The sequence below is a fragment of the Thalassomonas sp. RHCl1 genome (genome assembly GCF_947387555.1).
Lineage (GTDB): Bacteria > Pseudomonadota > Gammaproteobacteria > Enterobacterales > Alteromonadaceae > Thalassomonas.
This window is the reverse complement of record NZ_CANDNZ010000004.1, coordinates 230,686-346,028: the sequence shown is the minus strand read 5'-3', so window position 1 is coordinate 346,028 and position 115,343 is coordinate 230,686. Positions and strand designations below refer to the sequence as shown.

The 115,343-nt window shown below is 45.6% G+C and carries 91 protein-coding genes and 1 other RNA gene (2 of these 92 only partly in view); 53 read left to right on the top strand and 39 right to left on the bottom strand.

The genetic code is table 11. The features are described 5' to 3' along the window. The 10 genes from QL234_RS14360 to QL234_RS14315 all read left to right on the top strand — a co-directional run. A protein-coding gene (locus QL234_RS14360; protein ID WP_281558517.1) for a YcjX family protein crosses the window boundary here: on the top strand, positions 1-505 show its final stretch. The gene continues 926 nt to the left of window position 1, outside the view; 505 of the gene's 1,431 nt are visible here — the last part of the coding sequence; its start codon lies off the left edge, out of view; it ends in the stop codon at positions 503-505. Continuing rightward, positions 502-1,593 carry a TIGR01620 family protein gene (locus tag QL234_RS14355; protein WP_281558516.1) on the top strand — a complete coding sequence of 364 codons (1,092 nt, stop codon included), beginning with the start codon at positions 502-504 and terminating at the stop codon, positions 1,591-1,593. Before QL234_RS14360 ends, QL234_RS14355 begins: the two co-directional genes overlap by 4 nt. Before the next feature lie 191 nt (positions 1,594-1,784). Beyond that, positions 1,785-2,588, top strand: coding sequence for a phenylalanine 4-monooxygenase (gene phhA / locus QL234_RS14350; RefSeq protein WP_281558515.1), 804 nt, complete (start codon positions 1,785-1,787; stop codon positions 2,586-2,588). Between the two features lie 9 nt (positions 2,589-2,597). Beyond that, the gene (locus tag QL234_RS14345; protein ID WP_044835072.1) at positions 2,598-2,936 is read left to right on the top strand and encodes a 4a-hydroxytetrahydrobiopterin dehydratase; all 339 of its coding nucleotides are present in this window, start codon (positions 2,598-2,600) and stop codon (positions 2,934-2,936) included. Between the two features lie 110 nt (positions 2,937-3,046). After that, positions 3,047-4,597, top strand: a complete 1,551-nt coding sequence (gene tyrR, locus QL234_RS14340) for a transcriptional regulator TyrR (RefSeq protein WP_281558514.1) — start codon at positions 3,047-3,049, stop codon at positions 4,595-4,597. 317 nt (positions 4,598-4,914) lie between these two features. After that, positions 4,915-5,901, top strand: coding sequence for a fumarylacetoacetate hydrolase family protein (locus tag QL234_RS14335; protein WP_281558513.1), 987 nt, complete (start codon positions 4,915-4,917; stop codon positions 5,899-5,901). A gap of 135 nt (positions 5,902-6,036) precedes the next feature. After that, on the top strand, positions 6,037-6,675 hold the full coding sequence (maiA, locus tag QL234_RS14330) for a maleylacetoacetate isomerase (protein WP_281558512.1): 639 nt from the start codon (positions 6,037-6,039) through the stop codon (positions 6,673-6,675). 260 nt (positions 6,676-6,935) lie between these two features. Next, complete coding sequence (locus QL234_RS14325) at positions 6,936-7,838, top strand: DUF3014 domain-containing protein (RefSeq protein ID WP_281558511.1); 903 nt, start codon at positions 6,936-6,938, stop codon at positions 7,836-7,838. A gap of 202 nt (positions 7,839-8,040) precedes the next feature. After that, an RNA gene (gene ffs / locus QL234_RS14320) (signal recognition particle sRNA small type) lies at positions 8,041-8,137 on the top strand. Positions 8,138-8,731: 594 nt separating this feature from the next. Continuing rightward, complete coding sequence (locus tag QL234_RS14315; RefSeq protein ID WP_281558510.1) at positions 8,732-9,538, top strand: transporter substrate-binding domain-containing protein; 807 nt, start codon at positions 8,732-8,734, stop codon at positions 9,536-9,538. Positions 9,539-9,628: 90 nt separating this feature from the next. On the opposite strand, the gene QL234_RS14310 is transcribed toward QL234_RS14315, so the two are convergent. The 14 genes from QL234_RS14310 to QL234_RS14245 form a co-directional block, all read right to left on the bottom strand. Beyond that, entirely contained in the window at positions 9,629-10,453 is an 825-nt protein-coding gene (locus QL234_RS14310; protein ID WP_281558509.1) for a protein kinase, read from the bottom strand. A gap of 24 nt (positions 10,454-10,477) precedes the next feature. After that, a complete protein-coding gene (locus tag QL234_RS14305) occupies positions 10,478-13,819 on the bottom strand; it encodes a type VI secretion protein IcmF/TssM N-terminal domain-containing protein (protein WP_281558508.1) in 3,342 nt (1,113 codons plus the stop codon). A gap of 2 nt (positions 13,820-13,821) precedes the next feature. Further along, positions 13,822-14,781, bottom strand: coding sequence for a type IVB secretion system protein IcmH/DotU (gene icmH / locus QL234_RS14300; protein WP_281558507.1), 960 nt, complete (start codon positions 14,779-14,781; stop codon positions 13,822-13,824). Between the two features lie 14 nt (positions 14,782-14,795). After that, positions 14,796-16,121 (bottom strand): type VI secretion system baseplate subunit TssK, encoded by a 1,326-nt coding sequence (gene tssK, locus QL234_RS14295; RefSeq protein WP_281558506.1) that lies wholly within the window; start codon positions 16,119-16,121, stop codon positions 14,796-14,798. Further along, positions 16,121-16,702, bottom strand: a complete 582-nt coding sequence (gene tssJ, locus QL234_RS14290; protein ID WP_281558505.1) for a type VI secretion system lipoprotein TssJ — start codon at positions 16,700-16,702, stop codon at positions 16,121-16,123. Before tssJ ends, tssK begins: the two co-directional genes overlap by 1 nt. Beyond that, a complete protein-coding gene (locus QL234_RS14285; protein ID WP_281558504.1) occupies positions 16,699-17,349 on the bottom strand; it encodes an FHA domain-containing protein in 651 nt (216 codons plus the stop codon). Before QL234_RS14285 ends, tssJ begins: the two co-directional genes overlap by 4 nt. Before the next feature lie 44 nt (positions 17,350-17,393). After that, positions 17,394-18,371, bottom strand: a complete 978-nt coding sequence (locus QL234_RS14280) for a type VI secretion system baseplate subunit TssG (protein ID WP_281558503.1) — start codon at positions 18,369-18,371, stop codon at positions 17,394-17,396. Beyond that, a complete protein-coding gene (tssF, locus tag QL234_RS14275) occupies positions 18,368-20,209 on the bottom strand; it encodes a type VI secretion system baseplate subunit TssF (protein ID WP_281558502.1) in 1,842 nt (613 codons plus the stop codon). Before tssF ends, QL234_RS14280 begins: the two co-directional genes overlap by 4 nt. Beyond that, positions 20,193-20,714: a hypothetical protein gene (locus QL234_RS14270; RefSeq protein ID WP_281558501.1), complete on the bottom strand. Its 522-nt coding sequence runs from the start codon at positions 20,712-20,714 to the stop codon at positions 20,193-20,195. Before QL234_RS14270 ends, tssF begins: the two co-directional genes overlap by 17 nt. Further along, entirely contained in the window at positions 20,711-22,123 is a 1,413-nt protein-coding gene (locus tag QL234_RS14265) for a type VI secretion system contractile sheath large subunit (RefSeq protein ID WP_281558500.1), read from the bottom strand. The genes QL234_RS14270 and QL234_RS14265 overlap by 4 nt, the downstream gene beginning before the upstream one ends. Before the next feature lie 69 nt (positions 22,124-22,192). Next, positions 22,193-23,680, bottom strand: a complete 1,488-nt coding sequence (gene tssC / locus QL234_RS14260) for a type VI secretion system contractile sheath large subunit (protein ID WP_281558499.1) — start codon at positions 23,678-23,680, stop codon at positions 22,193-22,195. Beyond that, positions 23,673-24,197 carry a type VI secretion system contractile sheath small subunit gene (gene tssB / locus QL234_RS14255; protein ID WP_281558498.1) on the bottom strand — a complete coding sequence of 175 codons (525 nt, stop codon included), beginning with the start codon at positions 24,195-24,197 and terminating at the stop codon, positions 23,673-23,675. The genes tssC and tssB overlap by 8 nt, the downstream gene beginning before the upstream one ends. Positions 24,198-24,224: 27 nt before the next feature. Next, positions 24,225-24,749, bottom strand: a complete 525-nt coding sequence (locus QL234_RS14250; protein WP_281558497.1) for a type VI secretion system tube protein Hcp — start codon at positions 24,747-24,749, stop codon at positions 24,225-24,227. Between the two features lie 60 nt (positions 24,750-24,809). Further along, positions 24,810-26,141 (bottom strand): hypothetical protein, encoded by a 1,332-nt coding sequence (locus tag QL234_RS14245; RefSeq protein ID WP_281558496.1) that lies wholly within the window; start codon positions 26,139-26,141, stop codon positions 24,810-24,812. A 363-nt stretch (positions 26,142-26,504) separates the two neighbouring features. Here QL234_RS14245 and tssI point away from each other — a divergent pair, with 363 nt between their 5' ends. The 7 genes from tssI (at position 26,505) to QL234_RS14210 (ending at position 32,706) form a co-directional block, all read left to right on the top strand. Next, positions 26,505-28,511 (top strand): type VI secretion system tip protein TssI/VgrG, encoded by a 2,007-nt coding sequence (gene tssI / locus QL234_RS14240; protein ID WP_281558495.1) that lies wholly within the window; start codon positions 26,505-26,507, stop codon positions 28,509-28,511. A 14-nt stretch (positions 28,512-28,525) separates the two neighbouring features. Next, positions 28,526-29,251: a hypothetical protein gene (locus QL234_RS14235; protein ID WP_281558494.1), complete on the top strand. Its 726-nt coding sequence runs from the start codon at positions 28,526-28,528 to the stop codon at positions 29,249-29,251. A gap of 2 nt (positions 29,252-29,253) precedes the next feature. Next, positions 29,254-29,553, top strand: coding sequence for a PAAR domain-containing protein (locus tag QL234_RS14230; protein ID WP_281558493.1), 300 nt, complete (start codon positions 29,254-29,256; stop codon positions 29,551-29,553). Between the two features lie 86 nt (positions 29,554-29,639). Continuing rightward, positions 29,640-30,884, top strand: coding sequence for a hypothetical protein (locus QL234_RS14225; RefSeq protein ID WP_281558492.1), 1,245 nt, complete (start codon positions 29,640-29,642; stop codon positions 30,882-30,884). A gap of 123 nt (positions 30,885-31,007) precedes the next feature. Further along, on the top strand, positions 31,008-31,895 hold the full coding sequence (locus tag QL234_RS14220; RefSeq protein WP_281558491.1) for a hypothetical protein: 888 nt from the start codon (positions 31,008-31,010) through the stop codon (positions 31,893-31,895). 100 nt (positions 31,896-31,995) lie between these two features. Then, complete coding sequence (locus QL234_RS14215; RefSeq protein WP_281558490.1) at positions 31,996-32,187, top strand: transposase; 192 nt, start codon at positions 31,996-31,998, stop codon at positions 32,185-32,187. 33 nt (positions 32,188-32,220) lie between these two features. Further along, positions 32,221-32,706: a transposase gene (locus QL234_RS14210; protein WP_281558489.1), complete on the top strand. Its 486-nt coding sequence runs from the start codon at positions 32,221-32,223 to the stop codon at positions 32,704-32,706. Between the two features lie 40 nt (positions 32,707-32,746). On the opposite strand, the gene QL234_RS14205 is transcribed toward QL234_RS14210, so the two are convergent. Next, the gene (locus QL234_RS14205; protein WP_281558488.1) at positions 32,747-33,955 is read right to left on the bottom strand and encodes an IS256 family transposase; all 1,209 of its coding nucleotides are present in this window, start codon (positions 33,953-33,955) and stop codon (positions 32,747-32,749) included. Positions 33,956-34,407: 452 nt separating this feature from the next. On the opposite strand from QL234_RS14205, the gene QL234_RS14200 reads away from it, so the two are divergent. Further along, positions 34,408-34,725 (top strand): hypothetical protein, encoded by a 318-nt coding sequence (locus tag QL234_RS14200; protein WP_281558487.1) that lies wholly within the window; start codon positions 34,408-34,410, stop codon positions 34,723-34,725. Between the two features lie 732 nt (positions 34,726-35,457). Beyond that, positions 35,458-36,240: a winged helix-turn-helix domain-containing protein gene (locus QL234_RS14195; RefSeq protein WP_281558486.1), complete on the top strand. Its 783-nt coding sequence runs from the start codon at positions 35,458-35,460 to the stop codon at positions 36,238-36,240. A 78-nt stretch (positions 36,241-36,318) separates the two neighbouring features. Here the strand turns inward: QL234_RS14195 and QL234_RS14190 are convergent, their stop codons facing one another. The 6 genes from QL234_RS14190 to QL234_RS14165 all read right to left on the bottom strand — a co-directional run bounded on the left by QL234_RS14190 (position 36,319) and on the right by QL234_RS14165 (position 47,893). Beyond that, positions 36,319-37,242 (bottom strand): FHA domain-containing protein, encoded by a 924-nt coding sequence (locus QL234_RS14190; RefSeq protein ID WP_281558485.1) that lies wholly within the window; start codon positions 37,240-37,242, stop codon positions 36,319-36,321. A 247-nt stretch (positions 37,243-37,489) separates the two neighbouring features. After that, the gene (locus QL234_RS14185) at positions 37,490-39,727 is read right to left on the bottom strand and encodes a YcaO-like family protein (protein ID WP_281558484.1); all 2,238 of its coding nucleotides are present in this window, start codon (positions 39,725-39,727) and stop codon (positions 37,490-37,492) included. 131 nt (positions 39,728-39,858) lie between these two features. Further along, complete coding sequence (locus tag QL234_RS14180; RefSeq protein ID WP_281558483.1) at positions 39,859-41,886, bottom strand: TOMM precursor leader peptide-binding protein; 2,028 nt, start codon at positions 41,884-41,886, stop codon at positions 39,859-39,861. Continuing rightward, a complete protein-coding gene (locus QL234_RS14175; protein ID WP_281558482.1) occupies positions 41,883-42,662 on the bottom strand; it encodes a hypothetical protein in 780 nt (259 codons plus the stop codon). The genes QL234_RS14180 and QL234_RS14175 overlap by 4 nt, the downstream gene beginning before the upstream one ends. A gap of 129 nt (positions 42,663-42,791) precedes the next feature. Further along, positions 42,792-43,661, bottom strand: a complete 870-nt coding sequence (locus tag QL234_RS14170) for a hypothetical protein (protein ID WP_281558481.1) — start codon at positions 43,659-43,661, stop codon at positions 42,792-42,794. Then, positions 43,658-47,893, bottom strand: a complete 4,236-nt coding sequence (locus QL234_RS14165; RefSeq protein WP_281558480.1) for a TOMM system kinase/cyclase fusion protein — start codon at positions 47,891-47,893, stop codon at positions 43,658-43,660. The genes QL234_RS14170 and QL234_RS14165 overlap by 4 nt, the downstream gene beginning before the upstream one ends. Positions 47,894-48,088: 195 nt before the next feature. Here QL234_RS14165 and QL234_RS14160 point away from each other — a divergent pair, with 195 nt between their 5' ends. Beyond that, positions 48,089-48,313, top strand: coding sequence for a LysR substrate-binding domain-containing protein (locus tag QL234_RS14160; protein WP_281558479.1), 225 nt, complete (start codon positions 48,089-48,091; stop codon positions 48,311-48,313). A 239-nt stretch (positions 48,314-48,552) separates the two neighbouring features. Here QL234_RS14160 and QL234_RS14155 read toward each other — a convergent pair whose 3' ends face one another. After that, a complete protein-coding gene (locus QL234_RS14155; RefSeq protein ID WP_281558478.1) occupies positions 48,553-49,839 on the bottom strand; it encodes a response regulator in 1,287 nt (428 codons plus the stop codon). 449 nt (positions 49,840-50,288) lie between these two features. Here QL234_RS14155 and QL234_RS14150 point away from each other — a divergent pair, with 449 nt between their 5' ends. Continuing rightward, positions 50,289-51,281, top strand: coding sequence for a hypothetical protein (locus QL234_RS14150; protein ID WP_281558477.1), 993 nt, complete (start codon positions 50,289-50,291; stop codon positions 51,279-51,281). A gap of 221 nt (positions 51,282-51,502) precedes the next feature. Then, positions 51,503-52,090, top strand: a complete 588-nt coding sequence (locus QL234_RS14145) for a PDC sensor domain-containing protein (protein ID WP_281558476.1) — start codon at positions 51,503-51,505, stop codon at positions 52,088-52,090. A 112-nt stretch (positions 52,091-52,202) separates the two neighbouring features. On the opposite strand, the gene QL234_RS14140 is transcribed toward QL234_RS14145, so the two are convergent. Beyond that, entirely contained in the window at positions 52,203-53,354 is a 1,152-nt protein-coding gene (locus QL234_RS14140) for a LamG-like jellyroll fold domain-containing protein (RefSeq protein ID WP_281558475.1), read from the bottom strand. Positions 53,355-53,870: 516 nt separating this feature from the next. Between QL234_RS14140 and QL234_RS14135 the strand changes: the two genes are divergently transcribed. From QL234_RS14135 to QL234_RS14100, 8 genes are all read left to right on the top strand, one after another. Continuing rightward, complete coding sequence (locus QL234_RS14135; RefSeq protein ID WP_281558474.1) at positions 53,871-57,914, top strand: hybrid sensor histidine kinase/response regulator transcription factor; 4,044 nt, start codon at positions 53,871-53,873, stop codon at positions 57,912-57,914. Positions 57,915-58,479: 565 nt separating this feature from the next. Further along, a complete protein-coding gene (locus QL234_RS14130) occupies positions 58,480-59,190 on the top strand; it encodes an autoinducer binding domain-containing protein (RefSeq protein WP_281558473.1) in 711 nt (236 codons plus the stop codon). Positions 59,191-59,900: 710 nt separating this feature from the next. Next, positions 59,901-60,062: a hypothetical protein gene (locus QL234_RS14125; RefSeq protein ID WP_281558472.1), complete on the top strand. Its 162-nt coding sequence runs from the start codon at positions 59,901-59,903 to the stop codon at positions 60,060-60,062. After that, entirely contained in the window at positions 60,055-60,435 is a 381-nt protein-coding gene (locus tag QL234_RS14120; protein ID WP_281558471.1) for a hypothetical protein, read from the top strand. The genes QL234_RS14125 and QL234_RS14120 overlap by 8 nt, the downstream gene beginning before the upstream one ends. A gap of 236 nt (positions 60,436-60,671) precedes the next feature. Beyond that, a complete protein-coding gene (locus tag QL234_RS14115; protein ID WP_281558470.1) occupies positions 60,672-61,253 on the top strand; it encodes a hypothetical protein in 582 nt (193 codons plus the stop codon). Positions 61,254-61,442: 189 nt separating this feature from the next. After that, the gene (locus QL234_RS14110) at positions 61,443-62,603 is read left to right on the top strand and encodes a phosphatidylserine/phosphatidylglycerophosphate/cardiolipin synthase family protein (protein ID WP_281558469.1); all 1,161 of its coding nucleotides are present in this window, start codon (positions 61,443-61,445) and stop codon (positions 62,601-62,603) included. A gap of 82 nt (positions 62,604-62,685) precedes the next feature. Next, positions 62,686-63,423 (top strand): endonuclease/exonuclease/phosphatase family protein, encoded by a 738-nt coding sequence (locus QL234_RS14105; protein WP_281558468.1) that lies wholly within the window; start codon positions 62,686-62,688, stop codon positions 63,421-63,423. Positions 63,424-63,809: 386 nt separating this feature from the next. Then, a complete protein-coding gene (locus QL234_RS14100) occupies positions 63,810-64,046 on the top strand; it encodes a hypothetical protein (protein ID WP_281558467.1) in 237 nt (78 codons plus the stop codon). 329 nt (positions 64,047-64,375) lie between these two features. Here QL234_RS14100 and QL234_RS14095 read toward each other — a convergent pair whose 3' ends face one another. From QL234_RS14095 to QL234_RS14085, 3 genes are all read right to left on the bottom strand, one after another. Beyond that, positions 64,376-65,506, bottom strand: a complete 1,131-nt coding sequence (locus tag QL234_RS14095) for an HDOD domain-containing protein (RefSeq protein ID WP_281558466.1) — start codon at positions 65,504-65,506, stop codon at positions 64,376-64,378. A gap of 21 nt (positions 65,507-65,527) precedes the next feature. After that, complete coding sequence (locus QL234_RS14090; protein WP_281558465.1) at positions 65,528-67,555, bottom strand: MHYT domain-containing protein; 2,028 nt, start codon at positions 67,553-67,555, stop codon at positions 65,528-65,530. Positions 67,556-67,765: 210 nt separating this feature from the next. Continuing rightward, entirely contained in the window at positions 67,766-69,847 is a 2,082-nt protein-coding gene (locus QL234_RS14085; RefSeq protein WP_281558464.1) for a cellulose-binding domain-containing protein, read from the bottom strand. 699 nt (positions 69,848-70,546) lie between these two features. Here QL234_RS14085 and QL234_RS14080 point away from each other — a divergent pair. Then, on the top strand, positions 70,547-72,193 hold the full coding sequence (locus tag QL234_RS14080) for a cellulase family glycosylhydrolase (protein ID WP_281558463.1): 1,647 nt from the start codon (positions 70,547-70,549) through the stop codon (positions 72,191-72,193). A gap of 72 nt (positions 72,194-72,265) precedes the next feature. On the opposite strand, the gene QL234_RS14075 is transcribed toward QL234_RS14080, so the two are convergent. Continuing rightward, positions 72,266-73,033, bottom strand: coding sequence for a transporter substrate-binding domain-containing protein (locus QL234_RS14075; RefSeq protein ID WP_281558462.1), 768 nt, complete (start codon positions 73,031-73,033; stop codon positions 72,266-72,268). Positions 73,034-73,410: 377 nt separating this feature from the next. Between QL234_RS14075 and QL234_RS14070 the strand changes: the two genes are divergently transcribed. Next, positions 73,411-75,801, top strand: a complete 2,391-nt coding sequence (locus tag QL234_RS14070; protein WP_281558461.1) for a CHASE domain-containing protein — start codon at positions 73,411-73,413, stop codon at positions 75,799-75,801. 272 nt (positions 75,802-76,073) lie between these two features. On the opposite strand, the gene QL234_RS14065 is transcribed toward QL234_RS14070, so the two are convergent. After that, positions 76,074-77,357, bottom strand: coding sequence for a hypothetical protein (locus QL234_RS14065; protein ID WP_281558460.1), 1,284 nt, complete (start codon positions 77,355-77,357; stop codon positions 76,074-76,076). 213 nt (positions 77,358-77,570) lie between these two features. On the opposite strand from QL234_RS14065, the gene QL234_RS14060 reads away from it, so the two are divergent. Continuing rightward, a complete protein-coding gene (locus QL234_RS14060) occupies positions 77,571-78,242 on the top strand; it encodes a flagellar brake protein (protein ID WP_281558459.1) in 672 nt (223 codons plus the stop codon). A gap of 126 nt (positions 78,243-78,368) precedes the next feature. Here QL234_RS14060 and QL234_RS14055 read toward each other — a convergent pair whose 3' ends face one another. The 3 genes from QL234_RS14055 to QL234_RS14045 form a co-directional block, all read right to left on the bottom strand. Beyond that, positions 78,369-78,638, bottom strand: coding sequence for a late competence development ComFB family protein (locus tag QL234_RS14055; protein WP_281558458.1), 270 nt, complete (start codon positions 78,636-78,638; stop codon positions 78,369-78,371). A gap of 158 nt (positions 78,639-78,796) precedes the next feature. Then, complete coding sequence (priC, locus tag QL234_RS14050; protein ID WP_281558457.1) at positions 78,797-79,423, bottom strand: primosomal replication protein PriC; 627 nt, start codon at positions 79,421-79,423, stop codon at positions 78,797-78,799. 76 nt (positions 79,424-79,499) lie between these two features. After that, positions 79,500-80,276, bottom strand: a complete 777-nt coding sequence (locus tag QL234_RS14045; protein WP_281558456.1) for a TSUP family transporter — start codon at positions 80,274-80,276, stop codon at positions 79,500-79,502. 644 nt (positions 80,277-80,920) lie between these two features. Here QL234_RS14045 and QL234_RS14040 point away from each other — a divergent pair. The 5 genes from QL234_RS14040 (at position 80,921) to QL234_RS14020 (ending at position 91,139) form a co-directional block, all read left to right on the top strand. Next, the gene (locus QL234_RS14040) at positions 80,921-83,821 is read left to right on the top strand and encodes a TonB-dependent receptor (protein WP_281558455.1); all 2,901 of its coding nucleotides are present in this window, start codon (positions 80,921-80,923) and stop codon (positions 83,819-83,821) included. A 366-nt stretch (positions 83,822-84,187) separates the two neighbouring features. Beyond that, positions 84,188-86,302, top strand: coding sequence for a polyribonucleotide nucleotidyltransferase (gene pnp / locus QL234_RS14035; RefSeq protein ID WP_281558454.1), 2,115 nt, complete (start codon positions 84,188-84,190; stop codon positions 86,300-86,302). Positions 86,303-86,410: 108 nt separating this feature from the next. Next, positions 86,411-87,313: a lipoprotein NlpI gene (nlpI, locus tag QL234_RS14030; RefSeq protein ID WP_281558453.1), complete on the top strand. Its 903-nt coding sequence runs from the start codon at positions 86,411-86,413 to the stop codon at positions 87,311-87,313. Positions 87,314-87,333: 20 nt separating this feature from the next. Further along, a complete protein-coding gene (locus tag QL234_RS14025) occupies positions 87,334-88,926 on the top strand; it encodes a hypothetical protein (protein ID WP_281558452.1) in 1,593 nt (530 codons plus the stop codon). A 512-nt stretch (positions 88,927-89,438) separates the two neighbouring features. Continuing rightward, positions 89,439-91,139: a SufS family cysteine desulfurase gene (locus QL234_RS14020; RefSeq protein ID WP_281558451.1), complete on the top strand. Its 1,701-nt coding sequence runs from the start codon at positions 89,439-89,441 to the stop codon at positions 91,137-91,139. 73 nt (positions 91,140-91,212) lie between these two features. On the opposite strand, the gene tcdA is transcribed toward QL234_RS14020, so the two are convergent. Continuing rightward, a complete protein-coding gene (gene tcdA, locus QL234_RS14015; RefSeq protein WP_281558450.1) occupies positions 91,213-91,998 on the bottom strand; it encodes a tRNA cyclic N6-threonylcarbamoyladenosine(37) synthase TcdA in 786 nt (261 codons plus the stop codon). A gap of 108 nt (positions 91,999-92,106) precedes the next feature. After that, positions 92,107-92,382 carry a hypothetical protein gene (locus tag QL234_RS14010; RefSeq protein ID WP_281558449.1) on the bottom strand — a complete coding sequence of 92 codons (276 nt, stop codon included), beginning with the start codon at positions 92,380-92,382 and terminating at the stop codon, positions 92,107-92,109. Positions 92,383-92,504: 122 nt separating this feature from the next. Here QL234_RS14010 and QL234_RS14005 point away from each other — a divergent pair, with 122 nt between their 5' ends. Further along, a complete protein-coding gene (locus QL234_RS14005; RefSeq protein WP_281558448.1) occupies positions 92,505-93,500 on the top strand; it encodes a helix-turn-helix domain-containing protein in 996 nt (331 codons plus the stop codon). Between the two features lie 101 nt (positions 93,501-93,601). Here the strand turns inward: QL234_RS14005 and QL234_RS14000 are convergent, their stop codons facing one another. Further along, a complete protein-coding gene (locus QL234_RS14000; RefSeq protein WP_281558447.1) occupies positions 93,602-94,888 on the bottom strand; it encodes a citrate synthase in 1,287 nt (428 codons plus the stop codon). A 374-nt stretch (positions 94,889-95,262) separates the two neighbouring features. Here QL234_RS14000 and sdhC point away from each other — a divergent pair, with 374 nt between their 5' ends. From sdhC to sucD, 8 genes are all read left to right on the top strand, one after another. Further along, complete coding sequence (gene sdhC, locus QL234_RS13995) at positions 95,263-95,637, top strand: succinate dehydrogenase, cytochrome b556 subunit (protein WP_281558446.1); 375 nt, start codon at positions 95,263-95,265, stop codon at positions 95,635-95,637. Next, positions 95,631-95,978, top strand: a complete 348-nt coding sequence (sdhD, locus tag QL234_RS13990; RefSeq protein WP_281558445.1) for a succinate dehydrogenase, hydrophobic membrane anchor protein — start codon at positions 95,631-95,633, stop codon at positions 95,976-95,978. The genes sdhC and sdhD overlap by 7 nt, the downstream gene beginning before the upstream one ends. Continuing rightward, entirely contained in the window at positions 95,979-97,745 is a 1,767-nt protein-coding gene (gene sdhA / locus QL234_RS13985; protein WP_281558444.1) for a succinate dehydrogenase flavoprotein subunit, read from the top strand. Between the two features lie 11 nt (positions 97,746-97,756). After that, on the top strand, positions 97,757-98,467 hold the full coding sequence (locus tag QL234_RS13980; protein WP_044835109.1) for a succinate dehydrogenase iron-sulfur subunit: 711 nt from the start codon (positions 97,757-97,759) through the stop codon (positions 98,465-98,467). Positions 98,468-98,698: 231 nt separating this feature from the next. Next, entirely contained in the window at positions 98,699-101,503 is a 2,805-nt protein-coding gene (locus tag QL234_RS13975; protein ID WP_281558443.1) for a 2-oxoglutarate dehydrogenase E1 component, read from the top strand. Positions 101,504-101,530: 27 nt separating this feature from the next. Beyond that, positions 101,531-103,009 carry a 2-oxoglutarate dehydrogenase complex dihydrolipoyllysine-residue succinyltransferase gene (gene odhB / locus QL234_RS13970; protein WP_281558442.1) on the top strand — a complete coding sequence of 493 codons (1,479 nt, stop codon included), beginning with the start codon at positions 101,531-101,533 and terminating at the stop codon, positions 103,007-103,009. Between the two features lie 155 nt (positions 103,010-103,164). Next, positions 103,165-104,331: an ADP-forming succinate--CoA ligase subunit beta gene (gene sucC, locus QL234_RS13965; protein WP_044835112.1), complete on the top strand. Its 1,167-nt coding sequence runs from the start codon at positions 103,165-103,167 to the stop codon at positions 104,329-104,331. Continuing rightward, positions 104,331-105,203 (top strand): succinate--CoA ligase subunit alpha, encoded by an 873-nt coding sequence (gene sucD, locus QL234_RS13960; protein WP_044835113.1) that lies wholly within the window; start codon positions 104,331-104,333, stop codon positions 105,201-105,203. Before sucC ends, sucD begins: the two co-directional genes overlap by 1 nt. A gap of 194 nt (positions 105,204-105,397) precedes the next feature. Here the strand turns inward: sucD and QL234_RS13955 are convergent, their stop codons facing one another. The 3 genes from QL234_RS13955 to QL234_RS13945 are packed head-to-tail and all read right to left on the bottom strand — an operon-like array spanning position 105,398 to position 107,331. Continuing rightward, positions 105,398-105,901, bottom strand: coding sequence for a hypothetical protein (locus QL234_RS13955; RefSeq protein WP_281558441.1), 504 nt, complete (start codon positions 105,899-105,901; stop codon positions 105,398-105,400). Beyond that, positions 105,898-106,620, bottom strand: a complete 723-nt coding sequence (locus tag QL234_RS13950) for a hypothetical protein (RefSeq protein WP_281558440.1) — start codon at positions 106,618-106,620, stop codon at positions 105,898-105,900. Before QL234_RS13950 ends, QL234_RS13955 begins: the two co-directional genes overlap by 4 nt. A gap of 3 nt (positions 106,621-106,623) precedes the next feature. After that, positions 106,624-107,331, bottom strand: a complete 708-nt coding sequence (locus QL234_RS13945; protein WP_281558439.1) for a hypothetical protein — start codon at positions 107,329-107,331, stop codon at positions 106,624-106,626. A 593-nt stretch (positions 107,332-107,924) separates the two neighbouring features. On the opposite strand from QL234_RS13945, the gene QL234_RS13940 reads away from it, so the two are divergent. The 6 genes from QL234_RS13940 (at position 107,925) to QL234_RS13915 (ending at position 112,670) form a co-directional block, all read left to right on the top strand. Then, on the top strand, positions 107,925-108,197 hold the full coding sequence (locus QL234_RS13940; RefSeq protein ID WP_281558438.1) for a SymE family type I addiction module toxin: 273 nt from the start codon (positions 107,925-107,927) through the stop codon (positions 108,195-108,197). A 228-nt stretch (positions 108,198-108,425) separates the two neighbouring features. Next, a complete protein-coding gene (locus QL234_RS13935; RefSeq protein ID WP_281558437.1) occupies positions 108,426-108,845 on the top strand; it encodes a hypothetical protein in 420 nt (139 codons plus the stop codon). A 544-nt stretch (positions 108,846-109,389) separates the two neighbouring features. Beyond that, complete coding sequence (locus QL234_RS13930) at positions 109,390-110,133, top strand: transporter substrate-binding domain-containing protein (RefSeq protein WP_281558436.1); 744 nt, start codon at positions 109,390-109,392, stop codon at positions 110,131-110,133. Between the two features lie 499 nt (positions 110,134-110,632). Beyond that, positions 110,633-110,824, top strand: a complete 192-nt coding sequence (locus tag QL234_RS13925) for a hypothetical protein (protein WP_281558435.1) — start codon at positions 110,633-110,635, stop codon at positions 110,822-110,824. A gap of 207 nt (positions 110,825-111,031) precedes the next feature. Then, positions 111,032-111,559, top strand: a complete 528-nt coding sequence (locus QL234_RS13920; RefSeq protein WP_281558434.1) for a hypothetical protein — start codon at positions 111,032-111,034, stop codon at positions 111,557-111,559. A 241-nt stretch (positions 111,560-111,800) separates the two neighbouring features. Next, complete coding sequence (locus QL234_RS13915) at positions 111,801-112,670, top strand: PEP-CTERM sorting domain-containing protein (protein ID WP_281558433.1); 870 nt, start codon at positions 111,801-111,803, stop codon at positions 112,668-112,670. Positions 112,671-112,767: 97 nt separating this feature from the next. Here the strand turns inward: QL234_RS13915 and QL234_RS13910 are convergent, their stop codons facing one another. Further along, a complete protein-coding gene (locus QL234_RS13910) occupies positions 112,768-114,654 on the bottom strand; it encodes a DUF885 domain-containing protein (protein ID WP_281558432.1) in 1,887 nt (628 codons plus the stop codon). 136 nt (positions 114,655-114,790) lie between these two features. Beyond that, on the bottom strand, positions 114,791-115,343 hold the final stretch of the coding sequence (locus QL234_RS13905) for a hypothetical protein (RefSeq protein ID WP_281558431.1). It continues 776 nt past the right edge of the window; 553 of the gene's 1,329 nt are visible here — the last part of the coding sequence; its start codon lies off the right edge, out of view — the gene reads right to left on this strand; it ends in the stop codon at positions 114,791-114,793.

Here is a 115,343-nt window from a genome sequence, read left to right as displayed (position 1 = left end):
TGCCGATTTGCAACAGGCGATAGCGCTGATTATGCAAAGCTACCAATATGGCCGCTCCGGTTTGTTGTCGCGGTTATTTTCCCCGAAAATTGACCGTCTGCTTTTTGCCGCCACCAAAGCCGACCATGTGACCCCGGAGCAGCATCCCCATCTGGTGGCTTTGCTCAATCAGCTGATCCACAGCACCAGGCAAGAGCTGAACTTTGAAGCCATAGATATCAAGACATTGGCAATCGCCGCAGTTAAAACCACCAAGGCGGGTAAGAGTTTGCACCAGGGAGAAGAAGTGCCGGTGATCCAGGGACGGCGCTTAAGCGATAATCAAAAAATTACCGTCTTTCCCGGCACTGTGCCGGCAAAATTACCGAAAGCCCAATACTGGCAGCAAATGGCGTTTAATTTTATCGCCTTTGCTCCCGGCGGACTTCATGGCGCCGGTGAGAGTTTGCCCCATGTGCGCATGGATCAAGTACTGGAGTTTCTACTTGGAGATAAAATGGCATGAGTGATAAGCCGATAAAAGAAAGTTATAAGTCGATAAAAGAAAAGGATAACTATCAGCAGCAAATCATTTTTGACGAGCAGGAGCTGGATATTGCCGGGCAGCAGGGGCAAGCACAGGAGCAACAGCTGGTCTTTGATAATGATAACTGGCTGGCGGCACAAGAGCAGTTATCGGCGGAACTTGAGCTGGAAACGACGCCGGGCAAGGTTTCCTGGCTGCCGCGGGTGTTCCTGACTTTACTGCTGCTGTTGGTATCGGTGGAAGCGGTTGATTTTTTTATCAAGGGGTTTAGCGAGGCGCCCTTTACAACTGGCATCTATGCGCTCCTGTTTGCCTGTATAACCTTAGTTACCGGCTCAGTGCTGGTACGGGAAATGAGGGGCTTGAGACAATTAAAGCGCCAGCAGCAAAGGCAACATAGCGCCAGCAGGGTGTTGGCCAGTGGCGATAGCTTAGCGAACAATAAATTTAACAGCCAAAAATTTTGCCAGCAGATCAGTGCGCAATTGCCTAATGATCTGCTCAGCACCCTGGAGCACGAATGGGCAGAGGCCCAGGGGGGGGAGCATTCGGATGCTGAATTACTGGCGCTTTATTCCCGCCAGGTATTAACTAAAGTTGATGAAAAGGCGCTCAAGGAAATCGCGAAATTCTCCGGTGAAGCGACCGTGCTGGTGGCACTGAGCCCGGTGGCGATTCTGGATATGGGGCTGTTATTCTGGCGAAATATCAGAATGATAGACAAAATCTCCGCCTTATACGGCTTAAAACTGGGTTATTGGAGCCGGCTCAGCCTTATTCGTCAGGTATTCGTCAACATGGTTTATGCCGGCGCCAGTGAATTAATCGCCGATTTTGGCAGCCAGATGTTGGGGGCGGAGCTGCTGGGTAAATTGTCGGCACGCTTTTCCCAGGGGTTGGGAGCGGGCCTGTTAACCGCCAAACTGGGCATTAAAACCATGCATACCTGCCGCCCCTTACCGTTTCATGAAAACCCGCCAAAACTGAATTTGGTAAGGAAAGAGTTGCAGCAGCAACTGAAAGCCTTGCTGAAAAGCTCAACCCAGAAAAAAGATGAAACCCTTTAAAATCAGTTGCTTGTTTTTTTAGCTAAGTGGGCTATTTGGCCAAAAAAGCTCAGGTGTAAAAAATAATGTACAGCAATTGGCGGCTGTGCATTAATTAACCACAGGCTGCGGCTATCTTTTCTTAACCCGCTTCCCTTAATATAAATATATCTACTGTGGTGAGGCCACAACAAACGTTAAAGGAAGTGAAAATGGGTAAGGCGACAAAATATGTCTCCAAGGATGTCGAAGCCGATGGCAAAATACATTGGACGGATGAAGAAAATCAAATCTGGCAGGAATTAATCACCCGCCAGCTTGATTGTATTAAAGGTAAGGCCTGTGATGAGTTTATTACCGGACTGGACAGGCTTAAGTTGCCGATGGATCGTGTTCCCCAGTTAGAAGAAGTCAGCGAAGTATTGCTGGCCACCACAGGCTGGCAATGTGCCAAGGTACCGGCGCTGATAGGTTTTGGTGAATTCTTTAAATTACTTTCCGAGAAAAAATTCCCGGTAGCGACTTTTATCCGTACCCGGGCAGAGTTTGACTACCTGCAGGAGCCGGATATTTTCCATGAAATATTTGGCCACTGTCCGTTATTGACCAACCCGGCCTTTGCCAATTTCACCCAGCGCTACGGGGAGTTAGGCTTAAATGCCAGTAAAGAAGACAGGGTTTTCCTGGCGCGTCTTTACTGGTTCACGATAGAATTTGGTTTACTTGATACCCAAGACGGCCTGAGAATCTACGGCGGCGGTATTTTATCCTCCCCGGGAGAAACCCAGTATGCCATGACCGACCCGGTTGCCGAGCGTAAAGCCCTGGATGTGGTCGATGTACTGCGTACCCCGTACCGTATTGATATTATGCAGCCGATTTATTTCATGATAAATAAAATCAGTGATTTAGATAGCATCAGCCAGCTTGATTTATTGGCCTTGGTTGAAGAAGCTAAAGCCCTGGGCTTGCATGAGCCGAAATTCCCACCTAAAGAAAAAAAGATAGCAAGTTAAGGACAAGTTATGACTTCTCAATTATCAACCCAGCAATGTGAAGCCTGTCATGTTGATGCCCCTAAAGTCAGCGATGAAGAGCTGCAGGAATTAATGTCCCAGTTACCCGATTGGGTGCCAGAAGTGCGTGACGGCGTGATGATGCTGGAGCGGGTATATAAGTTTAAAAACTTTAAACAAGCCTGGGCCTTTTCCAACCAGGTGGCTGAGCTGGCGGAAGCCGAGTTTCATCACCCGGCCATTACACTGGAATGGGGCAAGGTGACTGTGACCTGGTGGACACATGCCATTCGCGGTTTACATAAAAACGATTTCATTTGCGCGGCGAAAACCGACAAACTTCTGTAACCTTGTGTTACATTTCTGATATCAAGCCTCCAATTATTGGGGGCTTTTTTATTGTAAAAAATAGTTTACAATAAGGGTTTGTTTTATCTCAGGAATAAAGGTTCACCATAATGCGATTGGAAATAGGCTGCAAAGACCGGGTAGGAATTGCACAGGAAGTCTTAGGGATTTTTGTTGAACGTGAAATAGACTTACGCGGCATTGAGCTGAAGCATTCGGGTAAAATATTTGTCAATATTCCGGATCTTGATTTCTCCGAATTACAGTCCTTTATGCCACAATTACGGTTAATTGACGGGGTAGAGGATGTTAAAACCACACCTTTTATGCCATCAGAGCGTGAGCGTAATGAGCTGGCAACCCTGATCAAAACCTTTCCAGACCCTTTTGTTTCCATCGATGCCAAAGGCAATATCCGGGTAGTCAATGACGTCGCCGTGACTATCATGGGGGCAACCCAGAAGGAGATTATCGGCGAGCATATCAGTCAGTGGCTCAAAGGCTTTAATTTTAGTCGCTGGCTCGACAGCGACGATGTTCTGGCGCAGACCCGGCGTTTGAAATTTCTCGACGAAGACTTTGTTGCCGATATTCTGCCGATCCATGTCTGGGATGAAACCGGCGCCAATGTGCTTGCCGGCGCGGTGCTTATCCTCAAATCCGAAGCCAGGCTGGGGCAGCAAATCAGTGCCTTTAAACAGCCCAGCGAAAGTATTTTTTCCGGGATCCAGGCCAGCAGCACGGCGATGCGTAAAGTGATCCGTGAAGCCAAACGTATGGTGATGCTTGATTCCGCCATGCTCTTGGTGGGGGAAACCGGCACCGGTAAGGAGTTGCTGGCCAAAGCCTGCCATGAAGCCAGTGAACGCTCGGAAAAACCCTTTATGACCTTAAACTGCGCCACCTTACCCGATGATGCCGCCGAGTCGGAATTATTCGGTATCGGCGCTTCCGGTCATGAAAACAGCAAACGGGGTCTGCTGGAGCTTGCCGACGGCGGCACCTTGTTTCTCGATGAAGTGGGGGAAATGTCGCCTAAACTGCAAACCAAGTTATTGCGGGTGATCCAAAACGGCAGCTTCCGCCGGGTAGATGATGAACGTGAAATTACCATTAATATCCACTTTATCAGCTCTACCAGTAAAGACTTGTTGCAACTGGTCGCCACGGGGGAGTTTCGTGAAGATCTCTACTATCGGTTGAATGTTTTAGGCTTGAACCTGCCGCCGCTGAGGGAAAGGCGCAGCGATATTTTGCCGCTGGCGGAGTTTTTTATCGCCCAGTCGGGGCAAAGGTTGGGCAAATATCGCCTGCTGATGGATGATGATTGCCGTGACTTTATTGAACATTATCCCTGGCCGGGTAACGTCCGCCAGCTGGAAAATGTGTTGATCCGCGCGGTTTCTGTACTCGAGGGGGATGTGATCACCACAGCGCATTTGCAGTTGCCGGCGTATACCCGGGAGCACGGTTATCTGGAGCAGGAGTTTGAAGGTACCCTTGAAGCCGCGGTGAAAAATTATGAGGCGGATATCTTAAGAAAGCTGTATCCCGCCTATCCAAGTACCCGGCAGCTGGCGAAAAAGCTCGGCTTAAGCCATACCGCAGTTGCCAACAAACTGCGCGAATACGATATCAATAAGAAAACTGTAAAGATTTAATGCCAGATGTCAGCGTTAAGCTAAAAAGCCGGTACTGCCTGTATTTTCAGGCTCTGTGCCGGTTTTGACTGTTTTTGGGATAAGAAAATAACGCGTAAATGACCCTTGATGGCGGTTTCTCCCTCCCTTAGCCATGTAAAGATTTACAGACATCTGTACCGGGTGAAGATAGCGCTTTGCGCTCTGGTAATTCGTGTAAGTTTCAGTAAAATCACCTGTTATATTCTAGATAGTAATATTTTACTAAACCTTGCTTACCGGCATTTGTTGAGAAGTGACGAACAAGGTTTTGCTTACAAACTGAAAAAGGTCTGATAATGAAATTAGCAACGCTTAAAAATAATAGCCGTGACGGCCAGTTAGTCGTGGTAAGCCGTAACCTGGAAAAAGCGGTGGTTGTTAGTGATATCGCCCCGACTTTGCAGGCGGCGTTAGATAACTGGGCGCAAACCGAGCCGAAACTGAACGAAGTCTATAAGGCATTAAATGAAGGCAAGCTTGACAATGCCATCGCCTTTGAACAGCAAAGCTGTGAATCGCCGCTGCCGCGTGCCTACCAGTGGGCAGACGGCAGTGCCTATGTTAACCACGTAGAACTGGTACGTAAGGCAAGAAATGCAGAAATGCCGGCTTCATTCTGGACAGATCCCCTGATGTATCAGGGCGGCTCAGACGCCTTTATCGGTCCTTATGACGATATTCCTGTGGCCAGCGAAGACTACGGTATTGATTTTGAATCTGAAGTGGCGGTGATCACCGATGATGTGCCTATGGGAGCTTCAGCAGAAACCGCAGCCGGTCATATCAAATTACTTATGCTGGTCAATGATGTCTCACTGCGTAACCTGATCCCGGGCGAGTTGGCAAAAGGTTTCGGCTTTTTCTCCAGTAAGCCATCAAGTGCTTTCTCTCCGGTAGCGGTAACCCCGGATGAGCTCGGCGATGCCTGGGACGGCAGCAAGTTACACTTGCCTTTGACCACCCATTTAAACAAAGAATTGTTCGGCCAGCCAAACTGCGGCGTAGACATGACTTTTGATTTCCCGACCATAGTTGCCCATGCCGCGAAAACACGCCCGTTAACGGCCGGTTGTATCGTAGGTTCAGGTACTATCTCTAACTACGACCGCTCTGCCGGTTCCAGCTGTTTAGCGGAAAAACGTATGTTGGAAATCATTGCCGACGGTAAACCCAGCACTTCCTTTATGAAGTTTGGCGATCAGGTACGCATTGAAATGTTTGACAACAACGGTGACAGTATTTTCGGCGCCATCGATCAGCAAGTGGTTGAATATAAAGCGTAAAACATTAATATTTGACTATATCGCCGGGGAGTTGCTGATTTGGCATCCCCGGCTTTTTAATTTTTGCAGCCAGAAAAACTGGCTGTCGACAACCTCTGATGGATATAAACACTTCTGCCACGGGAGAATAACAAAATGAAATTATATGGCTACTGGCGTTCATCCGCCGCTTATCGTGTACGCATTGCCTTGTTTCACAAGGAAATTGAGTTTGAATCTATCCCGGTTCACCTGGTTAAAGATGGCGGTGAACAACACCAGAGCGCTTATGCCGAGCTAAACCCCAATGAGTTAGTGCCGACCTTAGTGGACGGTGATTTAAAACTGAACCAGTCGCTGGCGATCATTGATTACCTGGACAGCCGTTTTCCCGAGAACAGTCTGTATCCGGCGGATGCTATTGAGCGGGCAAAAGTTCAGGCGCTGGCACTGGATATTGCCTGTGAAATTCATCCATTGAATAATTTACGGGTGCAGCAGTATCTGGGCAGCGAATTTTCGCTGGAAGATAAGGACAAGCTCACCTGGTCTCATCACTGGATGAGTAAAGGTTTTGCCGCGGTAGAGGCTCAACTTGCGAAAAGTGCCGGTTTGTATTGCTTTGGCGATATCGTGACCGTGGCAGACCTTTGTCTGGTGCCGCAAGTATACAACGCCAACCGTTTTAAACTGGATATGAGTGCTTTTCCCCATATCAATCGCGTGGTTGAGAACTGCCTGCAACTACCGGCTTTTATTAAGGCCCTGCCGGAAAATCAGGCGGATGCCCAATAAAGCGAACCCGGTTTATCTGGTTGAAAAATGAAAAGCAAAGGGCACGCTCTTTGCTTTTTTATTTTTTGGGCCGGTTTTTTGACTAAATAGAAGGAAATTAAAAATAAATTAAATCTGTTTACAAAATAATTGCCTAAATGCCGATTTGTTGGTTGCAACCTACGGCAAAAAACGTTGCAATAAACATTCTGTTTTACCTTAATCCTTTTTCATCATCCGGGATAACCCGGGATGTCCGTTTTATATATTAATGGGATAACATGGATAATTTAGATCAAACACAAACACAATCTCCCAAAGTTTCTCCCTTGTTGGTCGCCGGCGGCCTGATTATCGCCACCATAGGCGGGGTAGTGGGCTGGCAATATTTTCGTGAAAAACCCCCGGAAGTTCCCGAGCAAGTACAAGTTCAGCCTGAACCGGCCCCTGTGGTTGAGCCTGAAGTGATTGAACCTGAAGTCGAGATCATACCTGAGCCGGAATTAGCAGAAACCGAGCAAATTCAAGCGCCGGAGCATGAGGTTGAGTTAGTGGAAGTTGAGCCTTTACCGACCCTGGATGAAAGCGATCTCTGGCTGCAAGAAAAATTACCGACCATGACCTGGCGTAAGGAATTACTTAAGCTGGTGATTGATGACGATATGATCCGTCGCTTCGTGGTCTTTACCGATAATTTCGCCCAAGGGGTATTAGCTTACGAGCATAGTCCTTTTGTCCGTCCGGTCACGTCATTTTCCGCCAAAGAAACCAAGACTTTTGATAATAAGCATCAGCAGGTATGGGAGTGGGATGAAAACTCGGTACGCCGCTTTAGCCTGTATGTCGATTTACTGCGCTCGATGGAAAGCGAACGCCTGGTTGACTGGTATATCGAACTTAAACCTTTAATTAATGAAGCTTACAGCGAATTGGGCTACCCGGATGATGATTTTACCCATACCCTGCAAGACGCCATTACCCGGGTATTGGACATGGAAATCCCTAAAGAGACCATGGAAGTGATCCGCCCGAGCGTGATGTTCCGTTATAAAGACCCGGAAATAGAAGCCATGGACGATGCCGATAAACTGCTGCTCAGGCTGGGCAAAGAGAACCTTTTAGTGATCAAGTCGGTACTACTTGAGTTAAATGAAAAGTTGGCGCGGGCGGAAAGTAACAGCTAAGCCTGCATAAATCTTTTCGCCACAATAAAACGGCTGACCTGATGTAGGTTGGCCGTTTTTTGTTGTGATAGGTGCTGATTTTTACCTGAACATATAAAAGCTGATGGAAAAATCAGCGGACGATAGCAAAACGTAAAACTAGTGCTTGCATAAGGCTGGGCGATTGGTAATAATGCGCCCCGTAAACATTCTATGGTGACCCTTTCGGTCCCCTCGCAATGATACTCTGTGAACCCGGCCAGATTCGGAAGAAAGCAACCGTAGCAGACGACTCATGTGCCGAGGTGTGGCTGATTGGGTTACCACCACTCTCCCTTTTTTTATGTAAATCATAAGCTTTAATCAATCAACCTAAACTTTTCACGTATAAAGCATCAGTCAATCTGATATTGATTAGAGTTACTAAAAGTATTTCCTGTTTTCTAACAAAGCCGGTGTTACTTTGTTGCCGGTTTATAAATTATAAAAATAACAGCTTATGGCTCAAACGACACCTCTTGCATCATGTGAATCATTCCCTGCTTGTTGGTAACACTTCTTCAAGGCTCTTATGTCTATACTAAGAGTTTACCCAGCATGTATTTTCTTACTTGTTATTAATAAAATCAGCTTAAAGTGCTGGTGTATGGTTTTGGTTAAAAATCAAATGGGTATGCACAGTAATGTTGGTGTTCAAACCGATTTCTAAAGAAGTGAAAAGCATTCCTTGCGCAGGTTCTCTGTGATCCTTTATCAGGAGCTTTTATGGTGTAATAAGTAAATCTTTTGAAAACCACTTTGGTTGATTCAGCTATTTGTAGATGGAAGAAAGTCTTCGTGAAAGCAGGCTGGTTCACGTTAAGCAACAGTTAATAGGAATATGGCCATTTAATAATTAGCTTATCGGAGAACCTATGAGGTGGCTATTGATTTTCTTAGGGCTTGCCACACATGTGCAGGCAGATATGCCTGATAAAATTACTCTTGTGGCACCAAAATATTGGTGTCCTTTTGCATGTGAAGCTCAGGCAGAACAGGAAGGTTTTGCTATCGAAATTGCAAAGCATGCTTTTGCTGAAATGAATATCAAGGTTGTCTATTTCAATATGCCTTATGACAGGGCATTACGGGAAGTTCGCGAAGGAAGCGTAGACGGTGTCATTCCTACTTTTAAAGAGGAAGCCCCTGAGTTTATTTACCCGCAACAGTCAATCTCGGTAACCAAATATTGCTTTTACACCAAGCCTTATAAAAACTGGCAATACACGGGTATACCATCACTTGAAAAGATAAATTTTTTGGCAACTTCCGGTTATTCATATAGCCAGGATATTGATTTATATATTGCCAGTATGAAGGGGAGTCATAGTGTTGAGCTGCTAAAAGGAGAAGATATTCCACAGCGGATGTTTAAGATGCTTGAGTACGAGCGATTTGATGCCTTATTGGATGATAGTATGTTGATTGACTTTATGAAGGCAAATACAGGTCATGGTGCTGATTTAAGAGTCGCGGGCTGTTTAGATGTCATCAATCATGGTTACCTGGCGCTTTCTCCCAAACACAAACCGCGCTCGGCATATTTTGCTGATGTGTTTGATAAAGGAGTCGGTATACTCAGGAGTAAAAATAAAATTAAAGCCATTTTGAAAAAGTATGGGATCGATGACTGGCATAATGAGTTGTTTATACAGGTAAAAGCATCAAAAAAGGAGCTGTAACTTTTACACAGACATGTTGAAATTTACTTGACGTCATATGAACCATAAGGTTATGTCGTGATGGCCTAATTTGCTGCACATCTGTCAAGCCTAAGCGTTAAGTCGGGAAGTTGTCGGGAACTCAGTTGTGGGGCATTGCGGCTTATGCAACAGAATTTTATTAACATCATGTAATACAGATAAAAGTGCCGCTGGAATTAATGCCGGGTCAAATAATCTGGAAAAATCATAATATAAATGGACTGATTCATCAGAAACTTCGTGATGCTTTGTTGCGTGGTCTGAATGTTTTTGGGGCAGGGTGTTAAACGTCACCACATAACAAATAATTAGGTAAGAATACCAGTCGAGTGCTGGCGTATATTCGCCAGAGCCGGTACTTAAATTCGGATGAGAAAAAGAACGAGTGTAACTCAGATAAGGTTTTTCACTGATATCGGATCCCAAGCGGCCTGCAGCACCAAAATCAATCAATGACAGTCCATGCTTTCCGACAACAATATTATTCGCCTTTAAATCTGCATGGATGACTCCTTTTCGGTGGCATAGTGAAATAACCGAAGCCAGTGCTGATAAACAGTGTGTTTTTTCTTGCAGCGATAAAGTTTTTCTTCTGAGCAAAACACTTAAGGTGTTGCCTTGGATATATTCCCTGACCAATACACTGACATGCTGTTCATAATAAAGGCCATAAACCGCCGGAATACCGGGGGTGTCAGCTAACGCCAGCAGCATCTGATACTCATTGTTATTTAAGAATGCTCCTTTTTTGCCGCTGTTTTTTTTACGCAGATGCCAGCAAGCATCATTAATATGATAATCACGACATACGCGTTCCGACATAGGAACGTTAATGCCATAGGCTTGAGTCGACCAGTTGATGGTCGACATTGGCGGGAGTATTATTTTTTTCATCTCTGATGACTCACCGTAGCGGGCTCACAGCAGGTTTGGTACGCTATATTCAATAAATAAAGCCGGATTAAGAGGATGCGCCACCAAAGCGGATGATGTCTCAATCGTCATCTCAACCTGTTTATCCAACAAAGACAGCGTCAATAGGTGGGCACTCTCATTACCTTTTACCTGCTCCCGGCGGCTAAAGTAGTCTTTAAAAGCCCAGCGGAACCAGCTCCAGGCACCGGAAAAACGGGTATGGGTAAAGCCATTGCGGTCCTGGGTCACAAAAACCAGCGGCACATCGGCACTGCCCTGGAATGGCCAGTGCAGTTGGTGCCGGAACTTGGGACCGTGCTGATATTTGAACATAGGGCGTTCCTGTTCCACAGATAATGAAAGTAATTCAGGACTCATTTGCTTAACCCTGAGAAAAACATCAACAGCCAAATCATGCTCGTTAAAAAAGACTGACTGTATTTTTTGTGACTGCCGGATAAAGTCGGCCAGCTGAGGGGCAAACAACCATTGTTTTAAACCGATAAAATCGGGTAAATATAAAAGCCCGTCGGCATTGGTTCTGGCATTGCTCAAATACTGCTGATGAAAACTGTCTACCTTGCCGTTGCGGCCAAAAAAGGTTTTAAAATCAGCCAGTGCTACGTCTTCCTGGCTCAAATGCTGAAAAGGAAAGCGCCCTTCAAGCTGTTGCTGGTAAAAACTTAGCACTTCTGCCTGCCAGCGCTGGTTCAGGTGTGTCTGCACCTGCTCCATATTGAGTTTGTTGACCTCTTTTTGTATCTGCAGACTCAAGCGCTTTGCATAAAGTGGCGTACTGGCTTGCCCGGTGAAATAGGGAAAACCTTGTTTTTTAGCCAGGGCTGTTACCAATGCCTGGTTGTTAGCCGAGTGCACCAGCCATTTTGATACTGTCATATAATGCTCTTTCAAGTTGTTTTTGTCTTGCCAGGCGCGTAATTCTGAAAAGGTGTTGCTAATTTCTTTAGCCATTGAGCTGCGCCGCTTTTCATGTTGATTCTGCTCTCCCCGCAGAGTTAAAAAGTCGATGTTAAGGCCAGGTTTATCGTCTTCGTCGTTGCCAGTGATATCGTCTTTATCTTCGAGCAAGCTGGTGTGGTATAAAATCAGCGAATAATAACTATCCAATGGCGATTCTTGCTGCACCAGGCTGGCCAAGAGCGGGGTTAATGCCTTTTTCGGGAAAGATCTTACGGGACGGGTTTGTTTTTCAAAGCGCTGCCAGGTATCAATATATTTAGCAGCGTAATGGCTGCTGAGAAAGGCATAAACCCGGCGTTTAATTGACGTTAATTCATGTGACGACAGCAGATGGCGATAGGTATCAATTAAATGGTCAATCTGGCCTTCCTGGATGACTTTGTTCAGCTCTGCGAAGCCGTCTTTGGTATAGGCATAAGGCAACTGCAGCTTGTCCGCCTTGATGTCGGAGAAGCTAAAAAAGGCATTATCCAGGAGGGGTTTCATGTCAACCTTCTGAGTAAAAGGAGCCTGGGCCATCAAGGTGTTATAGATATAACGGGGAAAGTCTTTACCTGTTACTTGTTTTTTTAGCTGCGCCAGCATTTCCTCGTTGGCATGCCCGGCCACATTGCCTTGTTGCATTAAATCATGCAACATCACTTTAACCGGTTCGCTGTTTTCACCGGTAAGTGGCAGCAGCGAAGCATAAAAGTCTACCAGCTCATGGTGATCTTCGCGTTTACTGTCAAATAAGGCATTATATTTTTGATGAAGCTGCATATAGGTTTCACCCGAGGTATCTGCCTGTTCCAGCAGCCGGGTAATTTTGCTTTCTAATGCCAGTCGAACAAAGCGCAGTAAATAATCGCCATTGAGCTGGTGATAAACCTGGTTGAGCTTATGTTTGACCTGCTGCTCAGGTAACCAGGAAATAACATAGCCGGGCAGTGTTTGCAGATAGCTTTGGCTGATCTTTTTCAATTGCCATAACGTATCTGTCATCGGGCCAAAGGCTGATAGTTGTTGATCATCACCGGCAAAACCAGCTGCTTTGATGTTCACCGTCTCCAGCATGGCCAGGGCTTTTGCGTCTCTGTCGGCATAAAATTGATAGTTACCGTAAATCAGGGCAGAGGTAAGCACAAACCCGGAGACAATGACACCGTAACCGATGAACTTGCGAAAATAATAACGCCGGTTGGCTTTGGCGCGGGAGCCCACCAGTGGGCTTTCCTGTTGGAAAATCCCCGGGAACAGGGCACCTGAAAATAGCGGCGGCTTATCACAGGGCGTCGATTTTACCGGTATGCTGTTATAACCCAGGCGATTGGCGACATGAAAAGACAGTTGATCTAACTGCTGCTCACTTTGTCCGGCACTGGAAAAAAAATAACCGCGAAAAATAAACTTTTCATTGTTCTGGGCCGGCTCAAACACTTTGGCTAAATAACGTTTCAGCGCCTGCTTAAGCTCATAAAATTGAAAGGGGGCGGCGGCAATTACTTTAATACTCGATGTCTGGATCACAGATAACATCCGGTGGTGATGATGCCGGTATAGCTGGGTAAACAGGGTATCAAAACTGTGTTCAAACCATTTTTCATCGAAATCATCCCCCTCTGCCTTTGAGGTCAGACAGCCGAGTAATTGTTCTTGCTCTGTTCCATCAAGCTCGTCAAGTGGCGCACCCAGTGCAAAGGATTCACAAAAATCCTGCAATGCACACAGCTCGGTAATGGAACAGTACACAGGTAATTTTAACCCGGTCATTTGATTGAGCTGGCCGATCAGTTCACGCTGACAAGCGGCTTTGTCACTTAACATGGCGCTATTGTCAGACAAGATGAAAGGCAGTGGTAAATCAAGCAATATCCCGTTCATGGGTTGTCTGGCGCGATACTTTAACACCAGTGCGGCAAAGGCCTGCAACCCTTTGTCCAGCGCTTTGGCGTCCTGGTTGATCACCACCATGACGGCACTTGGCCGCAACCAGAAGGTTAATCCCAGCACCGGCGTTTTATCCAGAGGCTCAAAACCCATGGCTCTCATCTGCGGCGCAAAATGGTCGTGATTACCGCAAAGGCAAAAGTACCAGGGCATATGGTAGGGATCGGGCTTACGGGTTTTAGCCACCAATTGGGCAAACAACAACTTAAGGGGTTTAAGCTGCTGTTGCTCGTTGTCTACCGCCTCTTTACGCTGTTTATGGGGTAATCGGGACCATAAAAATATCAATGCGCCCAGGGTCAGGTAGATGGCCGAGGTTAACGCAATCACAATCCAGGGCTGGCGGTAGAGCATCAGCAAAAAGATCACCACCAATAAGATAAAACCTGCCAGCAATACCAGCGGCAAGCTCAATGATTTGGTTTTATTGTCCACGGTTAGTTTTCCTTCTGGATTAATCGTTTAGTCGACAATTCGGACGACTGTTCATTCGAGGTGGCCGTCGAATTTGCCGGGTTTAAACTGGCCAAATGGGGCTGGCTTGGGGAAAGTTGTTGTTCAATCGCGATAAGGCGTTGCTGGGCCAATTGCTTATGCTGGTAATGCTGTGTCGCCAACAGGTAACAACAGCCCAGCAGGGCAAGGGTAAAAAGCGATTTGTAATAATGGCGGTGTTTTATCCGCTTGTGTTTTAACTGGCGAATATTGCTACAGCCTATCAGCGGCCTGTCCTGGTGATAAGGCGTACAAGCCTTTTCGCACTCGGCGATCAGCTCATTGATCTTTGTTGGTGTGCTATTACGGTATTGCCCCCGGTAGCCCAGTTTTAAAAACAGGTGAACCAGTTCAATCAGCTGAATGTTCTCTTCGCTATTGGCCAGCACTTCGTCAACAATCTCAAAAAATAATTCACCGCCATTGCAATAACCAAACAGCTCACCCACTAAAGTATGGTTTTCCCAGCATATCGTTTCACCCCAGGGGCAATGAATAATTGCCTCATCAATGGCGACGGCATATAAAAAGCAGACCTTGTTAACCATATCATCGGGTATTTGATAATGTTCAAGATACTGCCGCAATTTAAAGACATCTTGTTTTAAGCCGGCTTTAAAGGTAGATGTATCTTCCGGTTGGGATAAGCGCTCTACTGTGATCACAAAACTTAACAGCGGCATACCGGCTAAAACCAGCAAGGAGGCCTGTTTAAAAAAATCCTGCTGACTGATAATCTCACCCTTGCCATCTTGTTTGGAGGCTAACGTGGAGGATACTTGTGACAAAAGTTCGTGATTGGCGTGGGCGCTGGCGGTGATCACCCGGGTTTTGTTGGCATTGACCGCCAGCGCTTTGGCATTGTTTTCTTCAACTACAGTCTCTTCTTCTAAAAAATTCATGCTGGTATACTCCGTTAACCCAGAATATGTAAATACAGCTCAATATCATTTATGCGGCTGTCTACATGCAGGGCAATGATTTCACGCTGATCAAATAAGGTGCGCCATAAGGGATGCTCAGTATTGAGTTCAAAAAAGGCCATATCCCCCCTGTGATTCAGCCCGTTTGGCGCCAGCGGCAGATACCTTAAAGGAATGCCTGACTGGCCGTTTCTGACCAGCTCCATCAGTTTTTCCTGCCCGGCCAGGCGGCAACTTTTCGGCAACAGTTCACGCAGCTGTTCACGGCCTATTGATGACTTCACCCCGAGTACAAAGCGGTGGTGCTGAATTTTGTGGTGCTCGGTTAATTGCACCCTGACAATACGGCGCCGTTCAAATAAACTGAAATCCCATTCCAGGCTCAATACGCTTTCATTTTTCACTAAGGACAGCTGTTGCTTCAGGGCGGCGAAAATCTGGCTGAAGCCGGCATACATATGTTGCGGGTCTAAGGCTTGGGCCGCATCAAGCGGCTGCATTTCCAGGGCGGCGAGCTCCGCGGTTAAGCTGCTTAATTGCTGATATAAGGTGCTCACTTGCAGCGTAGGTGTTGCCAACGCCAGGCTCAGTTCGCTGCACCAGCGGTTTAAGGTTTGTAAATACATGACATCCATCATCAGGCTTTGCTCGCTGTGATGATGCTGCCGGGATTGGAGTTTAGCCGCCACCTGCCGGTTCATATGTGAGATCTGCAGCACGGTATCCTGTAATTGTCCCTGCAAATAACCGGAGGCTTGTAGCTGCAGGCAAGTGGGCATAAAACCTTTGTCAAGGATCACTTCGCCGCTATTGTTTGATTGCAGGATTTTCCCGACCGGGATCACGGTATAAGCGGATAAATCCTCCCCCTGAAATTTGATCTGTATATTGGTCGTGAACAGTTCGGTATCGCAAGTTTCCAGGGATTGCGCTGCCATATCAAACAGCGGCTGGCTAAATGTCTGGTAGCGACATTTTTTCTCATGGCCGCCAAAACTGACCTTACCCTGACTCAGCAGGGGCAGGGCGAGGTAGATAATGACATCGGCACAATTGACCGGCACATCACGCATCACTTCACCGGGTTCATCAAAACAGGTGCCGTCGGGGAAAATACCGCTTAACTTTGACCAGCGTATTTTACCCAGTGCCAGGGCGGCTTCGTCCCATTTAAAGCGGCTCAGGCCGTAATTGTGTCCCTGGGTACGGTTGGCAAAAAAAGCGGCGATATAACTTTGGGTGTGTTTATCGTTTTGCTGCAGGTGCTGTGGCGTAATGAACATGCCTTCGGACCAGACAACATTGGAGGCAATAGACATTATTGTTCCCTTACCATAGGTGTTTGTAAAAAAACGTTGCTTTGGGCGGCAATCAGGGACAGCTGGAGCTTGTGCAGTTTTGCCACCGGAATAATATCTTTGAATTTACCGCCCCGGTAATCGGAGAACTCGCCGAGCACGGCAATATATTGGGTGGCAGGGTTTAAAAACAGCTTAATCTTATGCTGCTGGCTGGGGAAAAATATGCCCAAATGTTTGGAGCGGATCAGGCTGTCAGCCAATACTTTGCGGTCACTTTCATATAAGTCAATAAACCCCAGCTGGTTAAATTCATCATCGTCACTGAGTTGGTACAAGCGTAATGAAATAGGGTGGCTGACTTTTTCCACCAGGGTATTATCACTGCCGGGCACGCCGTTATCGCCTTCATTGACGACCCGGGCAATATTGATGTTCAAACTCAGCACCTGGTTTTTCTCAAACAGGCTGCTGCAACCGGATAAAGCAAAAACGACAATGGTCAGCATAATCGTCAGCCAAACTGTGTAGATCGTTTTTTGTGTGGCTGTTTGTATCACAGTCAACCTGCTCAGGGGGCGCATACGCTTAATGGCACTCATAATTCTTTCTCCGGTTGGTGGCTGGATTTGGCCAGGCAGGACTTGATAAAGGCATCATCAATTTGCTGCTGGCCGGCATAATTTTTAATGACATTTTCAATGTCGCTTAGGCTGTATTTTTTTAACTCATGCTCGGGTGTTTGCTGATGGTTACCGGCTTGTTCTTGCGGCGCTTCATCACAATCAAGGCCGGTGGATAAAATCTCCTCTTCCTGTTGTTCTGCCATATCGTAATCCTTTGGTGTTTCGGGTTTATCTTTATCCATAAACCCCATTGAAAAGCGTTTTTCCACCTGGGGTTGACTGTTTTTGATCACTTTGACCTGGGCATCAAAATTAGAAATAAACATCTGATAATCTGCCATTTCAAGAATATCTCCGTCTTTAAGTACGCAGGTATTGCCGTAACCAAGCGCTTTTTGATTGACCTTGAGGCCGTTGCTGCTCAGATCTTTAATCAGGTAGTCGCCGTTATCGACCAGGGTGATCCTGGCATGCACCCGGGAAAGTTTTTTGCTGTGATCCGGCAATTGGATCTCGCACTCCAGGCTGCGCCCCAAAGCGCCGCCTATGGTGGGCAGATTAAATTCCCGGCGCTCCAGGTGTTCCAGTTCAGGCGTATTAACTACCTGAATACATATACTCATGCTGTCGCCTCCTTTTTATGAATCGTTCTGATTAACCTGCTCGCTTATGCGGCAATTTTTATCCAGGCAACTTTTTTGCCTGAAGTCCCCAAATAGTGTCCTTTGCCTATCTGAAAATTGCTTCCTAATTCAGGTGCTGCCACATAACTTTGCGGCACGTAAAAGCACAGGTTGAATAGTGAGCAATCGCCGATAAAACTCTTGATAAATAGCTTCACCTCAGTGATAAAATCCCGGTCGCTTTTCAAGGCTAAATAATGTGACTGGCTCTCGGGCTTGATTTGCACCTGCAAGGCCCGCTGATATAACTTCGCCCGCTTGCCTAAAACAAAGGCACGCTTTAATGCGTTATTTTCACCGCGCTTACTGCCAATGCGGGTCAGGCATCCTTGAGGCAAGCCACACTGGCGTACTTCGCTGATATCAAGATTGAACTCACAGCGAAAGTGATGTGTCAGGGTGCGTTTTAAATTCACCGGATGACAATGTTTCATTTGCAATAACAGGCCATAAGGTAAACTACCGTTTACGGCTGATAACGCCGGGGGCAAAGAAACCGCCTGCTCAAAGCAAGGTAAAATAGGCCGGCTGGTTAACACTTGCCGACGATTGTCTGTTTTGTTCGAGTCAGCACCGGCATGCGCCACCAGGGCGCCATAGACCCGGCTGCGATAACTGATTTCATAGGCGCGCTGGTCAAAAATAGTTAAAAATGCCTGCATTGCCGGTGATTCCAGGTAGCGGTTTTTTAATAATTGCTGGTAGAAATAATCCGGCAATACTCCTCTGGCACCGCTGAGCGCTTCAAGGCACAGCTGCAGCATTAGCTTATCGTCATCTTCTTCCACCCCCTGAATTTGCGTATCTGGCCCTAAAGGCGCCAGCTCGGCCGTTAACTGCAAGTGTTTATCCGGTGCAGTGGCCAGCAGCAAACGTATCACCTGGACAAAATCGAACTGTTTGGGCTGTGCCTTAACTTGTGCCAGCAATGATGGCTCAAGGGCTTGATCAAGTGCTGTCATCTTTCATCCCAGGGGGTATATAGTGGAAAATCTATACGGCTGTCATCCAGCCCCAGTTGCCTGACAACCACGCTGATATATCGATCAAACTGGCAAAATTGCTGGTAGAAGCCATTGAGCAATTGGGCCAGCAATCCTATGTTTTTATCGGGGTCCAGGGTAATTTCGATATCGGTGCCGGTGACAAACAGGGGTTGTGAGCCAATATTGACCGGGCGGATCCCCGCCTGATGAGTTACCGCCAATATTGCATCACCGCTCTCGCAATAATGACCGGGAGCGGCCAGTTGAAAAATGGTTTTCAGTGCTTGTTCCGGGGCAGGGTGATCCAGCAAAGCACTCAGTGATGCCCCTAGTAATTTAACCAGGCGCCATTGGCTGCTGCTATCCAGTGACGGATATTGCGGCGCCGTTGGTTTGCTGGTTAAAATCAATTGGCCTGGAATATCCACCGCCTGTTGACTTAAAGCGGCACTGCCGGGTTTGAGGTTACAAGGCAAATTCCCCTGGCAGCACCATAACTCTGCCAGCAAGAGTTTCGCCTGTTGCGGTGCTTGCTCTGTCATAGTCAGCGATAAACGGGTTTGCCATTGCCCTATGGCATCCACTTTTTGTTCACTCTGCCAGCGTAATCCGGCATACAGGGGCTGGTTTTTTTGCTGTTGGGGTGTGCTTTCTCCGGCAAACTCTTCCCGAAATAGCGGAATAAGCTCTTGCTCACCCTGATCACTTAATTCTGTTACTTTGGCTATGCTGATGATTTGCAGCGCACTGTTAACATCGGCTTCGGCGACAACCGGCACATCAAGCTGGCTAAAATCATAAATCACAGGTTCGGCACTGGCACTAAAGCGGTTGAGCACCGGAATAACATTTAGTGCCAGCAAACTGTCATTAAACAAGTACAATAAATGCTCGGGTACTTGTTTCAGGTAGACATTTAGCTGCAGTTTATTGCCCCTTTGCATGCCCATCTCTTTACCCAGTGTTTTGAGGGTGAAAAACCGCCCTTTATCCTGAAAAGCCAGGTAATCCCGTAACATATCCAGACCGCTGAACTGACCTTTGCCATAGGGTAAAATCTGAAAGTCACCGTCGCATAACTTGCTTTGCAAGCGGTCAGGGGCAATTAACTGTTCATGAACCGGGGAAGTGCCGGTACTTTCCTTACTGTTTGGATTGCTATCAACCCCGGTTAAGGTGATCGCGACACATTGGGTTAACAGCAGCTCTATGATATGCCGGCTTTCCCTTTCGTCTCCCTGAATGAAAAAGTCAAAATCACCATAGTTGGTGCCGTAAAAGTCCTGAGCTAGAGTCAGTTCAATAGACAGCTTGGCATTGGCCTGGTGTGCGAGGCTGGGCGGATCACGATGAAAAGGTGCGATTTCGATATTGACACCAGCGAGTTGATAAGGATTAACCTTGATTGGCGTGGTGGATAAAAATTGCACTACTTGTTTATGCGGACCGTTAAAAGCGAACTCGGTAGCGGCAGGAATGTTAATGGCATGAGTTAACTGCTCTGTTTCTGCTTGCTCATCTTCAGGCGGGGCCAGTGCCAGGCAGGCAAAAGATGGTGTGATTTCAAGCATCGCCGGATATAACAGCTGCAGTAATGCCGAGCCGATCCGCGGCATCTGTTGATCCAGGCGTTGCTGGGTATTGGCCATTAACAGGGCCATGCCATCGATTAAACGGCTGATATCCGGGTCTTCTCCCTTGAGTCCCAAATCTCTGGCAGCCCCGGGATATTGCAGGGCGAACTGATCCAGTGACTGGCGTACGTAAGCCAGCTCCCGTTCATAGTAACGTTGTTGTTCACTGGAAATTGTCATTATCCGACTCCTTTATACTCAGGGTATTCATATCAATATCCAGCTCAAAGGCTTCTGCTTCAGCGCCGTCGAAGGTGCTGTAATCTTGGTGTTGGTGCGACTGGCAATATTGTGCGATCAGCCGGGGATCTATGTTGGCGCTCAGGTGAAAATGCACCGCCTGCTTATTATTCGGGTGCTCGATTACCAGTACTTTGATCTGACTCAGGCGGGGTTCGCTAAACGCGATGGATTGTGCCAGTTGCAAGGCAAAATTATCGGCATCCATAAAACGGTTATTTGACTGGATATCAACCACGCCATAGCGCCAATTGGAACTTTGTATCTGTGCTAAGCGACGATCCAGCACCACCATAGGGGCTTCGCTCTGTAATAAAGACTGCAAATTGAAGCTGATAGACTCAAACAGGGCATTTTTACCGTTAGCCTGGTTTGTTGTCTCCTTGGCCCCGGCATCGCTGTTATCACTTGACTGTTTGGAGAAAAAGGCCTGACAAAAACTCATGCTATACTCTCCTCTGGCATAGCCTCCCCCGGCGCATCTTCAGGGGAAAATACTTCCTGGCCGTCTCTGGTGTTGAGCACTACTGCACCATTAAAACTGTCGAATTGATACTGTGGCTGCAGGCAGACATCGGTAATATAACGGCCGCTGATATATTCGGACTCAGTGACTGTGATACTCGCCATACGCAAGGGATAGCGGGTCAGTATTGCCTCATCGGTTGAAACCACCTGGGAGCAATATTGCTCTATCCATTGTTGCAGCTCTTCCTGACATTCCTGTACCGAGTGGTAACTGCCGATCAATTCGCGCATTTTGGCTTTTAAACAATGGCCGATACGGCAGCACAGTAGGCTGGTTTGCAATAACGCTATAACCTGCTCATTGTCATTCTCCGTGTGCCATAACGAGCGGTTATCGACATAAAAATAACGTTCACTGAGCGGATTGCGGGTCAGGGGAATAAATCCCTGTTGGGCATAAAACTGTGCTATGTTGCCAAACAGGCGCACCCTGGGTTGAGGGGCCTGTAAATGGCTGTTGTTCTGGCTGCTTTCATCGCCTGAACCGGCATCCGGCGGCAAGTTCAGCAATGCCCCCTGATATTTTCCCTGCCAGCGGGATTTCATAAAACCAAACCAGCCAATGCGCTCAAATTCACGGATAGCAGTAGTCACAAAACCGAAGGCGGCATTGCCCCAAAGCCCGTCGCCTTGTTGCTCGCTAAACATAAAGCCGATATTGAGCTGATGATAACCGGGGCGTAATTGCAACGACGGCATCACCAGCCCTAAAAAGCGCGATAACGGCTTATTGCGCAGTTGTTGCCAACTGTTAAAATCAGGACCGTTAATGATACGCTCGATACGGTTAATGTCTGCCAGCCAGTCGGCATTGGCGCTGCCAAAAAAGTCGTCTGCCGCCGCCAACACCACGGGAGATAAGAGCATTTCACCGAGACTGCCCAGTAACTCCAGGGTATAGAGCTGGTCAAACGTCTCTTCTCCTTGCTGATCGATATTAACCTCATGGTCAACCACCAAAATACCAAAGGGCTCTCCCCCCAGGGTATTGAGCTCATCGGGAGCGGTTTTACGGTATATCAGGCTGCGTTGCAGGGCTGCTGACTGGTTGAGGTCTTTTGACAGGTTCAGCCAGTCAATATCCAGCACCTTGACCTTGACCCGTCTGGCATTGACATTTAACACCAGTAGCGAATGCAGATTGCGCCAGCTGGCTTCCAGGGTGCGAAAACACGGTTCGCTTATGATGGCGCTTAACTGCGCGGACAATTGCCGGTCAAGCCGGGCCAATACCCGCACCAGCAGGTATTTCAGTTGCCGTTTTGACAGTGAGTTCAGTGTTGATAACTGCTGCTCCTGCTCAGATGTAAACTGCTGCGTCGCCATAATAAACTTCCATCATAAAAAACCTTATCAGATCGCAAACCCTGGATCCTAAGCCCGTAATTCAGCTGTCTAACCCGGCAGTTTTGCCACCATGCGAATGGAACTGGTCAGCTCTTCCATTTGCAGCCAGGGCTGCAGGTAGGCTACCGCGGTATATGCCCCGGGTTTGCCCGGTTGTTCCACTACGGAGATTTTACTGGCCGCCAAAGGAGTACGTGCCCGCTCGGCATTGCCCAGAGCACCGGCATTGGTGTACTGGTCGATCCATTCCTGTAATTCTTTTTGAATATCAGGCGCTTCCATGCTGGAGCCAATATTGTCCCGGCCAATGACTTTTAAGTAATGGGCGATGCGGGTTGCCGCCATCACATAGGGTAAACGGGCGGAAATCGCAGCATTGGCGGTGGCATCATCCTGGGTATAGGTTTTGGGTTTCTGCACCGTTTGTCCGCCCATAAATACACCGAAGTTGGTGTTTTTTTCATGGACCAGGGGTAAAAACCCCAGGTCGCTGAGCTCTTTTTCCCGCTCGTCGGTGATATTGATCATGGTGGGGCAATGCTGCACCGGATCGCCGGCATCGGACTTGTAGATGAGGGACGGCAGGTTTTCGACTTTGCCGCCGTTGTTTTTACCGCGGATGGCGGTACACCAGCCAAATTCACTGAATGCCTGGGTCATTTTCAAACCGGCGGCAAAAGCCGAGTTAGACCATACCAGTTGATCATCGCTGGTCGGGCGAGGTTTGCCTTCGCTGTCGAGCGCCATTTCTTCATAAACAAAACTTTCTGCCTCCAGGGACTTTTTGCCGTAGGGCAGACGGGCCAAGGTGCGGGGCAGGGTTAAGGCAACATAACGGGCGTCATCGCTGTCCCTGAATGCGTGCCAGGCAGCATATGACGGCGATTCAAAACCGGTGGCAATGGGTTTATGCTCATTAAAGGTTTTAAAGCTGTCGAGCTCAAACATTTCTGCCCCGGCGGCGGCAATAAAAGGGGTATGGCAGGCCGCTGCCGTTTCTCCCATATAACGCAGCAAATTAATATCGGCGTCGCTGTTGCTAAATTCATAATCGCCAATTAACAAGCCATAGGCTTCACCGCCGCTGGTGCCGTATTCTTCCTGGTAAATGGTTTTGAAAAAGCTGCTTGAGTCTACCGAAGCAACGTCTTCAAACTGCTTTTGTAAGTCTTTTTGGCTAAAGTCCACTACCTTGATTTTCATTTGCGGGCCGGTATCTGTGTCCCCCACCAGGCCATATAAACCAAGCCAGCTGCCTTCAAGTTTTTGAAAGGCATCGTTATGCAAGATTTCCGACATTTGCTCCGATAAACATTTGTCGATATGTTCAATAGCTTTTTCAATAGACTGGGTGACATTGCGATCCCAGACCACGACATTTTCCAATGCCTGGTCGATCACATTTTCCACCAGCTCCCGGGAAAGGTCATTGGCGGTTTGCGGCATGGCATCTATGATTTGGTTGAGCAGGCTGGCCTGCTCATTGCCATCGCTGTAGTCGGCTTGGGCTGTTGCCTCCATGGTAGTATCACTCATCGCTGCTCTCCGTTTCAGTTTGTTTCTTGGTCTTTAAGTTGAGCTCTTCTGACAGCAAGGCGATGGCCTCGTTGTCTTGTAAAAGGTTGTTGAGTAAGCCGTCAAGTTCGCGCGAACGGTCAACTTTGGAGAGCAAGGTTTTCAGTTTTACCCGGATGGCTACCAGTTTTTTTAATGGCTCTACCTGTTCGATAATTGAGTCGGGTGAAAAGTCTTTAATCGAGGTAAAGTTCAGATCGACATTAAAGCGGCTGTCATCATTTTTCAGGGTATTGTTGACGGCATAGCTCAGCCGCGGGGCAATACGTGTCATCACCTGATCAAAGTTATTTTTGTCAATATTGATGTATTCGCGGTCGGCCAGGGCGGGTTTGTCTTCTCTGTGGGCTGAAAAGTCTCCCAGTACCCCTACCACAAAAGGCAGTTCTTTGGTTTGCACCGCGCCGTTGGTTTCAACATCAAAGGTAATGCTGACGCGGTTTTTACTGACCCGCTTATGTTGTGAATTTAACGCCATTTTAGTTCTCCTTGAGGAAAAATAGGATTATAAAGAGGCCCCTGAGACCATTTCGGCTTTAGGCACGTCGTAGGTAACGGTGGCATTTTTGCTGACCGTGCCTTTCTCATCTTCGGTGTGAAAGACATTTTCGATTTTGGTATAGGTCAGTGAAAAACTTTCGGAAGGTTCGCCGCCGGCATGGGACTGGGTTTGATAGTTGGAAATTCTACAGCCGGACAGGTTATAGGTAATATTTTGCGATACCCCCTTGCCGTCACGGGACGGTTTAGTGACAAAAATATTAACCCCTTTGCCTTCATTGCCGGGAGAATACAATAAAGTGATCAAATAAGGGGTAGCGCCGTCACAGGTGCGGCTGATGTTCAGCTCTCCCAGGACCACTATGCCCTTGTCGGCATTGTTGGCGTTACCCACTTCCACTGAGGTGCCCCTGACGGCGCCCCAGGAAATGCTGTCGAGTTTAAACAGGCCTTTTTTCTTGTCTATCTCAGTGACAGTTGCGCCGCCGTCTACCTTGTCGAGTTTATCGATTTTCATAAAAATGGACATAATATGCTTCCTGTATTGTTGCTTGTGTTGTGTGTTAAAAGTAATCGTTAAGGGGTGAAGCTAATCATCTTCGGGTGGCGACAGGTTTTTCAGCCCCACCAACAGCTCGCACCGGCTATACGCCTCTTCGTTATCCCCGAGTAATTCCGCCATGACTTCGGCCAATGAGGTGTGGCCCCAATGGATTGCTCGTTCTAGTTGAAAACTGACCGGGCTATGGGGTTCGGTGCGGGTAAAAAAATCGGCCAGCTGTTGCAAATAAACAAAGGCTTGCTCGCGGGTTAAATCTTCCGGTTTAAATAAAACGGCTGCCGCTTGTTGCGCTTCTTTTAAAGGCGGAGTTCCCTGACTGGCTGTTGCCGGTAACTTGTCAACCAAGGCTAATGCTGCCTGTGCTTCTTCGGGAGGCTGCAAGGGGTTATTCACCTGCGGCGAAAAAGCTGTTGTCGTTGTGTTTTCTATTGCCTGGTGATTGCTTGTTGGAGTCGCTGATAGTAGATGTTCGCTAAGTTTCAGCTGGCCTTTGCTCAGGCTGCAAATGGCCTCTGCCAATTGCTGAAGCGGGCTGATAAGAAACTTGATATCAAGTTTAGAAAAACAGACTTTCCCGCCTGTGGTTGCCGGCATATGCGGATGTTGGCTCAGCTGCTTTAAGGTGTGCTCTATGGCTGTGAGCAGCGTAATTGAAGCGTTAATTTTTGCTAACTGTTGGGTGAGTAACCGGGCCGAATTTTCGCTTTGCTCCCCCTCGATGTCTTGCTGAAACTGCTTTAAATGACCATATTGGCGGGCGTTGAGGTAATGAAAATAACGCTTTTCACCGCATAGGGGCAAATAAGGCAAAAAACGGGTTAACAGGCCGCTGTCACGGTTTTCCCCCAGCCATTGCAACAGGGTGTTTTGATAGTGTTCAAAGACTTGTTCAACCTTGCTGGTGGCGGCTGTTTTATCTCCGGGGGGGGAGTCGAACTCTTCATTGTCAGGCTGCTCAGGGCTTATTTCTTCAAGGCTTATTGTTTCAAGGTAGGCCAGCCCCTTTACCAATACCTGGTGGATTTTTTCCAGCGACTGTTCGAACCCATCGAAACCAGCTGGTAGAAAAATACTGGCCATGTTTAACCAGCAACACAGGGTGATATCGCCGTTATAGACAGTTAACTCTTGCTCGCAGGCTTGATTAAAAGCTTGCCAGGCCTGGTTGTTGGCTTGCATCAGCCGGGGATCCGCTTGGGATTCAGGAGTTTCAAACAATACGCGAAAACCCGATTGCGCCTGATTAAATAGATTGCGTAAACGGCTATAAAGCGGCGCATCCTCTTTGAGCACTGGGCTAAAGTAATCCGCAGGCAAAACTGTGTCTGCTGTTGAATGTGCCTGAGAGCTGGTTGCCATAAAACTAAACCTTTTACCGGATGTCAGTGACGTTGAAATATGTTGCTAACTCTAGCAATAAATCTCCCGGCAAAAAGCGCAACATTGTGATGCAAACGTGAAGATTTTCTTAACATTTGCATCACAATTGTTCGATAGCGTTTGGCATCGGCTTGCCCTAGAGTAAAAAGTGTTCCTCAGGCGGGCAGTGAATGAAAAAGCACTTGTTTATTCATGAAAAACAAATCGTCTGATAAGCGCTAAACAGCCTTGTAAGGCGATAGGTTTTCTGGGGAGCGCAGAGAAAAGAGTATAGGCGCATGACCGGCAGGGTTTATAGCAGCAAGTATCATTATTAATCTTTGGGATAAGGCATAAGCAGCAATGAAAACTCACTTACAGTTAAAGGACAGCAAAGGTAACAGCTACAACGCGTATAACATGCGTTATAGCTCGGTTATGTCCCAGGGTTATCAATTGCAGGTTGAGCTGGAATTTGACCAGGAAGAAAATCTGGAAAAAGCCCGTGAGCTATTGGGTGAATTTGTCAGCTGCCAGCTTTTTGCCAAATCTGATTGCCAGGGAGAGCCGCTGTTTAGTCGCAGTGGTTTAGTGCAGCAATTGTCTCAGTTGCCTTTTAGCCATAACCGCTTGCAACTGATTGCGGTGCCTTTTATGACCTTGTTGCATCACAGCAACCGTTTTCGTGTTTTTCAAAACAAAAGTACCGCCGATATTGTTAAATCAATACTGGATGAAACCGGCTTTTCCAGTTGTTTTAAAATGGGCAAGATGCCCAGCAGCAAGCGGGAATTTTGTCTGCAATTTGACGAAAGCGACGGCGACTTTGTTAAACGTTTGCTGGCCGAAGAAGGCATTCACTTTTTTGACCAGCAACTGAAAGAGAATTACCAGTTGCATTTTCACGATGCCAGCCTGCCGTTTAAACGTGAACAAATTATCAAGCTGGCAAGCGATAATAAACCGGATATCAGCCGGGCTCGGCTCAGCGACTGGCAGCAACAATTGCAGTTTCATGGCCAGCAGCTACAGCTGGGTAGCTGGGATGACAGCAAAGGCAAATGGGTTGCCAGCAAGGTTTTAAACAGCAGCTTTGCCAACGGCAGCAGCAAAGGCCTGATGCATTATCATTATCCTGCGGCCATGGTGGGGGAAGCCTGCGACAGCAGCGCCGCCAATGCGCTGGTGAAAAAACGCCTGTTGCAAAACCAGTCAAACTACCAAAGCTTTACCGGCACTACCGACAGCTACGAGATTGCACTGGGACAAACCATAGATGTAAAAGATCAGGGGTTGTTTTTGGTGACCGGTGTTGAAGAAAGCTTTGCCATCGACGATAACAATGGCGGAGTATACCAGTGCCGGTTCGATTGTATCCCCGAAGGCCAGAGCTTTTTCCCCGAATTTATTCCTAAACCCCAATTAAACGCCTTGCAATCGGCGCTGGTGGTGGGCAGCAATAAGGCCAAACCCAATCAGGATGCACAGGGCAGGGTGCGGGTTAAATTTCACTGGGACAATAGCGACGGCGATAAAACCAGTTGCTGGTTGCGGGTAGCGCAACTGATGGCAGGAAAAAACTATGGCATGCAGTTTATTCCCCGGGAAGGCCAGGAGGTCTTGGTGAACTTTTTGGGGGGGGACCCCGACAAACCTGTGATCACCGGTTGCGTATATAACCAGCAACAACCGGTACCCGATGCCAAGGCGAATAGTACCGTTTCTACCATTCGTACCCAGCTCGATGGCAAGGCCAACGAAATTGCCCTCGATGATAAAAAAGATGCCGAAAAACTCAGCCTTAATGCCGGACGGGACTTTGAACTGACGGTTGGTAATGATGCGTTAACTACCGTTACCGGAGAATCTAAAAGCACCATCAGTAAAAAGTTTACCCTGGTTTTAGAAGATGATGCCGATATCAAGATCAGCAAAAAAGCCGATACCCAGAGTAAAAGTTATAGCGTTACCGCCGAAGACGAATTAAAGCTGGTGGTTGGTGATAACCAGTTGATTATTAATAAAGACGGCATTGAGCTTAAGGCGAAAAAAATTGAACTCAGTGCCGACAAGGCACTTAAGACTAAGGCTGAATCGATAGCACTTGAAGCCAAGAAAAACCTTAGCGCCAAAGGTAAAAACATCACACAAAAAGCCAGTGGCAAACTCACCATGAACAGCACCCAAGCAATGTTACTGGACAGCAAAAATAAAATCACCTTAGCCAGTGTTCAAGACCTGGGATTGAGCGCCAAGGCAGGGCAGTTTAAAGGCGAAGGTAAAATGGGAATGAGCCTTAAAGGTTTGAAAATTGATATTGCCGGACAAGCCATGGCTAATGTTAAAGCGCCCTTAGTTAAAATAAATTAATAGGACTGAGCATCATGGATAATACGCTTTCTAATAAAGAAGCCTCTAACAAACAAGGCATTGATAAACAGTCCGTTTATAAAAAGTTCCCCTATGCCAGTATTGAACCTTTATTAGTGCATTTTGACTTAAGTGAACAGGCGCTGGAACATGTCAAACCGCAGATGCCACCGGCCGAAGCGCTGGCACAATTGTGGACGCAACAACTTTATATTGATGCCATCAACCTATTGGCTTACAGCCTGCCGCGACGGGAAAGTATCTGGTGGGCCTGTCAATGTTTAACTTTACGTCAGGCGGTATTTTCTGAGGTGCAAATTGCCTGCTTGGACAATGCCAAACTCTGGTTGCAAGACCCGGTGGAGGTATTACGCCGCCGCGCGGAATATTATGCAAAACGTCTTGGTAGTGATTGTGGCCCTGGCTGGCTGGCGCTGGCGGTGTTTTGGAACGGCAGCGGCAGTATTATCGCCAGTGGTGAGCCTGAGGTGATGCCTAAGCCGTTCTTATATGCCGCTGCGGTTGCAGGTGCGGTTAACCTTACCGGGGTTAAACCGGAGCAATCCGAAACCGTATTGTCGGAATATTACCGGCGGGTGTTTGATAGCGGGCTTGATATCGCCAGCGGTGGCCAGGGCGTTTTGTCTGCGGATATGTTGACTGAGAATAGGCTGAGTGTTGGTGATGAAGAAAACGAGCAGATATTGGCAGAGGAAACAACCATGGACGAGGAAGTCTAGTTATGGGTACCCCGGTTGCAAGAATCGGCGATATGCATCTTTGCCCTATGGTCACGCCCGGTACACCGCCTATCCCTCATGTTGGCGGGGCTGTTGTTGGCCCGGGGATTCCAACGGTATTAGTGAGCAATATGCCGGTGGCGACTTTAGGGGATAATTGTGTTTGTGTTGGGCCGCCGGATGTTATTGCTATGGGGAGTCCGACTGTATTGATTGGTGGAAAGCCGGCAGCCAAGATGGGCAGCACTTGTGGTCATGGTGGGAGTATAGTGGTGGGCTTTCCCGGGGTTTTGGTGGGGTGAGGGTAATCACTGCTTTAAAAGGGCTATGACCCTAATTATTCCTTCTTTTTTATTTAAGAAATGTTGAACGAGACAGGGCTAAGGAAATGACAAGAAATCACTGGGTAGAGAAAAGAACCGATGGAGAGAGTAAAAGACCTGTACAGCCTGGGAAGGTTAATAGGTCCACTAATCAGCCCACAAATACAAATGGAATATGGTACTACAATCATCTGGCAGCGGCGACAGGAGATATTCGCGCGTACGCTATATTGGGGTTATACAATAGAATTAAAAATCCACAAAGTCGAGTTTCGCTTATTGTGAAAAGCGGCATGAGTGGATTTATGCAGAAATTCCTGACCGATTGTCATGTAAACGTATTTCCGGAGGTAGGAGATTTACCCCGACCGAATAAGCAGGCACCGAATTATTGCACCTACGCGAATCCTGGGAATTTATTCGAATTCCAAAAGGACGTAATGAGTGCAGCTGCCAATGTACCACAAGAAGTTAGGGAACTTAGTAACTTAAATATGGTAATACCTCTGGTGCGTACTTCTCTGGGCGTACAAACGGGCTTAATGGGGACAGACACTTTAATTATACATGTAAAACCTAAAGCTTATAATGGCCTAAACTGTGGGGATCGGAAAGCTGGTATTAATTATCATGAGGAACATAAACTCAGTTACACACTCTGCTTGGCGTTGGCTAAAGTAGCGTTAGGCGCGGGGTGGAAAGTATGGATAAATGATGATCATAATCGAATTGGCGATAAACCGAGTTCGGCGTTATCTGGGGACACATATGATCGAGCAGACAACATTCTCTTGGCTGCGGGATATACACAGGAGCGTATAGATTTTATGGATCTATGGGGAACTATTGAATCCACCCCTCGCCAAGGCTTAACAATGCGCGAACAATACATAAATATGGCTAATTACGGGACAACTAACGTGAGGCACGTCGGTGGCCGGAGCGGGCACCTTGAGTTTATGATGTATCTTGGACAAAAAGTCTACTATTGTGAAGAGCCGGGAGCACAAGGGGCTAACCGGATTTTCACCACATTTGGTACACTACAGTACCAAGGTGAAACTCTTATGAATCGATGTGTGATGATTCCAACCACGGCAGGCGGGAGGGCTGAGATGGAGTACCGCTATGAAGCCACACAGTTAGCTCGGTTCGAATGGCTCTTTAGTAACACAGCTCAGTATCCAAGAGAAGACGGGCTGTTAGTCGACCGGAAAAGTAGGGTTCCTGTTAGTGAGAGTAGTGTGGATCGATACAAGGTTATAGCTTTAAAGGAACTAGTGACTAAGCTAGGGCTTCCTGAAAAATAAAAGGAAAATAAAAGGGGCCGAGCCGAGATAAAAAGGGTCAGAGCCGAATTAAATGAAGAGCGATCACTGATTTAAAACGGTTCAGATCCCTTTATTCTTTGCAATTTAATTTGAGGGAACAATATGTTGAACCATTATTATTATGCATTTACATGTGAAGGTGATTTAATTTATCAAGGTATAAATGAGAATGCAGCTCGTTTGTTAAAAAATAAAAACATGGACTTTAATACATCGGGAGCAATAATATTTAATAGTAATACACAAGTTCAAAGGCTGATTGAGGTGCAACAGGACTTATTAGTGCGGCTAGTATCTGAGAGACGGGATTGGGAGCAAAATGAAAAAATCGCGAAGGACGAATGGACTAAACGCTACAACATTTTAACGAACCCTAATATTGATGAAAGGGAGAAGATACGAGCAAAAGGTACTGTTGCAGGTTGTGAGGAAGCGGATGCGGATGCAGTTTATTGGGGTGAACAAATCTTAATAAACTTCTGCCAGCAGCGCGCTGCGAAAGAGACTAAACTGGTGATAGATGGACCGAACAACGGATTAGCCAAGCTAAATAATAATTGTGTTTTAAGTATTCTGGGACATGGCAACAAACAGCTAGCCGAGCTAACCTCTAACAGTTCAAAAACAAATCCTATTTCCATTTCTATAATAGATTTAGCTGCTCTGCTGAAAAACAGCCATCTGACGAGGGAGTTCATGCATTTTAGGTTAACTGCGTGCGCGGGTGCGGAGTATAGGGCAATTGAGAGGGCAGAGGTGTGCGCAAAAAGCTCAATGCATTTTGTGGAGGTCATGGACAACCCTAACTCTATTTCACGTACTAGCATGGCGGGGCAACTGCTTCTAGCATTGCGCGAGACATTTGGATCTGCTGTGGTGAAAGCGTATCCTGGGGAGAGTATTATGTTGCCTAGAGTAGATGGAGTGATGGCGGTGCGTATAAACGGAGAGTATTATCAAAGGGGGCGTGTGGCTCTAACTTTTAGATAAAAATAAAGAATAAAAGGGGTCAAAGAATAAAAGGGTTCAGAGCCGAATTAAGTGGTCTATGCTGTGAGGTATAGGCCATTTTTATTTAAGGGGGAGGCAAATGCCAAGGAAACCGAGAGCTTCGGCGGCAGGGGTTCCAGAGCATGTGATTCAGAGGGGGAATAATCGTCAGGTTATTTTTGCCAATGAAGAAGAACAGAAAGCGTACATGACATGGCTGAATCAATATGCAGAAAAATACCAAGTAGCGGTTCATGCCTGGGTGTTAATGACCAACCATGTTCATTTATAGTGCACGCCTAGCAATAGCACAGGTATATCGCAGATGATGCAGGCGCTGGGGCGTATGTATGTGAGGTATTTCAACAAGTGTTATCAGCGAACTGGCACGTTATGGGAAGGTCGATACAAGTCTTGTTTGGTAGAGGAAGAAACTTATCTATTACAACTTTATCGTTATATTGAGCTGAATCCTGTGAGAGCGGGGATGGTAGCCGATCCGGGTGAGTATCGTTGGTCTAGCTATCAATGTAATGGGCTGGGTAAAAAGAGTGATTTGTTATCAGCTCATGGGTTGTACCTAGCACTAGGTACGACGAATAAAGAGCGGCAAACGAACTACCGTGAATTGTTTAAGTATCATGTTGAAGGCAAATTATTGGACGATATCAGACAGGCAAGCAACAAGGGGTTGGCGCTGGGTAATACATGTTTTATTGCAGACGTTGAAGCCATGACAGGAAAACGGTTGGTTGAAGGAAAAAGAGGAAGGAAGATAGGATGGAGAAAGCAAGCAAAGGGCAATCACTAATTTAAAAGAGACTGTCCCGTATTCTGTGTAACTGCCAGTTTTATATAAAGTCTTTTAAACGGTCTTCGAACTCGATCATAAACCGGTTCAGGGCCGTTTTCCAATTTCTTATGGGCATCGTCCATTTTTTCGAAGCCTCCCGTATTGCCAAGTAAACGACTTTCTTCGCTGAATCATCGGTGGGAAACAGCTTACGTTTATTGATGGCTTTACGGATCACACTGTTCAATGATTCAATCGCATTCGTGGTATAAATGGCTTTTCTTATATCCTCAGGATATTTGAAGAGCGTATTCAAGTTTGCCCAGTGAGCATGCCAAGAACGGCTGATTTGAGGGTACTTTGCATCCCATTTTTCACTAAATAACTCCAGTTCCTGCAAGGCTTCTTCTTCGGTCATGGACTGATATATTTTCTTTAAATCGGCCGACACCACCTTGTAGTCTTTCCAGGGCACATATTTCATCGAATTGCGCACCATATGTACGATGCAGAGCTGAATTTGAGCCTGAGGGTACACAGTATTAATCGCATCAGGGAAACCTTTAAGACCATCAACACAGGCAATTAAAATGTCTTTCACACCACGGTTTTGTATTTCAGTTAAGACACTCAGCCAGAACTTGGCCCCTTCATTTTCAGAGAGCCACATGCCCAACAGCTCTTTACGCCCTTCAAGGTTGACGCCTAGCGCCAGGTAAATAGCTTTGTTGATGACACGCTTATCTTGCCTGATTTTTACGACAATACAGTCCAAGTAAACAATCGGATAAACAGCATCAAGTGGCCGGGATTGCCATTCAACGACCTGTTCAATGACGGCATCAGTAACACGGGAAATGAGCGTTGGCGAGACATCGGCACCGTACATTTCCTTAAAGGTTTCCACAATTTCCCGAGTAGTCATGCCCTTGGCATAAAGGTGAAGGATTTTATCATCCATCATGGTCAGGCGAGTCTGGCTTTTTTTAACGAGCTTAGGCTCAAAACTACCTTGCCGGTCTCGGGGCGTTTCAAGTTCTACGTGGCCGTCTTCGGTTCTGACGGTCTTGGAAGAATAACCGTTACGGCTATTCTTTGAATGGGACTGCTCATGCCGGGCATAACCCAAGTGCTCTTCAAGCTCGGCATTTAGCGCAGCTTCAACGGTTACTTTGGTGAGCATCTTTCTAAAATCAGTTAAGTCTTTTTCAGAACGAATGCTTTTGGCTGCTTCCTTGGCAAATGCCTCTAGTTCTTTTTTATTCATAGTCTGCCTATCCTTAAACTCTGGTTAGAGTATCGTGTGATAGGCAGTTACACAAAATTATTTACAGTCTCTCGGTTTTTTGTACAGCATCCCATACAGTATTCATAATTAGCTCCAGCATTAAATGCAAACACAGCCTGATTTTTCCCGTCTTTTATACTAAAACTACTAGGTGAATTCTTCACCAGCGAGGTAATTAAAAAGAGCATCAACAGGTAAACTAAGCGCTCCCCCTAAGTGTTGACCCACTCAGAGGAAGCTAACCACAACAGATACTACAGAGGTATCCATCATGGCTAACCCTAATGATATGCCAGAGTTTCACTCGGTTAAAGTTTATTTAACAGAAAATATACCTGGCCCCCGACACTCACCTGCAACACATGTAATTAATGCCAGCCATAGCGACTTTATCAGCCGTCCATGGTTAACTGCTAAGGGAGGGAGCTATCATGTCTGAATTCCCCTCTGACACTCCGGGTGCTTCACAAGATGCTCCCCTTGAAACTCCCCTGGATGAAAAAGCCAAAAGAGATCAGCTGGCAAGTGAATTTGTCGATCTTTGTGACGATTTTTACAAATTCAGTCAGGCATGCGCTTTTCTCTGTGATGCTTTCGCCGCGGTTGCCCGCGAACCCGAGTGTATCACTGAAGACACCAGTGAAGGCTTTGGTCATGTGGGCTACTGGCTTAAGTGTCAGCTCAGAGATTACCGGGAGAAAATAGAAAAGCAGCAGGAATATTGGTGCAAGTTTAACCGTAAACAGTAATGTTAAATAAGGTTTAAGCGAAAAAGTAACGGGTGAGTTAGCGGAAATTCTGGTTTCGGCTATGCGATGGCTCACCCGTTTTATATAACCTCCTTATTAACTAAATGATATCCATTTTAAAATCAATGGTTTATTGGTCGCGGCTTATTGTTGCTAATAATAGCTGACAATCATTAACGGTTTGTTTTACGTCGTGTTTATCTTACTTACCAAGGGAGGGGTCTGGCTGAGTCTTCCGTATTAACATGTTAGGAGTACACTTGAGCAGGCTGTTGCGGCAAGCGCTTTGCTGCTCCTGAAACTGTTTTATGTCGACCAGCTCATTTGTTTCAGCCGCTGGGTAATCGTTACTGGCATTATGATGCTCGCACCATAGATGTATTGATTTTTCGGTTACGGAAAAAGATATCGCAGATAAGTCTTAAGCACGGCTCGCTGCAAACAGGATACGGCACCGGGTATCGATTAAAATCGCTGCTACCAGACAGGCCTGAATAAGTGATATACGCCGATGGGAATTTGCTCGGTTAATTTTGTCTGCTCATTATGGGCTAACTGCTGTTAACAATAGAGAATAGCGTTACGCCATAGGTGCTTAACGTAAATTGGGCAAGGTGTAATGGCGGGGTAATAAACTTAATAGATGATTCCTAGTAAACTGATTTCATCACAAATAAATGGACTTGAATAACGGATGTAGGTTGTTTTAAGCCATTGGCAGTAGAGGGAGTTATGATGAATCAACAATCGGATAATAAAACACGGCAATCATTATCGGTACTTTTTCTGGCACGGCCGAGTGCTCCGGCCCATACCTTGTTACATGCGATGGGGCAGGCAGGTTTAACCATCGATTTGCAATTGTTAACTAAGGCTCAGTTAGACAGACTAAAAGTGCAAGATCATGATCTGGTGGTGGTAGATGTCGACACAGAAGCTCCTTCAAATGAATTAATCACCAGTTATTTAAGTGATATCAAAGCAACCGGGATAGTGGCTGTACTCAGTAATGATACCGCTGAAAACCGCTTAATGGCGCTTACTTATGGTGCAGAGTTATTGTACTCGGCCAGTACAGACCTTAAGGAAATGCAGTTATTGTTGCGCAATTTGATCGCTCGTTTTAATAGGCCGGCTATTAACAGCAGTTTCAGGGGAGGTATAAGCTACCGTCCCGGTACTGCCGCTTCATATCATGTTGGCCAAGACTGGATTTATTACCAGCGAGGCAATTTGATCTCGCATTGTGACCGGCAAAAAGAAGTGAGCCTGACTAAGCAGGAGGGCAAGTTATTGCAAACCTTGATCAACCACCAGGGAGATTATGTTGATCGGGAACACTTGTTTCAGTCCCTGGGGAATCGGGACTGGAGTTACGATGATCGCACTGTAGATGTATTAATTTTTCGGTTAAGAAAAAAAATATCACAGATAAGCATAGAGAGTGATTCGCTACAAACAGGTTACGGTACCGGATACCGTTTAAAACCACTGTTACAAGACGGACTTGAGTAAATATCATCAGAAACTCTTGGGCTGGTTGATTTTCACTCGTGAACGATAAGGTTAACTTCATATTATATTGTTTACAGGCTACGAGATGCCAGCTAACTGCGTAGAGTCAACCTCTAAAGTTTGCCCTTTAAAAATTTTATAATCCGTTGCAGCAAACCTGACCTGACCTTTTCTGCGTTCAATCAGTAATGGTGCATATAAGCCTAATGCTTGTAGTTTATCTGCCAATTGTTTTCTTGCTCTGTGTATTTGAATATTCACATGGCTTTCAGATAAGCCAATATCTTTGGTCAGCTGCTCTATGGTTCGCCAGCCTTGCAGGTGCTCAGGAAGTGATTTGTGACAATCATGACTGCGGTACCTGGCTAATAAGGCGGTTAAATAATGGTGGCTGCGAATATCACAACTGATGCTGTCAGTATCATTCTGAAGGGTTAATTCCGTTAATTCTTCATCTTGACTGATATTGAAAATAAAGGTCGGTTTCTGCTCCGTTTTGCCATTGATAGCGACGGTTTCTTTTTCTGAAATATTGGCGCCTTTGATTAATTGCCACATTGAATGTGAAAATTGCAGTAATTCACCATCTGAAATTTTTGAGATTGTTGCTTCTGCAAAGTTTTCACAAAACCAACTTTTTTCAGCAATATCATAAAAAACAATAATTTCAGGTGCTTTCTCAGATGGCAGGAAATGATAATGCTCTAAATAGATAGGGGCTTTAGCTTGTTCATTATCCTGAGTTGCTTCTGCATACGGAATCAGTGCATCCCTTGGTTCGTCCAGGTTTTCAACAACAAAGCTGATATTTTTTTGATCGGCAAAGCAAATGTGATCCGCCAGTGTCAGTCGATACAAGCTGTTAGCCGATATTCTTTCATTATTGAGCCAAACGCCATTTTTACTGAGATCCCGAATAAACCAGGCATTATCAACCCATTCGATGATCGCATGGATTCTCGACATTTCAGGGCTGTCAATTAAGGTATCTACCGCCGACACCAAACGGCCAAATTGATGAAAAGTTTTTAAATATAACGGGCACTTAGTATTGCTGGGGATTAAATAAGCCATACAATTTCCTTATAATCATGGAGTAACACCTGGCTCGGTTTTGTTTATTATTTTTTAGTCATATTCTAGCTAAGGAATATCTGAAAACCTAATATCGCATAATTATATGGTATTGGTTAGTAGTAAACTATCGAACCTACTCTGCAGGGAAAACATTCACTAAAGCGCAGCTGCCTTAGATGTATAAACCTTGCTGATTAATATTTTTTTCATTTTTTGCTGTCGTTAACCAGTTTAGCTGCACTGGTACTTGGTACAAGCGTTCATTGGCTAGTTGCGGCCAAATATGACATAGCCCGGGGACAAAAACCTTAGCGGTATGCATTGGGATAGGTGCACGGCTATAGTCCAGTACTAAGGTTTCCAGGTTGAAGTGCTTAAGGTGTTCAACAATGGCTAAAATGTCATCTTTTATATCGCCTGAACCAGAGGTAAACGGGGCTTGGGCAATGAGGTGTTCATTAGGATACAAATAAGCTCCCGGCACTATCGCATCAAAATCAAAAGGGGCATTTTTTTGATCACGAATGGGGATCAGCTGACATAATTCAGTTAGAGCACGTTGTGCGGCAAGTTCGGCTTGTAAATGACAACCAAAACCTAATATTAAGCCGTTATTTTCTTTGTGCTGACCAACAGCAACCATGACAGGTATACCCAAATCATTGGTTAACTCTAACACCCAAAAATGGTGGTGTTTGCTTAAGGTTCGTTCAAGCGGCTGGTAAAATTCCTTATCAATTTTTGTCAGATCAAATGCTGGCCGTTCAATTTGGTTATACCACCAAATAGCGGCAGCATCGCGTTCTATCAGTTCAAATAGTGCTTGTAATATGGCTTCTTCTAAAGTGTTGCCGGCGGCGGCGCCATTGGAATGCCAGCGACCAAATTTATCGTCGTTAAAACTTAAGCTTGATGCTTGTTGGTGTGCCGTTTGCTGCTTTAGTTCAATATTGGCAAAGCAACAGCTTAAAGGCACATATACAGGCTCTTGATGCGTTAAGGACCAGGTTGGTAACCAATAAATGTCTTGATTGTTATAAATCATCACCGCTTGTTTTCGTTGAGATTCAGCATCATTCTGGTCCGCAAATTTACTATATTGAGCTTCGCTATAAGGCGATAGCTGTTGAAAGCTAACATAGCGCTGGCTTAATTCGTCTGGTTGTGCCAGATATAATGGTTCATCCCCCTGAAATTGGGCATTTAAGCGTTCAATGGCTTCACATAAGGCACTGGCCTGTGATTGCTCATGGCTGACTCCTTTGCCCAGGCTCGTTTGTACAAAAGCATTGCTATTAAGATTAACGAGGTCTTTTATCCGTGGTGTTTTGAAAAAAGCGCTACGATAAATTTTTATTTCAGCATCACTTTCTGGTGATAATTCTTCGATAACGGGAAGGTAGCCCGTAATCTCATCAACAAAGGGGAGCAACTTTTTCACCGTCGCGGTTGGCGCAATAGTTCGAGAGCCGCCATCTTTGTTAAATGCTGACTTTACATGATGTAATACAACTTTTTGCGTAAATTGTGCATTGCTTTTGTCGGGAGATATATTTACAAAATGGAGCAGGTGTTGACTTGTTTTATGGCTATTAATTTCATATCGAAGTAAATGTTTGCTTTGGGTTGTTAATTGACGAAGCAGTAACTCTTCAATGATGACTAAATGTTCAGTGAGTAAAGCGTCTCTTTTTTTAAAAGGAATAATATGTGCCTGACCGGGGTATAGCCGGGCTAAAAATTGTCTTACGGGCTGGTTTCTATACAAAGTATGTTGTAGTTGTTGCCATGCCGACTTAGTTGCTTGACCTGGTACTGGCTCGGATGGCGACTTTTCAAAAACTGGCGTAATGGTCAAAGTCTCACCCGTTATTTTTATTACACAATAATTTTTATAATTGTTAATAATTTTTTCAATTCGTCCGTCTAGCAGGTCATCGACTAAAAGAAAGGTGAGTTTCTTTACCAAGGGTTCAGTTTTTTCACTGATGTTAGCTTTTTTTAGTGTTGAGTCTAGTATGTCACTCCATTGGCTTAATAAGCGCTTTGGCGCAGATGAAATACTCACTATTTCAATATTATCATCATGATAAAGCGATAATAATTGGCTTAACTGAGGTGTTTGATACTGCTCAGTGACACTACTATTGCTATCAAGTAAAACCCCTTGTTGCTTAAGTTGATTAACTTGATAGATAAAGGTGGCTATCTTAGTTGCATCAGTTGAAGCCTTTGTGGATAAACTATTGGTAATATCACCAATAGTTGTTTTTCCATCAATTAGTGTTATTGCGGGAAATATGTGTTCGGGTAACCACAAAAAACTATTTTCATTGACGAGTAATACGCCAATATTTTTGAAGCAATAAAAAGAGAATTTTGGATGCCATGTTAGGTTAAGACTATTCATTGATTTTTAATGTTTTATTTACAGTGTTAAGGACAATTTTTTTGTCATACCATAAGGTTAGCTAAATGCATAAGTATTGGCTCATATGGTATTTTTTCAGTTGGTTTAAGGGGCTTAAGTTGCTCTAATTTTTAAATTAACAGTTCAAGAGGGTTTAATTCACCTTCATTTTTTATTTTGTCGAGCATGCCTAAACGCTTTGGAACTTGATACAGACGTTCTGCCGCTAAAAAAGGAAAGATATGGCACATTCCCGGAATGATGACTTTAACTGCTTTTAATGGAAAATCTGCGCGTGAGGTGTTTATAAAAAGCACTTCTAAATTTAACGACTGAGCACGCGTAAGTAAGCTATCGATGCAACTTTGCAACGAGGAGGTATTACTGCTGGTATTTTCGGTTGATAAATTGATAGCAACATCAGATGGAAATAAAAAGGGGTGTTCTTTAATATCGTTAAAATCAAAAGGCGCACTGGTACTGTCTTTAATATCTAACATTTGAAATAGTTCTGTCATTGCTCTTTTTAGAGCAATATCAGGGTCTAAATGGCAACCAAAGCCGAAACTGAATTCACCGGTTTCACTATTCCTGGCAATTGCAGCATAGGTTGGGATCAAGAAGTCATTACAAATATCCAGCACCCAATACTGCCATAGCTCACCTAATATTTGTGAGGCTTTATCCACCAAATCGGGCAGGTGACTGATAGTGACTTCAGCTCTGGGTATTTGGTTGTACCACCAAACAGCGATGGCATCTCGTTCAATGATTTCCAATATGCCTTGCAGTAGCGCTTCTTCAAGGGTATTGCCCGCAGCACAACCATTTTGGTAATAGCGGGTACAGGTTTCGTTAATAAAGGGTGTATTATCAAAACAGTAATTACTAGGCAGGTATACATGCTCTTTAGCTGTTAATGACCATGCCGGCGACCAATGTATCCTGAGGTTAATATCAAACTCCTCGGTTGAATAAAGTTGATATCTATGATCGTCGGGTGCCTGTTTGAATTTTAGAAATTGCGCCAAACTAAAAGGGGCTAATTGTGTCGGGAGGTAGTGCCTTGTTGTTAAAGAGGATGCCTTTTCCAATATACACACTTCATCTCCCTGATAATTTGCAGATAGCCTTTCAATCGCTTCAGCAAGTGCGCTTGCCTGTGATTGCGAGCGGCTCATTCCTTTGCCAACAGTCACCTGAATAAAGTCTGTTTGCTTGATATTCTCTTTTATGTATGGTGATTTATGGAAAACGCAACGATAAATAAAATGCTCATTTGTGCTCTGTTCCTGGTTGGGGCTGTTATTTATGTAATTGATAATGCCACTTCTTTGATCCAGGGTTTTTAAGACCTTTGCAATGGTGGATTCAGGCGCTACGGTTCTGAAGCCGCCATCCACAAAATTTTTCTTACTCTCTGCTGATAACTCGAACTTTGCTAACTGTTGCAACTTAAATAAGTCCGGGTTACCGCAAACATGGCATTGGGGCCTGACAATAACCTGGTGCTGGTTAATATCTGCATGGTTAAGCGCTAAAGTATAAAAGGTTAATGTATCCGATTGTTGTAGCTTTTCTATTAATTGCTTGACCGTGGATAACTGTGACGGGGTTAATTGATAATGCGTTTTAGTGTCGCTTAATTGTTCATTGTGTGATTTATGCAGCCAAAAGCGTAATGGACTATTCCATTCTAATCTTGTTTTTAAACATTGCCAGCACCCCTTATGCTTTGTCGGGGAAAACCAGGGGCCTATTTGTAATGTATTGCCATAGTTACCGATCAATAACCAGTCTTTACCTTCAAGCAGGTGTTGCTTATTGTGACGTTCAAGCGCTTCGCTATAAAGATTATCATTGTAAAAGACAGTTATGTTGCTGTCTTTAAGGAGATTATTGATTTGGGCTTGCCATAGGTTTTTATCTAACGCTGCTGTTGATGAAGGTGAGCTATATTCAATCCATTTTTGGGCAAATAAAAGTTGAACATTTGGGTTGGTAAAATCATGATATTGGCCTTGAGATATTAATCGGGCTATATGCCCTATACATGGCCTGACTAATACATTCTCATTATCTTCAGTTATAATAGCAATGGTGTTGTCATCGATGACTTTTACATGGGTTCCTTTAGACCAAGATAATGCTGAAGTCACGGTTTTTTCCTATGAAAGATAATGGGGGAAAGCGCCAGGTTTTCTAATTGGTCACACATGCCAAAGTGGTTTTCATTTTTTACTCTGGGGTTGTTTTCTGTTCTAAAATAAAGCACTAAATAATTTTGAGCTTTAGCGGAAGGGTTAGGCAAAATGCTTCTCAAACAGCTTGAATGTACAAACAGGACATCGCCTTGTGTCAGGGAAAACTCTGAAATAATATTGCCGTATTTACTCGTTATTTCATTAATAACCTGGTTGACATCAGCATTTAATGCATCGCAAAACTTTTCATCTATTTTATGAAAGTGAGAGCCATTAACCAATACGCAGTTAGTATTCTCAATAGGATTTAGTGGCAGCCAGGCGGTGTAATATCCACCTTTAATAAAAGGCGTATGATCAGCATCATTATGTAAACCTATAGCACTTATGGTATTTTCGCCGGGGGGACAAAGGTAAACAGTGGATGCCCATAATTGGCAAGTCGTGGCATGGGTAAATAAAGAGTGTAATACCGGTGTTAAATCAAGTGACTGGATGAAGTCACTGATACCTTGACTAGCATGGTGTGCCTGATCAATTTTGGTAAAGTGCTGCTGATCATCTTGCCACCAGGCTCTTAAGGGTGTGTGTCCGGTATTGTAGTTTTTTAGTATGAGCTTATTAATGATGGCATCGATGTTATTAAACAATACAGGGTCAATACATTGTTTTTTAATCAGGAAACCATGTTTAGCCATGTTTGCCAAGTTGTTATCTTGATAGGACGTCATTATTTTTATTGCATTCATTAATCGTGGTAAATAGCGCGGTATTATTGATACTTAACAGGGTTGAGGTGCATTACCCTGTTAAGTTATTGCTTAAATTCAACTTTTTAAGCGTTTTGTGGTTGAGCTGCTTTAACAAGTAAATGGGTATATCTTACCAAGCGCAGCATATTCTCTGAGCCCGATAAGTTTATCTTGTTCACTTTCATCAGGTTTTGGCGGTAATGTCATGATAATGGTTGAGGCCAATCTAAAATAAGGGGGCTGGTAATCAAGATCCATAGGGGAAAAGACTATATCACCATTGTCTTTATGCTGTAGTCTTTGACCTTGATCTGGGATCGGATTGGTATCTTGATATCCCTGTAAAGTATTCGCAGTTAAAAATTGATTAATAGATAATACAGTCGGAAGTTCTAGTTTATCTTTTATTAACTCTTCTCGTTTTTGCTTATTTTCAGGCGTCGTTATCCAAAAATAATTCTCTTCAGCATCTTCTACTATCAGTCCTTCAGCTGGAATTTTAACCCAGCCATTAATAGGGTATTCAGGTATTGTTTCAGTGCCCACTTCATTAAGGCTAAAGTCTATTCCTTTAGCAACATCAGACTTGTTGTTAATGGTTATCGGGTAGGCTGAAAGATTACTTACCTTTTTTTCTTCGCGGTATATATTCTTGGGGCGATATTGTTCATAGTTAACTTTGGATTCGCCTTTTGCTTCGGTTCTTTCAAGGGTGATAGTCTGTTTTTTATTAGCTTCAATAACAATAAGTTTAATCCCATCAGGTAAATTATATTGGGCAAGTTCATATAATACTTCTGTTGGATTTTCTAATAGTCGTTTTTTATGCTCATCACACTCCCAGGCATAGGCTATTGCTCTGCCCCAGGCATTCATCCACAGCGTATGTTCTACTTCACCATCTGTTATTTTTTCATCGAATATAGCTTGCAGTGGCCCAAATTGAGTGCCGAAAGCCATCCTGTTATATATGGTCATGAATATTCCTTTAAATTATAGTGGGTTGTATGAAATTTAGATTGGTGGTTGATGTATTGATACTCTTCTTTTACTAAGTTTTCATAGTGAGTTGTTAAAAGAGCATTCGCCTCCTGAGTACGGTTACTCTTGGTCAGCAATTCACTGTAATCAACAGCAATATGGAGACTGAGCATATGAGCTCCTTGTTGTTCGGCCAGGTTTAAGGCTGTCAGAAAATAATTTTCAGCCTGTTTTAACTCACCTATGCCAGCATATGCTTTAGCTAATAATCGGTACAATATCGGCTGAGGTCCTGTTAAGCCTGATTTTTTTGTACCGTCTACCAAGTCATATTTATTGATAAAGTCGATGACATTTTTATTTCGATTATGATTAAGTTCGGTATCTAACCAGATTTGTAACCAATAACAAAAAGGACCTTTATGATCACGCTCTAAAAGCATGGTTGAAAAACTTTCAGAAATAGCCGTTTTATTTAATAGCCACTCTTTTGCCATTAATGTAAACGATAAATAATATTCTTCATTGCCTGTATATTTTGAAAGGTCGAGATCGATTGTTTTATGCGAAAGTTTTTCTTTATTATCAGTGAAATAATAAAACCATGAATAAAAAAGAGTGGTTATTTTTTTATTCATCTCACTGTTAATATTGTTTGCATGTGCTTCAGCTTGCGCTATCGCATTCTCTGCCTGGGTTAAGTTACCCTGCAACGCGAGCGCTTTGCTCATTAGGACCAGAGAAATACATTTTGGATCCCAACCATATTGATGGTGTAGGCTAGTGTAATCGCCTTCTTTATACAGTTGCAGAGCACGAGTTCCACTTTCAATTGCCTGAGATAAGTCACCTGCACAGATATAAACATGAACAAGTTGCGTAAGTAGCAATATTTGTTGTTGTTTTTTATTACCTTTTATCGATGCATCCAATAAAGTGAGACCTAGTTTCAGTGCCTCATCTATTTTTGACTGGTGCGGTAAACGTAAAAAGGTTTCCCACTGGCTTAAAAATTGTGCATCCCTGCTAAGTTGACAATCTTCATCTAGAGTGAGAATTAAATGCTCTATTTCTTTTCTGATTTGCTCTAAAACATCAGAGTTCATGCCATCTAAAGAGACAAATGCGGGAAAGGTAAGCACAGTCAACTCTAGCTTTATTCGTGTTATATGTTTAGTCGGTTTAATGTTATTAGAAGCATTAGCTAACCATTTCAACGATTTGTTATAAAGATCTTTTGCTTCTGTGTAACTGGATAACGTTATTGAATTATTTATTGCCATTATTGCCGTTTCGGCAGCTTGCAAAAATTGATTGGCTAAGCCTAAATGGTTCGCGATTAAAGCTGCATTTGAAGGTTGAGCCCATTTATTACTGTTTCTCATATGATCGGCGACTTGCAAATGATTATGCCGGAAGATTTCAGCCGTCATACTTTCATAAGCCGCATCACGAACCAAAGCATGCTTAAATGTATAACTGTCGCCATCAACTTGTCTTTGCTGGTAGATTAATTCTGTTTTGATTAATTCGTCTAAATCGGACTGTACTTGGGCTTCATCTTTATTTGATGCAGCGACAAGTAAGTCATAGTGAAAAACTCTGCCTATTGTTGCTGCTAATTGGGCGGTGTCTTTGGCAAACTTAAGGCCGTCGAGTTTTTGTTGTAGAGAATCTCTTATGGTGGCCGGTACCTGGCTTTGTTTCTCACTATCAATAAAGTCAATGATGCCGTTAACTTTATGGACTAATTTTTGTTTTTGCAAAGATGAGGCGAGTTCTTCAATAAACAGGGGAATACCGTCGGTACGTTCAATCAACAGCTCTGATAAACGTTTTGCCAGTGTCTGCTGCTCAAAAAGGTAACCAATAAACTCACCTGTGCTGCTTGAGCTGAGTTTTACTATGGGGATTATAGTAAATGCCAATCCGGTAAGTGCATCTGGCAGTATTTCTCGGGAGGTGTTAATCCAGGCGTGTTGTCCCTGAGTAAACTCATCAGCTTGTACTATATACTTTATAAATTCTTTACTTGTGGGATCGGCCCAATGTAAATCTTCAAAGATAAATAAATGCTGTTTACTCTGGTTTTTTACTATTGATACCTGACTCGTTTGACAAAATAGCTGGCTCAATACCGCGAATAAGTGCTGTTTTTGTATGTCAGGTGATAAATGCCCCAGCACATTATTATCTTCGAGTGGTAAGTTTAACCAGGCTGTGAGTACCTGCAAGCCATGCCGTTGTTGTTCTTCCGTTAATGAAGTTAAGGCGATGGCTTGTTGTAAACGGGTAACACTGTTTTCATCGGACAAAGCATCGAGTGAATATTTAAACTTAAGGCAATTTAAAATAGGGTAAAGGGCATTATTTTGATGCTCGGGTAAACATTGAGCAACAAAATGTTGCATAGCCGGCGCTTGTGATCTTAGTTCAAAGACTAAACGGGATTTACCGATACCGGCTTCACCGTGAACATGGGCTAACTTAACTGCTTTACCTGGTACTGCTTCTTTTAACCCCAGGTATTGATTAACCTCAAGTCTATGACTGTCATTGAGCGTTAATAAATTAACTAATGTTGTTAATTCTTGCTCGCGTCCGATAAAGGCGCTATTTTTACGGGTACCACGTAAAAAGCCAAAGGCTTCGGATTGGCGCTCTCCCCGCAACTGATATAAGACTTGTGCATTGGCTGAGCCGGTATCAAGATACTGCTTATCTTGTGTTACCCCTTCAAAATGTAGATACCCTTCGAGTAAATGTTTTACGTTTTCTGAGCACAGAATTTGCCCGTGTTTTGCTTGTCGACATAAGGCCATAGCGTCATGAGTTGCCTTACCTTCAGGTAAGTTATTGGCCAAACTGAGCATCAGGCCAATTTGCATACCCATTTGAATATGACAGGTAATGCCCTGAGTGTTTTTGAGTAAAGAATTTTTTTTATTAACGTTACTGGCAATATCTAAGGCGGCGCGGCTACATAAACGATTGTCATTATCGCTAACATGCGGATAACCAAAATAAAATAATAAAGTATCGCCTAATGAACCGACATGATAGGCGCCATAGCGTACGGCAATATCGATACATTGCTGCATCTGATCACTATGAAAGGTATCAATAACATCCTGATCATTGCGCAGGTCAGGTAACAACTCAGTGGTTAAGGCCTGGGTAGTTAAAATAATGCTTAATACCGATATTTGTTTACGCTCGGTTAAGCGTGAATAGGAGAATCTCCCTTTTTCATGTACCAGGGTTTCATTAAAATCACTGGCGGTAATGGTATTAGCCGGGATATTGTGATGCACTATCTCAGTCGTTTGAGATAAGTCGCCGACTAAATTGTTAAAGTTGAGTTGGCGAAAACCGTGATATAGCTCTGCTGTATTGTTTGGTCTTTCCTGGGCTTTTTTATTTAATACTCGCCGAAAAAAGTTGGCGGAGCTATGGCCGGCTAATATCCCTAGCGGCACATTGGCGGGGCTTAATTGTTGGTGAAAAATCGACGCCAGGCTACTGCCGGTAATAGTCGGGGTGCCGGTTAAGCATTCCAGAAACACTAAGCCCCAAACATAAATATCGGTTTGTGCAACCGGAGGTTCTCCTCTTAGTTGTTCTGGAGCACTGTATGAAGGGGTGCCCAAGGTTTCCTGGGTTAAGGTAATGGTTTTATAATCGAGTTGGCGAGCTTCGTTTTTTAAGGTGCCGATACCAAAATCGAGCACTTTTACCTGGGTTTTAGCCCCCACTTTATAGAGCATGATATTGGCTGGTTTTATATCCCGGTGGATCACCCCCTGGTCATGAGCATGTGACAGGGCATCCAGCACACAAGCCATAAGTTCAGCGGCTTGTGGAGCGTCCATTGGCCCATGACTGTCTAAATGTTCTTTTAAGGAAAAACCATCAATGTATTCATAAACTGCATAGAGCAGGGAGTCATCCTGCTGACCTTTGTCAATTAAACAGACTATATTCGGATGATTGAGTCGGCGGACCAAGTCTGACTCGCGATGAAAGCGTTCGATATATCGGCGCTTTTTATCCTCGTCAAAGGTTGAAGCTAATGATAAAAATTTAATGGCGACAAACTGCTGAGTGCTTAGCTGTTTGGCTTTGTAAACGGTGCCGAAGCCGCCTTCGCCAATCTTAGCGATTAACTGATACTTTTCTGAGTCGAAAACAGCTTCAATACTCTGTTCCATTTGAGTTTTGCTTTCCATAACAATTTGTTTTCCAACACAAAAAAGTTAGCATGTTAATGATATTAACAATTATCATATTAAATTAGCGTATTTTTTTAATGGGAACAATATAAATTTAATTTTGAATTTAATATTTTGATGGTGAATGTTTAATCCTTAGTGAAGAACTCCTGCGTTTGAGTTTGTTAGTAAGCAAGCTGTCATTTGTGAGACTTGCTTAAGCTCTCTTTCATTTTTACAAACGTTAGAAAATATCCGGCGCAAGGCCATGGAATAGCCCGCCTGCCGCGATTTATGATGCAAGACTATCTGGACCGTGGGGAATTTGTTCCTATTTTACCGGACTATAATACGCAGCCGTTAGAAATCTCCATGGTGTACTCACAAAACAATCTCAATAATCCGGCATTAACGGCTTTTATCGAGTTTATCCGTTAATATACCAATACTGTGAGTGAATCCGGCAAGTCATCAATATTCATCCGTGCCCGGCCAGCTGGAGCTGGTCATTTATCCCTTGATCTTTTGGACAAATCAATAGCGCTGCTCTTCAAAGCAATCCATAATCTGTTGTTGCTGTTAGTTTTTTATTATCCGGCGCCAAGCAAATAAAAGTCATGAATGATTATTGCCCGACACCTGCTTGATGTGTCGGTTTGAACCTGCTTGATCTGACTTCAGGCTAAAGATACCTGCTTATCATTTTTTGAAAGCTCTGCCTGGCCATGTATGACCATTTGATCATCGCGCTTTTTATGCGCCTGTTGCAGGGCCTGATCCGCTTGTTCAACCCATTGTTTTGCCGAGCTCTGCTGCGCTATTACTGTCCCGCCCAAACTTACGGTAAAGGTGATTTTTTCCTCTTTAAAGCTGAAGCTATGTTTACTGACAATGTCTTTAAACTCTGTCAGGCATGCTGTTACTTCTTCAACCTCCAAACCGGATGCCAAACAGGCAAACTTCCCGCCACCGAGTCGCGCCAGTGGTTGGCCGGTAAAGTGTTTGTTTAGCAGGTTTGCCAGCTCTACCAGTACCAGGTCTCCGCCATCCTGGCCGTAATTATCATTAATCTCTTTAAAATTATTGATATGCAAAACGGCAAAAATGTACGCCAACTCGTTTTGGATAATGTCCGGGAAGTCATTATCCATTTTCGCAATAAAAGCACGTCGGTTAGCTAATGGCGTCAGGTAGTCTGAATCGGCGGTTGCTTTGATTTTTTCAATATATTGCAGTTCTTCGATGCTTTTCAAAATGCGGCAGTAAAACTCTTCCATGCAAAAAGGTTTTTTCAAAAAGTCATTGGCGCCGCTTTTAATGAAGCGGGCAGATTGGAAATGATCATTGACGCCGGAACAACCAATGATAATTAAGTCTCTGTCCGGGTGTGTTTTACGTATAGTTTGTACCAACTCGACGCCGCTCATGCCCGGCATTTCCTGATCGGTAATAAGCACTTTGATAGATGGATTTTTTTCCAGGACTTGCAGTGCCTTAGTGCCATCAGGCTCATCATAGACGGTAAAGTTTCTTCTTTTGAGCAAACGGCAAATATGTTGCCTGGATGACAGTGAATCATCCACTACTAATACGTTGATTTTATGGTTGGTTAACTGGCCATGTAAGACTTTCAATAAGTAACGGTAAGCCTGGGAATTTTCTTTGGTGATATAATCGATGATGGGTAATTTCAACAATTTATGGTGTATTTTATCGTCCATTCTTCCTGTCATGATCACACTGGGAATCGCGTGTTCAAGCACATAGGGGATCACTTCGCCTTCATAGGCATCCGGCAAGCTATAATCAACGGTTGCGATAAAAAAGTCCTGTTTTTTGGCTAATATGTTTTTTACTTCGGCAAAGGAGTGTGCAACCGTGACCTCATAGCCAGCTGAAGTGCCCAAGTGCTCTATAACAGATGCAATCGATTTGTTATCTTCAATGACTAATAAATGCTTCATTTTATAAATCCTTTTATAAGCCGAAATTCAGTTTTATCAGCACTTGCCGTTTCAAGTCGCTAAATGGTTATGGCGGCAGTTGGCCATTCACCCTATTTAATAAATGTCATTTTATTATGAGCGAAAAGTACAGATTCTCCAGTTGATATAAGTGCTTAGTGGTTTTTTAAGGCAACCTTTATGTTTAGAGGGAATTGATTGTTTCAATGGCAGCAACAGATCTCATCGAGCCCTTGAATGCTGGATATACTTGTCTTGCGGGGAGTATCACAATCAAGAGGTTAATGAGAAACGGTAGCAGAGGTTTTCTTTAATATTCTGGAGGCGTCAAATGCAGTCATTAAATAAAAAAATAAAGCAGCTTTGTGATAAATTAAGCTTTTTGGCAGCAAAGTATCGGGGCGGGGTATGGACCACTTATCCGGCTAATTGTGAGAGAGGTTATTCATTTGTTGATAAAAGTACTTTGGGTTTTCGCGGTATTAAGTCTGTTTGGCTGCTCGCAGCAAGAGGTCCATACGGGCAAGTCAACTCTGGCACTTCATCATAGTGATAAAATCATTACCGCTTCGGCCCTGTCTCAGGACGGGGCTTTTAACCTGGTTGCCGACGGCAGCCAGGTTTGTTTATGGAAAAGCCTTGAGGCAAAGTCACCGTTAAATTGCTTGCAGGGAGCACAGGCACAGTTTGTCGAGCTGCTTGATATCAGTAAAAATAATCAATTTTACCTGGTGTCCAACCGGGTGTCTGTGTCTTTATTTTCGCTGGCAAAGCATCAGCTGTTAGCGCAGTGGCAATTTGGCGAGAATATTATAAATGATCTGGATATCTCCGCCCAAGGCGACATTATTTTAGTAGGCTTTCGCAGCGGTAAAGCCGCTGTTATCGACGTTAAGAAAAATAGCGTCAGCACTTTTGACAAGCACAGGTTAGACATCAACTCGGTGAGCTTATCTGATAACGGCGTTATCGCCTTTACCGGCTCAAGCGATAAAAAAGCCCTGTTATGGCAGACGCAAAGCGGCAAAACCTTGCATGTTTTTGACCATGGCTCACGGGTGAACCATGTTACCCTCAGTGGTGATGCCAGCATAGGGTTCACCTTAGATGCCATTAAGGACCGTACCTTTTGGGATGTATCATCGGGTGAGGTATTAACCGAGCTTGATACCTATCTTAAATTTATCGAGTTTAATGATGCCTTGTTTTCCCCGGACAATGCGACCTTGTTATCCGGCTCTCCCCGGCAGGTATTACAGCTTTGGCGGGTCTCTGACGGGGCATTGCTCGGCCAGTGGCAGTCGGCAGTTACCCGTGGCCGCTCATCTGTACTTAGCGTGGCTTATGCCGGTAAAGGGGGGATTGTGACTACTAACAGCGATGGCTTGTTTGAACAATGGCCCCTGCCCGGGACGGTTGCTAAATCCTTGACGGAAAATTAATACTTCCCGGGCGTTACATGGCAACAGTTCGTGCAGGACGGCAGCTTTAGCCTTTGGCTCGTCGCCGGTTTGTTGCAATTTCTGCTAAGATTCGTGGTCATTTCTGGTTTGGTCTAAAATTGAACTGGGCAAGTTAAACTTCTTGTACTTGAAAAAGGATGGTCGGCATTAAGTAGCTTTAGCCGGGCCTAATTACTTTTTTATTTGTTGCAGGAGGAGCTATGTTCATTCGTCTGCTATTTCTGAGCCTATCTTTATTTTTCATTCATTTTGTTTTTGCCCAGCAAGGCCTGACCCAGGAGCAATTGCAGGCCGCTGTCGGCGACAAAATTGCCGGGGTGGAAAAAATGGGCGGCCATCCCCTGGTGGTGAAAGCCGTGAAAGAGCAAAATGCCAAGGGGATGTCGTTAGAGGAAATCAAAAAAATTGACCAGGAGTGGCGCGCCACTGCTGAACTGACGCCGTTTAAACTGTCACTGCAGCAAAGTGTTATCGGTAAGTTTTTAAAAAGAAAACTCGAGTTGAATAAGGCGATATACAGTGAAACTTTCCTCACCGATAACCAGGGGGCCAATGTCGTTGCTTATCCGGCCACCAGCGACTACTGGCAGGGGGATGAAAAAAAATGGACGGAGGCCTTTAATAATGGCGACGGTAAAGTTTATGTCGGCGAGGTGAAATATGATGAGAGTGCACAATCTGATGCCACGCAAATTTCAGTGCCGGTGAAAGACCAGGGGAAAACCATAGGCGTATTGGTGGTTGGCATTAAATTAAGTTATATCGAAGCGTCAAAATTGAAAAAATAGTGATAAAGGCTTTACTTGCCGGGGAATTTGTTGTTTCAGGGTTGCACGCTGGCCTGAGTGTTCTGATCACAGATCATCTTTTTCGTTTAGCCGCATAGGCGTTTGCTGGTTGTTACAAGCCACCTTTGGTGGCTATGCTGTAACAGCGGCGGTTATTACCCTGTTGGTACAGCCTGGTAACTTCTTGAGCGCTTAACTTGCTATGATAAAGGTTAACGGCGCCGATAGCGCCCGAAAAGAGCCCGGTTTGATAGGATGAACGGCTGCCTATCCTTAATGGTTTGTTATTGGCTAAAGAGCCGGAGCGCCCTGTGGGATCTGTGATAAAGATCACTTCTCCGTCGAGATAAAAAACCATGCCTTGTGGGTTGTCGCGGTCGATAGAGACTGCAACATGGTGCCATTTGCCATCGGCAATAAAGGTTTTTGACTCGTATAAGGTGCAAGAGGAGTCCTGCTCGTGGCAGTACCAGCTGCCCTGACCGGTTGCCAGTTGAAAGGCAAGCTCTCCCTCGTCGACATAAAAAACATAGCCTTTGACATTCTGTTTTTTATCCTCAAACCTTTTATCGACGATCACCCGCTGCTCAAGAGAATTGGTGCGTATCCAGGTGCTGATGGTAAAGTCTTCCTCACCGACGTCCAGGTTGTCCTGATCGGCAAACTCTATATAGTCATCCAGACCATCGAGGCAAAAGGCCAGGTCGTTTTGTTTTGGCGCCAGGCGCACTGTGTTGTCCAGGCGCACATCCAGCAAGACATCGCTATCCGGCTTATTGAAGAAGGCTATCAGGATAAGAGTTGTCAGCAGTAAAAAGGCAGAGCCAATGGTGCCAAGTAGCAACGGAAGTTTTGTCTGGGGGGCTTTTTCGCGTTTTTGCCCGTTATCACTTTGAGTTTCGGTTTCAACCCAAGTGATCGGCGGAGCAATAAAGTAACCCCGGCCGCGCATATTCTGGATATAAGGGCGAGTTTTATTTTGCCCTAAAGCTTTGCGTAACAAACTGATCCTTTGTTTGACATTTTCTTCTGTGGTGACGACGTCCTGCCACACCAGTGTTAAAAGCTCACGAGATGATAAGGGACCAGGGGCATGCAGGAGTAAGGTTTTCAATAAAGTAAAGGAAAGTGCGGAAAGCATCAGATCTTGCTGGTTATGAAAAACTTTTTCTGTTTTCAGGCATATATACAGCTCTTCGAGCCAGGCACCTTGATAATTTGCAGGGGAGGTTTTGTCATGAGCACAAACTGCGTGTTCTGACATATTTTGATTCCTTTCGTTGACGGTGAAATGATAAATGCATTAATTAACAATGCTTTAGGTGGGAAGTAAAAGTGCTTTTACTTTATTTTCACCCTATTTTACTCGCTTTTTAACGGCGGGCAAGGCCATTATCGCGCCATCAAATCCATAATTGCGCCATTTTGATGATCGAAATAAGCAAGCTGAATTTTCTCCGGCGGCAGAGCTGTTTTACTTACTTTCACTGTTTGCTTTATTGTCAGCGATTTTTTTATTTATTATCATCTTCATCTATCATCGTCTGCCGAGGTTTTTCATCGGCTATCAGCAATATTTTCTAAAAGTGATCAAGGAAAACAGCCGTTGAACAAAGGATTTATTTATCGCCTGCCCGTTTTGCAATGCCTGATGCTTTCACCGATATTATTGTTAGGCCTGTATTGTACAGCTGCGCTTGCTCTTGTCCCGTCCCCATCTGGGGGGGCAGAAAAAGCTTCTGTCTTTGTTGCTGAAAACATCCTGTTTGAGCAGGCCAATATGGTAACTTCTGCCAATGTCGGCAGTGTTTTCAGTATCATTGAGGACAAGCCGGGCTATTTATGGCTGGGATCGTCCGAAGGCCTGTTCAAGTACGACGGCTATGAATTTAAGCGATATGTAGGGGATGACTCATATCAAAGCCTGCACCAAGAGCGGGACGGTAGTTTATGGGCGATGGGGAGAAGGTCAATGAAGAAATACCGACCTGAAACCGACAGCTTCGAGGCCTTTACTTTACCTGCAGCTGAGCATAAGTTGCTGAGCGATTTTCCGCATATCCATGCCATGGTGCAAAGCCAAGATGGCGGCTTATGGTTTTTTGCCAATGGCGGGCAAGTGCTGCAATATCAAAAAAGCCATGACCATTGGCGCAGGTATGCCTTGTTTCCCCAAGACAGCGGCAAGGAAACTTTGCCGCCTGTGCCGCTGCTAACCCGTGAGGGGCGGCTATTGTTGGGGGTAGGTCCTGAGCTGTTTGCCTATGATGCCGCCAGTGATAGTTTCAACCGGCTATTGACCTTAGATCAGGAAGATGTCTCGATAACTGTGCTTGCAGAAGAAGCTTCCGGCGCCTTACTGATAGGCAGCAACCGCGGCCTGTACCGCTCCCTTAGCGGTTCGGGGGAGATACAACATTACCATGTCTTGTCTGTAAAAATGCAGCCGGGCAAGTCTATCAGCAGTAACCTGGTGACCCGGATATTAATTGATAACCGGCAAAACATCTGGGTGGGAACGCAAGACGGCTTAAACTTATTTGACTCGCAAAGGGGGATTTTTGAGCGTATCCGCCACCCGGATGAGGTAAAAGTCGGCGAGTTTGTACAAACATTGGCGCAAGACAGCTCAGGTAACCTCTGGCTTTCGGGATTGTCCGGGCTTTATTATTATGCTCCGGAGAAAATGCGCTTTGTTATTGAAGCGGCAAACCCCGATGATCCCCATAGCCTGAGTCATCCGTCCCCCTGGTCTATTTTGTTCGACAGCCGGCAGCGTTTATGGCTGGGGACGCATGGCGGCGGTCTTAATGTTAAAAGATATGGCGAAAAAGTCTACCGGCGCTACCGCCATAGTACTGATCGTAACAGTCTCAGCGATATGTCGGTGATGTGGTTGTTAGAAGACAGCCGGCAAAATATCTGGCTTGGTACCCGCAATGGCTTAAACCTTTACCGGGAGCAAAGCGATGATTTTAAACATTTTTATTTTGCCCCTGAAAACAGTGATGCGCCGGTCAATAAAATCTACTCTCTGTTTGAGCAGGAAGGCAATATTTTCTGGCTGGCGACCCTTGGGGGCGTGGTGCGGGCCGAGTTCACCGCGGATGACCGTGCTTTGCCCGAGATGGCAACTTATCAGGTATTTTTGCCCGGGGAGGTTGTTTTTCATGTCTGGATGTCACCGGAGAAAGAGGTCTGGGCCGGGACGCAATCCGGCCTCTACCGGTTAAATCTTCAAGGGCAAGTCATTAAGCATTATCAAGATGGCGATAGCATTGCCGGTGGCTTTTCGGGTAATTTGGTGAACCAGGTATACCAGGATAAAAATGGTACTATCTGGGTCGGCACCGAAAACGGTTTGAATAAATATTTACCGCAGCAGGATGCGTTTGAATATATCCCGCTTTTTGGCAGGGAAACCCTGGCCGGGGTACAGAACCTGTTGGAAGATAAAAACGGTTTGTTATGGCTGGTGACCAGCAGCCGCGGCTTGATTGTGATGGATACCGACAAGGAGCAGGTGCTGGCACATTATACCCGCAGCGAAGGCTTTACCTTTGCCGTTACTTTGCATGCCCTGGCCCCGGACGGGCGTATTTATCTGGGCACCTTGAATCAGGGGCTGGTGAGCTTTTACCCCAAAGTAGGCCGGGGAGAGCAACAGATCCAACTGACCCGGATCCGCCTCGACGACAGGGAAATATTACCTGCTTCGGATGGCGGCTTTTATTTTAAAGGGGATAGCGCCGGCGATAACCGGCAAGAGAAAATGCCTCCCCAAGTATTTGCTTACAATAGTAAAAACCTGGTATTTCAGTTTTCTAATTTTGAGTATGCCAGGGGAAGTGCCGTTGAGTATCAATATAAGCTCGACGGCTTCGATGAACAATGGCGCGAGGCCCCGGCTATTAGCCGCTTGGCGACGTATACCAACTTATCGCCCGGGCACTATAGTTTTATCGCCCGGGCCCGTCTTTCTCTGGGACGCTGGAGCGAAACCCGCTTTGATTTTTCCATTGAATATCCTGTTTGGCGCAGCTGGTGGGCTTATTTCGGTTATTTAGTTGTGCTGGGGTTTTTTGTCTATTTAGGTGTCAGGGTGCAAACCCGGGTGCTGAAAAAGCGCAACCAGCTCCTGGAGCAAAAAATAGCCTTGCGAACCGGGCAAATCACCGAAAAGAACCATGAGATCACTGAGCTGTTGGCCAGTAAAAACCGCTTCTACAGCAATATTTCCCATGAGTTTCGTACGCCGCTGACGGTGATGTTGATTCCGATAGAAAAAATGCTGGCAAGCAATCCTGAGAATAAAGGGCAGTGGCAGGCCGCTTATCACCAGGGGCAGCGGCTGGTGAAAATGGTGGAGCACCTTATTGAATTTGCCAGTCAGGATAAAAAGGCGGCGGTTGTTAATACGCCGTACCCGCTTGATAGCGCCATCCGCCAATTGTGTGAGGCTTATGCCGCCATGGCGGATGAAAAAGTGATAGCACTTCACCTGGATATTCAGGTTATCACTCCCCAGGTATTGCTGACACAGGATTGCCTGGAGCAGGTGTTGGGCAATTTAATCAGCAATGCCATTAAATATACCCCGGCTAACGGCAAGATATGGGTGACGGTAACCGAGGAAAACGCAAATCTGAAGCTGAGGGTGATGGATACCGGTTACGGCATAGCGCCGCAATATCAGCAGCAGGTATTCGAGCGCTTTAGCCGTATCGACAATCCCAAGCATGACAAGGTAGAGGGGATAGGCATTGGCCTTGCCATAGTTAAAGAGCAGGTAGCGCTCAACCAGGGCAGCATCACCCTGAGCAGCGAGCCGGGTAAGGGCTGCTGTTTTACCGTGACTTTACCTGTGATTGCCGCCAATGAGGACTTGGGGGCGTTTTCTTTGAGGCCAGGGAGCACGGACGCTGCTTTGCCGGCGCAGGACTTAGCGGCAGCAGGGGAAATATCGGCAGAAGCTTTGCAAGCACCGGGCAAGGAGAAGGAAAAGCTGTTAATCGTTGAGGATAATCCTGATTTGAGGCGACTGCTGAGCCAGGAGCTCGGCGGTGCTTTTCATTGCCTGACTGCCAAAGACGGCGCCGCAGGTATTGCGCTGGCGCAGCGGGAATTGCCTGATTTGATCGTCAGCGATGTGATGATGCCCAATAAAAACGGCTTTGAACTGTGCGAATCGGTGAAGCAGTCTTCACTGACTTGCCATATCCCGGTTATTTTATTGACCGCCAAAGGGGATAAAGCCAGTAAAATGACCGGCTGGCAATGTGAAGCTGATGACTATATCGGGAAACCGTTTGATATCCGGGAGCTGAGCTGCCGTATTGATAACCTTATCAACAGCAGGAAAAAGCTGGCGCAAGTGCACAAATTAAGGTTTTTGTCCGGACAAATCCCACAGGACGATGCCGGGGCGGCGCCGCAGTTACTTCTAAGTGAGGTAAGCTCTGATGCAAGCTTGCCGTTACCGGAGCGCTTTATCGAAGATATTAAAGCCGTGGTCGAGCAGGGATATACCCAGGCGGAGTTTTCTATTAACGACATGGCCGAAGGGCTTTATATGAGTAGCCGCCAGTTGCAGCGTAAAACCAAGGCCATTTTACAACTCTCTCCTTCTGAGTATTTAAAACAGTTTCGGTTGCAGCAATCGAAAGTTTATTTGCAGCAAAACATGCAGGCGGCAAGTGTTGCCCACCGGGTTGGCTTTTCATCGCCTGCCTATTTCGGCTCCTGTTTTAAGGCGCAGTATGGCCTGACTCCGGTGCAGTACCAGCAAAGCTGTATCGACGGTGAGCGCCTTGCCAGCCGATAAGCGAGCAATAGCCTAAAGCGCAGATATCGATTTATGCGATAGACTCTGCTATTGCTCGCCACGACAGTAGGGCAGAAAAAGCAAGGAGTCATTTCTGCTCTCATGCGGTTTATTCCCGTTCCCCTCCCTACCTGAGTAAGGCGTTTCCCGTGGGCGTTTTGCTATCGCCACGCGATCACTGGAACTAGGATGCAGCGATGGCGCCCGGCAATGAAAAAATAACCAAGCCAGCAAATCTTACTCACAACATGTAATCTGTGTACTTCTTTGCCTTGCCGGAACCGGCAAGCTTCTCTTTTTGCCGCCGGATAAGAAAAATCAGCTGACATGCAGTTTACTGTAAGCCTCGTATACAAAGGCCTGCAGGGGAGTGTCACTTAACTGATAGTCGTGGTCGCGTATTTGACAGCATTTGTCGCAAGATTGATACCGCTCTTTTTTAAGGCACTTTAAAGTCTGCCGTTATCTGTTTCTGCTTATTCGTAGCCGGGGTTTGTTTGTAATTGTTGGCGAAATACCAGATGGACAGATGTGGACGTAACAAGGTAGAGAAAGGGCTTATATAGTGAAAAATGTACATTCAAATTTAGACAGGGAATTTGGCGCAGGAGTCACTTTTGAGGATGTCGAAAATTTAATTTTTACCCGCGCCGAACAAGCGGGGTTTGCCGGTATTTTTATCACAGGTATTTCCTGTATTACCGATGATATTAAGTTGATCAGTAATTTTCCCGGGGAATTTATCTCGGCTTATTGCCGCAATAAATACTTTCTCCATGATCCCGTGCTGCACTATTGCAGCCAACATCACAGCCCGATCACCTGGCATGACAGTTACGACATGGCTTCAAAATGCAAAGAGGTCCGGTTATTACAGCAGTTGTCGCTATCCTGTGGTATTGAACATTGCCTGGCTATTCCTGCTTTCACCAATAAGGGGGCCGGTGTGGTGAGTTTCTATTTCAGCGGCGACAAGGCCGAGTTCTTATCGCTGTGCGACAGTAAATATGCTGAACTTATCGGTTTATCCCAGCTTTTTTTTGGTGGGCTATCAAGAAATTACCCGGAAAGACTGTTCATGCAATTTAACTTAACGACCCGGGAAAAAGAATGTCTGCAGTTTATTGTCAAGGGCTTGAGTAATCTTGAAATTTCCCGGCTGATGCGGGTTTCCAGGGACAGGGTTAAGGAGCTGGTGAGTTTGATCCTAAAAAAGCTTGAAGCAGCCAATCGTACCGAGGCGGTGATGATTGCCGCGAAAAGTGGAGCGCTTTAACCTTTGCCGGGCAAAGCCTCAGGCAAAACAAAGTACCTTCGATACCGGGGCACAATGATTAAAGCTAAATTCCTGCTAAATGCTGTTTAGTGTGAAAAAGCCTGCTCTTATTCAAATTTCCTTCCGTGTCTAAATATCTGAATCAGGTCAGGTAAAGTTCAAAATACTTGATGCAGGCCTTATCGCCGTCACAACATAAAACGCTATCTTCTTGCACTTCCCCTTTAACTGCCGGACTAAGTTCTCTGTCATCACATGAGGCAGTAGCGCATCGAAGATGTCTTGACCGGGCCATCTATCTGGAGTCATTGTCTCAAGATCCCTGGCCTTGCAATCAGTCAGCTATTTCGCATTGGCTATGGACTGATTAAATTGTGCCGGATTGAGGAGAGCGCTTAGCAGTTGTACTTTTACGGCTATGTTTTCGTTGGCTGTTGCTCCCCTGTAACAGGTCAGCAACCTCTATTTTTATTTATACATTTCATATGGTTGATGTTTTCGTACAGCTGATTATACAGTACGGGCAATTACCATAAATATTAAATGCCAACCTAGCCTGATTTTTCCGATATTTTGTACTATCACTAACAGGTGAATTCCCATCAGCGGAGGTATTGAAAGAAGAGCACCAGAAGATAAACCAAGCGCTGCCCCTAAGTGCGGCAACACTCAGAGACAGCTAACCACAACAGATATACGGAGTATCCATCATGGCTAAATCTAATGATATGCCAGAGTTTCACTCGGTTAAAGCTTACCTAACAGAAAGTTTAACAGAAAATATACCAACCCCCGCCATCAGACAGCCACCATCAGCTTATGCCAGCAACTATACGCCGTTAAGTCGCAAGGGAGGAAGCTGTCATGTCTGAATCAAACCTACCACTCACGGAAGATGCAATCAAAAGGGAACAGCTGTCGAGCGATTTTGCCAATCTAAGTGAAGATTTTGACAAATTCAGCGAAGAATGCGCCTTCCTGTTCGATGCATTCGCAGCGGTTACCCGCGAGCCCGAATGCATCACAGAGCACACCAGTGAAGGTATCAGGCACCTGTGTTATTGGCTCAAATATCAGGTAATCGGTTACCGGGAGAAAAAAATAGGCGAGATGCAAGAACGCTGGAGAGTTAACGGCAATAATAGTTTCAGCTATGTCAGTGACCCGCCCGGTATTAAATGCTCTTCTGGTACCCCTGATGTCCTGATAATTCACCGTATAGCTGAACTTTCCATACCGCAGTGAATAATGAACAGCAACACTAAATGCACGCAAAGCCGCCTTTACACCGTGTGCCTGCAATTTAAAGGAACATAGCTATTACTAATTTCATATTTACATAAAGATAAATGCACTTTTACCTTAGTTTTATCCTCTTTTACTCGATTTTCACTCCCGGGAAGGCCGATGATGCTCCACGACATCCAAATCAGGTTGTCTACACATACACAATTGAAATTTATGTATAAAGGATTAGATTAATGAAACATTTGTTAGCATTATCATTAGTGATTGGCTTAAACGGATTAACTGCTGCACCGGTACAGGCTGAGCAGAGGTATATGGAATGCAGCTCGGGTGATAATGAGCTGCATTACTCAGGATGTAGCTGGCTGGATCAACTAAGCCATAACCCGCTTCGTCAAAATGCCGTTGCTGCTCCGGGCCTGGAAAATGGTAATTCTGTGCATGTTTGCCGGGAGTTTGCCGGGGTGCCGGGTAAAAGGGTCGGCACCAACTGCTATACTCCCTGGTACGGGAAAGAGTCAGGTCACAGCCATTATCAGGTATTGGCGGCACAACCGGGCCTGGTTGAATGGGAAGCGATTAATTACCGCGCCAATGAAGCCCAGGTTCAGCCGGGTAAATTGCTGATAAAGTCCATGAATGAGGGCAGTTATAACTCTTATATTTGTGCGGTACGGGATCAGCACGGTAATTTTATGACAGGTAAATATGTTGGCTCCTATTGCTGGTATCCTTACGGCGGACATGAATATGCCGTAGATCCCGCTAACCACTCTGACAACAGGCAAGTCTATGTGCTTTGGTATAAAGGATAAGTTGCCACAGCCATAGCGTTTAGCCAAGCTAGGTATTTATCGCCTGTCGTGATTAAGGTTTGCCAAAGGCGGGCGATAAATACTATTAAGCAGTATTTTTTCTTATTTATTTGAAAATATAAGAGATTTCTTTTGCTAAAATGAAGGCAAGCACTTAAGCGAAAAGCTGTTATTGCAAAGAGGTTGAGAGTGACCAAAACCTGCGTTCCGGCAACAAAATCATGGCAGTCGGAAACGGTTTTTACCGGGGGAGACGAGTATTTCCAACAGCTGGGGTTAGATATTTCCCGGGCCAGGCACACCATAGATCTGGCGTTTTATATTTTTAGTTTTGATGCCCTGGGCAATAAGATATTGTCTGCTTTGCAGGCGGCGAGCGGGCGCGGTGTCAGGGTACGTATCATGGTCGACGGCATCGGCTCGCCGCAATGGCATGCCAGTACCATAAAGCAGCTGGCACAATCGGGTATCGAAGTGAGAATCTACCATCCCTATCCCTGGCGTTTTCCTTTAAAAGCCCTGACCCGGGTAAATGTCCTGCTGGATCGCTTTTTTCATTTATGGGGCAAAATCAATACCCGGGATCACAGGAAGTCCTGTGTGATTGATGATGAAATTGCCTGGATCGGCAGTTTCAACCTGGTGCAATATCATATGCAGCGTTATATGGAGAACCGGGCCTGGCGCGACACCGGGGTGCGGGTTTGCGGCCTTCAGGTGAAGCTGATCACGGCTATTTTTGATTATATCTGGTGTCGCCGCCGATATCCGGTCAGTGAGCCTTTAAGCAGCCTGCCGCCGTTAAGGTATGGTTCTGTAGTGCGCAGCAATGTTACCATTCGCCTTCGGCGGTTATTTGCCCGTGAGCTTTATCATAATATTATTTTTGCCACGCAGCGGGTTTGGGCCACCAACGCCTATTTTGTCCCGGTATCCAGGCTGCAACTGAGTCTGATCCGGGCGGCCAAAAAAGGTATTGATGTGCGTTTGATTTTGCCGTCGATGTCGGATGTGATTTTTGCCCCCTGGATCGCCCGTTTTTATTACCGTATTTTGCTGCTCAGCGGTGTCAGGATCTTTGAATATCAGCCGAGTATTTTACATGCCAAAACGTTGCTTTTTGATGACTTTGCCTATGTCGGCTCCAGTAATCTCAATCACCGCAGCTTGCTCCATGATCTGGAGCTGGATATTGTCTGTCGGCGGGAGGAGTCTATTAAAACATTGGAGCAGCAGTTTCTGCTCGATCAATGTCTGTCGGTAGAAATCACCCAGGATAAGTTAAACCAGGGGCGCTGGTGGGAAAAAATACTGGCCAGGGTGTTACTTATCCTTAAGTCCTGGATGTGAGCATACGCTATGAACTCAAATTATCTTTTATATAATTAGATGTGGTGGCCGGTGATCGGTTAACAGCATTTTGGGTGCGGCTATGCAACAAGCAATAAAAGTACTGTCTTACAACATCCATAAAGGGATGAATATGGGTAACCGCAAATGGGTGCTGGACAATATCCGTCGCTTGATCCGCAGGGCCGGGGCCGATGTTGTCTTTTTGCAGGAGGTTGCCGGGGATGCCAGGCGTAAAATCGATGTCAGCCAGTTTGAATATTTGGCCGACTCTGTCTGGCAGCATTATGCCTACGGCAAAAATGCCGTTTATGATGCCGGCCATCACGGCAATGCCATTTTAAGCAAGTTCCCCTTTATCAACTGGTGCAATCAGGATATCTCCACCAACCGCTTTGAGCACAGAGGGGTGCTGCATGGGGTTATTGCCAATGAAGCCAACCCGGAGCAGGAATGCCATTTATTATGCGTACACCTGGATTTACTTGAAGCGGGGCGCCGTAAACAGCTGCAGCGCATATGCCGTTATGTCAGGGAGCAGGTGCCGGAAGGTGCCGGTTTGATCCTTGCCGGCGATATGAATGACTGGTTACAGAATGCCTCACGGTTATTAACCGGGCAATTGGGGCTGCAAGAAGCTTTTAAGGTGGCGAAAGGCCGTTATGCCAGGACATTTCCTGCGATTTTACCGCTGTTGCCCCTTGACCGTATCTATTTTCGTAACTGCGATTTGCTGCACTGTGAGCGGCTAAGTTTAGTGAATGAGCCCCAGCTATCGGATCATTTGCCCTTGATGGCGAACTTTGGCTACCAAGAATAGTTGCCGCTCCATTGAGTCATATGACGTAGAAAGCGACTGATTAATATTGATAAGATATTTTATGCTGTCAACTCAATAGCCTTGCTTAGCGGTAAGCAGCTTCCTGGTAATACATATGGCCCCTATCTTTACTGGTCCTGTACACATGACTTGGTTATATTCTCATGGCCGGAACGTGCTGTGGTGTTAGAAGAGCTCAATCCGAAGCCAGGAGACAATGCTGCTATTATTGATATCTTCCCTTAAAAGTAATGGGCTCTACATAAAATACACCTTATAAAAACAAAATATTAACATGCATCTTGATATTTAACTTTTGCTTCAGTATGTTATTTAGGCGCTTCATGATGAAGGCTTTATTTTATTTTTGAATTAGGGAAAAGATAATGAAATCAAAAAAAATAACAAAATTAAATAAAAAAACAGCTTCCCTGGCGATGCTGGCACTTGGCATTGGCATGAGTATCAGTGTTCCTACTACGGCAAAAGTCAGGTCATGTGCGGATACATGTACTCTTGTCCTTAATATCTGTATGAGGGAAGCATCGGGCATGGAAGAGCAAATGGCTTGTTTTGACCAAAACTTTAGCTGTTTAGAAAACTGTGGTGTAGCCCCCTTTTAAACCATTTTCGACACTGTTTTAACTCGCCTATTTTAAAATCAGCAAAGCCAACACTGGTTTTGCTGATTTTACTGTTTTTGGTTTGCCCGGCCATTTTAATTTATTGCTTTTTAGAGCCGTTTCTTCCCTGTTGGCATAAGCGTGGCGGCGGCCCGCGAGTGCTTTTTACCTGTCAAAGCTGTTAGTGCTATTAAAAATGAGGCTTTTTGAAAAAGCCCGGTATTAACAGCTCAGGATATTAGATGTCTTTAAGGGCAATCGTTATCGATACGGAATTAGCAGCATTTTGGTAAAAATGGCTGACTTATTATGCGTTACTATTCATCCGTTTAACGATAGTTATCAGCCTTGTTACGCCAGTGTTTAACTTTTTCTGCTATGTCAAAATGCTTGATAAATTCCCTGTTTATAGGGTATTGATTGATTAGGCAATAGGCGACATAGACAGCTGCACTTGAAGTAAAGGGCTTTTTTGTCAAGGCATTAGGGTGGCGGAATGACAGCAGGGTTTCGATAAGGTGGTAGGGAAAGTTCCATATATGCAATAAGTAGCCGCCCAGCTGGCTATGCTCAATACCAAACAGCTCACGTTCGAGTTCAATATTGTCTCTATTGTCTTTTTTTAAGGCCAGGTAAGTATCCAGGGAGCTGGCAGATATTTCAGGCAGGATAAATTTACCTATGTTGTGCAGTAAACCCGCCAGCATGGCTTCCTGCTTGAATTCGGGGGCTGCAATAAAGTGGGCCAGGCGGCCCACGGCTAACCCGCGTGTCTGCTCCGCCAGTACAGAAAAACCAGGAGGTTCGTATATTTGCGCGTGTAACTCTGTGGCGGCGACTATGCTGACAATAATATCGACCCCTAAACGGGTGATCGCTTCTGTGATATCGCAGACTTCTCTTGAATTGATAAAAAAGGAGCTGTTGGATAGTTGGAGAATTTTAGCCACCAGCGAGGAATCTTCGGCGATGACTTCGGCAAATCTCTCCATGTTGGTAGCATCGTGCTGTAATATCGAGTTCAGCCGGATATAGGTTCTCGGGGGGGAGGGCAAGGTTTTAATGCTGCCAAGCTGTTTGCGAATAGCCAGGTCGGGCAAAGCCGTGCGTACCTGTTTAATGTTTTCTATTAAGTTGAGCAACATCTCGGGTTTGCTGGGTTTTGTCAGCCATTGATGGGCAACCAAACTTGCTTTTAGTGAAGCTTCTTCATCGGCATGCCCGGATAAGATGATGCGTACCATGTCGGGATAGAATTTAGTGATTTTTTCGAGCAGGTCTGCGCCATCCATTTTTGGCATCCGCATATCTGTGACGATTAAATCTATCTTTTCCTGGGTCAGCAAAAATAAAGCTTCCAGGGCATCTTCGGCAAAAACAATTTCGTAGCCGCAGTTATATAAAGAGCGTTGTATGCCCTTTAACACTAAAGGCTCATCATCAACAAACATGGCTTTCATAGCATAAACTTCCTTATCATATTACGCGATTGCTTCCTGATCGGCGGCTTGGTCGGTTGTGGCTACCAGCTCCGACTTGATCGGTAATTGTATGGTAAAAACGGTTCCTTCGCCGTATACGGACTGTGCATATAATTTACCTTGGTGTTGTTCTACGATGACATTGTAAGCCATACTCAGACCTTGCCCCGTTCCTTTGCCTACATCTTTTGTGGTGTAAAAAGGATCGAATATGCGGTTGAGGATTTTTTCTGTCATCCCGGTACCGTTATCTTTTATGGTAATAATCGCGTCCGTATTGTCCTGGTGGGTACGGATAATGATTTTTCCTCTTGTATCATCAGCGGTAAATTTCTCTGCGATAGCGTGGGCGGCGTTAACGACAATATTGAGGATAACCTGGTTAAATTCATCCCGCAGACACATAACCCTGGGTAAGGAGCTGTCAAAAATGGTTTCGACTTCAGCGACATGCCGCCACTCGCTCTGGGCTACCGTTAAGGTTGTTTCTATCGCTTCAGTGATGTTGGTTAACATCATCTCACCTCTGCTGGAATGAGAAAAAGACTTCATCGCACCGACAATCGTAGAAATACGCGCTAGTCCTTCCAGTGACTGGGACAGTGCAAGGGGGACTTCTTCGGTTAAAAAGTTAAGGTCGGCTTTTTTTAGCTGTGCCTTAACCGCTTCGCTGCCTTCAGGCTTGTGATGGTCAAGATAGTCTTGACTGGCCTGGAGAGCGGTGAGCATATTGGCAAAAGCTTCCTGTAAAAAAGCTGTATTATCTGATACATACTGGATTGGAGTGTTGATTTCATGGGCGATGCCTGAAGCCATCTCACCGATAGACTCCAATTTCATGGCATGGCGCAATTGCGTTTCCAGTTGCACCCGGGAGGTGATATCTCTGACAATACAATTAAACATGAGCTTAAAATCAATCACTAAGGTCATTTTTGAGAAAGTAACTTCGATGGGAAAACGGTCGCCGTTTGCTTTTGCGCCTTCTAAAATTAAGGTCTGGCCGATGATTTCTTTCTGCTCTCCCTTGATTTCTTTGATAAGCTTTTCCCGGGTAATTGACGGCATTAACTGTTCCAGGGCGCAGTTATCTAATTTCTGGGGTTTATAGTTAAACATGGTTAATGCGGTAGAGTTATATTGGTGTATATGGCCCTTATCATTGATCACGAACCAGCCATTAGCTAAGTGCTCGATAATATCTTGCTCTCTTGCCTGGCTCGCCCTGGCGATATCTTCTGCGGCTTGTAATCTCTGCTCTATTAACGCCATTAAAATCGTGGCAGCGACAAATACGGCGACAACGGCTGCGATGATCAGGGAAAGCACCTGGGATTGCGTCGACATTTGTGGGGACAGGGAGTTGGCTGCTTGTTGCTGATAAAAACTGACTGATGCCGTGGCGATATAATGCATGCCCGAAATAGCTGCCCCGATAACTGCTGCACAGGCCAGGCGGAGCGATAATTCATTTTTTCTGTATTTGTGAACAAGCGTGATCAGATAAACGGCAAAGCTCGCCAGGATATGGGCAAAGAGCAATGAGGCAACAAATAAAGTGAAGTCATAAATCATTTTTCCCGCAATCATGATGGCTTCCATGCCAATAAAATGCATCAGGCTGATGCCAAGGGATAAAGATAAGGCGGCCATTTGAGTATTAAGTACAGTGAAGCGCTCGGATGAGAGAAGATATAAAGTAAAGAAGGCACCAATAATTGCAGGAAACACGGAGAGAAAAGTTACCGTAACATCGTATGGCATATTTATCGGTATGACATGGGCGAGCATACCGATAAAGTGCATTGCCCAGATCCCTAAACCTAACACTAAACTGCCAAAGACATACCATAACGGCTTATTTTTTCCGGCATGAATATCCCAGGTTTGCATTAATACCACTAACGCAGAATAAGCGGCAAAACCGGCAACAAGGATAGATAAAGGGACCAGAAGAAAATTAAAATGACCTTCCACTAAGAAGTAGGCCGGATTGTTAACAGGATGAAACCTCCAAAAGCCCAACACGCATGATTCCCTATGCAAAATTTAACTGGCAATTAAAAAAGAGATTAGATTAAAAGTGAGCAAACTCAAGTGCCGGGATTAATTATCGGTTTTTAATTTATTCCTCTTTGCCCCTGATCTTGTTTGAACAGAGCCGGTTTAATTTACGGAATAAAAAGCATTTTTTAAGACAAGGGCAAATTTTACCGGCTTTGCATCATTTCTCTCTGATTAACGGCATACGCCGAGCAAGCTCCAGGAGGCATCGCTGCCGGGCTGGCTGTTGGTGTACCAGTTACTCTGATATAAACTCCCCTGATACACCATAAGATCGCCGCTATCGTTATGGCTGTAGTCTCCCTCGGGAAAATCTTTCCTTAACCAGTCGGGGTAGATGTTGATGTCGTCACAGCTGACGCCGTTGCTGCTATCTGCTTCCGACCAGCGAAAGGTCACTGCGGTGCGCGGCGGGAGCGGATATTGGAAATATTGCCCCCGCCAGCTGACGGTTGTGTTTTTCGCCTGAGCCCAGGAAGCATTGTAGGCGAGCAGTACATAAGAATTATCCGGGTTTTTAAAGGCGCTGTGGTGGAGATCGCCGCTGATTTCACCAGAATTTATGCGTACGGCACCTGCCTGCAAGACTTTTGAGAGCTGGGAAATAATGTAATAGGAGACATTCCTGTTGACGGTTAAATTGCTTTCATTTAAGGTCATGGCGCCCATGCAGTTGAGACAACCCCTTTGGGCAGTGCTCGGCGAGGTAAACAGGTTCCACTCTAACACCGTTTTCGACCAGTTGCGGGTTGCCCCAATCACCACATTTTCCATATGCCAGCCCAAGTCCTGGTTAAAAGCATCGGTTAATTCTGCTTCACTGCTGCCACTTGGCAGCCCGGTCCACTGCTCGGTAAAATAGACATCCTTGCCCGAGCTTTGTTTGACTGTACTCATGGCACTGATATCGCCGCCATAAAGATGGAAGGCGGAGCCGTCGACATACTGGCTTTGTGCCACCTGGATAGGAAAGCTGGTGTTGTCGCAGTTATGATCAAAACCTAAAATTTTCACCTGGCTGTGGGCAGAGTTTTTTAATAACGGGCCAAGATGGTTTTCAATGAAATCATATTGCTCACCCGCACTCATCAGCATGCTGGGCTCGTTATGACCGTTTTCCGGCTCATTCTGTACCGTCAGTCCCCAAATATCCAATTCCTGAGCCGCCATGGCATCGAGGTATTTTTTTAAATACAATGCCAGATCGCCATAGTGCTCACCTTTAAGGCGGCCGCCGATCCAGTGGTTATTGGTTTTCATCCATCGCGGTGCGCTCCAGGGACTGGCGAGCAGTTTTATCTCAGGGTTAATGGCGCGGATTTTTTTTAAGACCGGTATTAAGCTGTCCAGATCAGGGCCGGCCAGGCTGAAGCTGTCAGTATCTGTAACCTCGGTAAAGGTAAAAGACTCCCAGGTGCCGGCGCTTTGATCGTTATCCACCATACGCACCAGTTTATTATCGTCTACCTGCAATCTGTCATGGTTGCCAACACCTTTTAGCGGCAGGGATAAAAAATAACTGCCCGGGATCTCTCCCGGCGTGAGCTGCCATTTTTCCCAGGTGCCGGTGGCGCTGCCGTGCATATCCGCCATGTTGGTATCATCGGTGCGTAGTCTGGCCAAAGGGCCGCCTGCTGCCCGGTCGATATACCAGTAGCCGTCGCCGGCAGGCACAAATTGCCACTGAAAGTCGGCTCCCGATGCTGCATTGTCGCCGGTGTAGGCATCTTCACTGTCGCCGCTGGCACCGATGCGGGCATTATGGGCGGGCAGGTTAATGTAATAGCGTTTGCCGGGATCCGGAGTAAAGGCGTTATCGCTGGTCACGGCTTCGTTATAGCTATATAAGGAAGCACTTAAATCCGATGCCCCCAGGGTGATACGTAACAGGGAAATACCGTTTCCGGTGACCGGGTGGAATAATTCATTTAACAGTGCATCCTGTTTAGCTGGCGGTAACATGGAAATGGCCAGGGCACTGGCCTGGGTGAGTGCAAATCCCAATCCGTCTACGCTTTGGTAGCTTTGTTCTTCGTTGACCGTGATAAGGTTGGGCTGGTCGGTGTTATCAAGCCCCTGGCTAAAAGTTATGTCTGCCTGCTGCTGCAATAAAGCACTTTTATCGCCACGGGTTTCCAGGACAGATACCTCCCGGGCCTGCGATATCATCGGTGCCACGGCAGAGGTTAATGCCGGTAGCAGCATAACACTCAGTACCAGGCGTTTTAAAGGGGGCATGAAAGTGCAATTTATCATAAAGTCTTTCCTTTTTATTGTTGTTGTTAATGTATAAAGTTGTTCGGGCAAGCCATAAGTCATACTGCAGCGCCGGCTAACATCCGCCATAGATGATGACGGGTAGGGCAGCGTTTCTTTTTATGTCTTTAAGCGGCCACCTTAAATAACCCTGTGTTGGGTGATTTTTATCAATTTCAAAATATGGAATGTAAGCGCTTACAGGGCTAAAAGCAAATTTAAGTCACTTTTTGCTCGCTCATGAGAATGGAAGCAGAGCCTGCCTGTTATGAATTTACTCTTTGTCAGCACAAGATTTTAAAACTGAGTGTTTTTTACTCTGGCAACTGAGTTTTGATGACCGTACCTTTTTTGTGTTTATTTTATTATTTTACAGTGCTTTATGTTTTGGTTGCGTGTTTTGAATCGTTCAGATACGGGCTTTGGTAAAGTTGAACGTTCAACTTTATGACGGGGGCTAACTCTGGTCGAAGCCAAGCAGAGTCCCTGATACTTTTTTTATAGCGGACGAGCTGTTGCTGTTAAAGCACCCGGGATCTCCTTGCCTGATGATGGGGAATAAAAAGGTCAAGGTGCTCACTTTTGGCGATGTGTGGCTAAGTCGCTGGCTCACAGCATAAAACGGATTATTTAAAGGGATAGATAAGTAAGGTTTTTATAACAAGCATTATGCTGACAAGATAACAATAAGGATGAACAATGAAACAAACAGTTAAGTTAATGTCTTTACTCTCCGGTATCCTGCTGGCGAGCAGTTACCAGGCACAAGCGGTACAACCGTTAACGGTCCAGGGCAACCAGGTTTTGGCCGGCGGCAAGCAAACCAGTTTTGCCGGGCCAAGTTTATTTTGGAGTAATACCGGTTGGGGGGCGGAGAAGTTCTATAGTGCCGATATTGTCAGCCAGGCAAAATCTCAGCTGGGGGCGACCATTATCCGCGCCGCCATGGGGGTGGATGAAAGCGGTGGTTATGCCCATGATCCCGACGGCAACAAGGACCGGGTAATGACTGTGGTTGATGCCGCCATTGCCAACGATATGTATGTGATCATCGACTGGCACACTCATGATGCCCATAAAGAGTGGGGTAAAGCGAAAGCATTTTTCGTGGAAATGGCGCAAAAATACGGCAACACCAATAACGTGATTTATGAAATTTATAATGAGCCGCTGGGGGTGTCCTGGTCCGGTCATATTAAACCTTATGCCGAAGATATTATCAGCGGCATCCGCGCCGTTGATCCGGATAATTTGATCATTGTCGGCACACCTAACTGGTCACAGGATGTTAACCAGGCCTCTTATGATCCCATCAATGACAGCAATATCGCCTATACCCTGCATTTCTATGCCGGTAGCCATTTTGGCGGCTTACGTGACAAGGCCCGGGAAGCGATGAGTAACGGCATTGCCTTGTTTGCCACCGAGTGGGGCACGGTGGATGCCAGCGGCGACGGTGCGGTAAATTATGGCAGTACCGATGAGTGGATGAATTTTTTAAAGTCCAATAATATCAGCCATACCAACTGGTCTATTCATGACAAGGCCGAAGGGGCGTCCATGTTCCAGCCCGGCGGCAGCTGGGACAACCTGACGGCATCGGGTGCTAAAGTCAAAGAAATTATCCAAAACTGGAACTCGGATACCGGCTGTAGCCCCAATTGTCCGCCGGCAGCGGAAGGGCGAATCGAGGCTGAAGATTATATTGCCATGGCTGGGGTACAAACGGAAAGTACCACGGATACCGGCGGCGGGCTCAATATCGGTTATATTGATCCCGGCGACTGGATGACTTACCGGGTGAATGTCTCAACAAGCGGCACTTATAAAGTTTCTTACCGGGTCTCAAGTTATGACGGCGGCCAATTGCAATTTGAAAAAGCCGGCGGTGCTGTCGCCTACGGTGTTATGGATGTTCCCGCCACCGGCGGCTGGCAAAACTGGCAAACCGTCAGCCATACTGTGACTTTAACAGCAGGTGAACAGGAGCTGGCAATTGCCTCGCTGGCAGGGGCCTGGAATATCAACTGGTTCGAGCTGAGCCCGCAAGCTGGGGGCGCGGACAGCGATAATGACGGGGTGAGTGATAGCCTGGACCAATGTCCCGAGACCCCGGAGGGTACCCAGGTGGATGGTGCCGGTTGTCCGCTGATCGATGGCGGCGATTGTGCCGGCATTAATGTTTACCCCAACTGGACCAGCAAAGACTGGGAAGGGGGAGAGCCGACCCACAATGAAGCCGGCGATATGATGGTCTATCAAGGTAATGTCTATAGTGCCAACTGGTATACAAACACCATTCCCGGCAGTGATGAAACCTGGACCTTTGTTAAGGCTTGCCATTAACTCTTAATGAACAGGGCCTTATTCAGAGCAAACCATAACCGGTCTTCAGTGCTGGTTATGGTTTTTTATTGGTTAGTCATTAATGTCAATAAGCGGGCCGGCACGGTTAACTTCGTCTGCGGCTTTGCTGATCCTTTCTACCACAGAGAGTGGCGTTGTTTTGCTCAGGGCGATACAGTTCTCTGCCAGGTGCTCATCTTTGAATTGGTAGACCAGTTCAATGAGAGACTTGTTCAGCCCCAGGGAGGCAAGGTTTTCGTATATTGAACTTCTCGATTGCATCATCAGGTCAATGCGCCCTTTGATTAATTTACGCAAGGTACTTAAATCATCGGTATTGGCATCAAGTTGCTGGCCGTCTTTAAAGCCATGTTGCAGTAATAACTCATGGTCATAATCGTCTCGGATAAGACCGATGCGGTACTTTCTGGCGTCTTCTAATGTATTGATTTTTATATCTTTACGCTTTGACAATTTGACGAAAAAAAGATCAACTTTTTTCGACAAAGGGCAGATAAAATGAAAAAACGGCTTGCGTGCTTTGGTTTTGAAAATAGGGTAAATAAGGATATTTTTATCAGAAAGGGCATAATTGTAAGCCCTCGGCCAGGGATAGATGTTCAGGGAATAACTGAGTTTGGCCCTTGCCATGATGTTGCGGACCTTTTCGGTGAGTGGCCCTGAAATAACACCGGCTTCATTTATATAAACATTAGGGGGCCAGGGTTCAGTGACAATATTGATCTCCTTGGCCGGTGCCGCAGGCTGGTAGAGCAGCAGGACAAGAATTACTGATGTTGTTGTTATTCTTTTTATTCTTGTTCTATCAATAAGCCACATAAATAAACAGCACGGGGTTTGGGGGTAATTAAAGTTTAGTGCCAAAGTGGCGTTAATCAATAGTACCAGTTGTATCATTTGTTGGTTGTTTTTTCGATGTTTTCTTTTTGGGGCCAGGGCGGAAAACCGGGATAGTCAACGATATTGTTGCCGCTAAAGGGGAGACAGATGTCCCCTGTAGGCCCGGGGGGAAGAGTCGAAGGTGTCGCTGACCCTGGCCGAGAAAATTCCCTGATACATGCCGGCAGGCTTTGGCGAGGCGTGGACAGATCCGCAATTGATTTATACCGACCAAGAATAAGGCGGCAAGCCCCGGCGTATCTACTATAATCAGGGTTTGGAGTTATTCTTTTCTTAAATGGCTGGAGCGCAGGGAAGTGCAGCAGACAACTTTGATAGATAACAGTAAACGTCATTTACTGGCACTTAACCCCCTGGTACTTAACCCCTTGTTGCTAGCCATTGCTTATATGGTTACCGGTTATTTGGCTCTTTTGCTTGCCATTGAGCCGGGATACACCAGTATGATTTTTCCGCCTGCGGGTATTGCCCTGGCATCCTTACTGATATGGGGAAATGGCCTTTGGCCTGGGATTTTTATCGGTGCATTTACCTTAAACCTTTTGAGCGGCCAACTCTCAGAGCCACTGACGGCATCTATATTGGTGTTCTCATTTTCTGCGGCAACCGGTGCTACGCTCCAGGCGTTAGCCGGGGCCTGGTTAACGAAATATATGATTGGTTTTCCCACGACACTGACCAAAGTACGGGATATTTTTTTATTTTTACTGGTTGCCGGACCGTTAAGTTGCTTGCTGAACTCAAATATTGGTGTGGTGAGTTTACTGGCGACAGGGTTAATTCCGGCATCAGATCTCACCTATACCTGGTTTACCTGGTGGCTGGGGGATAGTATTGGCGTACTGATCTGCGCTCCTTTATTGTTTATTGCCTTTTGCCAGCCCAGATCGTTGTGGCAAAGCCGATATGCATCGGTGGCCGCTCCCCTGGTTTTGACACTTGTCGTGGTGGCGGTGTTATCCGTTTGGGCCAATAAATGGCAGCAAGAGCGCAATCATTTTGAATTCAAGGAAATTGCCAACAATACCGTGGAAAGGCTGAACTCGAGTTTAAGCAGTTATGTTGACGCCGTGGCTGCTATTGAGCGCCTGCATGCCGGTTCAAGCCATGTCAGCTGGGAGGAGTTTCGTCGTTTTGTACAATATACCCTGATGAACAAACCCGGGATCAATGGTTTAAGCTGGAACCCAGTGATAACACAGCCGCAGCGCCAGTCCTTCGAATATCAACTGCAGATGCAGGGGTTTGCTCAGTTTGAAATTAAGGAGCGTGATAGCAGGGGCAGGTTAATCACGGCAGGGCGGCGCCCCGAATATATTGTTGTTAATTATATTGAGCCCCTGGATGAAAACCGCAAAGCCCTGGGTTTTGATGTTGCTTCGAATCCCTATCGCCGTCAGGCTCTGGATCAGGCCAGAGATAGCGGTAAACCGGTTGCAACTGCCCGTATCACTTTGGTGCAAGAGCGGGAGCAGCAAAGTGGTTTCTTACTTTTTTATCCCATTTATGGCGGCAGCCATAGTACGGTGCAAGAGCGCAGGCAGCATATAAAAGGTTATGCGGTAGGAGTATTTCGTGTCGGTGATATTGTTGATACTGTGCTGGAGGGGCAATATAAAGATCAAATTGTTGTCGGTATTTATGATGAATCGGCTGACAAAAACGGTCATTTATATGGTCCGCAGGAGCCGTTTACCTTCTCTCCGGGTGTGTTGGAGCTGACCGATAGTCTGGAAGTCGGGGGCCGGCGTTGGTCCCTGCATTTTTGGCCATCCGAGCAATACCTGGCGAACCACAGAAGTTGGCAGGTTTGGGCGGTATTAACTTCAGGGCTGCTATTTACCGTGATGCTCGGGGCCTTCTTATTGGCGATGAGCGGCCGCTCCTATGATCTGGACAGCCAGGTGAAAGCACGTACTAAGGAAATAAAAAACCGCGAGCAGGAATTAAAAACCACCAATAAGGTGTTAAAAGTGAGCAATAAACTGCTCGAACGCTCCAACCAGGAGCTTGAGCATTATGCTTTTGTTGCTTCACATGATTTAAAGTCCCCGTTGCAGGCCATTGATGAACTTGCCAGCTGGATTGCTGAAGATTGCCGCGATATCTTGCCGGGCGAGTCGAACCGACACCTTTGTTTGCTAAAAGAGCGTATTGCCCGGATGCAAACAATGCTGGCGGATTTATTGATCTTTTCCCGTTTAAGCCGGGAAGATTATCAATGGGAAAAGATCAACTTACAGCATATAGCCGAAGAGGCTTTTGTTCTGACTGGCGATTCCGACAGCTTTCAATTACAGCTGAGTGATTGTGATACTGATATCGACTTACCCCGGGTGCCGATTGAACAGGCATTACGCAATTTAATCGGTAATGCGGTGAAACATCATGATAAAGGCTGCGGTATTATCCGGGTATCTTATAGCCGGGATGACAATGAACATCTTATCCGGGTTTGTGATGATGGTCCCGGGATCCCGGAGTCGTTACAACAAATGGCGCTGGAAATGTTTTCTACCTTAAATCCCAGAGATGAAATTGAGGGCAGCGGCTTAGGTTTATCTTTAGTCAAGAAAGCGATAGAGCGGCTGGAAGGTTATATGTGCATTATTTCTGATGGCGTTCGCGGCACCAGCATTGAACTACATTGGCCGGCAAAGGGTAGGGGCAAGGATAGCAGCGGATAAAAGGGAAAACAGTGCTATTAAAGCTATTGAACGTCGATGATGATCTGGTTGACCGGGAAAAGTGGGGCGTGTGCTGGATAAATCGCCTCTTTATTGCCAGATAACCGATGCGAAGACGGTCAATGAAGGTTTAGCGCGTTATGAGCGGCATATTTTTGATGTGATTTTACTTGATTACCGGATGCCGAGACGAAAGTGATTGAGGATAAGGTATCGCAGTTAAAGACAGGGGAGTGGCCACTCCCCCTGAATTTGGACATCGGTTACAGCCGTTAATAGACAATATCGAATGTGCTTAGTTTTGGTAGGGCATACTGGCTAAAACCCGTAGCATGCTCCGAGCTTAGGGTGACTTGAAAGTTGACCGGGGTTGCTGTTGTGTTTGCTGTCGGGTAGCCATTGAGTACCAGGGTGATGTGCCAGTCGATTTGCTGGTAAGCATTTAAGTAGCGCCAGTTGATCAGATCAACTTCATCTTGCGGGATATTCCAGGTGATTGTGCTGGTGCCCTGCTTGGGATCCGATGACAGAGTGAGATAATCGCTAAAGCTTTTTATCTGGCCGTCTGCACCGGTAAAGCCGGGTGAAAGACTGTAACCCAGTAGTTCATTTTGCAGATAAATGCCGGTTTGGCTGTCAACAATCCCCGTTAACTCAGAAAGCTGCTGGTCGGATGGATAAACGGCGGCCACCTGATAAGGCAAGACTAACTGGCCCTGAAGAGGGATTTCCAGGGCCTGAAAGGAAGGAGCGGAATAGATTTGCGGATAATCACATAATATACCGCCATGGTTCAGGCAAAGGCGTACCTGGTTGTCCTGGTTAAGATCTCCCGGATGCTTGACGGTTAAGAGCATTTGCTGTGCTAAGGCGCCGGTCAGGTTTTCCTGCTGTGCGCTTGATTGCATCCTGGCTTTGATTTGCTGCCAGGGAATAGGGTACTGGCTAAAAATTAACTGGGAAACTCTGCTGCCGTCGTGCGTTTCGATATCCAGCCAGGAATTGACGCGGATCATGTCCAGGCCGGCATACTGGCTTGCTAACTCGGCTAAGGCAATTTTAGCCAGGACCCGGGTCTGTTCTGTGCTGTTAAAGGCTAATGCTGTGCCGGTTTCGCCTATGCTAACCCCTTCGCCATCTTCTAAAAACAGGTCGATATAAGTGCTGCGGCTGCCGCCGTAAACCGAACTTTTTGCCTGGAACATCAGGTAATCCTGGCCGTCTTCCTCACTGCGGGCGATATTCATTTCTAACAGCAGGTGAGCATAATCAAGGGCCTGGTCTGTTGCCTGATGTTGTTTGAGCTTTATATCTGCTTGCTGTTCCGGTAATTGTTTAACTAAGGTTTTCAGGCGCAGATACTGCCCGGGGGTTAATGCGCTGCTTTGCTGTCGCTGGTCAAGCAACCGGTTTTGGCGTGTTTTTTTCGCCGGCGGGCTGAGCTGTTCAATCGGGGTTATTGCCGGCGCCGTTTCGGGGGGCAGTGCCAGCGCTGCGCCATTAAGGCATAACAGGCTTATTAACGCTGTACTTGCGGTAATAGTTGAGGTTTTCATGATAATCTTCCTTGAGTAAAGTGACATAGGGTAGTTCCAGCCCGGCTATCTTTGCAGATATCGATAAGGCTGAGGTTATATTACCTTGATTTTCAATAGGAATACCAACAGGAAGCGCCGCCGGAGCACAGATTTGGCTGGTTTTCGCTTATTGTCAAAGGCAAAAGCTTTGTTTATAGTGCGTTAACCGGATATAAAATTTTAGCGAGCTTTATGACAGTAACCGCCCTAAAACAACAAGAAAACTTCTTTGAACTGCTGCCGGGGAAAAGTCTGGACTTGCAAATCAATCATCCGCTTCAGGTGCGGTTAAAATTGCCATTAGTTGGTTATGAAATGGGGAAATATATTATCCTCAAGCACCCGGGAGACCAGGCGAGTTATCGCGATGTCCTGGTGGAAGGCAATGTGGTGATCGTACGTTATATTTTAGAAGGCAGCAAAGGCCAGTGTTTTGCCTTTCGCACGACGATTCGCAATATCACTATGTTCCCGGAGAAGTTTTTAATGCTTGATTATCCGAAAAGCATCGAAAACCGGGATTTAAGGTTACACCAGCGTTATGCCACCAATATTCCCGCGACGATTGTGCCGGACGATAAAGGGGAGGCGACCGGCACTCGTATAGAAGGTATTATCGCCGATATTTCCCCCCAGGGCTGCTCTTTTACCTTTTTAAGCGACAATAGTGCAATTAAAGTGAATCAGCGGGATATCTTTATTTATATCCAGTCATCCCTTGACGGCATTACCAAAATACCGGCCCGGGTACGTAACAGCCGTTATGAGCGGGGAAAGGTCAATGTCGGGGTGCAGTTTACCAATTCAGAGCAGCAGATGAAAAACTTCCTGGCGAAACTCTTCCTTATCTCTGAGTTTGAATAAGGCATTCCCCCTTATCAACAGGGAAACTTACTGGTTATCGGTATATAACCCGGCCGGTCGGGTCGCCAGTCATGATGGAAACCCTCTCGACCTTGTGGGGCGTGATTAACTTCAGGGAAGCCGGTACTATTTGCTGACCGGTTGAGATTTCATAAACTCCAGTGCTTTGGCAACCGCAGCCTTGACATTGGTTTCCATTTCAAAACGTTCAGAAGCCGGCAGATAAAAAGACATATCTACTTCATGGCGGATATAGCGGGTAGGGAGTTGGTTTAATACGATACAGGTTAGATCGGCGAGGAAATCAGCGTCATACTTTTCATCAAACTTTCCCGCGGTAAAGTGTTGCACTACCAGCTTTTCATAGTAGTTATGAATATCGTTAGATATATTCACATTAACGTCCTTTCTTCTGAGGTTATAATCAATAAATCCTAACCCGAGATAAGGTAAAAAGCTAATACTTATATCAATTTATCCGGTGAATTTTTGTCTGGAACCATTTGGCTCACCACAAGGAGCGACTCAGCGCTTAAGAGGAGCGTTAAAGGGGGTTATTGACGTTTTTCGGCAAACTCAATATCCCTTTCTATGGTGGAAATCGCCTGGCGGCAACGGCCGAGACGCTGGTGCAGGGCTAAGATCTCCGCGGTTAATTTCTGGTTGTTTTGGCTTTGGTTCTGGCTATTGTCCCTGAGCTGCTCCCGGTCTGTGATCATCGCCAGTAATCTGCGTTCAAATTCATGATGCTCGGCTAATTTTTGATGCAGCTGGTGGCTAGGTTGCAGCATCTTCTGTGCGGCCTGCTGATATTGGCTTTTTTTATAATGCCTGGCCCGGGTATTTAAACGGAGATTGGCATTTTGATGCAGGGCATCATTGGCGTTAAGGGCGTTCATTAACGCCTGCACTTGCTGTTCGATACTTTCAAGCAAGGCGGTAAACAGCATTTTATTGCCGGAGTGCATCAAGCGCTCTAATTCAGAAATCCGTCTGTTGATTTCCAGGGCATAGGGCAGGTACTTATCGCTTTGTGATAGAAACAGTGAGTTGGAAAACAAGGCATTATCTTCTATCAGGCGGTGAGACTTCAAGGTGCTGTTGTGCTTATCGATTTCAGTTGCCTGCTCGGTAAGGGCGTTAACAATCGCGGATAACCGGGTGATGGCGTTTTGATTCATAACAGGTCTCAACTTGTTGGCTGCGTTTGCGGAGATAACTTCAAGGCTGATAAGTCCGGGGTTAATAGTTAATGGACTAGCTAAACCAGGCGTTGTAGGCAAGGTTTATCGACATCAGGATCACTACTGTGATAAATATCGGGCGAATAAATTTGTTACCGTGTTTAATGGCGGAGTGGGCGCCGACCCAGGCGCCGAGCATAAGAAACAATCCCATCATCAAACCCAGCAGTACATTAACATAACCTAAATAAACAAAGGTTAACAGCGAGCATAAATTACTGACGAAATTGTTTGCCCGTGCCAGGCCGCTGCTGAGCAGGATATTGATTTTGTAAAGGGCCGAAGAGCTGACGGTCCAGAAGGCGCCGGTGCCGGGACCGGCAATACCATCATAAAAACCTAAGGTCAGTCCCTGCATGCTTTGTTTGACGGTCAGTTTTTTTGATTTCTTCGGTAACTTGTCGGGGCATTCCACCATGCTTTTGGTAAAAAGTGTATAAGCGGCGGTCAGTATGATGATCACCGGCAGGATCTTCTCCAGAAACTCCGTACTGAGAAAGCTGACAATCACGGTACCAGCCACCGCGCCGATAGCGGTTGTGATCAGGGATACCCGCCAGAAAAGCGGATCAAAGAGCTTTTTACGGTAAAAGGTCAGGGAAGCAGTACAAGTCCCAAAGGTAGAGGCGAGTTTATTGGTGCCCAAAGCAATATGAGGAGGCAGGCCTGCGGTTAACAGGGTCGGCACGGTTAGCATACCGCCGCCGCCGGCGATTGCATCAATGAAGCCGGCAATAAAACCCACGCCACATATCAGCAGCCACATTGTCAGATCCAAAACCGGGTCCATTGCTACGCCTTAATCTCAGCCTTAAAATTTTAAAGCGAGAGTGTAACATAGTGTGAAACTATCCATAGAGAAGTATTTATTAAACCTTGGCCGGTCGGCGATAAAACAGGCAACCCTTGCCCGGTAACGGCTCTCTGGCCTGTCTGTCAACAAACTGCAGAGCATTTCACTTGTTTCTATGTTTAACTTCTGTTTTTTCTAAGTTGCATTTTCGTTGCATTTTATTAATGGTCAATAATTGATGTATTTTGGTTCAAAAAATAAACAGTGAGCGTGTCGGATATTTTGTTGTGTAAGTTATTGATTTGTAGGTTATTCTGACTGATTGGTTGTTTTTTGTTCGAAAAATGATTTTGTAATAACATCTGGATTAATTCACAAATTGTGCTTGTGTGTTTATATCTTTGATTTAAATGGCTTTTATTTCTATAAGAAATGTTTCGTAATTTGTGTATAAATGTTACGGCATGTTAGTTTTTTCATCATTTATTGCTAATGAGTGTTGCCCCGCAAAAGGATTACGTTTAATATCTTTGGCGACAGTTCAGGTTTCAGACCTTTGAAATTATAAAATAAACAAGACAGTTAATAGTCTTGATATTAATAAAACTATGAAATCACATTTAGTGATCCAGGGAGAAAACATGTTTAGCAATTCAAAAGTAGCCAAGTCTATTCGCTTAGCTATGGCCTTCGGTGCTGTTTCTGCTACCGCAATTAGCGCTAATGCTGTTGCAGCAGAGCAGGAAGAGGAAGTAGAGCGTATTTCCGTAACCGGTTCAAGTATCAAACGTACTGATATGGAAGGCGCACTTCCTATTACTACTCTTTCAAGTGAAGACATCGTACGTTCTGGTGTAACCAGCGTTCCAGATCTGATGGCTCAATTACCTTCTATGCAAGGTTTCACTACTGCAGCTGACTCTGTTGGTGGCGGCGGTGGCGGTATCCAGTCTGCCTCTTTACGTGCCTTAGGTGATGAATACACACTAGTACTATTAAACGGTCGCCGTATGGCTTCTGCCGATTCCGGTGGTGTAATCGATCTTAACCAAATTCCTTTAGCCGCTATCGAGCGTGTTGAAGTATTGATGGATGGTGCTTCTGCTCTTTACGGTTCAGATGCAATTGCCGGTGTTGTTAACTTCATCATGAAAGACGACCTGCAAGAAACTAGCGTAAGCGTACGTTATGACCGTCCTCAAGAAACCGGTGGCACAAGTTACAACTTCTCTGTCAGCACAGGTTTTGGTGATCTGAGCACCGATGGTTTCAACGTGATGATGGCCTATAGCCATGACTCTAAAGAGCAACTGAAGTCTAAAGACCGTGATTTTGCCAACACAGGTATCCTTGATTTTTCTCATAACGGACAAGACTATACCTTAGTTCAAGGTTCAGCCAATGCCGGCCCGGGTAACGCTTATGTAAGATACAAGCAATATGACGCTGATGGTAACCTGTTAGTAAACCCTGTATTGGATGAAGATGGTAATGAAACAGGTGAGTTTACACCTGATTATTACACTAATAGCTTTAACCCTTACCGTGAGCAAAACGGTGAGTGTGGTCCAAACAGTGCGCCAGAAGGTACTACTTGTGTATTCGATTACACCAGCACTTTAGAAATCGCACCAGAGTATGAGCGCGACAATCTTTTCCTTCAAGGTAAGTTAGAGCTTTCTGATGACCTTCAGGCTTACGCTAACTACTCTTGGTCTAAATTCGATATGATCACTCGTATCGCACCATATCCGTCACTTTTATTCACTCTGCCTACAGATGGTGATTTGGCTCAAAATGAAGTATTACCTTATGTTCCTGAGCATACAGGTGATGGCGCAGCAACTATTGCTGCCGGTGGTTCTCTTGAACTTGACCGTGTAGCTGGCAGATGGCGTACACTTCCGGGCGGTAACCGTACTGACTCTATCGAAACTACTACTCATCACGGCGTACTTGGCCTGAAAGGTGATGTTTCCGATATCGCCTTTGATGTTTCTTTGACTTTCTCAGAAGCTGACCGTAAAACTGACCGTTTGACTGGTTATCCTTTAGGTGATGAATTCACAGCGTTACTTGCTTCAGGCGACGTTAACGTATTCGGTACTTTCGAAGACCTGACTGATGAACAGAACCAGTTGGTTAAAGATACTATGTATAGTGGTCCTTGGGATCGCACCGAAACCAGCAGTATCTCATTAGAAGGTACGGCATCAACTGCCGTTATGGAACTTCCTGCCGGTGATATGTACATCGGTATTGGTGGTGACTACCGTGAAGTTGAATATAAAGCAACTAACTCAGATGCCAACACTAATGAAGTTATCTTCTTAGAGTCTGCTGCCGATGAATATGACCTGTCTCGTGAGACTTACGGTATGTTCGTTGAAGCCATTATCCCGGTATTTGATACTTTTGAAATCACTGCGGCGCTTCGTTACGATAACGTTGGTGGCATCACCAATGACATGGCCGAAGCCGGTACCAGCAAGAAAGTAAATGATGACGTTGATGACACTACTTATAAAGTTAGTGCTTCTTACCGTCCAAACGATGACTGGTTACTTCGTGCGTCAATCGGTACTGGTTTTAAAGCCGCTACCATGAAGCAGATTGCTTCTCCTCGTGAAGATTTCGGTGTAACTTCTGATACTTACGACTGTCCTACAGGTATTTCTGCTGACTTGATTGCTTTATGTCAATCAGAGCCTACCCAGTACGAAGTATGGCGTGAAGGTAACCCGGATCTGAAACCTGAAACTTCAGAGCAAATTTCTGCCGGTTTCGTTTATGCACCAAGCAACGAGTTCAGCTTCGCACTTGATTACTGGAACGTTGAGTTGAAAGATAAAGTTGAGCGTTTAACTCAGCCGCAAATCTTCAACGACCCGGTAACTTACGGCCACTTGTTTACTTACAAAGAAAATACTGCGGGTGAAAGAAGCTTAGCTATCATCCAGGCTGCATCTAACATCGGTGTTTCTAAAAACAGTGGTTTAGACTGGGCCTTAGAGTTAACTAACGAATTATCGTTCGGTACTTTAAAGACAAGCTTCAACGGTACTTACGTACTTGAAAGCAAGAGCTTGAAAGTTGGTACTGGCGGTTCTACCGGTGTAGACCCTGTATGGGAATCTAGCCTGGGTCGTTACGGCGCTGATGAAGAAGTTGTCTTCAGAACAGTTGCTCGTATCAGCAACACTTTAACTCATGGTGATTTTGCTCACACCTTAAACATCAACTACAGAAGCGGTTATGTAGATCAGCTGGCTACTGGTGGTGATGTACGTATGGGTGATGACATCAACGTTACTGCACCGGATATTCAACTGAGTATTCCTTCTTACACTAAAGTTGATTTGGTTTCTAAATACTTCGTGAACGACGATTTAGACGTTTCATTCGGTATCAACAACCTGTTTGACAAGCAACCTCCATTATCACTGCGTACCGGTGGTGCTGGTCACCAGGTAGGTTACGATCCGCGTTATGTTGACGTATACGGTCGTACTTTCTACATGAGCGCTAACTACACTTTCTAATTTGAAAGGTAGCAAGTAAGCTTAATAAAAACGGTCCTTCGGGGCCGTTTTTTTTGCCTTTAAAACAGGGGGGCTTATTTGCCGTGATATTGAAATTCGGCACTTATTTGACCATCAGAGCGTTCATTTGTCGCCGGGATTAAAGGCAATTTTTCTCAATAGCCGGCGATATAAAAGCAGATAGCGGATAAATGCCATGAATCGCTAGTAAAACGGGGAGTTGTCAGTATAATGTGCCTGCGAAATTGTATATTTCGCATGAATTTAACTATCCATCCAAACTGTATAATTTTTTGTTCTACTCCTTAGAGTGAATAAACAATTGTACAGATTGGATAACATCCGAAAAAATAAGGAAAACTTATAGTGACTCCGATTACTAAAACATTTGAGTTCGGTCAACATACCGTTACTCTGGAAACGGGCGCGATTGCCCGTCAGGCAACTGCCGCCGTTATGGCCAGCATGGACGATACCAGTGTACTGGTTTCTGTTGTTGGTAAAAAAGAAGCGGTTGAAGGTCAGGACTTTTTCCCGTTAACGGTCAACTACCAGGAAAGAACTTACGCCGCCGGTAAAATCCCGGGTGGCTTTTTCAAACGTGAAGGTCGTCCTTCTGAAGAAGAAACCCTGATCGCCCGTTTGATTGACCGTCCAATTCGTCCTTTATTTCCTGAAGGATTTACCAATGAAGTACAGGTGATCATCACGGTTGTTTCTGCAAACCCGGAAATTTCTCCTGACATCATTTCATTGTTAGGTACCTCTGCTGCCTTAGCCATCTCAGGCATGCCTTTTGCCGGTCCTGTTGGTGCGGCCCGTGTTGGTTATAGCGATGGTAAATACCTGCTTAACCCGCTGCAGTCTGAGCTGGAAAGCAGCCAGTTGGACTTAGTGGTTTCAGGTACTGAATCTGCGGTATTAATGGTTGAATCTGAAGCTGACGTATTATCTGAAGAAGTGATGCTTGGCGCCGTGGTATACGGTCACGAGCAGATGCAAACGGCCATTAACGCCATCAATGAGCTGGCGGAAGAAGTCGGTAATGCGGCCTGGGACTGGGTTGCCCCTGAGAAAAATGCCGATCTTATCGCCAAAATCGGCGAACTTGCCACCGAGCAGGTGAATGAAGCTTACCAAATCACTGAAAAAGCTGAGCGTTATGCACGCGTTGCCGAGATCAGAAATGCAGTACTTGAGCAGCTTAAAGCCGCTGATGAAGAGCTGAATGAACAGGAAGCCAAAGATCTGTTCCACGACCTGGAAAAAACCGTTGTTCGTGGTCGTATTACCCAAGGCTCGCCACGTATCGATGGCCGTGATCCTGAAATGATCCGTGCCCTTGACGTGATGACAGGCGTGCTGCCACGTACTCACGGTTCAGCAGTATTTACCCGTGGTGAAACTCAGGCATTAGTAACAGCAACTCTGGGTACCCAGCGTGATGCACAGCGTCTTGATACCCTGATGGGCGAGAAGACCGATGCCTTTATGTTACATTATAACTTCCCTCCATACTGTGTTGGTGAAACCGGTTTTGTCGGTTCTCCCAAGCGTCGTGAAATCGGTCACGGCCGCTTAGCCAAGCGTGGTATGTTGGCGGTAATGCCTACAATGGAAGAATTCCCGTATGCGGTACGTGTGGTTTCTGAAATCACTGAATCAAACGGTTCATCTTCTATGGCTTCTGTATGTGGTACTTCTCTGGCATTAATGGATGCCGGTGTACCAATCAAGGCTTCTGTTGCCGGTATTGCCATGGGTCTGGTTAAAGAAGGTGACGATTTTGTTGTCCTTTCCGATATCTTAGGCGATGAAGATCACTTAGGTGATATGGACTTTAAAGTAGCCGGTACTACCGAAGGTATTACAGCGCTGCAGATGGATATCAAGATTGAAGGTATCACTCAGGAAATCATGCAAATTGCCTTAAACCAGGCAAAAGCTGCCCGTGTACACATCTTAGGCGTTATGGACCAGGCGATCAGCGGCCACAGGGAAGAGATTTCCGAGTTCGCTCCTCGTATCCATACCATGAAAGTCAGCGTAGATAAAATTCGTGACATTATCGGTAAAGGCGGCGCGACCATTCGTCAGCTGACCGAAGAAACCGGCACCACTATCGAAATTGAAGATGACGGTACCGTAAAAATTGCCGCCACCGACGGCGATCAGGCGAAAGACGCCATCAACCGTATTAATGCCTTAACGGCAGAAATCGAGGTTGGCTCTGTCTACACAGGTAAAGTGGTGCGTATCGTTGATTTTGGTGCCTTTGTTAACGTGCTGCCGGGTAAAGATGGCTTAGTTCATATTTCCCAAATCTCTGAAGAGCGTGTTAATAATGTGTCCGATGTACTGAGCGAAGGTCAGGAAGTTACCGTTAAGGTACTGGAAGTTGACCGTCAGGGCCGCGTACGTCTGAGCATCAAAGAAGCCGCTGAAAAGCCGGCCGGTGAAGAAGCACCAGCAGGTGAATAATGATTAACTGAGAAATCATTACATAAAAAGGGAGCCATATGGCTCCCTTTTTTATATACTTTAATTATTAACTCAAGTTAATCTATTCATTTTAAGGTAATTATTCTTTTGAAGCCGTTATATAAATTAGCTGCCATCAGCTTGGTTATTTTCGCTCAGGGCTGTACAAGTTTGGGCAACGAAGGTAAACAACCGGCCACCATGGGACAGTTAGTGATCGCTGAGCCTATGCCGGTTAACTATAAAAGTGAAATTGCCTTGGCGCGGTTAACGGAAGTGATCCAGCGGGCGGAAATCACCGATCTGCAAAAGGCACAGTTGTATTATGACCGCGGGGTTATCTTCGACAGTGTCGGCCTGCGCTCCCTGGCCCGGCTTGATTTTAACCGTGCATTGCGTTTGAAGCCGGATCTGGTGGATGCCTATAACTTCCTCGGAATTCATTTTACCCAGTTGCAGGAATTTAACCAGGCCTACGATTCTTTCGACTCGGCCCTGGATTTGGCACCGGAGCATGATTATGCCTATTTAAACCGGGGCATCGCTCTTTATTACGGTGGCCGGCCAGGCCTGGCAAAAGATGATTTTGCCACCTTCCACCAAAAACAAACCAATGACCCCTACCGTTTGATTTGGTTGTATCTGGCGGAGCAAAAGGTTGATCAGGAAAAAGCGCTGGCGAATTTAAAAGCCAAGGTGGATTTGATCCATGATGATACCTGGGCCAAGCAAATTATTTATTTGTATTTAGATGAGTTGCCCCAGTCGCAGTTTATCGACCAGTTAACCGATAATATCCAGTCTAATAAAGAGCTGACCGACAGGTTGTGCGAAGCGTATTTTTACCTGGGTAAATACAGCCAGATTCACGGACATCCCAATGTCGCAGCCAATTACTTTAAACTGGCATTAAGTACCAATGTTTATGAGTTTGTTGAACACAGGTATGCCAAGCTGGAACTGGAATTGATGCGTGAGAAAATTGCGGGTAAAGCTGCACCGGTCAATTAAACCCGGCTGGAAGTTAAAACGTGAGATTATTGCTTATCATGGGCTTGCTGGTACTGTTACCGTCAAGCTCATTTTTTTTGCCGCCTTATTTGAGTCAGCTGTTACTTGCCGGGCAATATAGCCGGGCACAACTTGATTATGCCGTTAAGGCGGAACTGCCTGTAGCATGGCAGCTCAAGTTAGCCGAGGTAGGTTATGGCTCAGCGGCCTGGCGAAGGCTGAATGAAAAACTGGCAAAAACCCGGGGTTCGGCTGCTGTTGACCTGGCGCGTTATTACCAGGAACAAAGTCGTAAACATTTGCAGCAGGGAGCAGAGGAGCAAGATCACCGGCACCGGGCAATTTTTTGGTATCACCAGGGGATCAAGCATGCTTCGGTGCAAGCAAGGCTGGGGCTGGCGCAATTGTACTTCGACAATAATCAGCTGCTGCTGGCACAAGAAACTGCCGACAAGGAGCTGGGGTTTACTTTGTTGAGCACCAGCAGCCCGGCCCCGGAGCATGCTTTGCTTCAGCTTGCAGTGCAGGCCGCCATCGCCCTGGGAGATATGGATTACCTTAAACGCCATTTGCCTTTACTGGAGCTGAGCACAGCAGGGCGGGAGTTACTCGCCGATATTCATCGCTATGGGGTGCTCGACTCCTGGGGAGAGGGGAACGCACAAGAGCGGGGTTACGGTATGGCCAATCCCCATGCCGTAAACAAGCCCGTGGTGGCTTCCTGCACCGCAAGTATCCAGTTATTTGCCACCCGCCTCGAGCATTTACATTACCTGGAGCAGTTAACTCATGGGGTTGAATCCGGCCCTCTGGCGCCTTTTATTTGTTTTGCCCCGGTGCGTTATCGTGCCGTCGACACTCTCGCTTGCCGGGAAAACCAGGTAAGTGAAAGTAAGTATCGGGTTAACAAGCGCCGGGCGATCAAATGCCGGGAAGAGATATGGCAGTATGATGCCGGTGCCATCACTAGCCGTTTTGTCGGGGTGCTGCTACCTCAAGGGGGAGCCAATGTCCACTTAGGTATCCTGTATATCGACAGGCAGGATAACCTGGATGTCTTTACCCATGAACTGAGCCATTTGTTGGGCTTTGTTGACGAATATCCTTTGCCTGCCCACCATAACCGCTGCAGCGAGGTGCAACAATCTCCCTTTGCCCATAACCTGGTGGTCTTGGCGGAGTTTTATCAGGGAAAGCGCAGCGCACTTCGCGCTCAGGTATTAAAACAGCTGCCCTGGGCGGCACAAATCAGGGAGGATACCCCTATTTTTCAGGCACAGGGCAACGGCTGGCAGCTGGGCACCCCGGATGAATATGCCAAAAGGGTGGGGGTATTCCCGGCTGCGAGCTGTGACCGGCAAAAACCACAGGCCTTTAAACCTTTATCAAAGCGAACTAAGCTGGCCTATTACGAAGAAGGCTTTCCCGATGCATATCTCAAGCGCTTATCTGCCGGGCCCGGCGCCTTTCTTATGCCCAGTTTTCACTATAATATTGCCCTGGCGCTTTTTCACCGGGGCGAGATAAAGCAGGCAAAATTCTGGCTTGGCCAAGCTGCTTTATGGGAAAGTTCACCGGCAAGGAAAGCGAAAATTATCATGGGAGATTTTTAATTTTTCCCGCACCGCTGTTGCCGGGAAAGGCAATCCTGGCTGAGTGTATTTAGCGCCGAAGTTAGTGTTAATCCGCTTTAAGAGCAGTAATGCTCACTTGCATGCCTGCTTATATTTTAACTGCCTGGCGCTCTGCTTTTTATGCCTGCTATTTTTGACCGGGATGACGTTTGGGCTCAGGGGAATAGCTTGCTCTCTGGGTTTAGCGGTTGGCCACATGGCTTGTTGGGCGTAAATTAAATCTTGCTGTTTGTCTGTTTTTAAATTCTCTTGCGCTTGAATGTCGTTGAATGATTTTTTTGTATGAAGGAACCACGAAAATAAGACCATCTCTCACCCCCTTTATCTTGCCAATAATAAGTTCCCTCTTAACGAACGTGTTATTAGGTATAGTTGATGAAAGTTAAAAGGCATAGCTTATTTTTGTGTGAATTATCCCGGGCAAAGGTAAATTACCAAGGAAATCTGGGGTATAATGGCGGCAACTTTATTTTATTAATTTTTCGTCATTCATGTCCTGCTTTGATCCGCTGAAGTTTCGCCAACAGTTTCCGCTTTTACAAAAAAACGTTAATGAAAAGCCGTTAATCTATTTTGATAATGGCGCCACAACGCAAAAACCACAATGTGTGCTCGATGCCTATCAGGATTATTATAGTGCCAGTAATGCCAATGTTCATCGGGCCTCGCATGTCTTAAGTGCCCGGGCAACCCGGGCTTTTGAAGAAGCCAGGGAGGCGGCAAAAACGTTTATTAATGCTGCCAGTACCAGGGAAATCATTTGGACTAAAGGCACTACCGAGGGCATTAATCTTATTGCGGCTAGCTGGGGGGAAAGCCAGTTAAAGGCAGGGGATGAAATTGTTCTTAGTTACAGTGAACACCACGCCAATATTGTGCCCTGGCAACTGGTGGCGGAAAAAACAGGCGCGGTGATCAAAATATTGCCGTTAACTGATAACGGTACCCTGGATGAAAGTAAGCTGGCAGAGCTGATCAGCCTCAGGACCAGGGTCGTGGCGTGTGCGCATATCTCCAATGTGATTGGCCGTATTAACCCGTTAGAAAAGATCATTACCCGGGCGAAAGCCGTGGGAGCCATCACCGTGATAGACGGCGCCCAGGCGATAGCGCATTTAACCGTTGATGTCCAAGCCCTGGACTGTGACTTTTACCTGTTCTCGGCCCATAAAATGTTCGGTCCTACCGGTGTCGGGGTCTTATACGGACGTTTGGCCTTATTGGAGCAAATGCCGCCTTACCAGGGAGGCGGGGAAATGATCCAAACCGTCAGCTTTGCCGGTACCAGCTTTAACGAGCTGCCGTTTAAGTTTGAAGCCGGTACCCCGAATATTGCCGGGGTAGTGGCTTTTGCAGAGGCGGTCCGCTTCTTAAGGAGGCATCAGGGGCAGGCATTTTTCGATTATGAGCAGGCGCTTATCGCTTATATGATGCAAAAGCTGCAAAATATTCACGGGATACGTTTTATCGTCACAGAAACACCGGATATTCCTGTTTTTTCCTTCACACTGAGCGGACATCATAATCATGATATTGCCACTGCGTTAGACAGTCGGGGCATTGCGATAAGAAGCGGCCATCATTGTGCCATGCCGTTAATGGAATATTTAAAACTTAGCGGCTGCTTGCGCCTGTCACTGGCCCCCTACAATACCTTTGCTGAAATTGATGCGGTTATTGAGGTTTTAACGGCTATTGTCCATGGGGAAGAGCCAGGTGGAGAGCATCAAGCAGCGCCTGGCGGCGCCCTGACTGAGGAAAAAGCCAAGGAAGAAGCTGAACTACAAGCTGATGAAAGCCAGGTTATGCTGGCAAAGTTTGCCGCCATCAAAGGCTGGGACAGCCGCCACCGGGAAATTATGCTCTTGGGTAAAACCCTGGAGCGCATGGATAAGGCCGAGCGCAATGAGCAAACCCTGATCGCCGGTTGTGAGAGCCTGGCCTGGTTAACCTATCGCCTGGATGGCGAAGCAAGGTATCATTTTAAAGCCGACAGCGACGCCAAGGTGATCCGGGGCTTGCTGGTTATCGTGCTGGCGGCGTTTAATCACAAAACGGCAGCAGAAATCGATGCTTTTGATATCCAGGGCTATTTTGAGCAGCTGGGGCTGTTGCAGCATTTGAGCCCTTCACGGGGTAATGGTGTTCAGGCTATTGTGAAAAAAATTACACAACTGGCAAGCCGGGATTAGCTTGCCTTTGATTCATCGTGAATTGTTTGCCGCCCTTTAGCGGTTATTTCCCGCCTAAAGGGCGAGGCAGAGATTATTTCGGTTTTTTATTGAGGAACTTTTTAATTGCCCGGCCGACGGCAAAAAAGGCAAAAGTGGCGGTAACATGGGTTGTAGCACCAAAGCCGCCGCTGCAGTCGAGGCGCATGGCGCCGTCCTGAGTTTGCTTGGCATGGCAGACTTCACCATCGCTATCCGGGTATACCAGCTGCTCGGTGGAGAAAATGGCGTCGATGGAAAATTTCCGCTTGGTATTGCGGGAAAAGTTGTATTCCCGGCGCAGCTGGTTTCGCACCTTGGCCAGTAGCGGATCCTGATAGGTCTGGCTTAAATCGCAAATTTGGATCTGGCTCGGGTCGGTTTGCCCGCCGGCGCCGCCAACCGTGATCACCGGCAATTTATTACGCTTGCAATGGGCGATAATGGCCGACTTGACTTTGACCGAGTCGATGGCATCAATGACATAATCAAACCCCTGGTTTAACAGCGCAGCCAGATTTTCATGGGTGACAAAGTCTTCCACCTCATTCACCCGGCAGTCGGGGTTTATTTGCCTGATGCGCTCTGCCATGACTTCGACCTTGCTTTGTCCGACCGTATCTGTCAACGCATGGATCTGCCGGTTAATATTGGTGGTACAAATATCATCAAGGTCAATCAGGGTGATGGCGCCTATGCCGTTTCTGGCCAGGGCCTCTGCCACCCAGGAGCCGACACCGCCGATACCAATCACGCAAAAATGCGCTTGTTGTAACCTGGCGGCCCCTTGGTTGCCATAGAGGCGGCTGATGCCGCCGAACCTGAGTTGATAGTCGGACATAATGATCATTATAAATAACAGCAAAAAATTCCGCGCATTATATCAGGCTCAACCGACAAGCCCAGCTTCTTTTTCAATATAACCCAGCCGTAACTCAGGCCTTTTATACTAATGTCCGGCGCAGAAAATACAGTGTCTGCCGAAAAAATGCCGGTAACGCCTGGTGTTTATGGCAGCAGATGACTGCGCCATTTTCAGCAATAAGTGATCTGTTGCCAGGTTTAGTACAGCAATGGCAATTAACAACAAAGGCATATAAACAAAAGCCGTTAATACTGAGATCTCATAAACCAGGGGGACCAGGGGGACCAGGGCAATTAATGCCAGGGTGGCGATCAGGGTAAAGCGAAAGACGACATGGAGTAACAGGGCGACATATTTCATGGTTTGGCTCCTACTTGTTTCAGTGAGTAAATAATACTCCTTGCCAATAAATAAAAGAGGTGGCATATTTGACATAGTAAGTGGCAAAAATGACATTTTTATGTCATGGGAGAGACAGAAGCATGAAGGTTGCAATTTTAGCCAGTGAACTTTGTATGGTGTCCGGCGTTTACGGCATGCTGGATGTGTTTTCGGCGGCTAATTATTGCCAAAATAAACGTTATGGCCTGGATAAGAGGGAGGCGATCGACTGCCAGATTGTCACTATCGACGATAAGCCGGTAACCGGCTATAACGGCATAGAAATCAAGCCCACCAGGACTTTGGCTGCTATGGAGATACCGGATGTGATCATTGCCACGGCATCGGTACAGGTTGTGGTGGGTTGTTGTGGCCATGATATTGAATTAACCCATAAAGCAAAAATCAAGCACTGGCTGCAAACCTGCCAGTCGCAGGGAACCCTGATCGCCAGCAGTTGTACCGGCAGTTTTTTATTGGCTTCCATCGGTATGCTGGCAGGAAAAACCGCGACCACACACTGGCGCAGCGCCGAGCTGTTTCGTAAGATTTTTCCCTTTATCCGCCTTGATTGTGAAGAGTTGCTGATTGATAACGGCGATGTCATTTGCGCCGGTGGCTCCACTTCCTATATGGACTTGGCCCTTTATCTGGTGGAAAAACTGCTGGGTAAGGACAGTGCCTCCGATTGTGCCAAGCTGATGGTGTTCGATCCGGTCAGGCAAAAACAGTCCCCTTACGGCTCTTTTAAGGCGCAGAAAAGCCATGAAGACCAGGCGATTTTAACGGCGCAGGAATGGCTGGAGCGCAATTATAAGAAAGAGATCAGCATGGATGCGCTGGCCGAGCAGGTGGGCCTGGGCTCAAGAACCTTTAAGCGCCGTTTTAAGCTGGCCACAGGGGAAAATCCTATCACCTATTTACAGCGTATCCGGGTGGAACTCGCCAAGGGCAAGCTGGAAAAAACCACCGACAGTATCAATAACATTATCTGGTCGGTGGGTTATGAGGATATCAGCAGTTTTCGCCAGTTATTCAAACGTTTTACCGGCTTGACACCAAAAGACTACCGACAAAAATTTGCCAATCTACATTAATTTTTTGACTTTCCCTGAGGTAATCACAGACGGTCACTAAATTTTGGGCAAGAAAAAAGGCAGTAAAAACTGCCTTTTTTTTATGAACTTATAAGCTCGGCTTATCTGTCATGCAACGGGGTGAATTCACGATCCAGCTCACCTGTGTATTTCTGACGAGGACGACCGATCTTCTGACCCGGCTGGCTTAACATCTCATCCCAGTGAGAGATCCAGCCAACGGTGCGTGACATGGCAAAGATTACCGTGAACATGCTGGTCGGAATACCGATGGCTTTTAAGATGATACCTGAGTAGAAATCTACGTTCGGGTAAAGCTTCTTGGAAACGAAGTATTCGTCTTCAAGGGCGATACGCTCAAGCTCCATGGCTACGTCAAGCAGAGGATCTTTGATGTTCAGCTCTTTTAATACTTCGTGACAGGTTTCACGCATTACCGTGGCGCGCGGGTCGAAGTTTTTGTAAACACGGTGACCGAAGCCCATCAGGCGGAACGGATCGGCTTTATCTTTTGCCTTGGCAACATACTTAGGAATGTTCTCCAAAGAGCCGATTTCTTCAAGCATGTTCAAACAAGCTTCGTTGGCGCCGCCGTGGGCAGGGCCCCATAAAGAAGCAACACCGGCAGCGATACAGGCGTATGGGTTGGCACCTGATGAACCGGCTAAACGCACGGTTGACGTTGAAGCATTTTGCTCATGGTCGGCATGCAAAGTGAAGATTCGGTCCATGGCCTTGGCGATGGTCGGGCTTACTTTATATTCTTCAGCCGGTACCGAGAACATCATATGCAGGAAGTTTTCGGCATAAGACATATCATTTCTCGGGTAAACGAAAGGCTGACCTATGCTGTATTTGTACGCCATAGCAGCAATAGTCGGCATTTTAGCGATTAGGCGATGGGCGCTGCGGGTACGCTGGTCTTTATCATCGATATCCAGATCACTGTGGTAGAAAGATGATAAGGCGCCAACAACACCACATACCATGGCCATTGGGTGGGCATCAGGCAAGAAGCCCTGGAAGAAGTGTGCTAACTTCTCGTGCACCATGGTATGGTTGGTGATGGTATTTTTGAATTCATCGTATTGTGATTTGGTCGGTGCCGCGCCGTTTAACAGGATGTAGCACACTTCCAGGTAATCCGCCTGCTTGGCCAGGCTGTCGATTGGGTAGCCCCTGTGCTGTAATACACCTTTACCGCCATCAATATAAGTAATCGCAGATTCACATGATGCCGTTGCTAAAAAGCCAGGGTCATAGGTGAAATAGCCATAATTACCCAAAGTTCGGATATCGATCACGTCGTTACCTGCGGTTCCAGACAGAATAGGTAATTCCGCAACTACATTACCGTCAATACTTAGAGAGGCCTTTGAATCAGCCATATGTTTATCCCCTATCAATTGGTTTTCTGATTATTATGAAAATGTAATCAGTTTTTATGAATATAAAACTGCGGGTATTCTACTGCAAACTGCCCCCGTAAAGTCAATTCAAATGTGTGTTTGATTAATTCTATATCAAAAAAAAACACTTTTGTTGATTATTTTTTAACCGCAAGCCTTTAAAATGGAACGAAAATTGTAATTCGTTCATATCAACTATATAATCTAGCTGCTCTGCGACTATTTTGTGAAAAATTGTATGCAATTTTACAAAAATATATGCAGGTGATCGCTTTGGGAATTGCTCGTTTACGGGTAATTCATAGGTTATATAAAAAAAGTTGAAGGCTCAAAGAGCTCTTTAGGCAACAATCGTGAAAAAACAACGTCCTGTAAACCTTGATCTAACTACAATAAAGATGCATTCAGCAGCTCATGCCTCTATATTGCACCGTATCTCCGGTGTGATTATGGTTTTTGCTATTGGCATTTTATTGTGGACCCTTTCAATCTCCTTATCGTCTGCAGAAGGTTTTGCGCAAATCAAATCCCTGCTTGATGGCTTTTTCTTTAAATTTATTATTTTAGGCATCTGTGCCGCGCTGATTTATCATTTATTAGCCGGTGTGCGCCATTTATTTATGGATTTAGGTCATTTTGAAGAATTAGCCTCGGGTAATGCCACTGCAAAATTTGTTATTGCACTTTGGCTGGTGCTTACCGCAGTTGTAGGAGTTTGGTTATGGTAAATAATGCCGCAACAGTAGGCCGCAGTGGCGTACATGATTTTATTCTGTTAAGAGCCAGTGCGTTAATTCTGGCTTGTTATGTCCTGTTTATGGCGGGATTTTTCGTTATTACCCCGGAAGTCACCTTTGAAATCTGGCATGGCTTATTCTCCAATCTTGCCATGAAGGTCTTTACCTTATTGGCCATTATCGCGGTATTGGTCCATGCCTGGATCGGTATCTGGCAGGTATTGTCAGATTACATTAAAGCCGCATTTTTGCGTGGTGCTTTGCAATTTATCTTTACTGTTACCTTGCTGGTTTATTTCGCAGCAGGCTTCTTAACTGTGTGGGGTGTGTAAGTGAACGTTCCTGTTCGTGAGTTTGACGCCATTGTTATTGGCGCAGGTGGTGCGGGTATGCGCGCCGCTTTAGCAATTTCTGAATCTGGCCAGTCTTGTGCCCTGATCTCAAAAGTATTTCCAACCCGTTCTCATACGGTATCTGCCCAGGGTGGTATCACGGTTGCGTTAGGTAACGCCCATGAAGATCACTGGGAACAGCACATGTACGACACCGTTAAAGGTTCCGATTATATCGGTGACCAGGACGCAATCGAATACATGTGTAAAACCGGCCCTGAAGCTATTATTGAATTAGAAAACATGGGCTTACCTTTTTCTCGTTTTGAAAACGGTAAAGTGTACCAGCGTCCTTTCGGTGGTCAGTCTAAAAACTTCGGTGGTGAGCAGGCGGCCCGTACCGCTGCTGCAGCCGACCGTACCGGCCATGCCTTATTGCACTGCCTGTACCAGCAAAACGTTAAAAACAAAACCAATGTTTTCAGCGAATGGTATGCCCTGGATTTAGTGAAAAACAGTGACGGCGCTATCGTCGGCACTACCGCTATCTGCATGGAAACCGGTGAAATTGTTTACTTTAAAGCCCGTGCTACGGTATTGGCAACCGGTGGTGCAGGTCGTATCTTCGCTTCTACCACTAATGCCCACATCAATACCGGTGACGGTGTTGGTATGTCACTTCGTGCCGGCGTGCAAATGCAGGACATGGAAATGTGGCAGTTCCACCCGACAGGTATTGCCGGTGCCGGTGTACTGGTTACCGAAGGTTGTCGTGGTGAAGGTGGTTACTTACTTAACAAAGACGGCGAGCGCTTTATGGAGCGTTATGCGCCGAATGCCAAAGATTTGGCCGGTCGTGACGTTGTTGCCCGCTCTATGATGACGGAAATCCGTGAAGGCCGTGGTTGTGACGGTCCTTGGGGTCCTCATATCAAGCTGAAATTGGATCACTTAGGTCGCGAAACCCTGAACCAGCGTCTGCCTGGCGTTTGTGACTTATCTAAGACCTTTGCTCACGTTGATCCGGCGGAAGAGCCTATTCCGGTTATTCCTACCTGTCACTACCAGATGGGTGGTGTACCGACCAATGTTAACGGTCAGGCGATCCATGTTGACGCTAACGGCGAAGAAAAAGTTGTTGAAGGCTTATTCGCCGTGGGTGAAATTGCCTGTGTATCTGTACACGGCGCCAATCGCTTAGGCGGTAACTCCTTACTTGATTTAGTGGTCTTTGGCCGCGCTGCCGGTCAGTTCCTGGGTAAATACCTGAACGACACTGAATTTGGTAAAGATGCCTCAGCCTCTGATCTGGAAGCGAGCTTAGCCCGTACTAACCGTTGGGAGAACTCGGACAAAGGTGAAGATCCGGTACAAATCCGTAAAGACCTGCAACAATGCATGCAGCTTAACTTCTCGGTATTCCGTGAAGGTGAAGCCATGGCGCAGGGCATGAAAGAGTTGACGGAAATCCGTGAACGCTTGCAACACGCACGTTTAGACGACAAGTCCAGCGAGTTCAATACCCAGCGCATCGAATGTCTGGAATTGGATAACCTGATGGAAACGGCTTTCTGCTCAGCTAAAGCCGCCAACTTCCGTACTGAAAGCCGCGGCGCTCATGCCCGTCAGGATTTCACTGAACGTGATGATGAAAACTGGTTGTGTCATTCGATTTATACTCCGGAAACTGAAGAAATGTCGAAACGCTCAGTTAATATGACGCCAATTCACCGTGATGCTTTCCCACCGAAAGCGCGTGTTTATTAAGGAGTAGCGTGATGAAACAAAAATTTTCGATTTACCGTTACAACCCAGATGTTGATAATGCTCCTTATATGAAGGAGTATGAGCTGGACCTTCCAGAAGGCTCAGATATGATGGTGCTTGATGCCTTGATCTTATTAAAAGAGCAAGACTCCACCTTATCATTCCGTCGTTCCTGCCGTGAAGGGGTTTGTGGCTCCGATGGTTTGAATATGAACGGTAAAAACGGCCTGGCCTGTATCACGCCATTATCGGCGGTGAAGGCCAATACCATAGTATTACGTCCGCTGCCGGGCTTACCTGTGGTACGTGATTTGATTATTGATATGACTCAGTTTTATAATCAATATGAAAAAATCAGACCTTATTTAATTAATGATGGCAAAGAACAGCCGGCACGTGAGCATTTACAGTCGATAGAAGACCGTGAGAAGCTTGACGGTTTATACGAATGTATTTTATGTGCATGTTGCTCGACCTCTTGTCCTTCATTTTGGTGGAATCCGGATAAATTCATCGGTCCGGCAGGTTTATTACACGCTTATCGCTTCTTGATCGATAGCCGTGATACTGCTACCGAAGAAAGATTGGATGATTTGCAGGATGCATACAGCGTATTTCGCTGTCACGGCATAATGAACTGTGTTGATGTTTGTCCTAAGGGATTAAACCCAACCAAAGCCATTGGCCATATAAAATCAATGTTATTAGCAAGATCTGTTTAATAAATTTAGGGGTGAACTTATGTTGAGTAAGTTTGCCCCGAACTATTAAACTACGAGAACTGCTGTAATTAATGTTTTTCTAGCTATATTGGGTAACTATTCTTTTTCTTGGGCTTTGACATAAAAAGTTTCATTGGCAGTATTTAATGGAAACTTTTCTAATAAAAAGAACTTAAAAAAGAGCAGTTACATTTATTTTTTGTTGCTTTTATCCCAGTAAAGGAACAGGCAATGCCAGAAGGTACAATGAAGGCTTGGTTAGAGTCTTCTCATTTAAGCGGTGGCAACACGGCTTATATTGAAGAACTATATGAATCTTACCTGGACAACTCGCAATCTGTCTCGGAGCAGTGGCGCGAAATTTTCCAGGAACTTCCGAAAATTGAAGGTGCAGATGTTGAATATCGGCACTCCGCTATCCGCGATGAGTTCAGAGAGCTTGCGAAACAGCCGAGTCGACAGGTTGTTGTTTCAAGTGGTGCTGATGCCAAGCAAGTTAAGGTATTGCAGTTAATCAATGCCTTCCGCTTCCGCGGTCATCAAAATGCTAACCTAGATCCACTGGGATTATGGCTCCGTGATAAGGTACGTGACCTGCAATTATCGCATCACGACCTTTCAGAAAATGATTTCGATAAAGATTTTAATATCGGATCATTTGCTGCCGGTCAGGAATCGATGAAGCTGGGTGATTTGTATAAAGCACTGAAAAAGACCTATTGTGGTTCTATCGGCGCCGAGTACATGCACATCACCTCTACCGAAGAAAAGCGTTGGTTACAGCAACGTTTGGAATCGGTACAGTCCAGTGCCAAGCTGTCTAAAGAGCAGAAGCTGGATGTGCTTAAAGGTTTGATCTCTGCCGATGGTCTGGAAAAATATTTAGGGGCGAAATTCCCCGGCGCCAAACGCTTCTCGTTAGAAGGTGGCGACAGCCTTATTCCTATGCTTAAAGAGCTGATCACCCGCGCCGGTACGCATGGCGCCAAAGAAGTGGTGATTGGTATGGCACACCGTGGACGTTTAAATGTCCTGGTGAATGTCATGGGTAAAAACCCGTCCAAGTTATTCGATGAGTTCGGCGGCAAGCATGACGAGATCTTAACCTCGGGTGATGTTAAATATCACCAGGGTTATTCTTCTGACTTCGTTACCCCGGGCGGCAATGTTCACCTGGCGCTGGCCTTTAACCCGTCTCATCTGGAAATAGTTAATCCTGTGGTTATCGGTTCGGTAAGAGCCCGTTTAGATCGCCGAAACTGCGATCAGGGTGATTTGGTATTGCCTATCACCATTCACGGTGACTCGGCGATTGCCGGTCAGGGTGTGGTGCAGGAAACCTTCAATATGTCGCAGGCGCGTGCATTTAAGGTCGGCGGCACTATCCGTATCGTGGTGAATAACCAGGTTGGTTTCACCACCTCAAACCCTCAGGATACCCGTTCAGGGGAATACTGTACCGATATAGCGAAAATGGTGCAGGCACCTATTTTACATGTTAACGGTGATGATCCTGAAGCCGTAGTCCTGGCAACACAAATTGCCCTGGATTACCGCAACGAATTTAAACGTGATGTCGTTATCGACCTGGTTTGTTACCGCCGTCACGGTCACAACGAAGCGGATGAGCCAAGCGCCACCCAGCCGTTGATGTACAAAATCGTCAAAAAGCACCCGACCCCGCGTCAGCTTTATGCCGATAAACTGATCAACGAGGGCAGCATCACAGCTGGTCAGGCCGATGAGTTAACGGCTTATTACCGTAAGCTGCTGGATGAAGGTCAGTGTACCGTTGAACAATGGCGTCCGATGACCGCCCATTCCGTTGACTGGACACCTTTCTTGGGTCATGACTGGGATGATGAGTACGAGAAAGAAATCTCCATCGACAAGCTGAAAGAGCTTGCGGCCAAAGTCGCGCAATTGCCGGAAGATCATCCGGTACACTCGCGTGTGAAAAAATTATACGACGACCGCAAAAAAATGGCTTCAGGCGAGAAATTACTCGACTGGGGTATGGCGGAAAATCTGGCGTACGCCTCGATTGTCGACATGGGCCAGCGCGTGCGTATTACCGGTCAGGATGCCGGTCGCGGTACCTTCTTCCACCGTCATGCGGTATTGCATAACCAGGAAGACGGCAGCGCCTATATGCCATTGAAACATGTGCGTGAAGGGCAGGGGCCTTTCGATGTGCATGATTCGGTACTGTCAGAAGTTTCCGTACTGGCGTTTGAATACGGTTACACCACAGCTGAGCCTGCCGGTCTGACTATTTGGGAAGCGCAATTTGGTGATTTCGCCAACTGTGCCCAGGTGGTATTTGATCAGTTTATCAGCTCGGGCGAGCAGAAGTGGGGCCGTTTATGTGGTCTGACTATGTTATTACCGCATGGCTATGAAGGTCAGGGACCAGAGCACAGCTCTGCACGTTTAGAGCGTTATCTGCAACTTTGTGCCGACCACAATATGCAGGTATGTATTCCTTCTACCCCGGCCCAGGTATTTAATATGCTGCGCCGCCAGGTAGTACGTCCTATGCGTCGTCCTTTAGTGGTCATGTCGCCTAAGTCGTTATTGCGTCACCCGCTGGCGGTTTCTTCTTTAGAAGAAATGTCTACCGGTGTTTTCCATAACGTAATTGGCGAAATCGACGATATCGATAAGAAGGCGGTAGAAAAAGTCGTTTTCTGTAGCGGTAAAGTATATTACGAATTGCTGGAGCAACGCCGGAGAAATGAGCAGGAAAATGTTGCCATTATCCGTATCGAGCAATTATACCCATTCCCGGAGAAAGAGCTTCAGGCAGTACTGGAAGATTACCAGCACGTGAAGCAGTTTGTCTGGTGTCAGGAAGAGCCTCAGAACCAAGGTGCCTGGTATTGTTCACAGCACCATTTCAGAGCCGCTATCCCGGCAGGTACTTATTTGACTTATACCGGCCGTAAGGCATCTGCCGCTCCGGCAGTAGGTTATATGTCAGTTCATGTTAAAGAACAACAAGCGCTCGTCAATGAAGCGCTGACCGTTGAATAGACCAGTTTGTGAGTAAGGAATAAATTGATGACAACCGAAATAAAGGTTCCCGTATTACCTGAGTCAGTTGCAGATGCTACTGTCGCTACCTGGCACGTGCAAGCTGGTGACAAAGTTTCACGTGATCAAATACTTGTTGATATCGAAACAGATAAAGTAGTTTTAGAAGTGCCGGCGACTGCCGACGGCGTGATCACTGAAATTTCTGAGCAAGAAGGCGCTACCGTATTAGGTGAGCAGGTTCTGGCTTTATTTAAAGAAGGCGGTGCCGCGGAAGCTGCACCGGCCGCCGCTGCCGCACCAGCTGCCAGCACAGATGCTGCTAAAGTAATTGATATTGTAGTACCAGTACTGCCTGAATCTGTTGCCGATGCCACTGTTGCCGGTTGGCACGTAGCTGAAGGCGATACGGTAACTGTTGACCAAAACCTGGTTGATATAGAAACCGATAAAGTCGTATTGGAAGTTGTAGCCCAGGCTAACGGTGTGATTGGTAAAATCATCCACGCTGAAGGCGATACCGTATTAGGCGACCAGGTGATCGGTCAGTTAAATGCCGGTGCCTCAGCGCCAGCGGCAGCCGTTGCTTCTCCAGAAGAAGCCATCAGCAGCGACGAGCTTGCCAGCCCTTCAGTACGTCGTTTAATGACGGAAAAAGGCATCTCTGCCAGCGAAGTGAAAGGTTCAGGTAAAGGCGGACGCATCAGCAAAGAAGATGTTGAAGCAGCCATTGCCAACAAAACGGCCGCTAAAGCCGCTCCTGCACCTGCTGCAAAAGCTGCTCCGGTTGCCCAGGACTTAGGCGAGCGCAGCCAAAAACGTGTACCTATGACACGTTTACGTAAAACCATCGCTACCCGTTTATTGGAAGCGAAAAACTCGACTGCCATGTTAACCACGTTCAACGAAGTTAACATGAAGCCAATTATGGATCTTCGTAAGCAATACAAAGACTTATTCGAGAAAACCCATGATACCCGTTTAGGTTTTATGTCTTTCTACGTGAAAGCGGTAACCGAAGCATTAAAACGCTACCCTGCGGTAAATGCCTCTATTGACGGTGATGATATCGTTTATCACAACTTCTTCGATATCTCTATTGCGGTATCTACGCCTCGTGGTCTGGTAACGCCGGTATTACGTGACGCTGATCAAATGAGCATGGCGGGCATCGAAAACGGTATCCGTGACCTGGCCATCAAAGGCCGTGACGGCAAACTGACCATGGACGAGATGCAGGGCGGTAACTTCACCATTACTAACGGTGGTGTATTCGGCTCTTTGATCTCTACGCCTATTTTGAATCTGCCACAAGCGGGTATCTTAGGTATGCATAAGATCCAGGACCGTCCTATGGCGGTTAACGGCAAGGTAGAAATTCTGCCTATGATGTACCTGGCATTATCTTATGATCACCGTTTGATTGACGGTAAAGAATCTGTTGGTTTCTTGGTAACAATCAAAGAATTGTTAGAAGATCCGACACGTCTGTTATTAGAACTTTAATAGCGGGCATTTTAATAAAAGGTTAACGCTTATAGACAGGTTGGATATCGCTATGCTGGTGCCGACTTTCGTACTATAATCCCGTTACTTTTTCACTGGCAGTCTGCTTTGGGGTGGGCTGCCTTTATCATTTACAGATAAATGGATAAAACACCATGAATTTGCATGAGTATCAAGCGAAACAATTATTCGCTGAATATGGTTTACCCGTTTCTGAAGGTTTCGCTTGCGATACCCCTCAGGAAGCTGCAGAAGCTGCCGACAAAATTGGCGGCGATATGTGGGTTGTTAAGTGTCAGGTGCATGCCGGTGGCCGCGGAAAGGCTGGTGGTGTAAAGCTGGTAAAAAGCAAAGAAGAAATTAAAGAATTCGCACAGCACTGGTTAGGGAAAAACCTGGTTACTTATCAAACAGATGAGCAAGGCCAACCGGTAGCGAAAATCTTAGTTGAAAGCTGCACCGACATCGCTAACGAATTATACCTTGGCGCTGTTGTAGACCGTGCTTCTCAAAAAATCGTTTTCATGGCATCTACCGAAGGTGGTGTTGAAATTGAAACGGTTGCAGAAGAAACACCTGAGCTTATCCACAAAGCCGAAATCGATCCGCTGGTAGGTCCTCAAGCTTACCAGGCGCGTGAACTTGGTTTCAAACTAGGTTTAACTCCTGCACAAATGAAGCAATTCGTGAAAGTGTTCATGGGCCTTGCCAACATGTTCCAAGACCACGATTTCGCTTTATTAGAAATCAACCCGCTGGTTATTACCGACGAAGGCAACATCCACTGTCTTGACGGTAAAATCGGTGTAGACGGTAACGCTTTATACCGTCAGCCTAAAATCCGTGAAATGCACGATCCGTCTCAAGAAGACGAGCGTGAAGCACATGCAGCCCAGTGGGAGCTGAACTATGTTGCTCTGGACGGAAACGTTGGCTGTATGGTTAACGGTGCCGGTCTTGCTATGGGTACCATGGATATCGTTAACTTGCACGGCGGTAAGCCAGCTAACTTCCTTGATGTTGGCGGCGGGGCGACTAAAGAGCGTGTAGCCGAAGCATTCAAAATCATCCTTTCTGATGACAACGTTAAAGCCGTTCTTGTTAACATTTTCGGTGGTATCGTACGTTGTGACATGATCGCCGAAGGTATTATCGGTGCGGTTAAAGAAGTTGGTGTTGAAGTACCTGTAGTTGTACGTCTTGAAGGTACCAATGCTGAACTTGGTCGTGAAGTTCTGGCGAATTCTGATCTGGACATCATTGCCGCTACATCATTAACAGATGCAGCTCAGCAAGTTGTTAAAGCTGCGGAGGGCAAATAATGTCTGTTTTAATTAATAAAGATACTAAAGTTATCTGTCAGGGTTTCACTGGCGGACAAGGTACTTTCCACTCAGAGCAAGCGCTTGAGTACGGTACGCAAATGGTTGGTGGCGTAAGCCCGGGTAAAGGCGGTCAAACGCACCTTGGTCTTCCGGTATTCAACACAGTACGTGAAGCGGTAGAAACTACAGGCGCAACTGCTACTGTAATCTACGTACCTGCTCCGTTCTGTAAAGATGCTATCTTAGAAGCTATCGACGCCGGTATCGAGCTGATCGTTTGTATCACCGAAGGTATCCCGACGATCGATATGATCGATGTTAAAGACAAGCTGAACAACACTGGTGTTCGCATGATCGGTCCTAACTGCCCAGGTGTTATCACGCCGGGCGAAACTAAGATCGGTATCATGCCAGGTCACATCCACAAGCCAGGTAAAGTAGGTATCGTATCTCGTTCAGGTACTTTGACTTATGAAGCCGTTAAGCAAACTACAGACGCCGGTTTCGGTCAGTCTACTTGTGTTGGCATCGGTGGTGACCCAATCCCAGGCACTAACTTCATCGACGTTTTAGAAATGTTCGAAAACGATCCGCAAACCGAAGCCATCGTAATGATCGGTGAAATCGGTGGTACTGCTGAAGAAGAAGCTGCTGAATACATCAAAGCTAACGTATCTAAGCCTGTTGTATCTTACATTGCCGGTGTTACTGCACCTGCTGGTAAGCGTATGGGCCATGCTGGCGCGATCATCGCCGGTGGTAAGGGTACAGCCGATGAGAAATTTGCAGCCTTAGAAGCGGCCGGTGTTAAGACCGTACGTTCTTTAGCTGACATCGGTGTTGCACTGAAAGAGAAGACAGGTTGGTAATCAGCTTTTGATTGTTAACTGTTAATCTGATAAAAACCCGCTGTTTAGCGGGTTTTTTTATTGGGCTAAACGAAAGTATTTTGAAAGATAGAGTGGTAGTTTCTACAACTAAGAGGTTATAAATATATTCAAGAGCAGAGTTAAATGAACTTTTTATTACTAAAAATAACTGTCTTAATTATAAACATTGTGAATCAATTCAATGCTTTTTGCCACTTTTCTGAAAGTTGAGCTAATGAATAATTTTTTCCTAAATATTCTTTTACAATAGAGACTAATTTGGCTCTAGTAATTCTCTTAGTATTTGCTTCTACAGCCATTTGAGCAACGATATGTTCGCTTACAATACCAAGTTTATTATAATCAATATCAACTATATCCTTATGCAAATGATTTATACTTTCAAATGGGGTATCACCAGGTGTCTTAGAAAGGTTAATATCTTTACTTTTAAGTTTTTTTTCGTCGAGTAGAATAAAGTCAACCGTCGCAGGCTGATTCATCGTGAGCGCAACCGCAGCAATGAGTTTTTTAATATCTTCAGAACCAAAATCATTATTATTGACAACCCAAACTGATAAGGTATTACCTGCTGTTCTGGTGCATCCTGTAATTGCATCTGCATGGTAATTTGTCAAAGGCTTATCTATGTTGTCCTGCCATTTAGTCTTACTGAACTTTCTCAATAATAATGTCATTTAAGTCCCTCTAGATGTTTAATTACTTCTGTACGGTACTCCTCTAACCAGTCAATATCAAAGGGATCTATTTGCTCTAAATATTCTATAAAGCTAGGTTGTTCCCATGCTTCGATTGCCCGTATTGTAGCCTCTTTAACTAAAATACTCTTATGAGCACAACCTGCTATTATTAAGGCAATAGCACTATCATTTAAATCGTAATAGTCTATTCCAGAGCATATGCCAATAAAGGTGTACAAATTATATTCAGTTCCCGTGAAAAAACTTAGGTATGCTTTTTGAAAGGCCGAGGTAAATATTACAGGGTCATCTCGTAGACACATTTCAAGGTATAATTGAGTTTTTGACACTTCCCCTTCAATAAATTCATCTTTGGCTACTAGTCGTCTGATTTCATTGCTCATAAGAACTGTTTTATATTCATCAGCATTGTTTGAATTATCTATTGTATTTGAATGTTCTGAAATATAACGAGATGTATCTGCCGTAGTTGAGTTCTCTGAAATATGTAGAGTTTTTTCAAATATACTTGAATTTTCCGATATGTGCTGAGCACTACCTTTAGTCGTCGTAACTTCTGAAATATGAGGTGTTGTGTCTGTATCAGTAAATAAACAGGAATTTAAGCCAATGTAAGCTTGATATTGTTCGCCCCCAAATCCATATAAGTCTTGTGTTTGAAAAGTCTGAGTATTTTCAGAAATAGAATTTTCCATAACTTAATTGATCATATCTATGATTGGTTTTAATACTTCCAAATTGTCATTATTGAGCTCTTTAATAAGATCAATACTATTGCTTAGATCAAATCTATAGCTAGTATTCTCGCTAATAGTATTGGAATCAGCTGTAAATCGATATCCGTCAAAGTTGTTAACATGTTGATCATTAATTAGCATAAATTTTGCTCTATCAGCCATATGCACACTATTAATTTTTTCATTTGATACGCCTAAGTTAACTGAAAAACATTTACGAATAGTCCATTCAAAAGGAGTTTCATTCTCATTTTTTAAATACATATCCCTTATTTTATTATCTTCTTGTTCTTCGTTAGTTTGACTAAAAATAGTAGTAACAGATGAAATACGATTTGACTTCTTATCTGGATATATTAATTTTAAGAGCTCAAATAACTTTGTAACTTGTGTAACAATACTTTCAAATGATACGGCTTTATTTCGTGTCTTCAGGGAAATAACAATAGCCTCTGGAGCAAAGGTAACTTGAAATTGTTCGTCAGATGTTATCATTCTAAGAATATTAACTTGTTGCCCTGTTGCTTTGTTTAAAGCTTTAGCTGTTGTTGGAATTAAATTCATAGAACCTAACTCTTTTAATATCATACTTATTGTACTTGGCTCTGGCCGAATATTTTCATTATCCGTGAAGAAATGAATTTGATGTTCAACATGTTGAATATCCACAAAAATACCTTAAATGGTTAGATTAATTGCTCAATCAGTACATAGTAGTATATTAAAGAATTACCAGCAATTAATTAAATTAGAAATGATAAGTAGATATTGTGCCAAAATTCAATAAATTCAAGGACAATTGAAATCTATGGTTATCAAGTTTATTGCAGCTGCCATTTTATACCTTCCATAGATAAAAAATTATCTATATGCACTCCGTTATATTTTTCTTGGCTCTTACCATTGTTAAAAAGTAGAAGAAGTTAAGTTGGGCGCTCATAAATTGATATTATTGTACTTCCATAAACCGATATGACTTTTGTTATGGAATTGATAGCTAGGTTTTAGAGTTGGGGGAAGAAAAAACAGGTGTAAAGGAGATAATCCATACTCTCTAAAAAACCTATGAAATATTAACGGAACGCTGTTGATTTAACCAGTTTGTTAGTCTTTATTTAGTCATACCATAACAAGTGAGAAGGGCCTTTATGTCGTATTCTTTACAAACAATGTTGTATAAATAAGTAAACCAAGTCGCGCCCCCTGAGTGCTCGAAACACCCAGAGGCCGCTAACCAAAACGAACTACGCTAGGAGTCCGTCATGGCTGAATATCATCATACGTCAGAGCTTTGCCCGAAAAAAGCAAAATATCCCACCACCCGGCAACTTACGGTACTGGAAACCGTGCTTAATAGTGTCGTAAAAGTCAGGGGGGCAGGCATCAACTATCTACCGGTGAATCTGCAACCTTGCCTTGTCCTTCAGGGAAAATGGCTGCATCAGGCCGGTTTTCCTATCGGGCAGAAGGTCACGGTGAGCGTGGAAAAAGACAGGTTGGTACTAACACCTGTTTCGCTATCATCTAAAGCATAAACCAAGCAACAGAGGCCAGAATAGGGCTGCTGCGGTTTAAAGCTGTGCAGCAGCTGTAACAGCTAGTGTTCGTGCCCAACCGTTAGTTAGTACCAACACCCCATAAACAGCCTATATGGAGGTCCTTTCTTGTCATTCATCTAATAAAGTAGACAAGGGCTACTTCACTCAATAATATACCCAGGTTGAATAAGTATATTCCTTTTGGGAATAACAAAGAGGTTAAACATGACAGCTATAAATTTTTACTTGCACCGTATCCATATTCTCGGGGCATTTTTCGTATTGGTATCGTTACTGGCGTGGAGCGCCGACTGGTCGGGGGTAGTATATGTTTGCCCTTATTGTCGCCTGCAACGCACCGTGATCGGCATTTTAGGTTTGTTGATGATGTTTAGAGGCTTGCACAATGCCATCACAATTTTTATAGCAAGTGTTATTGGTTTTATGGGGGCACATGTTGCCGCCGCACAAAATTTTATGGGCTGGTTAAAAATCAATAAAGGCACTTTTGAATTTAAAGATGATATTTATCTTGACCCTTTTCTGCTCTCTGGTGCCGCCTTATTTGCCATTATTGCCCAGGTTTGGTTACTGGTGCTCTCTGCCCGTAGCAAAACAATTGAGAGTGAAGCCGGACAGTCATAAACCGACATTGCCAAACCTTGTATTCGCCTAATCCGGGAGCAGTACAACCCTGCTGCTTTTATCAAATCAAAGGGGATCTGGCCAACACTTAGCTGTCATTCAGGGGCGGCTAAGTGCAGCAATTTCACTGCTACCTGAAAACGAAGCACTATACCCCAAAGGTAACCGTGAGTAGTTCAAAGAGGATGTTTGCCGCGTTCTCTCTTAGATTAATTTTTATTTATACTAGCTCTTGTTAAATAACGTATTGATTTCGATTGGCTTTTAGTGGTGAGGTCCAACAAGGTAACTCTAGTTGGGGTGGATAAACTTGCTGCTTAGTCTTGTATAGGGCTTTAAGGTGTCGATATAAGGAGCAAGCCAGCTTGTGTTGCCGACTCTCCGGCTTTTTTTGTTATATCCTTGATGTTGTTATTACCGCCGGTGCTAGCCGCTTTTCAGCATAAACGCTGAAGTGGAAGTGTCCGAAAAATATTTCAATGGTAATTAAGATCTTATATTTATACACTGAGATATACCCGCTCATCATAAATATAAGCGCTGAATGCTGAGATCTGTCTTTGCCTTATTCTTGATGTTGTTAACATCCCTCTCTTCGGTTCTGGCCAGTGAGAAAAGCATTACCGTTGTAGCAGATGACTGGCCGCCGTATGTCGATTTTTCCCACCCCGGCAAAGGTTTGTGCATAGAAGTGGTTAGGGCGGCGTTTGCAACACAAGGTTATGCACTTAAGGTGATTAAAACGTCTTGGGCCAGGGCTATCCATGGGGTTGAACATGGCAAATATGATATTTTACCCAATGCCTGGTTAACACAAGAACGCACCAAATTTCTGTTGTATTCTCAGCCTTATACCAGTAGCCGGCTAAAGTTTATTATCAGAAAAGGCGAGTCTTTTGCGTATAAAGACCTCTCGAGTTTGGATAATAAGGTTGTCGGTATTATCAGTGGCTCCAGCTACGGTCAGGCATTTGATCATGCTAAGAACTTTCAAAGAAATGAAGTGATCAATATGATGCAGAATTTAAAAATGTTGTTGGCTAAACGGATAGATTTGATGATCGAAGATGAGCTTGGCTTTATGGCGACAGTGAATAAAAGGGCGCCTGCTCTGCTGCAGAAAATTGATATCGTTGAACCGGCATTTCTCAATAAACCTTTACATGTTGCTATCGGGCGGAGCCATAAAAGACGCCGGGAAATTATCACCGATTTTAATCTCGGACTTGAACAGATCAGGAAAAACGGGGTGTTAACCGAGATTAAAAAAAGCTATGGTGTGAATTAGCCGGTAAAGCTCTCCAAAAAAGGGCACAAATCCCTAATCGAGTGCACAGCTTATCATCGGCTGTTAATGCTTCTTGCTGTTATGGCCGAAGCCGGAAAAGCTCTTGTCTGGTCGGATGTTTAGCTCGGGCAGTTTATTTATGCTGTGTACTCTCAAACTCTTCAATTTGAATAAGTTAATTTGAAAAAGCAATTAGCGTTTTGTAACTTATTGATTATCTGGTTTTTATAAATTGTTTTCTGCTGGTGTTTTCTTTTGGTTAAAAGCTATTCCGGATACTTTTCCCCCTCATTAACGATCACTTTTTATTGCCTGTGGAATTGACTTAATTAGATCATATTAACGTAAAGAAATTAAGGTTAAATACTGGCATTAGTTATGCTCATGCAAGTAGGCAAACCGTTAATATTGATGACTGATTTAGATCAAAAATATTAACTGATAATTGAGTAAAATTTATTTTGTTGGAATCAATGACCAGATAAAAAGGATGATCTATATGTCGAATTTAATATTGCCGTTAAACGATACTACCCTGGCAAAAGAAAATAATGTCTTAACCCATGGCCGGATCAACGAGCCGGTTTTTATCAACGAAACTAACCAGGCAAGCAGTGCAACCAATAAGGCAGCATTGGCGTTAGAAGTTGAGCTTGACGGGGAGGGAAATTATATTCTTGGTTATAACTAAATATTTGTGATTTGCTCACATAATGAGGAGAACATTTGGAGGCTTTATACTTGTCACCGGATGTTCTCTTATCTTGATATGGAAATAATATAAGCCGTTCAAATGCTAGGCTATTATTTTGCCTGCTGCGATGCACCTCTGTTTTTCTTTACTCTTTTTGGCTTCTGCTACACTCAAAGTAATTCATGACAATAAAGGACTTAGCTTATGCCTGCTTGCCCAAATATCAAAGTGGCTTTTGTTTTACTTTTTGTATTATCTACTTTTCTTGCTGCCTGTAAAAGCACCAGCCCGTTGAAAAGCGCCCAGATATATTGCATGGAAACCGAGCGGGATACTTATAGTGAATGTTTGAGTCACCGCCGGGCCTATCTCGATGCGCGCGAGGAAATCATGACCCGGTTTCGCGAGCAGAAAAAAAATTGTGAAGCCTATGCCGTTCAAAAAAGCGGCGGGAGCAGTAATACCTGCGTCAGCCGCGATAATATGGTGAAGGCGGGCTCGGCAACAGCCTCGGTTACCGGGGGAGTGGACCACAATACCGAGTGCAACGGTAACCTGGCCGGAAGGAGCGCCCGTGATGCCCGTATTACCGCCCTGAGATATGGCTCGAAAAGTGATATAGAAAAACAATGTATGTTGGACATGGGCTGGCAAAGCCATCACTCTTTCAGGCCTGAATTAAAAGCCGTGGCTAAAAAATACGGTTATGCCAAGGAGGAGAATGAAGGTTAGCCTGCTTAGTTTGTAGTTAACCTTTTAGACATAAAGCTTAAATTATTTCTGCCCGAAGGAGATCTACCGATCTCCTTTCATCTGTATTTGACTCTTTGTTGTTGAAACATCTTTTCTATCATATGGATAAACCGGTTTACCTTATTTTCCCTAAATATTATTTGTTGAACACTTCTGGTTTGGTTTTTGCTCATAGCACTATGATGTCAAAAAATTGTTAATCAGTAGTCAGGAGTATTTTATGGACAAAAAATTATCAGCTATAGTGTTTGCCACTACGTGTTTGGGTTTATCTGCAACGGCGAATGCCAGTGAGATTATGTTTGGTTTTGTCGGCGGTAGCTACAGTAGCCAAGGTTACGAAATTGCCAGTATGATAGATTCACTGGACGGGGTAAATGTTACGACACGTTTTCTCAATAGTGAAGCCTATGATGATTTTGACAGCTTTGATCAGTTGTGGGTTTATGATCTTTCCAGTCAAGCCGATAAAAACACTTATCAAATGGCTAATTACCAGGGGATTGCCGACTGGTATAATAACCGCAGTGCGCAGAACCTGATTGCCGATGGCCGTATTCTTTCATCTTCCAGTAGTTATACCAACAGGGGCAATCGCGGGGCAGAGGATTTATGGATCCAAAATTATGCGCAGCAATTGGATGCCTTTGGTGGCGGACTGGTGCTGGGGACAGATCATAATGTTTATAACAGCGGTATCAATGAAATCAATAAACTGATCGGTATTGCCGGTTTTTCAGGAAATTATTACAGCTCGCCATATCAGGCGGTTGTTGATCCTCTGTCGCCGTTTTATGTCGGGTCATTAGATGAGTGTGATCTCTCATCAAGCGAGCAATGTATCAATGACAATTCGTCCACCGGTTTTGCCCCTTCGGGTTTACAGGAAAATGGCCAGTTTTTGACCCCGGTTGCTTACCATGGCACTGTGAGCAATGCCTATGACAAAGTGGCGGTATCATCAAGCATAGGTAGCGTGACTTTCGGCACCCAAGTGCCAGAGCCTGCCAGCCTGGCTTTATTGGGATTAGGTTTGGCGGGGGTTGGCTTGCGCCGCAAAAAGCAGCGCTTGGCGCATAAAAACGGTTAATGCCGTTATTTATTCAGGGTAATAACCCGGTTTGTTTGGCCAACCTGCCACTAAGGCGGCAGTTGGCCGTTTACCGTTTAGTGAACAAGGTAAGCGGTTACTTTCCCTGTAATTGCTCATCAACATAATGCTTGATTTGCTGCTCCAGTACCTGCAGCGGCACTGAGCCATGTTTGAGTACCTGATCATGAAACTCACGTATATCAAACTTTTCCCCTAAGGCCTGCTCGGTTTCGCGGCGCAGGCGTTTGATGGTCAGCTCTCCCATCTTGTAGGAAAGCGCCTGTCCGGGCCAGGAAATATAGCGGTCGACTTCAGTGCGGACATTATGCTTCGACAAGGCGGTATTTTGCTGTAAGAAATCTATCGCCTGCTGGCGGCTCCAGCCTTTGCTGTGAACGCCGGTATCGATTACCAGGCGACAGGCGCGCCACATTTCATAGGTCAGGCGGCCAAAATTACTGTAGGGATCCTGATAAAAGCCGGCTTCTAAGCCCAGATATTCTGAATATAAACCCCAGCCTTCGCCAAACGCCGAAATATAGGAGTAGCGGCGATGGGGAGGTAAATCGCTCAATTCCCGGTTGATGGCGCTTTGTAAATGATGTCCGGGCACCGCTTCATGCAAGGTTAACGCTTCCAGTACGTAAAGCGGTCGGCGATCCAGGCCATATGTATTGAGCCAGTAATAACCCGGTTGGGTGTCCTGGCTCGGGGGAATATAGCGTCCTATGGTATATTTGGGGGCCAGGTGATCAGGGACCGGTGCTACGCCATAAGGGTTGCGGGGTAAATGTTTAAATAGTGCCGGCAGCTTGGCATCCATTTTTTTCGCGATATAGGCCGCTTCTTTTAACAGTTCCTCGGCGCTTGTTGCGTAAAACTGCGGATCGGTGCGCAGGAAGTTAACAAAGGCGGCAAAATCCCCGTCAAAATTAAGGGAAGTGATGATCTGCTGCATTTCGTTGCGGATGCGTTTTACTTCCTGCATGCCCAAATTAAAGATCTGATCCGGGGTTTTATCTGTGGTGGTGTAGTATTTTACCCGGTTTTGGTAAAAATCCGCGCCGTCAGGTGTCGCGCTTAACCCCAAGGTTTTCCTGGCCTGCGGAATATAGCTGCTTACCATAAAGTCATAAAAGTCCTGATAGGCGGGGATCACCTTTTTTGCGAGCAGTGTCAGCGCTTGTTGTTGCAACTGCTGAAAATCTTGCTGGCTGATATCTGCGGACTGCTTTTTGAACGGGGCGTATAATACGCTGCTGGCCGGATCGTCATCAATAAAGGCGGCGATGCCTTGCTCATAGCCGGATAACACTGCACTGGGCAAGGTTCTGCCTGTAGCCAGCCCCTGGCGCATCCAGTGAATTTGCTGAGCAAAATAGCGGGGCAGGGCTTCCAGGCGGCTCAGGTAATTGTGGTAATCTTTGCTCTTGGCAAAGGGCATGCCTTTAACGGTAAAGGTAAAATCGGAGTGAAAGCCCGACTCTGCCAAAATAGGCACATAGTGTTTTTTATATTTGTACAGGCTGATGTCGTTATCCAGCTGGCGCAGCAAGATGTCCAGGTTGATGATATTTTCCTGGGACAATTGCTGCCTGTCTATAGCCTCAAGGCGGCTGACATAGCCAAGTAATTGCTTGTTTTTCTCTGCCAGAGCTTCTGGGGAGAAGTCCGGCAACAAGTGGTTATAGCGGTTATCGCCGGACTTGGTAGCTTTGAAAGGATCGACTTTCAGGCGGTATTGCCAAATTTCATCCATTAAGGCGTTTAAGCGGATGTTTTCCTGATTAAGCACTTGCACGTTTGCCGGGGATTTTATCTGCTGTGTTTGCTCTGCGCTTGTTGAAAGCGGCGTTGCTGACTGGCAGGCGCTTAACAAAGGCAGGGCGCACAATAATGGCAGCAGAGCGCCTTTATGGCTGGCGGTTTTTGTCTGGTGCTGTGCTCCCCGAGGGAGCCGCTGACGGAGGTTTTTATTCATGTTATTCCCGTAATTATTAATGGTTGCTTCAGGACATTTGCATAAAAAGCAGTGCAGCTAAGGCCCTGGGCTTAAGTGTTAGTATTTCTTTTCTGTGTTTGCCCGGGGGCGGTATTCTTATTCAATCGTGCTGGTGTTATTGACCGTTTGCCTGTCTTTGCTGGTACTCATCTATTTGATTTTCTAGCGATTCTCTATACGGCGATGAGGCGAGAAAGTTTGCTGCTTTTTGCTCGCTTTCACGTTCAAGCGCCTGGTAAATATTAAAAGAAAGTTGCTGTTTATCTTTGTCGTCGGACAGGCGTTCAAGGTGTTCGATAACAAAGTCAGGATGTTCATAAACACTGGTTTCCAGCAGGATCTTGGCCGATGTTTCATTGTCTATGTCTACTTGCTGTTCAAGCCAGTTTAAAGTGGCACTTGGATCGTTTCTACCCCATTGAGAAATTATCTGCTCGCTTGCCGATTGTTTATCTTGTTCATCTGCCTGGCTGATATACCAGCTGGCGGCAGCTAACGGCTGGGTGAACATCCAGCTTCCGAGCACTTCTTGTTGCAGGGCTTTTTTATCCTCTTCGTTTTCTATGTTGTCGAGCCAGGCAACGGTATCCTGGGGATTTTTCATGGTCCAGGTGGACAGCACCGAGCTTTGAATACGCCTGTCATCCAGTGCTTTGGTTTGTTCAAGA

Excerpts from the sequence above, each read along its gene's own strand:
- QL234_RS14345 (WP_044835072.1), top strand. The coding sequence starts at position 2,598 with ATGACTTCTCAATTATCAACCCAGCAATGTGAAGCCTGTCATGTTGAT.
- QL234_RS14325 (WP_281558511.1), top strand. The coding sequence starts at position 6,936 with ATGGATAATTTAGATCAAACACAAACACAATCTCCCAAAGTTTCTCCC.
- tcdA (WP_281558450.1), bottom strand. The coding sequence starts at position 91,998 with ATGTCCGACTATCAACTCAGGTTCGGCGGCATCAGCCGCCTCTATGGC.
- QL234_RS14230 (WP_281558493.1), top strand. The coding sequence starts at position 29,254 with ATGGGTACCCCGGTTGCAAGAATCGGCGATATGCATCTTTGCCCTATG.
- QL234_RS14115 (WP_281558470.1), top strand. The coding sequence starts at position 60,672 with ATGAAACATTTGTTAGCATTATCATTAGTGATTGGCTTAAACGGATTA.
- QL234_RS14165 (WP_281558480.1), bottom strand. The coding sequence starts at position 47,893 with ATGGAAAGCAAAACTCAAATGGAACAGAGTATTGAAGCTGTTTTCGAC.
- QL234_RS14245 (WP_281558496.1), bottom strand. The coding sequence starts at position 26,141 with ATGGCAACCAGCTCTCAGGCACATTCAACAGCAGACACAGTTTTGCCT.
- QL234_RS14355 (WP_281558516.1), top strand. The coding sequence starts at position 502 with ATGAGTGATAAGCCGATAAAAGAAAGTTATAAGTCGATAAAAGAAAAG.
- QL234_RS14335 (WP_281558513.1), top strand. The coding sequence starts at position 4,915 with ATGAAATTAGCAACGCTTAAAAATAATAGCCGTGACGGCCAGTTAGTC.
- QL234_RS14065 (WP_281558460.1), bottom strand. The coding sequence starts at position 77,357 with ATGAAAACCTCAACTATTACCGCAAGTACAGCGTTAATAAGCCTGTTA.
- QL234_RS13955 (WP_281558441.1), bottom strand. The coding sequence starts at position 105,901 with ATGACATTATTATTGAGAAAGTTCAGTAAGACTAAATGGCAGGACAAC.
- QL234_RS14185 (WP_281558484.1), bottom strand. The coding sequence starts at position 39,727 with ATGAATAGTCTTAACCTAACATGGCATCCAAAATTCTCTTTTTATTGC.
- tssK (WP_281558506.1), bottom strand. The coding sequence starts at position 16,121 with ATGTCTATTGCCTCCAATGTTGTCTGGTCCGAAGGCATGTTCATTACG.
- tyrR (WP_281558514.1), top strand. The coding sequence starts at position 3,047 with ATGCGATTGGAAATAGGCTGCAAAGACCGGGTAGGAATTGCACAGGAA.
- QL234_RS14010 (WP_281558449.1), bottom strand. The coding sequence starts at position 92,382 with ATGAAATATGTCGCCCTGTTACTCCATGTCGTCTTTCGCTTTACCCTG.
- QL234_RS14205 (WP_281558488.1), bottom strand. The coding sequence starts at position 33,955 with ATGAATAAAAAAGAACTAGAGGCATTTGCCAAGGAAGCAGCCAAAAGC.
- QL234_RS14120 (WP_281558471.1), top strand. The coding sequence starts at position 60,055 with ATGTCTGAATCAAACCTACCACTCACGGAAGATGCAATCAAAAGGGAA.
- QL234_RS14225 (WP_281558492.1), top strand. The coding sequence starts at position 29,640 with ATGACAAGAAATCACTGGGTAGAGAAAAGAACCGATGGAGAGAGTAAA.
- QL234_RS13925 (WP_281558435.1), top strand. The coding sequence starts at position 110,633 with ATGTCGAATTTAATATTGCCGTTAAACGATACTACCCTGGCAAAAGAA.
- QL234_RS13935 (WP_281558437.1), top strand. The coding sequence starts at position 108,426 with ATGACAGCTATAAATTTTTACTTGCACCGTATCCATATTCTCGGGGCA.
- QL234_RS13915 (WP_281558433.1), top strand. The coding sequence starts at position 111,801 with ATGGACAAAAAATTATCAGCTATAGTGTTTGCCACTACGTGTTTGGGT.
- QL234_RS14040 (WP_281558455.1), top strand. The coding sequence starts at position 80,921 with ATGTTTAGCAATTCAAAAGTAGCCAAGTCTATTCGCTTAGCTATGGCC.
- QL234_RS14310 (WP_281558509.1), bottom strand. The coding sequence starts at position 10,453 with ATGAAAAAAATAATACTCCCGCCAATGTCGACCATCAACTGGTCGACT.
- QL234_RS14265 (WP_281558500.1), bottom strand. The coding sequence starts at position 22,123 with ATGGCGACGCAGCAGTTTACATCTGAGCAGGAGCAGCAGTTATCAACA.
- QL234_RS14085 (WP_281558464.1), bottom strand. The coding sequence starts at position 69,847 with ATGATAAATTGCACTTTCATGCCCCCTTTAAAACGCCTGGTACTGAGT.
- QL234_RS13920 (WP_281558434.1), top strand. The coding sequence starts at position 111,032 with ATGCCTGCTTGCCCAAATATCAAAGTGGCTTTTGTTTTACTTTTTGTA.
- QL234_RS14215 (WP_281558490.1), top strand. The coding sequence starts at position 31,996 with ATGCCAAGGAAACCGAGAGCTTCGGCGGCAGGGGTTCCAGAGCATGTG.
- odhB (WP_281558442.1), top strand. The coding sequence starts at position 101,531 with ATGACAACCGAAATAAAGGTTCCCGTATTACCTGAGTCAGTTGCAGAT.
- QL234_RS14045 (WP_281558456.1), bottom strand. The coding sequence starts at position 80,276 with ATGGACCCGGTTTTGGATCTGACAATGTGGCTGCTGATATGTGGCGTG.
- QL234_RS14105 (WP_281558468.1), top strand. The coding sequence starts at position 62,686 with ATGCAACAAGCAATAAAAGTACTGTCTTACAACATCCATAAAGGGATG.
- QL234_RS13930 (WP_281558436.1), top strand. The coding sequence starts at position 109,390 with ATGCTGAGATCTGTCTTTGCCTTATTCTTGATGTTGTTAACATCCCTC.
- QL234_RS14100 (WP_281558467.1), top strand. The coding sequence starts at position 63,810 with ATGAAATCAAAAAAAATAACAAAATTAAATAAAAAAACAGCTTCCCTG.
- tssB (WP_281558498.1), bottom strand. The coding sequence starts at position 24,197 with ATGGCGTTAAATTCACAACATAAGCGGGTCAGTAAAAACCGCGTCAGC.
- QL234_RS14020 (WP_281558451.1), top strand. The coding sequence starts at position 89,439 with ATGTCCTGCTTTGATCCGCTGAAGTTTCGCCAACAGTTTCCGCTTTTA.
- QL234_RS14270 (WP_281558501.1), bottom strand. The coding sequence starts at position 20,714 with ATGAGTTTTTGTCAGGCCTTTTTCTCCAAACAGTCAAGTGATAACAGC.
- QL234_RS14000 (WP_281558447.1), bottom strand. The coding sequence starts at position 94,888 with ATGGCTGATTCAAAGGCCTCTCTAAGTATTGACGGTAATGTAGTTGCG.
- phhA (WP_281558515.1), top strand. The coding sequence starts at position 1,785 with ATGGGTAAGGCGACAAAATATGTCTCCAAGGATGTCGAAGCCGATGGC.
- QL234_RS14155 (WP_281558478.1), bottom strand. The coding sequence starts at position 49,839 with ATGAAGCATTTATTAGTCATTGAAGATAACAAATCGATTGCATCTGTT.
- QL234_RS14145 (WP_281558476.1), top strand. The coding sequence starts at position 51,503 with ATGTTCATTCGTCTGCTATTTCTGAGCCTATCTTTATTTTTCATTCAT.
- tssI (WP_281558495.1), top strand. The coding sequence starts at position 26,505 with ATGAAAACTCACTTACAGTTAAAGGACAGCAAAGGTAACAGCTACAAC.
- QL234_RS14135 (WP_281558474.1), top strand. The coding sequence starts at position 53,871 with ATGGTAACTTCTGCCAATGTCGGCAGTGTTTTCAGTATCATTGAGGAC.
- QL234_RS14285 (WP_281558504.1), bottom strand. The coding sequence starts at position 17,349 with ATGAGTATATGTATTCAGGTAGTTAATACGCCTGAACTGGAACACCTG.
- QL234_RS14235 (WP_281558494.1), top strand. The coding sequence starts at position 28,526 with ATGGATAATACGCTTTCTAATAAAGAAGCCTCTAACAAACAAGGCATT.
- QL234_RS14250 (WP_281558497.1), bottom strand. The coding sequence starts at position 24,749 with ATGTCCATTTTTATGAAAATCGATAAACTCGACAAGGTAGACGGCGGC.
- QL234_RS14125 (WP_281558472.1), top strand. The coding sequence starts at position 59,901 with ATGGCTAAATCTAATGATATGCCAGAGTTTCACTCGGTTAAAGCTTAC.
- QL234_RS14195 (WP_281558486.1), top strand. The coding sequence starts at position 35,458 with ATGATGAATCAACAATCGGATAATAAAACACGGCAATCATTATCGGTA.
- QL234_RS14220 (WP_281558491.1), top strand. The coding sequence starts at position 31,008 with ATGTTGAACCATTATTATTATGCATTTACATGTGAAGGTGATTTAATT.
- tssF (WP_281558502.1), bottom strand. The coding sequence starts at position 20,209 with ATGACAATTTCCAGTGAACAACAACGTTACTATGAACGGGAGCTGGCT.
- sucD (WP_044835113.1), top strand. The coding sequence starts at position 104,331 with ATGTCTGTTTTAATTAATAAAGATACTAAAGTTATCTGTCAGGGTTTC.
- QL234_RS14315 (WP_281558510.1), top strand. The coding sequence starts at position 8,732 with ATGAGGTGGCTATTGATTTTCTTAGGGCTTGCCACACATGTGCAGGCA.
- QL234_RS14005 (WP_281558448.1), top strand. The coding sequence starts at position 92,505 with ATGAAGGTTGCAATTTTAGCCAGTGAACTTTGTATGGTGTCCGGCGTT.
- QL234_RS13980 (WP_044835109.1), top strand. The coding sequence starts at position 97,757 with ATGAAACAAAAATTTTCGATTTACCGTTACAACCCAGATGTTGATAAT.
- QL234_RS13910 (WP_281558432.1), bottom strand. The coding sequence starts at position 114,654 with ATGAATAAAAACCTCCGTCAGCGGCTCCCTCGGGGAGCACAGCACCAG.
- priC (WP_281558457.1), bottom strand. The coding sequence starts at position 79,423 with ATGAATCAAAACGCCATCACCCGGTTATCCGCGATTGTTAACGCCCTT.
- tssC (WP_281558499.1), bottom strand. The coding sequence starts at position 23,680 with ATGAGTGATACTACCATGGAGGCAACAGCCCAAGCCGACTACAGCGAT.
- icmH (WP_281558507.1), bottom strand. The coding sequence starts at position 14,781 with ATGAATTTTTTAGAAGAAGAGACTGTAGTTGAAGAAAACAATGCCAAA.
- QL234_RS14200 (WP_281558487.1), top strand. The coding sequence starts at position 34,408 with ATGTCTGAATTCCCCTCTGACACTCCGGGTGCTTCACAAGATGCTCCC.
- QL234_RS14080 (WP_281558463.1), top strand. The coding sequence starts at position 70,547 with ATGAAACAAACAGTTAAGTTAATGTCTTTACTCTCCGGTATCCTGCTG.
- sdhD (WP_281558445.1), top strand. The coding sequence starts at position 95,631 with ATGGTAAATAATGCCGCAACAGTAGGCCGCAGTGGCGTACATGATTTT.
- QL234_RS14170 (WP_281558481.1), bottom strand. The coding sequence starts at position 43,661 with ATGACCATATATAACAGGATGGCTTTCGGCACTCAATTTGGGCCACTG.
- QL234_RS13940 (WP_281558438.1), top strand. The coding sequence starts at position 107,925 with ATGGCTGAATATCATCATACGTCAGAGCTTTGCCCGAAAAAAGCAAAA.
- QL234_RS14060 (WP_281558459.1), top strand. The coding sequence starts at position 77,571 with ATGACAGTAACCGCCCTAAAACAACAAGAAAACTTCTTTGAACTGCTG.
- QL234_RS14140 (WP_281558475.1), bottom strand. The coding sequence starts at position 53,354 with ATGTCAGAACACGCAGTTTGTGCTCATGACAAAACCTCCCCTGCAAAT.
- tssJ (WP_281558505.1), bottom strand. The coding sequence starts at position 16,702 with ATGAGTGCCATTAAGCGTATGCGCCCCCTGAGCAGGTTGACTGTGATA.
- sucC (WP_044835112.1), top strand. The coding sequence starts at position 103,165 with ATGAATTTGCATGAGTATCAAGCGAAACAATTATTCGCTGAATATGGT.
- QL234_RS14075 (WP_281558462.1), bottom strand. The coding sequence starts at position 73,033 with ATGTGGCTTATTGATAGAACAAGAATAAAAAGAATAACAACAACATCA.
- QL234_RS14095 (WP_281558466.1), bottom strand. The coding sequence starts at position 65,506 with ATGAAAGCCATGTTTGTTGATGATGAGCCTTTAGTGTTAAAGGGCATA.
- QL234_RS14280 (WP_281558503.1), bottom strand. The coding sequence starts at position 18,371 with ATGACAGCACTTGATCAAGCCCTTGAGCCATCATTGCTGGCACAAGTT.
- QL234_RS14175 (WP_281558482.1), bottom strand. The coding sequence starts at position 42,662 with ATGACGTCCTATCAAGATAACAACTTGGCAAACATGGCTAAACATGGT.
- QL234_RS14210 (WP_281558489.1), top strand. The coding sequence starts at position 32,221 with ATGATGCAGGCGCTGGGGCGTATGTATGTGAGGTATTTCAACAAGTGT.
- QL234_RS13975 (WP_281558443.1), top strand. The coding sequence starts at position 98,699 with ATGCCAGAAGGTACAATGAAGGCTTGGTTAGAGTCTTCTCATTTAAGC.
- maiA (WP_281558512.1), top strand. The coding sequence starts at position 6,037 with ATGAAATTATATGGCTACTGGCGTTCATCCGCCGCTTATCGTGTACGC.
- QL234_RS13950 (WP_281558440.1), bottom strand. The coding sequence starts at position 106,620 with ATGGAAAATTCTATTTCTGAAAATACTCAGACTTTTCAAACACAAGAC.